The sequence below is a fragment of the Aquimarina sp. Aq107 genome (assembly GCF_943733665.1).
Lineage (GTDB): Bacteria > Bacteroidota > Bacteroidia > Flavobacteriales > Flavobacteriaceae > Aquimarina.
Map to the genome: position 1 here is coordinate 3,805,926 of NZ_OX030782.1, position 115,343 is coordinate 3,921,268.

Consider the following 115,343-nt stretch of genomic DNA (forward strand, 5'->3'; position numbering starts at 1 on the left):
AAAAGCGATACAACGATTTGGTTTTATTAGATCCATCGAAGCGAATCGTAGAAAAATCATCTTTAAACTAAGTCATCTTCTAATTTACGTGATTGCTATATCGATACTTGCAATTATTTGGGGAGTGGATCACAAACAATTTGCTGTTTTTATTTCATCTGTAATGGCTGTTTTAGGAGTAGGCTTTTTTGCGCAATGGTCACTACTATCTAGTTTGACTGCAAGTGTTATCTTATTTTTCAATCACCCTGTTAGAATAGGAGATCGCATCCGTATCCTTGATAAAGATTTTGATTGGACAGGTGAGATTATTGACATTACTGGTTTCTATGTATTCATGAAAACAGATGACGGAAGAAATATAACAATCCCTAATTCATTAGTAATGCAAAAAGGGATTGAAATACTTGAGAAAAAATAGTATCCGTTATTGTTTTATTGCTTCTTTAAATGCTTTTATACCTCCAACAATAGGAATTGAAATGGATGTTGCATCCAGATCAATAGTAAGTTCAGTCCCAGGTTTTGGTAATAATGTAAATTTACTATCACTAGAAAAAATCATCAATCCAATTTGCTGTCCTTTTTTAATTACCTGATCATCTGGTTGTAAATCAAAAGACATTTCATAGAATGAACCTGGCTTTAGAGGTTCGCTTTCTGTTAATGACTTATAATTTTGTGGATCAGCCCAACCACGAGTAATTATATTATTTGTGATTTTTTTTGCATTCTTTTCCCAAGGTAAAGAGACTAACCAAACCGAAAGATTAGCCGCAGGTTTACTACTGGCAACTTTTACAGTAACTTTGGCAATTCCTGATATGTGAATATCTTCTGTTAGTACTGGAGTCGAATATAACAAACGATGACTAGATTTTTTTAATATTGCTAACGAATCGCCCGAAAAATTATAATCATCTACTAATTTTTCTACACCTTGTTTAGTAGGTTTTGTAGTACTTAATAACCCAAAGTCTAATCCTCCTATATTAGGAAAAAAAGCAACATCTGATGCATCCGGATTAGGATATTCTTTGTAAGCAACTGGATGCTCACGAGAATCGTTTTCTCTAACAATCCAAGCACGAGCATCTTTTTCTACGCCATTTTCTATTCCATGTAAGTATCTTGTAAACCATCTATTCATCATAATAATTGGAGGAGGACCTCCATGACCATTTTGGTGATAATAAATCTGAGATGGAATACCCATTTCTTTAGCTTTCTTATATATTCTATAACTATGCTCTGGCATTACATTCCAATCATTAAATCCATGAGACATCAATAAAGCGGCTTTCATAGGTTTCATATCGTTTAGATAATCTCTACCCGCCCAGAAATCGTTATAATCGCCTGTAATTCTATCCATTCCATTTTTCATCTCAGTATCCCGTACTGTTTTATTATTATATGGACGTTTGGACTCATCTCCACTATGAATAAAATCATATAGCACATCTATATCTTCTCCTAAATATCCACCTGGAGAACGTACCAAACCATTAGATCTATAATAATGGTAATATGAGGTATTTGGTGCAATTGCAATAATAGCTTCTAAACCTTTGACTCCAGTAGTTGCAGCTGCTAACGGAATAGTTCCGTTGTAAGAAGTTCCAGTCATCCCAACTTTTCCCGTAGACCAATATGCTTTAACTTTCTCCGTACCTTCTTTTTCCGTGTATCCATCAATGCGACCACATAACCAATCAATCACTGCTTTTGGCGCTAACGATTCGTTATCACCACCTACGGTTGGAGCTCCTTGTGATAATCCAGTACCTGGAGAAGATGAATGAACTACAATATATCCCCTAGGAATCCATTTTTTTATATGTGAATTAGAAATAATTGGTCTTTTACCTCTACGTACCACTTCTGTATGTGTTCTCGGTTTTGGTTGTTCTCCTAATTCATGATGTACATCCCAAAACAATCCATCTATGTCGGCAGCAACACCAGCAAAATATGGACTAGAAACATAAATAACAGGCAGTTTCAATCCTTCTGTTTCTGTTTGATAAGGACGTGTTACGGATACGTGCATTCTATCTAATATTCCATCACCATCGGTATCAAATTCTGTAGGTACCCATAGATCATGACGAATCCATTTATCAGGTGTATTAAAAGCTTCTACTATTTGTGCCTCGCCATCCTTAAATACAGGAACCGCTTTTTCTTGAGCGTTTACTGGAATCGCTATTAGAAATAGAAAAAAGAAAAGAAAATGAGTATTGATTTTATGAGTCATTGGTATAACAATTTATTAAAACATCATCTAGTAGTTAGAAAACAGTAATATAGTAAAAAAGAAGTCTATCTGCGATGTCAAACAAATATAGAATACAAATATGATTTTTAAAAAGAAACTCAATCTATAAAACGTTTCATATATTCTCTTTATGGATAATTTTATAATCCAATATAAAATGACATCTCTATGAATAACACTTTACGATTAGTGTAGTTGTTTTTTCCATATTCTTCAAAAACCGGACACTAATGTTTTAAGATTATTTAAAAAATGAAAATTAACAATTTCATTACAAGTTTTCCATTCAATGTAACCCAGAAAGAATTAATCATATTGATCCCATTAAGCTCACTACTGCAAATACAAAACTAGCAAAGCTATCACTTAACAGTTTTTGTTATTTGGAAAAACCCAAAACTAGTGTTTTGGGTTTTTCCAAATAACAAAAACCTGCAATTTCATTGCAGGTTTTGTGCTTGATGTGACCCAGGAGGGATTCAAACCCCCAACCCTCAGAGCCGAAATCTGATGCGCTATTCAGTTGCGCCACTGGGCCTATTATTTTTTAAGACAACTTAGCTTTTACAATAGTAGAGATCGTTTTTCCATCAGCTTTACCCGTTAATTGTCCGGACGCCATCCCCATCACTTTCCCCATATCTTTCATACCTGATGCACCAGTTTTAGCAATTATATCTACAATTACTTTTTCTATTTCTTCCTCGCTCATTTGCTCAGGTAAAAACTGTTCGATTACTTGTGCTTGATCGATTTCTGGTTGTGCTAGATCATCTCTTCCTTGCTCGGTAAAAATAGTTGCACTATCCTTACGTTGTTTTACCAATTTCTGTAGCAGTTTTAACTCTTGATCTTCTGTTAATTCTTCTTTTGCCCCACTTTCGGTTTGCGCTAATAAAATAGCAGATTTAATAGCACGCAATGATGTTAAAGCATTAGTATCTTTAGCTTTCATCGCTTCTTTCATGGCTGTCATTACTTTGGCCTGTAAACTCATAACTAGTGGTTTTAATCTTTTGGATTGCGAAGATAAAAAATAAACCGATAATCCATTTTAGATTATCGGTTTATCTTAAAAACTATTTTAGCAATTCTTAGTCTACATTATCATGTAAAAAAGAATTATTTTTTCGTAATTGGATATCATCATTGCTATCTGTTCCTAAGGAAGTTCTAGACAACTCAGAAGAACCAGGCTTAGAATCTACATCAAGTCCTGCGCGCTTATAAGCAGGTTCTTTTTCGATATCATCAATATTAGAAGCATTATTTCTAAACTTATAATTAAACTCCTTCATTTTAGCTCTACGTTCTGCAGCTCTAGCTTTTAATGTTTCAGAAATCGGTTGATCTACTGGATCAGCACTTTCAGAAGGTTCTTGTTCTGGAGCCGGAGCAACAGTCTTCTTTTCAAAAACTACTTCTTTATCCTCCTCTATTACCTCAGCTGCAGGTTTAGCATCAGTAAGTCTTTTTTCTTCTTCCATGTACTCTTCAAGACTATACTTACGAACTCCTCCCGTTACTGTTTCGCTTACTGGAACTACTTCTATAGGTTCATTTACTTCAACTTCTAAAATATCATCGGTAAGATCAAAAACAATTGGTTTTTCTTCTTCTTCCTGTTTTACAACAGTAGGTGTAGGATCAACCGTTTCTATATTCTGCTCTTCATTTCCTCCTACAGGCATATCAAAAGCTAATGTAAATTGATCTTCTTCTTTTTCCTTTTCTTCCTTCGCTAATGCTATTTCATTTGCATCATTAACCTCTATTTGATTAATAATATCCTGAGCATTAATAATCACAAAATCACTATCTACAGAGAAAGGACTTACCTCTTCAGGATCTACAACATCTATATTCTTTAAAAATTCCGTTGTTGGTAATAACAAAGATTCACTAATATCCTCTTCCTCTTCTTCTATCAACTCATGCTTAATAATTACCGGCTCTTCCTTAACCACTTCCTTTTGAGGAACAGGAGTTATCTCAGGAGTACTTTTAGAAGTTGATTTAGGTGTTAAATCTTGAGTTGTTGCTCTTTGTTCTTCTTCTAATGTATGTATTATTCTTTTTGTTTCAGTATTAACAATTTCATCTTGTTGTTCTACATCAAAACCAGTAGCGATAACAGTTACAGAAATTGCATCTTCTAATGATTCATCTTCTCCAACCCCCATAATGATGTTAGCACCATGGCCAGCTTCTTGTTGAATATGATCATTAATTTCTCCTATTTCATCAATAGTAATTTCTTCTTTTCCAGAAACAATCAGCAATAATACATTTTTAGCTCCTGTAATTTTATTATCATTAAGTAATGGCGAATCCAATGCTTTTACAATAGCGTCGTGAGCACGTTTAGCTCCAGAGGCATTAGCGGACCCCATTATTGCTGTACCACTATTACTAAGTACTGTTTTTGCATCACGTAAATCTATATTCTGCGTATAGTGATGTGTTATTACTTCTGCAATTCCTCTAGATGCTGTAGCTAATACCTCATCTGCTTTAGAAAAACCTGCTTTAAAACCTAAATTACCATATACTTCTCGTAGTTTATTATTATTAATAACAACCAAAGAATCTACGTGCGCACGAAGTTTTTCTACACCTAACTGTGCTTGCTCATTACGCATTTTTCCTTCGAACTGAAAAGGAATAGTAACAATCCCTACCGTTAGAATATCTAACTCTCTTGCCATTTTAGCAATAATAGGTGCTGCTCCTGTTCCTGTTCCTCCACCCATACCAGCAGTGATAAAAATCATTTTGGTATTGGTGTCTAACATTCGTTTTATCTCTTCATAACTCTCTACAGCTGATTGCTCCCCCACTTCTGGATTTGCACCAGCTCCTAATCCTTCTGTAAGAGACACTCCCAACTGTATCTTATTCGGAATAGGACTATTTTCTAATGCTTGCGCATCTGTATTACAAATAACGAAATCAACTCCTTTGATCCCCTGCTGGAACATATGATTAATGGCATTACTACCACCTCCTCCAACTCCAATAACTTTAATTACATTTGATTGATTCTTGGGTAAATCAAAAGAAATGTTTTCGAACTCCTCGTTGTCACTCATAACTGCTAATTTTCTTGTTCTCTTACTTTTATTTTTTAATATCTTAATTTTTTATTCCAAAAAGGGAACTTACTTATCCAAATCTTAACACTAGGTTTTATTCTGCGTTATCAAGAAACTCCTTAAACTTTTCCGTCCATTTCTCTAGAATATTTTTCCTAGGTCTGCTATCAACTACTGGCTTTTCTTCCTCAATACCTTCTCCCTCAATAGTGACTGTTTCTTCTTTCTGTTCCTCTTCTACTACAGCTTCTTTTACCGCAGCTTTTTTCTGTTTACTAATATGTACAAGGCTATCCATAACCAAACCAACTGCTGTCGCATACATTGGACTTGTGGTTTCTGGATCACTATTACCTGCTAAATGCTCATTTGGATATCCAATTCTGGTATCCATACCTGTTATATATTCTACTAATTGTTTTAGATGTTTTAATTGTGATCCTCCACCCGTTAATACAATTCCTGCAATTAACTTTTTCTTTGGTGACTCATGACCATAATTTTTTATTTCTAAAAAAACCTGTTCTATAATCTCCACGACACGAGCATGAATGATTTTAGATAAATTTTTTAACGTAATCTCCTTTGGTTCTCTACCTCTTAATCCAGGAATAGAAACTATTTCGTTGTCTTTATTTTCTCCTGGCCAAGCAGATCCAAATTTAATTTTAAGCAGTTCTGCTTGTTTTTCTATAATGGAACAACCTTCTTTTATATCTTCGGTTATTACGTTTCCGCCAAACGGTATAACTGCTGTATGACGTATAATACCATCTTTAAAAATTGCAAGATCTGTAGTTCCACCTCCTATATCAATTAATGCTACACCTGCTTCTTTTTCTTCCTGACTTAACACAGCATTTGCAGAAGCTAGTGGTTCTAATGTAACATCCGATAATTCTAAACCAGAACTTTTGACACACCTTCCTATATTACGAATAGAAGTTACCTGACCAACTACCACGTGGAAATTAGCCTCTAAACGTCCACCATACATCCCAACAGGTTCTTTTATTTCTGCCTGACCATCGACTTTATATTCTTGTGGCAGTACATGTAATATTTCTTCTCCTGGGAGCATCACCAGCTTATGAACCTGATTACAAAGTGTATCAATATCTTCTTCATCGATAACCGCATCTGCGTTAGGACGTGTGATATAATCACTGTGTTGCAAACTTCTTATGTGCTGACCAGCTATTCCTACTGTTACTTCACTTATTTTTACTCCAGAAACACTTTCTGCTTCCTGAACCGCTTGTTGTATAGATTGTATTGTTTGTGTAATATTATTTACTACACCACGATGTACCCCGAGGCTTTTGGACTTACCAACACCCAAAACTTCCATTTTTCCGTACTCATTATAACGCCCTACCATAGCAACAATCTTAGTTGTTCCTATATCTAATCCTACCGCTATTTCATGTTCTTCTCTTGCCATATTGGTATCATTTTATTGTACACACAACTTGATTCCTAAATTGTAAACTAACTTTCTTATATTTTTCCAAGCTTTTATCTTTTAAAGCTTTTTGATAAAAGGCTTTAAAATTTCTAACCTTACTACCTAAATTTTCAATTTTTCCAAAAACTACGTCGAAATCATAAACCCGTAATCCTAATTCATATTGTCCGCTTACATTTCGATAAACACTTACTACGTGTTTTTTTAAAAACTCATCTTCTTGAATTTTTCGTAATAATGGAAAAACTTCTGAAACTTCTCGTTCTGAAACATTGCTTACTAGAGGAACATGAGCTGAATAATTATCCGATAATGGCATCGTATTTCCTGTAACATCAACATAAAAAGGAACAACCGCATTTACCCTAGCTATTGGAGTACGCTGTTTAATTCTCGCCTTAAGTTGCCCGTTTACTGTGAGATACACATCTGAATCTTCTATCATTTTGTGTGTATCCAGCCCCTTCTCTACAATATTCAAAACTAAAATTTCTTTACCTACATCCGTCACCCCTACCTGATTTTGTATTAACAATTTATTAACCGTCAATTCATTTATGTAAGGATTCTGTTCTTCAACGAATTCTATTTCTACTTCTTTTATCTTTCTTTTCTCGTTTCTACTACCTGTAAAAGCAAAAAGAAATATGATCAATCCAACAAGACCAAAAAACTTTGCATATGTCAAAATCTTCTTCATACCGCCAACAATGCTTCTTTTATAACACTTACTTCTTCTCCTATATCTCCTGCTCCAATAGTGGTAATCACTTGAGCACTACTTTTCAAAATTTCATCTATTAAATGATTCTTTTTTACTAATTTTTTATCGTCGAGATGTATCATGTCTAACAACCATTCTGAAGTAATTCCTTCTATAGGCAATTCTCTAGCAGGATATATATCTAACAATAATAATTGATCAAATTGCGCTAAACTTTCTGCAAACTCTAATCCAAAATCCTTTGTTCTAGTAAACAAATGGGGTTGAAAAATTGCCAAAACTTTTTTTTCCGGATGCATTTCTCTTATCGCTTGATGTAATGCATTAATCTCCGTAGGATGATGTGCATAATCGTCTACAAATACAAGATCATCGGATTTAATTTGATAGCTAAAACGTCTTTGAACTCCTTTAAAAGAAAATAAAGCCTTTGCTAAGGCAGCGGTCGGGGAGCCGTAAAGCATTGCCATAGCAAAGGCTGTGATAGCATTTAACAAGTTATGTTTACCTGGCAGGTTTAAATGCAAATCTTCAACAACTTGAGTTGGTGTTTTTAAGTCAAAAATATATGTCCCGTTATCAATCTTAATATTTTGAGCACAATAATCAGCTCCATCTTCTACCCCAAATGTACTGCCTGATAACGGCAATCCATTACAGACTAAAAGATGATCCTTTGCTCTAGAAGAAAACTCAATAAAAGATTCTTCTAATGCATTTGCTTCTTTATAAATATCAAGATGATCAGCATCCATAGAGGTAACAGCTACAACATCGGGATACAACTGTAAAAACGACCTGTCAAATTCATCTGCTTCTACCACTACCACATCATTTCCTTCCAGAACTAGGTTCGAATTATAGTTCTCACTTATGCCTCCTAAAAAAGCGGTAACTTTTGCTCCACTCTCTTTTAACAAATGTGCTAAAATAGCAGTAGTTGTTGTTTTCCCATGAGTCCCCGCCACTGCTAACGTATATGTTCCTTGTGTAATAACACCTAAAACTTCTGCTCTCTTTTTAATTACAAAACCATTACTCTTTAGATAATTTAATTCTGAATGAGTAATTGGAATTGCTGGAGTATACACAACCAATGTTTCCTTAGCGTCTAAAAAAGAGTCTGGAATTGCCTGTACATCATCTTCGAAATGAATAGAAATCCCTAGATCTTCTAAATCTGACGTTATTTGCGTGGAGGTTTTATCATACCCTGCCACATTTTTTCCTAAAAACTTAAAATATCGAGCAAGAGCACTCATACCGATACCACCGATACCGATAAAATATATATTCTTTATATCTTTTAGTTCTTTACTCATTGCTTAACCTAACCATTATCTTTTCTAATTAGCTGCTCTATTTCATCAACTATATCTTTTGTAGCATTTGGTAATGCCATTTTTTTTATTGCGTGTGTTAACTTAATTTGCATAGCCTCTGATGACAGTAATTGAGAAATAGTTTTCTGAAACTTTTCATCTAGCTCACTTTCTTTTAACATCTTAGCCCCATTTTCACTTACGATTGCATCAGCATTTTTAGTCTGATGATCCTCGGCTACATTTGGAGACGGAATAAACAAAGTCGGTTTTGCTACAATACATAATTCTGAAACAGAACTAGCTCCAGCCCTAGAAACAATTACATCAGCTGCCGCATATGCCAAGTCCATTGTATCTAGAAATTGGTGAACCTGAACATCTTTATTACCATCGTACTTTCTATATTCATCGTAGTACAACTTTCCGCATTGCCAAAGTACTTGAACTCCTTTTTCCTCAAAAAACATCAATTCTTTCTCTACTAATTGATTCACCCTCCTAGCTCCAAGACTTCCTCCAATCACCAAAATTGTTTTCTTTTCAGAATCTAAATTATATTTGACGATAGCATCTTCTCTTTTACTCTTAATTTCTAATAAATCTTGTCGAACAGGATTGCCTGTTTTTACAATTTTATCTTTAGGAAAAAAGCGATCCATATTATCGTAAGCAACACATATTTTATTAGCTCCTTTTGCTAACCATTTATTCGTAATACCTGGATAAGAATTTTGTTCCTGAAGTACTGTTGGGATTTTTGCAGAATTAGCTTTTTTTAATAAAGGCCCACTTGCGAATCCACCTGTGCCTATTACTACATCAGGAGCAAATTTTTTAATGATTTTTTTTGATTTCCAAAGACTACTCAGCAACTTAAAAGGAAACAACAAATTACTTAATGATAATTTACGTTGGATACCACTTATCCATAATCCCTCTATCTCATAACCCGCTTCTGGAACCTTTTGCATTTCCATACGATCCTTAGCTCCTACAAATAGTATAGCTGCTTCTGGATACCTAGCCTTTAATTCATTGGCTATAGAAATTGCAGGATAAATGTGTCCTCCTGTTCCTCCACCTGATAATATGATTCTTGGTTGTTGTTTCATATTGCTTCGCTCAACACCTCTAAAGGATTTTGTTCTTTCGTATCTAAATTATCTTTTATAGTATCATCAGTAACTTCTTCTTCTGACACACTTCTTCTACTACTTATACTTAACACCATACCTATTGCCATACAAGTCATCCAAATGGATGTCCCTCCGCTACTAACTAAAGGAAGTGTCTGACCTGTAACTGGAAACAGTTCTACAGCAACAGCCATATTAATCAATGCCTGAAATACGATAGGCAATCCTACACCTATCACTAATAGTTTCCCAAAAACATCTATACTTTTATGGGCGACAATAACCAATCTAAACAACAGCATTAAGTAAAGAAACATTAGAAAAACTCCTCCAACTAATCCCCACTCTTCTATAATAATAGCATAAATAAAATCCGAAGAAGATTGTGGTAAAAAATTTCTTTGTACACTTTTACCAGGACCTTGACCTATTACTCCACCTCTTGCAATAGCTATTTTTGCTCGTTCTATCTGATAATCTTCTGGCGTATCCTTATCATTAAAAAAGTTTTCTGCTCTACTTACCCAAGTATCAACTCTATTCGGAAAAGCATCTGGAAACGCTTTTGCGGTAAGAATAAAAAATGTTAGTGCTAACAAACCTGTTCCTAATACAACCACAATATGCCTTATTGGGTATCCTCCCAAAAAAACCAACATGATTACCATAGAAAAAATAATGGCAGCGGTAGAAAAATTTGCAGGTAAAATCAACATCAAAATGACAAAAACGGGCAACCAAAGCGGTATTAATGATTCTTTGAAAGTTATTTTTTTATCGCTTATTTTAGACAAATATCTCGCCACATAGGCCATCAAAACAACTGCAGCTAAGGTGGAAGTTTGAAAAGTAACACCAACAAATGGTAAACGAATCCATCTACTTGCATTAGCACCTCCGATAGTATTATTCTGAGCCATAGTAAACAATAACAAGACTACAACAACTGGCAACATAATAATCGAAAGTCCTCTAAAATAATGATACGGGATCTTATGAACCCAATACATAATTCCAAACCCTAAAAGCAAATGTGCAAAATGTTTTACCAAAAACACAAAGGTGTTTCCATCCCCATATAAGTATGCTAAATTGCTACTCGCACTATAAACAGGTAGAAACGAAAATAACGCTAACAGAGCAACGATTGCCCATATTACTTTATCTCCTTTTATATTTCTTAAAACTTTTGTCACTTTATATTTCTATTATTTTAATATTATAATTCCCTAACAGCTTCTTTAAACTGTCTACCACGCTCTTCATAGTTTTTAAAAAGATCAAAACTTGCGCAAGCAGGTGACAACAAAACATTTTCGTTTCGCTCCGCAATCTTATACGCCATATTCACAGCTTCTTTCATAGACTGTGTCTCTACGATATTATCTACGCAATTACCAAAAGCATTAATTATTTTAGAATTATCTACTCCAAGACAAATAATTGCTTTTACTTTTTCGTTAACCAAAGGATACAACTCTGTATAATCATTTCCTTTATCAACACCTCCAACTATCCAAACCGTCGCAGATTTCATGGCATCTAATGCATAAAAAGTGGCATTAACATTTGTAGCCTTCGAATCATTCACATATTGAACATTATTAATTTTCAATACATTTTCTAATCGATGCTCTACCCCATGAAAATTCTCAAGACATTCTCGTATAGTAGTCTTTCTTATTTTCAATAATTGTGATACTGTGGCAGCAGCCATAGCATTTTTCACGTTGTGATTTCCTTTTAATGCTAAATCTTTTGTTGGCATAGTAAATTCGTTGTTGTCTATTGTTATTGTTATTTTTTCTCCTTCCAAATACGCTCCATTTTCTACTTTCCTTTTTAAAGAAAATGGTAGCAACCTTGAACGAATAGGATGTTTTTCTATATACTTTTTGATTACCTCATCATCTCCATCATAAATAAAATAATCCTGCTCCGTTTGATTCATTGTAATCCTAAATTTTGATGCGATATAATTCTCAAATTTATAATCATATCTATCCAAATGATCAGGAGTTATATTAGTCAGTACAGCAATATGAGGCGTAAAATCTTTAATACCATCAAGTTGAAAACTACTTAGTTCTAACACATAATATGGAGCATCATGTTCTACAACTTGTTTAGCAAAGCTATCTCCAATATTTCCTGCCATATTTACATCTATACCTCCATTTTTAAGCACATGATGTGTAAGCATTGTGGTGGTAGTTTTTCCATTACTTCCAGTTATACCAACAATTTTTGCGGATGTAAACTCGGAAGCAAATTCAATCTCTGAAATTACCGGAACCCCATTTTGATGTAGTTTTTTTATCAACTCTACCTTATCCGGAATTCCAGGGCTTTTCATGACCACATTGGCAGTAAGAATTTTACTTTCTGTATGCTTTTGCTCTTCCCATTCAATTTCAAAACTTCTAAGAACATTTTTATAATGATCTGTAATTATTCCTTTATCAGAAACAAATACTGTAAACCCTTCTTTTTTACCAAGAATAGCCGTTCCAACCCCACTTTCTCCTGCTCCCAATACAACTAGCCTTCTCACCTTATCTAACTTTTAGAGTAATCACTGCTATAATTGCCAGAAAGATCCCAATAATCCAAAATCTAGCTACAATCTTACTTTCATGAATCCCTTTTTTCTGGTAATGATGATGTAATGGTGACATTAGAAATATTCTACGTCCCTCGCCATATTTTTTTCTTGTATACTTAAACCAACTCACTTGCATCATTACAGATACGACTTCTATAAAAAAGATTCCACATACAATAGGAATCAAAAACTCTTTTCTGATAGCAATCGCGATCACGGCTATTATTCCTCCTATTGTTAAACTACCTGTATCTCCCATAAAGACCTGAGCCGGATATGTATTATACCATAAGAAACCTACTAAAGCCCCGGCAAATGCGGCAATATAAATGGTCATTTCACCAGAATTTGGTATATACATTACATTTAAGTAATCCGAAAAAACGATATTACCAGATACCCAGGCAAACAATGCTAGTGTGAGTACAATAATTGCAGATGACCCCGCTGCCAACCCATCAATTCCGTCGGTTAGATTAGCACCATTAGACACTGCTGTCACAATAATGATTACGATTGGTATAAACACCAACCAAGCATACTTACCTAAATCAGGACTAATCCAAGTAATTAAACTTGAGTAATCAAACTCATTATTCTTAAAAAAAGGAATTGTAGTTTTTGTAGATTTAAATGCAGGATTAAAATCCGATTCTCCATCTACAGTGGTAATTTGCGCGATATCTGCTCCAGGTTTCTCTTCTTTAATAGTGATATCTTCATGAAAATACATTGTACAACCTACGATAAGACCTAGACCAACCTGACCAATAACTTTAAACCTACCAGCTAAACCCTCTTTATCTTTCTTTTTAATTTTTAAATAATCATCAGTAAACCCTATAACACCCATCCATAAGGTTGTGATAATCAACAAAATGATATAGATATTATCAAGCTTAGCAAAAAGTAATGCAGGAACAAGTGTGGCTAAAATTATTATTATTCCACCCATTGTTGGTGTACCTGCTTTTTCTGCTTGCCCTTCTAATCCAAGCTCTCTGATACTTTCTCCCATTTGTTTTTTTCTCAAAAAATCAATGATACGCTTACCATATATAGTAGAGATCAATAGCGATAAAATAATTGCCATGGCAGCCCTAAATGTGATAAACTGAAACAAAGATGCTCCAGGAAACTGGTACTCATTTTCTAAATATTGAAATAAATAATATAACATATGTATCTTCACCTTTTACCTTAATCTAAATCAGACTTAATGCAAAGGATTTATTTATTTTCCTATTTTTTTTAGTTCTTCTTTTACTATTTCGAAATCGTTAAAATCTATCCGTTCTCCATTTGTTTCTTGATAGGTTTCATGCCCTTTTCCTGCTATCAAAATAATATCATTCTCTTCTGCAAACTGACAAGCAGTTCTTATCGCTTGCTTTCTATCGGAAATAGATATTATTTTTTTATAATTCTGTGGCTCAACTCCTTTTTCTATATCTTCTATAATCTGCTCGGGATTCTCTGTTCTGGGATTATCACTGGTAAAAACAACCTTATTACTCAATGTTGTAGCGATATTACCCATTACCGGTCTCTTTCCTTTATCTCTATCCCCTCCACAACCTACTACAGTAATCAAAGTTTCGTTATTGGTGCGTATGTCATTAATAGTCTCCAAAACATTTTTAAGCGCATCCGGAGTATGAGCATAATCCACTATAGCAGTAATTTTTTTACTAGAAATCAAATATTGAAATCTACCACTAACACTCTCAAGATCACTTAACAATTGTAAAGTCTCTAGTGTTTCTAATCCTAACAATTCTGCTGTCCCAAAAATTGCAAGAAGATTATATGCATTAAAGCTTCCTATTAGTTTTGTCCAAACATCATTATCATTTATTTTTAACAACAATCCGCCTAGGCTATTTTCAAGAATCTGCCCTCTAAAATCTGCATATGACTTAAGAGCATAAGTATATTGTTTTGCTTTTGTGTTTTGAAGCATAAAGCTTCCATTTTTATCATCTTTATTAGTTAAAGCAAATGCCTTGCTACCTAACTCATCAAAAAACACTTTTTTTACATCTCTATACTCCTTAAAAGTATTGTGGTAATCCAGATGATCATGTGAAAGGTTTGTAAAAACTCCTCCTTCAAAAATCAATCCCGATGTACGCTTTTGATCAATTCCATGAGAACTTACTTCCATAAAACAATACTCAACTCCAGCATCATTCATTTCCTTCAAATACCTGTTTATAGCCAAAGAATCTGGCGTAGTATGTGTAGCTTTGTAAGCAGTATCATCTACTAAAATTTTTACAGTAGACAACAAACCAACTTTATAACCTGCTTTCTTAAAAAGCTGATACAATAGTGTTGCAATAGTTGTTTTCCCATTAGTTCCCGTTACCCCAACAAGTTTTAAGTTTTCTGAAGGAGATCCATAATAATTAGCAGCAATAATAGCAAGTGCTTTTTGAGCATCTTCTACCTGAACATACACCAAACCATCTACCAAAAATTCTGGCATAGTTTCGCACACGATAGCAATAGCACCTTGATTGATTGCTTTCTCTATATAATCATGACCATCTACAACAGTTCCTTTAATTGCTACAAAAACATCGTCATGCCCAATTTTTCTAGAATCAAATTCTACCTTATCAATGCTCGTTGCTGTATTTCCAACAACCGCATCCATAGAAACTTTATATAAAATATCTTTTAGCTCGATCACGATAATTCTATCCTAATTGTTTGATTTGTTTTTACTTTAGCACCTGGTTCAATTGACTGACTTTTCACTTTACCAGAGCCTTTTACCTCTACTTTCAATCCCATATTTTCTAAAAGAGAAATTACATCCATTGCAGGCATTCCTTTTAAATTTGGCATTATAGTTTTATACTTTCTTGCTTTCTTAAAGTACTCCTCATAACTTTCAGATATTTCTTCGCTTTCTACGATATCCGCAGAAACTTCATCAATTACAGGTATGTCATTGTACACTTTTAAAGCAATGGTTTTAAATACGGGCGCTGCTACTATATTTCCGTAATACCCTTTTTCTTTATTTGGTTTATGAATAACCACAATACAAGAATATCTAGGATCATCTGCTGGAAAATATCCAGCGAAAGAAGATATATATTCTCTTTCCTTATCTTTTCCATAATTACCCCAACAAGTCCCTGTTTTTCCAGCTATCTGAAAACTCTCAGTATGTATATTATCAGCGGTTCCTCTCACTACAACATTCTTCATCATTTCCTGAACAATCTTTGCAGTTTCTTTAGAACATATTGCTGAGTTAAGAACTTCCTTATCAAATCTTTCTTTGGTTTTATCCCAAGCTTTTACTTCTTTTATAAACCTAGGTTTCACCATCTCTCCGTCATTTGCAATAGCATTATAAAAAGCTAATGTTTGCAGAGGAGTTACAGCTACTCCATATCCATGAGCCATCCAAGGCAATGTAGTACCGTACCAATCTTTATCACCTGGATATGGAATCTTTGGTTTACCTTCTCCTTTAATAGATAGTCCCAATGTTTTATGCAACCCCATATTCATTAATCGGTTTACAAATTTCTTTGGATCATCTTTATAATTTTCATCTATAATCTTAGCAAAAGCTGTATTGGATGATAATTCAAATGCTTTTGCAGCTGATATTTTACCATACCCACCCCATTTAGAATCTTTTACAACTCTATCATAAAACTTAACACGACCATTCTCTGTATCTACTATATAACTAGAATCAATAACCTTATCCTCTAAGGCTGCTACCATTGCCATCAACTTAAAAGTAGAACCTGGTTCGTGTGATTCTCCAACCGCATAATTCAGCTTCTCATAGTATTTCCCAGATTTTGTTCGCCCTAGGTTAGAGATTGCTTTAATCTCTCCCGTTCTTGTTTCCATAACAACCACAGTTCCATGCTCTGCTTCGAATTTCTCTAATTGCGCTAATAAAGCATGGTGAGTAATATCCTGAACATTAACATCAATTGTTGAAATCACGTCATACCCATCTTGAGGCTCTACCTCATTAGCATCTCCAATAGGTTTCCATTGGTTTTTTGCTATTTTTTGCTTTTTACGCTTCCCTTCTTTCCCTCTTAAAAACGGACCATACGCACCCTCTAATCCAACTCTAGTATAATACCCTTGCTCATCTTGGCGCTCATAACCTACCGTTCGTTCTGCTATTTTTCCAATTGGATGTTCACGAATCGTGCGTTGTTCTACAATAAGTCCTCCTCTATTAGACCCATATTTAAAGAGAGGAAAACCTTTAACTCTTATGTATTGAGAATACCCTAAATTTCTTTTTATTAAAAAATACCTATTCTTATTATCTCTTGCTCTTCTTAGTTTATCATCATAATATTCTGATGATCTTCCGAACTCTTTCGCTAATGCTATAGATAACTCCTTAATATTCTCTCTAAAATCCTTATCCGTAACCGTTACAGCATCAAATCTAATATCATACTTAGGTACTGATGTAGCTAACAAATTACCTTTACTATCATATAAGTTACCGCGATTAGCAGGTATATCAAATGTTCTAAAAACACGCTCCTCTGCTTTTGCACGATACATATCCCCTTCTACAAATTGTGTTTTCACAAGCTTTACCAAAACCAAAATTGCGAAGATGAACATACACCCCGAAATGAAGTATAATCTATTTAATATGTTCTTATCTTTTACTGCCAAAACTTACTCTTTTACTATTATTTTTTGTGGTGGTTTCGTTGGTCTTTTAATTCCTTTTTTTGTCATTTTTTCGATTACAGAAGATTCCATTTTTAACTGCATCAATTCTGTTCGTCCATCTACAAATTGCGTTCTTAACTCCCTAACTTCATTATTAAGTTTTGCAATCTCATGAACTTTACTTTCTGCATTATGCGAACTAGCAATCATAATAATTGCCAAAAACGACAAAAAGAGTAGCATACGCCAATTCTTCATCGCATCATCAGCAATAAGAAATTTTCCTTTTAATATATCGTATACCGTTTGCTTCAAATCTTTTCTGCTATTCTTAGTTTAGCACTTCGCGCTCTATTATTTATTTTAATTTCTTCTTCGTTTGGAACAATCAAACCTCCTACTTTTTTAAAAGGGACTGACACATTACCATACAAATCCTTTTCTGGTTCTCCCTCGAACAATCCGCTTCTGATATACCTCTTTACTAATCTATCTTCTAAAGAATGATATGATATCAAACTTATTCTTCCCCCTTTATCTAATACTTCTTCCGTTTGTATAAGAAACTCCTTAAGAACCTCTATTTCTTGATTCACTTCTATTCTTATAGCCTGATATATCTGCGCTAAAATCTTGTGTTCTTTATGTCTAACCATAAAAGGTTTCAACACCTCTTTTAGCTCCGCGCTAGTCTTAATCGGTCTATCGTTCCTAGAATTAACAATTGCTCTAGCTAGTTTAGGAGCATTTCTTAACTCCCCATACTGCAAAAACATTTTTCTTAAGTCTGATTCATCATATTCATTAACCACATGATAAGCCGATAATTCACCATCTTGATTCATCCTCATATCCAAATCAGCTTCAAATCTGGTAGAGAATCCTCTTTCTGCAACATCAAACTGATGAGAGGAAACTCCAAAATCACCTAAGACTCCATCTACTTTTTTAACCCCGTAAAAACGTAGAAAACGTTTAATGAATCTGAAATTCTCGTTAATTAAAACAAACCTATCATCATCGATTGCATTTAGTAACGCATCTTTATCTTGATCAAAAGCATATAATTTACCATTTGCACCTAATCTCTTTAAAATCTCTCTAGAATGCCCTCCTCCTCCAAAGGTAACATCCACATATACACCATCTGGTTTTATCGCAAGACCGTCAACGGTTTCTTTCAGTAAAACCGGGTTATGATATTCCATCTGTTTCATCATCTAATCCCATTACTTCTTCCGCCAGATCTGCAAAATCAACAGCGGTATCATCTATCACTTTTTCATATTGAGCTTTATCCCATATCTCAATAATATTAACAGCAGATGACAAGACTAATTCTTTAGTAATCCCTGCAAAACTGACTAAATCCTTTGGTATCAAAAGGCGCCCGGTTGAATCTATTTCAACAACTTTAACTCCTGCCGTAAACCTCCGGATGAAATCATTATTTTTCTTTTTGAAGCGGTTTAACTTATTCATCTTTTGCATCAGAAGATTCCATTCTTCCATCGGATACAATTCTAAGCAAGGCTGAAAAACAGCTCTTTTCAACACAAATCCCTCCTGCAAAACAGGAGAAAGTTGTTTTTTAAAAGCTGCAGGTATCATCAGACGCCCCTTAGCATCTGCTTTACATTCGTATGTACCTATAAGATTTACCACTTTTTCTTTCTTACCTCTATAATTAGTCAAATATATTGAAAAATTTACCACTTTTTACCACAATCTACCACATTGTTAATAAGTTGTCATCAAAAACCAGTCAAAGAAGTATGGATCAACATTAATATTTTGTTAATCAACAGAATATTCTTTTAGCTATAAAATCTTGGTTTTGACGTATTCAGGATCAAAAAAAATGACCGATTAAAAAAATCTGAAAAAATCATATCGCACTATTGATAAAAAATCTTCAAACTAATTATGAAAATGCTATATTTGCTTTTAATTCTTGTAAGAACTATTAATGAAGCACGAATTAAAAAAAGACGGAAAATTTAGTTATCTGGAACTCGGAGAAGGCACGCCAATAGTTATTTTACATGGACTAATGGGTGGTCTCAGCAACTTTGATGGTGTAAGTAATTATTTTCCAGAAAATGGATACAAAGTATTGATACCAGAACTTCCTTTGTATGAAATGCCGTTGATAAAAACCAGTGTAGGTACTTTTGCTAAATACCTTAAAGATTTTATCGATCAACTTGGATATAATGAAGTAATTCTTCTAGGAAATTCTCTTGGAGGACATATCGGATTGTTATGCACCAAGATGTTTCCAGAAAAAGTTAAAGCTTTGGTAATTACTGGGAGCTCAGGTCTATATGAAAGTGCGATGGGAGAAAGTTATCCTAAGCGCGGTGACTATGAATACATTAAAGCTAAGGCAGAAAATGTTTTTTATGATCCTGCAATCGCTACCAAAGAAATTGTAGATGAAGTGTACGCAACAGTAAACGATAGAAACAAGTTAATTAGAACACTTGCTATTGCAAAAAGTGCTATTAGACACAATATGGCTAAAGATCTTCCTAATATGAAGACGCCAACCTGCATCATATGGGGTAAAAACGATAATGTCACTCCTCCAGAAGTTGCAGACGATTTCAATAGACTATTACCAGATTCTGACCTTTACTGGATTGACAAGTGTGGACATGCCGCTATGATGGAACACCCTGAGGAATTTAACACTCTATTACATTCTTGGCTTAAAGAACGTAATTTCTAAGGAACAAACTTATGAAGATTAGCAGTGCTGAATTTGTAATGAGTAACAGCGATGTGGCGAAATGTCCTAAAAACAACTTGCCAGAATATGCTTTTATAGGCAGATCAAACGTTGGTAAATCTTCTTTAATTAATATGCTAGCCAGTCGAAAAAGTCTGGCAAAAACTTCTGGTCGACCTGGAAAAACTCAATTAATAAATCATTTTCTAATTAATAAAAATTGGTTTTTAGTCGATTTACCAGGTTATGGTTATGCAAGAGTTTCTAAATCATCTAAAAAAGTATTTCAGAAGTTTATTACTGCATATTTCTCTAAAAGAACTCAGTTAGTATCTGCATTTGTATTAGTAGATTCTAGACATGAGCCACAAAAAATTGATTTAGAATTTATGCAGTGGCTTGGAGAGAATCAAATTCCTTTTTCTATAATTTTTACTAAAGCTGATAAACTCACAAAAACTAAGCTACCAAGCAATATTGAAGCGTACAAAAATGAAATGTTACAATATTGGGAAGAAATGCCTAATTATTTTATTACCTCTTCTTCATCTGGACTCGGCAAAGAAGAAGTACTAAATTACATAGAAGAAATCAATCAGCAAATCGCTAAATCTTAGATTAACTTAACACTAAGAATTTCTATCAGATCTTCTGCTGATTTAATAGATTTTAATTCTTTGGATTTAACCAGAATTTCTAATCCACTCTTTTTTTGTTCTAAGATTACTGGAAATGTAAGTTCTTGATAGTTAGATTTTTTATGCTCCTTCAAAAATTCATTTTTATACAAAAAAATCATTGTATTTGAAGATTTTTCTCTAAATGCTTTCCATGTTTTCTTTTCCGAAAAACTTCCATGAGTCAAATTACAAAGGTCACAAGAATACGTAGATGGGCTTATTATCTTATGAGCAAAATCCAAATACTTATTCCAACCACTGGAATCCGCATTATAAATGAATAAAATTGTCCTTTTCAAAATCAATCTCGCATCTATTTATAATAACAATAGACAATTTAAATTTACTAAACTTACAAAAAAATCATTTTTGCTTAAGCTCTAGTTTCTCTGCAAAGTAATCACAGAAATCTTTCATTGTAGCTGACATTTTTTCGTCTTGTGTCGCTCTATTAAAAGTTTCACTCATAGAAACTAATGTCTGATGAAAAAACACTTTCATTTCATCCACAGGCATATCTTTTGTCCACAAATCAATACGAAGACTTTCTTTACTCTTATTATCCCATACCGATAATAACATAGCTTTGGTTTCTTCATTTTCTATCCCTCCATCCTTTGCGGTCCAATTTAGTTTTTCCGGAACTTTATTCTCATCAAGTTCTATTTCAATTTTGATTTCGGATTTATGCGTGTTTACCATTATCTTGCAGGTTTATATTTAGAAGCGTTAAAAATTGTTTCGGCGTCTGTTAGTAATAATTGACGCAAAGATACATTGTTATTTTTCATATATGAACTAACAATCTTCCAACCTATATACTGACCAACCCTATCTGGTGCTTCTTGATCAATTTCCTCTAAATAGAACTTAGAAAAAGGTCCTGGATATAAAAATCGAGGTAGAAGATCTGCCTCTGTACTATATAATAATTGACGATCAATAAAGTACCTCCAAATTTCTTCTTCATTTGCTTCTATCCAAGCAAACTGATCATCTTTATAAGCCATTTTCTCGCTATCCTCAAAATCCGGCAAAAACAAGTCTTTCAGATACATTTCTTTCCCATAATATATCATATTTGCTAAAAAAGTTCTGTTTCTAGGAAATTCTACTAATTGTCGAGCATAGATTGTAGCTACATCAGGTAAAATCTGAGTCCTAATAAAACGATCTTTTAAATATCCCTGAATACCGCTATAAAAATAATGATCTGATCCTAAATAAGTATCAAGAGAAATAATCAATAAATTATCTGACAATATTACCTTACGTTGGTAATCTACATTAGAGGTAACAGTAATAACTCTAGGCACTGTAACTTCTGGAAAATAATATTTTATATGCTGTAATAATGATTTTAGTTCCTCTTTTTCATTTGTGAAGTTACTGAACTTCTTTTCTACCTCTCGATTAATCTCTAATTGTAACGTATCTTTAGTCTTTTGTATCCAAATACTATCATTATATTTTTCTGGAAACAAAAAAGGATATTTAGATTTTACATCTGTCAAATTCTCAGGTGTCACATCCGCAAAAACTCTATCAAAACGTTCAATCACAATTTCTACAGGTATTCTTGCTATCTCTTCTTCAATTTTATTTTTATCAGCACAAGACCATATTATGCAAAAAATCGCTATTATTTTTAAAAACTTACTATACTTCATTCAAATATTATAATATCTATATAAATAATTACTCTTACTCTTTAACGCTAGCTTTTTTTATTAATTTTATAACCACAAATGTACTATTATCAAATTAGGTTTTATATAATAGTAGTAGTTTAAAGATATATCGTCTTAATAAAGAATTAAAAAATATAAAATATGCAAACTGAAAAAGTAATTGACCACATTGTAAATTGGCTTAAAGATTATGCTACAAATGCAAATATCAATGGTTTTGTTGTAGGAATAAGTGGTGGAATTGACAGTGCAGTTACCTCTTCTTTATGTGCCAAAACTGGACTTAATGTATTATGTGTAGAAATGCCTATACACCAGGCTCAAAGTCAAGTGAATCGTGCACAGGAACACATTTCTCAATTAAAAAAACGTTTTAACAAAGTATCCGACACACGAGTTGATCTTACACCTGTCTTTGAAGAGTTTAAAAAATCCGTTCCAGAAGGTGATTCTGAAAGCCGCTCAAACCTTTCTTTAGCTAACACCAGAGCTAGATTAAGAATGACTACATTATACTATTTAGCAGGTCTAAATAGCTACTTAGTTGCAGGTACTGGAAATAAAGTTGAAGATTTTGGTGTAGGTTTTTATACTAAATATGGTGATGGTGGCGTTGATATAAGTCCAATAGCAGATTTATTAAAGAGCGAGGTTTATGAATTAGCAAAGGTATTGGAAGTACCGGAATCGATACAAACTGCTACTCCGACAGATGGTTTATTTGGAGATAGTAGAAGTGATGAAGATCAGATTGGAGCAAGTTATGATGAACTAGAATGGGCTATGAAAATGAAGGATTTAGGTAAGAAAAGTGATGATTTTTCTGACCGAGAACAAGAAGTTTTCAATATTTATTCTCGTCTAAATACGGTAAACCAACATAAAATGATACCGATTCCTGTCTGTGAAATACCCGTTAATCTGATTTAATTAACGCTTTATCGATAACTTCATAAAAACAAGTTTACGACTGGTAGTTCTTATTAATTTTGCATGGAAAACAAATATCAGAATTACCCCTAGAGATGTTAACCCTTTAAAACAAAAAATTAACATTTATCAATTGTAAACAAGAATGACAAACGTACTAATCGCAGATCATCATCCTATTACTAGAAAAGGGATCGTTTCTTTACTTAGGAACTCTGAAGATTTTGAAATCATCGGAAAAGTAAGTAATGGAAATGAAATGTATGATATTTTGAAATCTAATACTCCGGATATTTTAATCATGGAATTAGACTTGCCGCAGATCAATGGCATTATGGCATTGCGAACCATAAAAAAAGAATTCACAGGAATTAAAGTTATAATTTTTAGTTCTCACCCTGAAGAAATGTACGCACTAAGTGCTATTAAAGCAGGTGCTTCTGCATATTTATCAAAAACCGTTGCTACAAAAACGCTTAAAAAAGCTATCGAACGTGTAGCGCGTGGTGGTATTTATCTTAATGACAACCTAACTCAGCAGTTGGCGAATGGGAACACCAACGAAAATAACATGGTTGTTAAATACAAAAAGCTTTCTTCTCGAGAAATAGAAGTTTTAAATCTTTTATCCTCAGGAAAGCGTAATAAGGATATTGCCAGTACTTTATCTATAAATGAAAAAACGGTAAGTACTTATAAAACAAGATTATTAAAGAAGCTTAAAGTAGACAATCTAGCTGATTTAATTCATCAATCTAGATTACTGCATATCAATTAGATAACTCTATTGAGTTTTCGGTATAATAGTCTTCTTAGAGTATAGTAATTATTTATATCCTCTAAAATATTTCTATTATCTTCAAAATTTTGGGCTTTCACTTCTTGTGAAAGCTCATTTATTTTTTTGTTGATTAAGTATCTACGTAAATTCAGGATTGTATCGGATACATATTGAGAAACAGAATGTTCTTTTTTCTTAACATGTATTTCCATATCTGACCATCTATGAAGTGCATGGCGTTCTTCGTCCATCATAATCTCCGTAATTTCATAAGCTACTTCTGGAGGTATTTGATTTATAAAATGTTCAATCTTAAAATCTTCTTGCTGATTTAATTGATCTATTAATATTTTATACACTTCTTTAAAAGTGCTTTGAGTGAACTCAATTTCATCTTCTTGAAGATCCAAATATATTTTCTCAAAAACTTTGGTAGTGTACAATTCTGGCTCTAAAAACAACTCTCCTTCATCATTTTCTTTCATCACTAAATCCTCAAATTCCTCTTCATTAGTACCATATAATAGTAGGATTTCAATAATTTTTTTCTCTAAACCATTTTGCTCATTAATCTTAGGTTGTTGCTGAGTTTGTTGTTTTACAATTTCTAAAGGTTTCTCTGACTGCTTCTGCTGTTTTCGTTGATCTTTGATATCAACATTTCTGAGTTGAGCTAAAGTATCGAATAGCACATCTTCTGAGATATCCATAATACGAGAACACTCTTGTACATAAATTTCTCTTTTAATTACATCAGGGATTTTAGAAATACTAACAACCATATCTCTAACCAATTCAGCTTTCTTAATGGGATCCGTTTTAGATTCTTCCTGAAGTAATGAAGCTTTAAACCTAATAAAATCCTGAGCATTTTCCTGAAGATAAACAGTCAATTCCTCTAAAGTATTCTGTTTTGCAAAACTATCGGGATCTTCGCCATCTGGAAAGCTACAAACTTTTACATTCATCCCTTGTTCTAGGATCAAATCGATACCTCTTATTGATGCTCGCATACCAGCAGCATCCCCATCAAATAAAACTGTAATATTTTTAGTTAACCTATTTATTAATCTAATTTGATCCGAAGTCAGTGCTGTTCCAGATGAAGAAACAACGTTCTTCACTCCTACTTGATGAAACTGAATCACATCGGTATATCCTTCTACAAGAAAACAATTATCCTCTTTTGCTATAGATTGTTTTGCATGGTAGATACCATAAAGTACCTTACTTTTATGATAAATATCACTCTCGGGAGAATTTAAATATTTTGCAGCTTTCTTCTCATTGGTCAAGATTCGTCCTCCAAAACCTAATACTCGACCAGACATAGACTGAATAGGAAACATAACTCTTCCCTTAAATCGATCAAACTGTTTTTCTTCCTTAATTATAGTAAGGCCTGTTTTTTCTAAAAACTCAAGCTTGTATCCTTTTCTAATAGCTTCAGACGTGAAAGCATCCCAGATATCAGGAGAATACCCAAGTCCAAACTTTTGTATAGTTTCGGTCGTAAACCCTCTTTCTTTAAAATAAGATAATCCGATAGCCTTACCTTGTTCTGATTTATGTAAAATATTCTGAAAAAAAGTATTAGCAAATTCGCTAACGAGATACATACTTTCTCTCTCATTAGCTTGTTCTTTTTGCTCATCGGTTTGCTCCGTCTCCTCAATTTCTATATTATATTTTTTAGCTAGATATTTTATCGCTTCGGGATAGGTAAAATGCTCATGTTCCATAAGAAATGCAACCACATTACCACCTTTGCCACTTGAAAAATCTTTCCATATTTGTTTAACAGGCGATACCATAAAAGAAGGGGTTCGCTCTTCACTAAAAGGGCTCAACCCTTTAAAATTACTACCCGATTTTTTTAGCTGGACAAAATCTCCTATTACTTCTTCTAATCGTGCAGCTTCAAATACAGCATCTATGGTTGATTTATGAATCATTAAGTAAAAAACATAACATTATATAACCAACAAAAATAACATAATTAATAGATTCATTCCTTTCTAATAATATAAACAAAGAGGCTGCCTTAAAAAAGACAGCCTCCTTGTGGCTAAATTATATTTCTAAATGATTATTATTCAGCAACAACAAATTTCCTAGTTATCTCTAATTCTTCCTTATTAGAAACAAAACGAATGAAATATGTTCCTAAAGATAAGTTACTTATATCAATTTGCTTTTGAGTTCCTTGGTTCGAAATTTCTTTTACCAATTGACCATACATAGAGAATATCTTAACATTATCAATTGATCTATTCCCTGTAGCTACATTAAGAGTTCCAGTAGCAGGAATAGGATAAATTTTGAAAGCATCAGCATCTTCTGATCTTAGATCACTTAATGGATAAGTATCTATTCTAGCTCCTGATCCTTCTACACAGAAATCAGTAGCCTCAGAAGCTGCAAATTCTCCTCCACTTACAATAGTACCGGCATCACTAGATAGTGTATATGAACCGTTTCCGAAACCACAGCAAATTCCATCGCCAAATGAATCAGAAATTGTAAATGTATAGGTGCCATTTCCTAAGTCCGAAATAGTCTCAGTAACAGTAGATCCGTCAGGATTAGCTGTAGAATAACTCTCAGAAGCAACTACACTTCCTTCAGAATCTGTTAACGTCCAAGAAGTTTCTTGTGGATAGTTGTCAAAAGTAATACTTAAGGTAACATCTCCAGAAACACAGTCTCCACCACCTGTTCCGCCATCAGCAGTTACTTGCACATTATCTATTGCAGCATCAGCTCTCCACGTACCACCGGTCACTCTATTAAATCTTAATTGTACACCTGTACCTGCATAATCAGCTAAATCAATACTAGCGGTTTGCCAAGAATTACCTTGGTTTCCACTTCTTGTCCAAATACTAGCCCAAGTTACACCTTCATCATTACTCGCTTCTACACTAAGAGATCCAAAGTCATTTGCACCAAACATATGATATTGGAATGAGAAAGAAGCAGAAGTTGCTCCTGTAAGATCAAAACAAGGAGATGTTAAAATCGCTTGCTTATCAGGAAATCCTGTACCACTACCTGAAGCCTCTACATATATATAATTAGATCCATCTACAGCACTAGAAGGACCTGTTCTATTTGATGGAGTTCCATCGGCATCAACAGTCCAATCAAGATCATCACCTGAATCTTGTGTCCAATCTCCAAGACCAGCCTCAAAACTTTCTGAATAAGGAGGCAATACACCACCTAAACATCCAGAAGCAGCTGGTGTTGTTACACTTGTTGCATCACTTGCTACAGATTCATTTCCTGCAGCATCTTTTGCAATAACTGTAAATTCATAAGTAGTTTCTGCAGTTAACCCTGTAATTACAACAGTAGTATCAGAAACTGTAGCTACTACTACACCATCCTGTAATACATCATATTCTGCTACACCTACATTATCGGTTGAAGCATCCCAACTAAGCGTTGTTTGACCTGCAGTAGTATTCGAAGCAGTCAAATTCCCAGGAGCAGTTGGAGCTTCTGTATCTGGAGCTTCTGTAGTTACTGATAGTGCTGCACTAGCTGCGGATTCATTTCCTGCAGCATCTTTTGCTACAACAGTAAAATCATAAGACGTAGATGGTGTTAATCCAGTTATATCAGCAGAAGCTGTAGCCACTGTAGATACTAAAGTTCCATCTTGAAATACATCATATGCTGTAACTCCAATATTATCTGTAGAAGCATCCCAACTAATAGTTGTAGAAACATCCGTAGTACTAGAAGCTACTAAGTTCGTTGGAACCGTTGGAGCCTCTGTATCTGGAGTATCTGGCTCTAGTTTAAAAGCAACTACATGACTTCTTCTAACATTAGGAGCTGGTCCTTTCATATATTCACCAATATGCCAAAAGGTCATATCATCTGTAGGATCAATAGTCATTTGAGCATAATCCCCATAACGTCCATCACCTCTGTTATTTTGAGCATCACCATCAACAACACTTTGTTCCACAAGTGTCATTGTTCCCACTGGATCACTTGCTAATCGTCCAGTATATCGTATTGATGTAAATACAGTACTACTTACTACTGTATAAGCAAGACCGATATTACCTTGCGCATCTTGTGCTATACTACCACAGAAAGCACTCAAACCATCTGGTTGCACATAAGTACCTTCTTGGAAAATAGTCCATGGTTGTCCATCTCCAGTTTGTCTCAACTCATACCAACGAATACCTGCAAGACTATCTGTACCATCTAAATCAACTACAAAATTTAATACAATAGAATTATGCGTTCCAAAACGTCTATAATTCGTCATATACATCATAGTAGCCTGTAATGCATCTATATCAGGACCATTTCCTGGCTCGTCAAGATTTTGAAAAGAACCATTATCAAATACACTATCAAAAGGTGTAGTATCAATTTCTTGAGGCTGAGAAATAGTTGAATTGGCAATATTTGTCCAATCCACATCAGTTGTCCATACTTTAATGTGATCCTGAGACACTCCTGCCCATGCATCATCTTGTAAATATAAAATTGAATGTCCTACTCCAACTGGTGGTAAATTAGGACCTGTAGAATTTGATCCACCTGGGCTATAAAAACCACTTGTTGAAACGCCTGGTAATGGAAAGCCTACAAATTGAGCATTTGGATCTCCGGCTAACATTAAATCTCTTTCTAAAGCATATACTACTTGACTAGTATCAGCTGAATTTTGATCTTTGTTAGCTGTGATATAATATCCATCGCTCCAAATAGATAGTTTTTCATAATCTGGGAATGATCCTGTATTAAATCGATAAGTAAACCACCCATCATTCACTGGATCAGGTCCTTGCCCTATCGCTAGCAAAATACCATTTGGAGTATTACTGAATTCCATAATGATAAATCTATCTGCATAGTTATCATATACCACTATAGGATCTCCTAAAGTTTCACCAGGAAATAAAGTACCTAAAGATGCTTCTGGCACCAATACATTACCTGATCTATCTAAAATACCAAAACCTGAGTTAAATGCATATACATAATGATTTGGTCCAATAGCACCAGTAGGATCATTTAATACTGTACCAATATGCGCATCAAAAGAAGCAACTTCTGTACTAGTAGCAGTTCTGGTAGTGTTATTTTTTTGTCTGGCCATTAAAGGATCATTCTGACCAGCGGCCGGTATTCCTTTTCCTGGAACAAAAGTATTGGTTCCTAACCTTTTTGGTGGAGCGGTATGTTCCATTCCCTTGGCAGCAATGATATTATCCATTTTTGACAATGCGGGTACGCTTCTCACGTATTCAGCTTTACCTAACAAGCTGGCTTTTTGGGGGTTTTGTTGAGCTATAAGCCCAAGACTACAAAGCATAAAAAATGCTACATAATAGAATTGTGTTTTCATATCTAAAATTTGGTTAACAGTTACATAGTTATACACCAATTTTTAGCATAAGTAGTATTTCAAAAACTTGTACTTGGGCAAATACAAGCCTGACTGGACTATTAAAAAACCTTTATAATTTGACTATCAAAAGGGATTCTAAATATATACTATTTAGATTAAGAATAAAAAAAAATACATGTCATAAAATACTTACAATCAACAACTTACTTTAAAACCGTAACCTTTTTAAGGTATATATCTTCATTTTTATATTTAACAGTTAACGATTTATTGTTTATTATTTAACAAAAATAAAACTACTCTACTTTTCATAGTATTTTAATAGAGTATTCTCGACACCTTGTTAAACCACAATAAAATAGCTCATACATTTTTTTGAAAACAAAAAAGAGTTGTGATTACACACAACTCTTTTCCCCATAAAAAATGGTTAACACTTAAAAAATAAATTATAATGAAATTTGCTCCTCCTCCAATTCTAAAATAAAAAACGAATAGAGAACCCTACCGATTATGGTTATTATCAAAGGTCAAAACGCAACCCTAATGACACATTGTTCTGATCAACAGCAGCATTTTTGAAGATTGGAGATAAATCATACTTGGCATATATAGACATGTCACCAAAACCAATATAGGTACTTAATCCATATATTAAATCGCTAGTATTATAGTCTCTCTTAATTTTATCTTTAATTCTATCTCCATCTTCCTTATATTTTAATTTTTGTCTTGTACTAATATTCGCTCCTACATATCCTCCTAATCCAATTCTAAATTTTCCATGTGTTTCGAACCTTAATTTTTCTTCTGTTTCTACTTTTTTTGAAGCTCCAAATTCTAAATGTAAAGGCACTACGATATTATCCATCCTAAATTTAGATTTATCCAACTCTACTCTAAATTCTTCTAACTCCGTTTGATCACCATTTTGAACAAAGTATCTATTATCTGTTGGCTTCAACCCATTAGATTGATATGAAATCCCATATTTGACTCTCATAAAGTTTGAATTTTTAAACACTCTGGTCTTCCAAGCCAGCCCTATCTCAAAAAACCGACTACCAGCTATTTTGTAATCAGAATCGTCTAATGATTGCCCATCGACTATCGCATTATTTAATCCAAAAGCCACTACTAAATCAGAATATGTTCGTCTATCATATCTTACCTTGGCCTTCTTTCCATTTTTCACATTAATACCAAATAATATATCTCCATCATCCCTATCTTTTGATCCCAGACCAATAGACAATTTGGTTTTATCATTTAAATAATTAGTGTCATTTCGTTCTAATAATGCTATTTGATTATCAATAATCACTAATCTATTTTCGATATTTAGTGCATGTTTTTGGGCTGCAATTTCTTTTAATTCTTGAGCCTTTTCTGTAGTTAATTCTCCTTTTACCAATCGCTCATTAATAGCCTCTACTTCTTTCTTTAAACTCTCTTTTTCAGATACTACTATTTCTTCTTTTTGCTGTTTTAATATTTCTATTTCCTCTGAATTATCTACATCCTGCGCATTTAAAAAATGAACACTAAGGGACATGGTCGTTAACACGACATACATTACTATTGTTCTCATAAAAATTTGATTTCTACTTACTCCTCCCTCTCAAATTAGAGAGGGAATTAGTAAGAATTGATTGATGAATGTTTATTAATTATCTCTCTCAGCAACGGTTGTTTTTAATTTTTCAAAACCTGTTTTAAGCGCTTCAAAAACACGATTTTTAAAAGATTCATCAAGTTCTGATTCTACGTCTAGAAGCAAAGCCGATGCACTTACCGTATTTGATTTTAAAATTTGTTGTGTTGTGATTTCAAGTTGAGCTTTTCGTAGTAACGCCTCTATCTCTTGATCAGTAACTTTTTTATTGTTTTTTTCAAGTTCTTTTATCTGAGCTACCAAACTAGAAACCTTACTTTCTATAAGCTCTGTAGTTATATCCAGGGAATTGCTTTCTTCAATTAATTTGCTATTAATTGTATCTGTTCTCAAGGTTATAGCTTCATTTGTTTTTTCTTCAAAGATATTTTCGGGAATTACTATGTGATCACTCTTTGGAGTTTCTTTTTTAACATTCTCATATTTTTTCGTTCCCGTAGTTTCTTCTTTCTTTAGGTCAGTTACAACTATTTCAGTTACTTCCTTTTTAGTTTCTTTTTTATTCTCAATGATATTGGATACTTGTTCAGACTCTATACTTTCCTCTACTACATCCACATCTTTTAACATATCTTGGTTAAAATCCTCTTCTGTAACATCAACAAATTGAGGATTCGATGGTTTTATTTCGGTATTAGATCGAATAAAAAATGTCGTTACAATTAATAATCCTACAAAACTTGCCGCAATACCAACCCACCAATACTTTTTAATTTTTTTTTGACCTGGTTGGCTATCTAATTTTTCCTCTAATTTATCCCAAGACCCGTGAGACGGACGTATTGAACGCTGCTCCAACTTCTCTTTTATACTATCTTCAAATTTTAATGGCGCCATTACTAATCTTATTTTGTTGGTTTAACTTTTGCTGTAGCATTTTCCTTGCTTTAAAAAGTTGAGACTTTGATGTACCCTCACTAATTTCAAGCATTTTAGCAATCTCACTATGTTTGTACCCTTCTACAGCATACAATACAAACACCATTTTATATCCTTCTGGCAAACTATCTATCAAATCCTGAATTTGCTCTACTCCTAACTCTATATTTATATTATTCCAGGACTCTTCATTATGATAAGCAATATCTTCTGTGAAAACTACTTGCTTTTGTTTTCTTAAAAACGATATTGATTCATTTACCATTATCCTTCTTATCCACCCTTCAAAACTTCCTTCGAAATTAAACTGTTTTAAGTTTGTAAATACTTTTAAAAAGCCACTTAGCATTACTTCTTCTGCGTGATGAATATCTCTTACATAACGACGACATACTCCCAGCATTTTTGCTGAATGTTTTTCATATAACTGATGCTGAGCATCTCTATGCTTGTTTGCAGCTTTTTTTATCAGCTGTGTTTCGTTTTTATAAAACTGAATAACTTTCAAAGTAAAATCAATTATTTAAGACTCTCTATTTACATAGACGCAATTAAATTCAAAAAGGTTGTCTGGCCACAGAAAAAAATATTTTTTTTAATCAAGCTTTTCTATATCATCTATAACCCACTGTAATTCCTCGTCTTTATCATTTAAAGTTTTTTTGATAGAGATATCCGGCTTAATCCCATAACCATCAGGCTCTATTTGATAAGGTGCATTTATTTTCATTAATCCTACTCTCATATTAATTCTAGAATTGGGTAATTCTACTTTTGCATACATCCCTGCTACTGTTCCATTATAAGCTCCTCCGGTTTCTTCTCCAACAAATGTAGCTCGTTTAGTTGCTTTTAAATGAGTAGAAAGAATACTACTTGCAGAAAAACTTTCTCCATCAATCAACACATACACCTTACCTTTAAAAGAATTTGGCTTAGGTTTTCTTAATTTACTATGCTTAAATTTAAAATAAGCTTCGCCATCTTCTTGCTTTACTTTAAACATTTGATATATTCCTAATATAGGTGATAGCATTGTAGCCATGGTTTTTGTTCCCCAAGACTTTGTATGAAAATATGGATATAAAAAACTTAAACGTCCTGTCATTTTAGATTTTTCTATAAACACGTATTCTTTATCCGTTAAATAGGAATATAAATCATCAATCTCTGTAAGTCTACCACCAAGATTACCTCTTAAATCAAGTACTAAATTCTTGCATTTTGAAGAATCAATTTTAGCAAAACTCTCTTTATAAAAATCTTTATACCCGCCATTGGTAAAACTTTTAATATTCATATATCCAACTAGTGTATCGGATTCTAAAAATGAAAAATTTCGATTATAATCTTTTGTTTTTTTGTTATAACCATATTTAAAATTTTTCTTCCGCGTTTTCTTTCTAAGTTCTTTAGCTATTTTCTTATCGACTTTACTCCACTTTTTATCTTGAACACTAGTAGAATCTTTTTTGGTTGAAACTTTAGTTTTATCATAATCTGCATATATATATTTAGAATACAGACTATCCTTTAATTTTAAATGCAACAATATGCTATCGTTTGGTTTATGAGTATTTGAATAAAAAAAACCGAAACGACTGCCTACAAACTCCGGCATAAACGTCTTATTAAAACCATCACTAGCGTGCAATTTATTAAAAGAATCAAGCAAATCATTTACATTTTCATTCTCTACTTTAACAACTTCTGATCCTTCTATTATAGTTGTATCTCCTTTAAAAACTTTTCTTACAAATAGTTTTTTATCGGATGTTTGAAACGATACAGAATGAAAAGGTGACGACCTTTTACCTTTTTCTTTTATCTGCTCTTTAGTTTGTTTTATAGATGGAACATGTATTGATAAATGGCCTTGTTTTATACTGGTAAAAACTGGCGCAAATAAATTATAAAATTCTTTTGTAGTTAATGGCTTTGTTAACTCACTCTTTAATTTATTTATGCTTTCTTCCAACTCTTCCTTAGATACATACCAATAAACATCAGGGTGTAATTTTACCAGTTTTTTATATGCATAATCAACATCTTCTCGTAAATCAATAGGGTTGTGAGTTTTATTTATTTGTTGGTTGTATTTCTCTACAGATGCACAACCGGATAATAATAAGATTGAGAGATATAAAAATAGTTTTTTTTCCATAGATATTTTTATTTAAAAATCGAGCAACTTTATTCTAAATGATAGACGTCAAAAAGAATAAAAAGGTTGTCTTGGTACAAAAAAATAATTAACTATTAATATCAAAACCAATACCATAATTATGTTTTTTAGATAAAAAACACGGTAATTACTTGATTTTGGATGTTGGAATTCTGCTTAGATTATTTCTTACGGTCAATAACGTAATTAACCATTAATTGTAAAGAGGATTTATATTCGGATTCTGGATATTCTGAAAGTATAGTTAACGCCTCTTCTTTAAACTTATGCATTATAGTTGTAGCATATTCTAGTCCTCCACTTATTTTTACAAAATCAATAACTTCTTTTACCCGTTTTTTATTCTTATTATGATTTTTAACAGAGTTAATTAGCCATTTCTTTTTTTCTTTGGAGCAATGATTTAAAGTATAGATTAGGGGCAATGTCATTTTTTGTTCCTTAATATCTATTCCCGTAGGTTTACCTATTGCTGTATCCCCATAATCAAATAAATCATCTTTGATTTGAAATGCCATCCCAATTAGCTCTCCGAACTTCCTCATCTTTTCTACGGAATCAGAATCTGGTTCCACAGAACAAGCACCGACGCTACAACATGCCGCTATTAAAGTAGCTGTTTTCTGACGAATAATCTCATAATAGATTTCCTCTGTAATATCAAGATTTCTTGCTTTTTCAATTTGTAACAACTCCCCTTCTACAATCTCTCTAACTGCAACTGAAATAATTTTTAATAAATCAAAATCATCGTTATCAATACAAACTAACATGCCTTTTGATAGTAAATAATCACCAATAAGTACGGCTATCTTATTTTTCCAAAGCGCGTTTACAGAAAAAAAACCTCTTCTACGATTAGAATCATCAACTACATCATCATGAACAAGACTTGCTGTATGTATCAGTTCTATAACAGAAGCTCCTCGATAAGTCCGTTCTTTAACCTCTCCGCCAGATACCATCTTAGCAACGAGAAAAACAAACATAGGGCGCATCTGCTTTCCTTTTCTGTTTACTATATAATGAGTAATCCTATTAAGTAAAGCAACTTTGGAATACATTGATTGAGAAAACTTTTGCTCAAAAAGCTCCATCTCATCAATTATAGGTAATTTTATTTGCTCAACAACTTTCAATCTAAAGTAGATTATTTTGTTTTCTAACTAGTTGCGAAGATAGTACAATCCATAATTAGGGTCAAAACACTTGATAAATAATTTACAAGGAAGATATGTTCTAAGATTTATTTGCCAATTGTCCACAAGCTGCATCAATATCTTTACCTCTGCTTCTTCTAACATTTACCACAAAACCTCTAGACTCTAATGCATTAATATATTGCTCTATCGCAGAATCAGGAGCTTGTTGAAATTCTCCATCATCAATTGGATTATACTCTATCAAATTAACCTTACAAGGAACGTAAGAACAGAACTTTAATAACGCATTTATATCCTCTTTCCTATCATTTATACCTTTCCAAACAACGTATTCATATGTAATCCTACTTTTCGTTTTCTCATACCAGTACTCTAGTGATTCTCTTAAGTCTGTAAGTGGGAAATTCTCATTAAACGGCATAATAGCAGTCCTAACTTCATCTATAGCCGAGTGCAGAGAAACAGCTAACCTAAACCGTACTTCGTCATCGGCCATTTTTTTTATCATTTTTGGCACTCCTGATGTAGAAACGGTAATTCTTTTCGGAGACATTCCTAGTCCTTCTGGAGAAGTAATCTTATCAATTGCTTTAATAACATTATTATAATTCATCAACGGTTCACCCATACCCATAAAAACAATATTGGACAATGGGCGGTTGTGATATAATCTACTTTCATTATCTATAGCAACAACTTGATCATAAATCTCATCTGGATTGAGGTTTCTCATTCTTTTTAGACGTGCCGTAGCACAAAATCTACAATCTAAACTACAACCTACTTGAGAAGAAACGCAGGCAGTAGTTCTGGTGGGTGTAGGAATTAAAACAGATTCTACTACTAATCCATCATGAAGTCTAACGGCATTTTTAATCGTGCCATCAGTACTTCGCTGCATTTGATCAACACTGATATGATTAATAACAAAATTATCTTCGAGTATTTCTCTTGTAGTTTTTGAAATATTCGTCATATTATCAAAACTATGTGCTCCTTTACTCCACAACCATTCGTATACTTGATTTCCGCGAAAAGCTTTATCTCCGCTTTCTACAAAGAATTCGCGTAATTGCTCTTTAGTTAAAGCTCGTATATCTCTTTTTTTTGACTTCATTTATATGCAAAAGTATGTAAAAGATATAGGATCTCTGACAGAAGGTGTAAACTATTTAAGAAATATCGCTAGAGGGGATCTAGCATTAGAATTTTACAGTACGAAAATCTTCTCTGTTATCTTTTTTGGATGATTTAATACGCTTCCATTGCTGCACTCCACCGCTACCGCGATACTTAACATTAAGCACATCGTTGTCATCTTTATCAATCCAAATCTGACATTCAGATATTTTCCCAGTTCTTATATCGGTAAATCTACCATTAGCATACTTAAATTCACTTTTATTCTTCAAGTGTTTAAGTATAACTAGCCCTTCTACTGGCTGATTTTTATCATCACCTTCACATTCATAACAAACTGCATCTCTTTCGGATTGACGCAACATCTGTTGTATAGAACCAAAAACTTGATTTTTAATCATATACAACTGAACTATATTGATAGCTACTCCTGTTTTTTTGTCATATGCTTTCCATTGTCCCAATACCGGATTGGCATCATATGTTCCTAACAAATCTTCTTTAAGTTGCACATCAACGGGATTCTCTCCTAACCATATTTTAAAAAGAGCCTGTTTAAACTCTAAACTATTGGTAACAGCTCCAAGTCTTTCTTTGTTTTTATACAAAGTCAACTTTTGATCTTTTGTATATATAATTTTAAAAATCTCATATTTATTAATCGTTTTAGGAAGAAGTTTGATGAAATCCCTTATCTGATCTTCCATTAAATAACTATTCCCATCAGTAGCACGCTCTAATCCATTTCTAATAATTTCTTTTAAATCATCATTAGTGATATCAGAAACTGTCTTGATTGTAAGTGCCATAGTAGCATCTTTATCTGCTACCATAAGACCATCTTCTACTCCGTCTACTTCGAAATCCAAATATAAACCGATTGTATAGAGTTTCTCTCGCTCTCCTGCTCCATTAAGCATTAGCTCATTATTTTCAAATACATCTATATCATTATAGTGAAGATTACCTACCTTGGTTTGAGAAAATGAAAATAAGGTTACAAAAAATAAAACAATGTGTAATATTCTGTTCATAGGTTAATTTTAAAATTACTTAGGGTGCTCGCAAGAAACGATTAATTTTTCAAAAATATAGAACCAACAATTAGCTGTATTCATTTTTTCGACAAAAAACCAAATTAATCGACATCTTACCTTTTTTTAAACTACGGTTTTACCGTAATTTTTCAAAAAGCTCCGCAAAATACTTATTTTTTATGAAATAAACATTATAACTGATTAATTTTAAGATTTCTACAACAAATACCTAAATCTATACTTTACGTATTTCTTATAAAAAATGTAGGATTTACAATACATAAACAAACAAAAAGGCTCCACTTTTAAATAAAATAAAGTGGAGCCTTTTTATTATACATTTTATAAAATGTTAGATGATTAGCATTGCATCACCATAAGAGTAAAACTTATATTTTTCTTTTACTGCTTCTTCATAAGCTTCTTTAATAAAATCATGACCAGCAAAAGCTGACACCATCATTAACAATGTTGATTTTGGAGTGTGAAAGTTCGTAATCATACTATTTGCTATACTAAAATCGTAAGGAGGAAAAATAAACTTATTTGTCCATCCTCTAAACTCATTTAAAGTATTATCTGAAGAAACAGAACTTTCTAATGCTCTCATAACCGTAGTTCCCACTGCACAGATTCGTTGCTTATTAGCAATTCCATTATTGATAGTCTCTGTTGCACGAGCAGTAACATATGCCTCTTCACTATCCATTTTATGTTTAGATAAATCTTCTACCTCTACCGGATTAAATGTTCCTAAACCAACATGAAGTGTTATTTCTGCAAAGTCCACTCCTTTTATCTCCAAACGCTTCATCAAATGTTTAGAAAAATGCAATCCAGCAGTTGGAGCTGCTACCGCACCTTCATTTTTTGCATAAATCGTCTGATATCTTTCTTCATCTTCTGGTTCTGCATCTCTTTTTATATATTTTGGTAAAGGAGTTTCTCCTAAGTCCGTAAGCTTTTGTCTAAACTCATCATATGATCCATCATATAAAAAACGAAGTGTTCTTCCTCTAGAAGTAGTATTATCAATAACCTCTGCAACTAAACTTTCATCATCTCCAAAGTATAATTTGTTTCCTATTCTGATTTTACGAGCAGGGTCTACCAGCACATCCCAAAGACGTGTTTCTGAGTTTAATTCACGTAATAAAAACACCTCAATTCTAGCTCCAGTCTTTTCTTTGTTACCATACAATCTAGCAGGAAAAACTTTAGTATTATTTAAAACCATAACATCATTAGGCTCGAAATAATCTATAAGATCTTTAAACTGTTTATGCTCTATTGTTTGATCCTTTCTATTAAGAACCATTAGACGTGCCTCATCCCTATTTTCTGAAGGATATTCTGCTAATAGATCTTGTGGAAGGTCAAAATTGAAATGTGATAACTTCATTAGTGTCTGTTTTTTTTGGAGGTGCAAATATACAATCTCGACATAGGGGTTGTCAAGTAAATCACCATTTAAATTTTTATTTACAGTACTTTAAAATCTAATTTTTTCAAATCATTCCAAAAATCAGGGTACGATTTTGATACCACATCTGCATCATTAATAAGCAATGTTTCTCTTAGTGCTAAAGGAGCAAAAGCCATCGCCATACGATGATCGTGATACGTATCTATAGATATTTCTGACTTAATTGATTTGGAAGCTGCCAACCTTAAGGAATCATCAGTAATTGTAACATCACCTCCTAATTTTTCTATTTCTATCTTTAGCGCTTCTAATCTATCTGTTTCTTTAATTTTTAATGTATGCAAACCAGTAAGATAACACGATTTACCTAGCCCAAAACAAGTAACAGCAATAGTCTGTGCAATATCTGGAGAATTAGATAAATCTAATTGTAACTCATCTGACTCGTTAGCCGCAGAACTTTTGGTTAGTGTTATTTGATTGTTATGAAAAGTAGTTTCTACTCCTAATTTTTTGTATATCTGCGCTAACGCAGAATCCCCTTGGTAACTATTTTGCTTATAACTACCCAAAGTAACACTCCTATTGTCCGACAAAGCTACAATACTATAAAAATAAGAAGCAGAACTCCAATCTGATTCTACAACAACCAATTTTGGTGTAGCTATTTTTAAAGGATGTATATTAATAACATTATTTTCGAAAGTTCCTTGAATCCCAACATCCTTAAGCAAACTTAAAGTCATTTTTATGTAAGGAATCGAGGTTACTTTTCCCTCTAAAACGATCTCCAAACCTTCTGGCAATGAAGATGCAATCAACATTAAAGCAGAAATATACTGGCTACTTACATTCGCCGCTAAAGAAACTTTATTTGATTCTGGATTTTTACCAATAATCTTTATCGGTGGGTATCCTTCTTCTTTCTCATAAGTTATTTCACATCCTAATTGTCTAAGTGCGTCTACAAGAATTTTTATTGGTCGCTCTTGCATCCTTTTACTCCCAGTTAAAATAGTTTCTCTACCATTTTTTACTGCAAAATAAGCTGTAAGAAACCTCATTGCTGTGCCCGCATGATGAATATCAACTACCTCATCAGTACTTGCTAATGCCACCTGCATTAATTGTGAATCATCGCTATTTGATATATTCTCTATTTTAATTTCAGGATACAATGATTGTAAGATTAATAATCTATTTGTCTCACTTTTAGACCCAGTAATTTGTAGAACATTATCCTTAATATTCGAAATGTGATTTAATTTCAAATTCATTTTATCTATTGGATTTACGTTTTCTTAATTCAAAATAGTACCCTAGAATCATCCCATATGTTAATCCTCCTATAACACGAGAAGTGATATACCTTACCCAAAGACCATTATTTATTTTTTCATCTATAAAAGTATCGAATGCCAAGCCACCATATTGCATTAAATGCTCAATAACACTGAATAACACAACAAAAACGAGACCTAAAAGAAATACAGATTTCCAATATTTTTTTGAGGAAATAATTGATTTAAACATTATTTTAATTTATCATTATTGTGGTGACGATCATGATCTCTTTTTGTTTTAATATCCAGTTTTTTATCGAAAGCTTCTTGAAGATCGATACCCGTTTGGTTTGCTAAGCATAATACTACAAACATAACATCTGCTAGTTCTTCTCCTAAATCTTTATTTTTATCACTTTCTTTTTCACTTTGCTCACCATATCTGCGCGCTATTATCCTTGCCACTTCTCCTACTTCTTCGGTAAGTTGTGCCATATTAGTAAGCTCATTAAAATATCTTACTCCATGATTCTTAATCCAATCATCTACCGCTTTTTGCGCATTTTGAATATCCATTCTTTATATTCTTTTAAGAACTACTTGTTCGTTTTCTTTTTTTATCACCTGATTATAAAATTCCTTAATAGTTGGATAATAGTTCGCTGGGATTACTGGAGATGTAACTGTTTCATCCACTAAAACCTGAATAACCCCATTAGAAACATTCGATCTAAAGACAAATTTACCCATATTATCTGGTAATTTAAACGCTGACGTTTTTGGATACTCTACAACCTCATATCCTTCAGGTATTTTAATATTTACCATATATTTATTTGAAAAACCATACCCAAAATCTATAGGATATTTTCTATCATCAGATTTAAAAACATTTTCTTTATCCCTCAAAAATAATAAAGGTGAAAAGAATATCTCATCATCAATAGCTTCAATTTGATCTTCTATTACAAAATTAAATTTTTCATTTACACCTTTCCCATATTGGTTAACTCCTTTTACGGCGTATTCTTCTAACTCAGTAATTCCATATTTTTTTTCAAAACGCTCCGCTTTGCTTTCATCGTCTTTGGATGAGTTTTCAACTCTATAGCTATGAGCCACATAATCCTTATAATCAACGCTTAATTTGCCTTTTGCAATACCTTCTTGATCTATTTCGCATTGCATTCTATAGGATTTCACAGAAGGTTTTACTGGTCGAAAATTAACCATTTGGGAAGTACCATTTTTAGCAATCACTCTCCCCATTCCTTTTATAATTCTATCTGGCAAAACATTAGGAACTCCATATTTATCGGTAGCATCCAAATATATTAGACTACCATCTGCTAATTTCACTCTACTTATAACATAATTAAAACCATCAATTGTTGGGAACAATGGAATTACTTTATCACTTGTACTACAAATCACTGGATTGGCATCAACACCTGCATTAACAAGCATAGAAGTAAGCATTAAATTTATTTCGGCTACACTGCCGGTATTTTCTTTATACGCTTTTTTAGTTCCAACATTAGTAAAAACTCCTCTTCTTTTATTCCAAGACATCTTTTTCTTCAAATAATCATAAATCTTTACAGTTTTATCTAATTCACTGCCAACATCACTTACTAATTTATCTATATCATCTTTATAATAATTATTTCTTTTAAGCTCATCTCCAAAACTTGGGTTTTCATAGATAGTTTTTGCTACATCTTCCCAAGTGGTTGAACGGTAATCTGCTGGTTCATTAGGATATTTAACATAAGACAGCTCATAATTAATTGAGGATATATAGTTCTGTATATTTCCAGAATATGGTTCATATTTAAACGCAGGAATACTAGATGAATTAATTGTATTAATATTAATACGATAATCCACTTTACTATTGGAGTACTTAGTATTTCTGCCTTGCGTACTTACCCCACTTGATCTAGACTTTGATGTCAGATTAATAACATCTTGAGCACTTGACTCCTTAAGATTTATTGGTAAATACCCACTAGTAAGTTTCTTAAAATTAAAATACTCCGGCATCTTAATTTGAACTTCGAGCTTATTTATTGGTATTATGTTTTGCAAGTAAATTCTATCAATACTGTAAACGAAAGGAGAAGTGATTTTATATTTAAACTCTATTACAGACCCGTCTTGTAGTGATGGCATTGTAAATTTTATCTGATCTCTATTCTCTGTGTATTCATTTTTAAATATACCGTCTTTCTTTAATTTAGTTTCTATGATTTTATCTCCTACATAAGAATAAGTAACCCCTTTAAGACCACTCACTTTCTCTTTATTCCCTCCATATTTATACAAAAAAATCTCTTCCGTTGCATGATCGGAACCGTTTTTATTATAAAGCTTAATACGCTTAAACACTTCTGTTATTAATTGAAAACCATTTTGCTGATTAAAGTTATAATAAACCTTCTTATTTTCATATAACACTGCAGCATTTGCTGAACTATCTAGTGGATATGATTTTTCGATTAACTCTGCTTTTGATACCTTACCAAACTTATATTCTTGTGCAATCGTATTTACTGATACCATCAGCAATACAATTATAATTGCTTTATATAATTTTCCCATTGATATTGATTGATTAGTTGTTATTGTTGTTTTAGTACTATTTTTGTTTTATCAGCTTTCTGGATTTTAGACATAAACTGTCTATATTCTTCATATTTTTCTTTAGGGTATCTACCGTCGTTGATTTTTAATTTTCTAGTATACTTAAGAGTAGATTGATTCACTTGCTCTATACTACAAGAATATGTTCCAAAAATTGTTTCAAATACTTTTTCCTGAGGAAGTTTATTAACTATATAACCTACTGGCACCTTTATTATATATTCGTCTGTATCAACATATCCTCTAGAGATTACCAGAGCTGTTTTTCTGTCTTTATATTTAGGCTTCTTACTGTTAACTCTATTAAAAACATTAGGTATAATTAAAAGCCTACTGCCAGCTTTGGTAGCATAATTTGTAGCATTTACCTTCACTGTCTCATTATAGATAACATCATCCTTATTGTCACTAAGTTCCAAAGACATAACATTTAGATTATTGATGTAATCCCAATACTCTTTATAATATAGTTTTTGATCTTTAACAGACTTTAATTTTGTTAAATACCTCCAGTCATACTGTAACCCTTTAGATGTTGAAGTAACTTCACCTACCATGGAAGCATCTTCTTGCAAGTAAATTGTTGCTTTAGTATCTAAGGTGTTTTCTTCTAGTTTATATTTTTTAGTTCTTTTAATTTCCCCCCCATCTGGTGTAATAACGAGAACATCTCGATCATCAGTAAAATCTCCAATAAAATTAAATGGAGCAGTTTGACTTGTACATTCTAACCAAATATCTTCTTCGTTATCTACATCAGGTATATTTAAAATTACATGATTACCTTGCATTGAAGCAAAATCATTATCTATATCTCTTTTTTTAGAATCTCCATATACGACCGTATAATATGCTTTAATATCTTGAGATTCTAAAAGCGCTTTTGTATAATTTGTTAAAGCTTTACAATCTCCATACCCCAATCTATCTACATCTTCTGCTTTCATGGGCATCCATCCTCCAATTCCCAATTGCACACTTATGTATCTAGTCTTGTTTTGTACATACTCATAAATCAATTTTGCCTTTTCTTTTTTAGAAGTAGCGTCCGAAACTAAATCAGATATTTTTTTGATGACCTCTTCTGGCAATTCATCTCTTCCAGAGACTAAATTTTGATATTGCCATTTACCCATAGTTTTCCAATCATCTGCTGCACCTTCAACATTAACTAAAGAAAAACTTCCTAAAGTTATTTTACCTGTAGGCACAAGTTCTGAAAAAGAAGGACTTTGATATTCTTTTTTAAGGGCTGGAACCCCAGATAAACTATAAGATACTTCTTGATTCGCTTTTTTAATTTCTACGGAATATCCTTCAAAAGCCTTTTCTTTTGTTCTTAAAGGTATTTTTTTAGGGTTAATAACAGTATAAGATGTATTCTCGATACTTAAACCATAATCCGTAATAGGAAACCAAGGCTCTATAAATGCAGAATTTTTAGTTTCTACCTCACTTTCATAAACCAATGTATAGGGATACTCCACTGGAGTATGTTCAAAATAAATAAATCGATTATCCCCTATTAAAGAGAATCCATCGTACATGCTTCTATCACTAAAATCTTTTCTCTTAAATTTCTTGATTTCTTGACCTAAAGCATTAAAGACTGTGGCGCGTGCTCTTTTTATTTTTGTTTCGGGGTCATAAGGCTCATAAGAATCAGCTAGACGATCTCCATATTTATTTAACACAGTTACAATCCGCTTTGTTTTAACTACAACGGAATTTATCGAATTAATCTCTATTACCACATCTTCTGATCTTACTATAGCATTTGCATTATCCGTAAGTATTGAGTCTAAAAGTATGGCCTGTAAACTAAAATCTTCTTGGCCATTAATACCTGAAAAAGTACACAGGAAAAAGGCAACTAAAATTAGTTGTAATTTTTTAAGCATATCAAATTTTATTCTGGGGTGTGATTAATTATTCTTTGTTCTTAGTATCAATAATTATGGTTACTGGTCCGTCGTTAAGTAATGAAACCTTCATGTCTGCTCCAAAAACTCCAGTTCCTACTTTCTTTTTTAAGTTTTTTTCTAGCTCTTTTATAAATTCTTCATATAAAGGAATTGCTTTTTCTGGCTTTGCAGCTTTAATAAAACTCGGCCTATTTCCTTTTTTAGTGCTCGCATGTAATGTAAATTGACTAACTACTATTGCGTCTCCATCAACATCAAGAATACTATTATTCATCATATCATTCTCATCACTAAATATTCTTAGCCGACTTATTTTTCCTGATAACCATAATACATCATCTTTAGAATCTTCATCTTCAACTCCTAACAAGATGAGAAGACCCAAACCAATCTTCGAAATCTTGTCTCCTTTTACTTTAACTGATGCTTCAGAAACTCTTTGAATTACAGCTCTCATTATGTATGTGTCTTTTATAGAGGAAATGTTACCCTGAAAAATAAAATTTTATTCTTCATCGTAATTATTTTTTCGATAATGCTCTTCTTCCCCTTCGAGAATTTGCAAATAACTTTTATATCGAGACCAAGCGATCTCTTCGTTATCCAGTGCTTCTTTAACAGCACATTTTGGTTCATTAATATGTAAACAATTATTAAATTTACATTGTTGTTTTAGTTCAAAAAATTCAGGGAAATAGTCTCCAACTTCTTCTTTATCCATATCGACGATTCCAAAACCTTTGATACCCGGAGTGTCAATAATCTTAGCATCGAAACTAAGGTCATACATTTCTGCAAAAGTAGTAGTATGTTGTCCTTGTTGATGTTGATCACTAATCTCAGCTGTTTTAAGGGATAGATTAGGTTCTATTAAATTAACCAATGTAGATTTTCCTACACCGCTGTGTCCAGAAAACATACTTACTTGACCTTCCATTAACGTCTTAACTTTATCAATATTTTTCCCTGTTTTTGCAGATATCCCTATACACTCATATCCTATATTTCTATATAAAGCAGCTAGATACTTTATTTCTAGAAGTTCATCTTCATCATAAGTATCAACTTTATTAAACAACAAAATTGCCTTAATATCATATGCCTCTGCAGTAACCAAAAAACGATCTATAAAAGCTGTAAAAGTTGGTGGATTATTAAGAGTTACTAATAAAAAAACCACATCAATGTTTGCTGCAATGATGTGAGTTTGTTTAGAAAGATTTACTGATTTTCTAATAATATAATTTCGCCGTTCTCTTATATTTTCTATAACACCGGTTTCTCTATCATTATTAGTTTCTACCTTAAAATCCACCCTATCGCCTACAGAAACCGGATTCGTACTTTTTATACCTTTTATTCTAAACTTACCTTTTATACGACACTCATATACAGTGCCGTTATCAGTTTTAACGGTATACCAACTTCCGGTAGATTTATAAACGGTTCCTGTCATAAACGCAAAGATGCAAATAAATCTCTATACCCAATAGGTATTATACACATTTAAGATTTAGCTACTTTTTTTTGGTGATTTATAGACTCTTGATGGATTGCCTTATAGATTCTTAACATAAACTCTTCACTCAATCCTTTTTCTTCTCCTTCCAGAATCATTTTACCTAAAATTTCATTCCAACGCTTAGACTGCAATATCGCGACATTCTGTTTTGCTTTAGCTTTACCAATCTCATCAGAAATTTTCATTCTTCTGGATAAAACATCTAATAATTGATTATCAGCTACATCGATTTTTGCACGTAATTCATTTAAAGTTCTTTGGTATGCTTCATCGACTCCTACTTCTTTACGAATTCTTAAATCTTTCATATGTTGAACTAAAGTTTCTGGTGTAATCTGTTGCGCGGCATCACTCCAAGCATTATCCGGATCATAATGCGTTTCGACTATTAATCCATCAAAATTTAGATCTAAAGCTGTCTGCGAAAGGTCAAAAATCAAGTCTCTTCTTCCAGCAATATGAGATGGATCTAAAATAAGTGGTAAATCCGGAAAACGATTTTGCAAGTCAATTGGTATTTGCCATTCTGGAATATTACGATACTTCGTTTTTTCATATGTCGAAAATCCTCTATGTATTACCCCCAAGTTTTTAACATCGCACGTGTAAAAACGCTCTACAGCTCCTAACCAAAGTGATAGATCTGGATTAATTGGATTTTTGATCAATACGGGATTATCAATCCCTCTACAAGCTTCTGCAATATCTTGTACTATAAAAGGAGAAACTGTACTTCTAGCACCTATCCATAATACATCTACTCCGTGTTCAAGCGCTAATTCTACATGATGAGGATTTGCTACCTCAGTAGCTATCTTCATTCCTGTTTCTTCTTTAGCTCGCTGTAACCATTTCAATCCTAAAGCTCCAACCCCTTCAAAATTACCTGGTCTAGTTCTTGGTTTCCAAATTCCAGCACGCAACACTGTAGCGTCAGAATCTTTAAGTTGATGCGCTATCTTAACTACTTGTTCTTCTGTTTCTGCACTACAAGGTCCCCCAATCACCAATGGGTGATCCAAGTTGTATTCGTCTAACCAGTTTCTAAGTTCTTTTTTATTCTCCATTTTTATTTTTTATTCTCTATTAATAATCTGTTTTTAAGTGGTTATTTTATGAAATTCCTTTCAAAATTGTTCTTATATGATTAGTGTCTTCCATTTCTTTATAAATTTCTACAAAATTATCTTCTTCCATCAACTCTTTAAACTGTGTGAGATTTGCTATATACTCAGTTAAAGTTTCGACTACATTTTCTTTATTGTGTTTAAAAATGGGTGCCCACATTTCGGGAGAACTTTTAGCTAATCTTACCGTAGATGCAAACCCACTACCTGCCATATCAAAAATATCACGTTCATTCTTTTCTTTCTCAATTACGGTTTTTCCTAACATAAAAGAACTAATATGTGACAAATGAGATACATATGCAATATGTTTATCATGAGAAGCAGGGTCCATATATCGTATCCTCATTCCTAATCTTGTAAAAATCTCCATTCCACGCTCCTGTAATTTAAAAGCCGTCTTTTCTACTTCACAAATAATGTTAGTTTTACCTCTATACAAATTAGCAATTGCTGCCTGCGGTCCTGAAAACTCTGTTCCGGCGATCGGATGTGCCGCCAAATAATTTCTTCGTTTTGGGTGATCACTTACTGAATTACATAATTTCTTCTTAGTAGAACCTACATCAAACACCAAACAGTCATCGTGTATAGTATCTAGAATTTCTGGTAATAGTTTCACGGTTACATCTACCGGAATCGAAGTTATCACAACATCTGCGTTTTCTAATGCTGAAAAATTTGCTTTCTCATCAATTAACCCTAGAGAAATTGCTTTATCCAGATGCTCTTCATTCTTATCTATACCGTAAATTTTCGCTTCATTGAATGCCGCTTTGATATCAATTGCAAACGACCCTCCTATTAACCCAATACCTATTATGAATACTTTCATGCTTCTACTTGTAATCTTTTTATTGCTTCTTTTATATTCTCTTTAGTAACACATAAAGAAAAACGAATATAACCTTCTCCATTACTTCCAAAAATATCACCTGGAGTTATAAAAACACTATTTTCATATAATATTGTATCGATAAACTCAACAGCGTTAATTCCTTTTGGTAGTTTTGCCCAAACAAACATTCCTGTCGCTGTTTTATCATAGTTGCAACCAAGAATTGAAGCTAATTCCCATATTAATTTTCTACGCTCTTTATAAATAGTATTCATCTTAGAATACCAATCATCAGATATATTCAATGCGGCTATAGCTCCTTTCTGAATCCCTTGAAACATACCACTATCCATATTACTTTTTACTTTTAGAATAGCTTCTATTTTTTCCTGACTTCCATTAGCCATTCCTACTCTCCATCCGGCCATATTAAATGTCTTACTCAACGAATTTAACTCAAGTGCAACATTTTTAGCACCAGGAACAGACAAAATACTTATTGGGTTATCATTAAGAACAAAACTATAAGGGTTATCATTAACCAATAAAATATTATGATTTGTTGCAAAATTTACTAACTTTTTAAACAAATCAATACTACCGTTGGCTCCAGTAGGCATATGTGGATAATTAACCCACATAATTTTTACTTTACTTAAATCCTTTTTAGCTAAATCCTTTAAATCTGGTTCCCACTCATTCTCTGCTACCAAATCATAATATACCGGTTTGGCTCCAACTAAATTAGTTACTGATGTATATGTAGGATATCCAGGATTGGGTACTAAAACCTCATCTCCTTCATTAAGATATGCTAATGATATATGCATAATCCCCTCTTTAGATCCCATCAAGGGTAAAATTTCATTTTCTGGATCTAGAACTACCTTATATTTATTTTCGTAAAATTTTGAAATAGCTTCCCTTAATTCTGGGATCCCCTGATAACTTTGATACTTGTGAGCTCCATCCAAAACAACAGCATGTTGAATAGCTTCCACAACTTCTTTAGGTGGATCCAGATCAGGACTACCTATAGCCATATTTAGAATTGGCTTACCTGAAGCTGCTAGCGCCCTTACTTCTCGTAATTTTTTAGAGAAATAATATTCCTCAACCGTTTTTAATCTTTTTGCAGTTTGAATACTCATCCGTTTTGATTTTTATATTCTCCTAAAATTTTAAATTCTAATGCCATTATTTTTAATAAAGAAACAGCTTTTTGATAATCCTCATATGCACTAAACGTAACATCTACAAAAAAGGAATATTTCCAAGGCATATTAATTACCGGCAATGATTGAATCTTAGTAAGGTTCAAACCACAATCGCTCATAACATTAAGAACTGTTGCTAAACTTCCTCTTTTATGATCCGTTAAAAATTTTAAAGATGCTTTATTAATTTCTTTACTATCCACTCCAGAGTCCTCTCTAGTTGTTAGTATAAAAAAACCGTGTGCAATTTGATTTAATTGTCTGAATTTCTTTTGCTAAAATATTTAATTGATAAATGTTCGCAGCAGTTTCTCCAGCCACAGCAGCAACACCTTTTAATCCTTGTTCTTGAATTCTTTTTGCAACATCTGCGGTATCTGAATCTTCTACTAACTTAATATGTGGTTGGTCTCTAAAAAATTCTTTACACTGAAGCAAAGCCATCGGATGAGAATACACCTCTTTTATATCGGAAATTTCTTGTCCCTCTAAAGCCATTAAACAATGATGAATTGGCTGAAAATACTCTCCGCATATTGTCAGATTATGTTCATCAATATATGCATAATTAGGAATAATCGAACCTGCGATAGAATTCTCTATTGCCATCACAGCATCCGTACTTTTCTTTTTCTCTAAACTGTGAACCAGTTCTTGAAAAGACATACATTCATCTACATCTATTTGATCTCCAAAATACGCTTGGGCAACCCCATGATGATATGATCCTTTTATTCCTTGTATAGCAACTTTCTTTCTCAAACGTTTTAAATTTTGATTTCAAAAAAAAATCCCGATTTTTCATCGGGATTCTAATTTTATAAATTTTGCTTATTCATTTACATAGCGATCCCGATCTTGCTTTTAAAATAAAAGAAGAAAAAATAAAATCGGTTCCAAGTAAACAAATTGCTCATTGTTGTTTCTTTAATACGTTGCTAAATTAGCTAAAACTATTACCATACAAAATATTTTTTCATTTTTTTCATTGATTCAAACCTATTATCATCAAATATCAAATTTTTAATAAGAATCAATGAAATATTTTAAATAAACCAACCTGTACAATAAGAATCTTTTAAGTTTTCACACACTAACAAACGTTAGTAATTATATTACTCCCAGCTCTTTACCTACTTTAGTAAATGCTTTTACTGCTTTTTCTAAGTGTTGTCGATCATGTCCAGCAGATAATTGCACTCTAATACGAGCTTTACCTTTTGGCACCACTGGATAGAAAAATCCAATAACATAAATTCCCTCATCTAATAATTTTGCAGCAAACTCTTGTGCCAGGGTAGCTTCATAGAGCATTACCGGAACTATGGGGTGATCTCCAGATACTATATCAAATCCTGCAGCAGTCATTTCTGATCTAAAATATTTAGTATTCTCCTCCAATTTATCTCTAAGTACAGTTGAAGAACTCAATAAATCAAGTACTTTAATCGAAGCCCCTACAATTGATGGTGCTACTGTATTAGAGAACAAATAAGGCCTAGACCGTTGTCTTAGCATATCTACAATTTCTTTTCTTGCTGCTGTAAAACCACCAGAAGCTCCACCAAGTGCCTTACCATAAGTACCTGTTATAATATCAATCCTTCCCATTACATCTCGATACTCATGAGTTCCACGTCCTGTTTTACCTAAAAAACCTGTAGAGTGACACTCATCGATCATTACCATGGCTTCATATGTATCAGCCAAATCACAAATTTTATCCAATTGCGCGATAGTTCCATCCATAGAAAAAGAACCATCTGTTACAATCAATACCCTTCTGGATCCTTTTGCCGCTTGTAATTGTTTTTCTAGATCCACCATATTATTGTGTTCGTACCTAAAACGCTTTGCCTTACACAATCTGATCCCATCAATTATTGAAGCATGATTCAACGAGTCTGAAATAATAGCATCCTCCGCTGTAAGAATAGGTTCAAACACTCCTCCATTTGCATCAAATGCTGCTGCATATAGAATACAATCTTCCATTCCTAGGAATTCTGCAGTTTTTCGTTCTAATTCTTTATGGATATCCTGAGTACCACAAATAAACCTTACAGAAGATAATCCATATCCATGAGAATCTATAGCATCCTTACCCGCTTTTATAACATCTGGATGAGAAGAAAGTCCTAAATAATTATTTGCACAAAAATTTAAAACATGTTTTGTGTTTGTAGTATCTATTTCTGCTCCTTGTGGAGTAGTTATTACTCTTTCTGATTTATACAGGCCAGCTGATTTTATATCATCTAACTCTTTTTGTAAATCGTCTTTAATATTTGAAAACATTATGGTATTCTTTATTTTATAATTTACTAATTAAACTCAAATTACAAGTCTATCAAACAAAATTTCTAAAATATTAGAAGTTCTTTACTTTTTGAACCTGTCTTATATTTCTGTTGTAGTTTTTCGATCATAATTTCGGTAATATCTTTAAGATCATAGCGAGGTTGCCATCCCCAATCTTTTTTAGCAGAAACATCATCAATTGATTTTGGCCATCTAGAAGCTATTTCTTGTCGGAAATCAGGCTTGTAATTTGCTTTAAAATTAGGGTATAATTTACGAATCTCAGAGACTACATCTTCTGGAGAAAAACTAATTCCTGAAATATTATAAGATGTTCTTACTTTTATATTTTCTTTTGGAGCTTCCATTAATTCTATTGTAGCTCTAATGGCATCCTCCATAAAAATCATTGGAAGCATTGCATCTTCTTTTAAAAAGCAATTAAACTCTTCTCCTAGTACCGCTTTATGATATATATCTACTGCATAATCAGTTGTTCCTCCACCAGGTAACGATTGATAACCAATCACACCAGGATATCTTATAGACCTAACATCTAAACCATATCTAAGAAAATAATATTGTGCCCAGTTTTCTCCTGCAGCTTTGCTTATACCATATACTGTAGCAGGGTTAAGGTACGCATCATCAGGTGTGTTTTCTAAAGGTGCACCTTCTCCAAATACAGCAATTGAACTTGGGAAAAATACTTTATCAATATCATTCTTTCTTGACACCTCTAGCACATTAAACAAAGTCTTCATATTTATATCCCAGGTAACCAATGGTGTTTCTTCTCCTTTAGCCGATAAAATTGCCGCTAAATGATAAATTTGGGTAATTTTATATCTTTCTACAACTTCTTGAATCCTATTCCTATTTGTAGCATCAACAATTTCAAATATACCTTTAAAATCCTCATTTTGTCTAAGGTCTGAAGCTATTACATTCTCTATTGTATACTTTTTTTGAAGTTCTTTTGTCAATACGGACCCTAACTGTCCATTTGCCCCAATTACTAAAACTTTTGTATCCATATTCCTCTTAAAATTTTAACACACAACAAGCATTATTCACTTACTAAATTAGCAAATACAACTTTTATATCCGATATTTATCAATATTTAAGTAATTATTCCTTTATATTAAATGTTATTTAGTTTTAATTACTTTTAAAGAGATATAACTCTCTGTTTTAAAGTGATTTTTAATTAACATACTATGGACCATTTAGATCAAACTGATATAACAATTCTTAGAATTCTTCAAAAAGATTCTAAAAAAACAGCTAAAGAAATTGCTGCTATTCTTAATTTAACACCATCTCCTGTTTATGAAAGAGTTCGAAGGTTAGAAAAACAAGGGATTATAAAAAAGTACGTAGCTATTTTAGATAAAAAACTAATAGACAGATCCATAACTACTATTTGTCAAGTGTCTATGAGATATCACAATGAAGCATTTATTGAAAAATTCGAAGAACAAATTCAAAATTTAGAGGAAGTACAAGAATGTTATCATATGGCGGGGCAAGTAGATTTTATTCTAAAAATTCACACCAAAAGTTTAGAAGAATACCACGATTTTGTAAAGACCAAACTTTCTAAAATTGAAAACATTGGAGTTTTAAATAGCACATTTGTTTTAAAAGAAATCAAACATTCATCAGAGTTCTATATTTAACCTGAACGATTGGACAAATAATCTTTAAGCCAAAATGCTGTTTTTTTCATTTTTCTATTGAGTGTAATTTTATCCATACCGATTATTCCGAATTTTGGAATATACCCTTCGGCCCATTCAAAATTATCGACAAGCGTCCAAAGCAATATTCCTTTTAAGTTGATTCCTAGATCAGAAATCTTTTTCATACCCTCTATAATATGCATGTAGTATTCTATGCGTTTAGCGTCATCTTCTTTTGTTGATAATGCCATTCCACATTCTGTAAGCCACAATGGTTTTTCTGAATCATACATCGAAAATCTTTCCAGAAAATATTGGGCTCCCTCTGGATAAGTTTCCCATCCCATAACAGAAACAGGCACTTCCCTTTTACTTGGTTTAATAGGAATACTACCTAAATAAGGAATATACCAAGCACTTTTAACCACTTCTCGAGCGTATGTCTGAATTCCCCAAAAGTCAAAATCAACTTTCATCTCTTCCATATCACCTTGTTGTACAAATCGCTTAATTCTTTTTACAAGAGGAAGTTCCTTCTCAGGATACCCTAAACCTAAATAAGGTTCAATACATAAACGATTCATTAAGGCATCAATTCGGCTCGCAGCACTCAAATCTTTTTTTCTATTGGAATGTGATTCAATTTTTGTGCAACTAATAGCGGTGCCAACTTTTATATCTTTCTGACCTTTTAAAACTCTATAACCTTTAGCCTGAGCTAATAAAATATGATGAATACTAGCACTAAAACTTTTAATCCCTCGCTTGCCAGGAGCGTGTATTCCTAAAAAATATCCTGCTCCAATACACACAATAGCTTCGTTAATAAGTATCCAATTTTTTACTCGGTCGACAAAATAAAGCTTAAGTACTTTAATGTAGTTTTCATAATCAGTAATTATATCTCGATTTTTCCAACCACCTTTATCTTGTAATTTCTGCGGTAAATCCCAATGATATGTAGTAATCCATGGTTCTATACCAACTTCTATACAATAATCAATTACTTTATTATAAAATGCAATTCCCTTTTCATTGATTGCTCCTGATCCATTAGGCAAAACTCTTGACCAAGAAATTGAAAAACGAAATATTTTTAAACCGATTTCAACTGATAAATCTATATCTTCCTTATATCGCTCATAAAAATTTGTTGCAATTTGATTGTTTGATTTATCCTTAATACTTTTTGATTTGTTAGTAAATGTATCCCATATAGAAGGACCTCTACCATCCGTATTAAAAGCTCCTTCAGTTTGGGCAGCTGCGGTTGTAACTCCCCAAATAAGATGGTCAATATTACTCACTGATAAATAAAATTCAAGGAAAGAATAGTTACTAATGCTTAAACAGGCTCTTCTTAATATATGGGTATATAATAAAGAAAATTACCTTTTGAATATTATAAATCACTTTGGTAAAAAAACGAACTATATTATTATTTATCCTATTAAGTAACATATATACTGGTTTTGATATTTAAAGTTAATAAAACAGATTCAACATATGTTTACCTAAATATTATCTAAATGTTATAATCAGTTTTTTAATTTTTTATTGGTTATCGATACAATAAATATCGTTTTATGTACTTTTGAACATAACGGGTAGTTATAATATATATTTATGTCAATTTCAGTTTCAAATATTACGAAGATATATGATAATCAAAATGCTTTAAAAGAAGTTTCTTTTAAAGTAAATCAGGGAGAAATTGTTGGTTTTTTAGGGCCCAATGGTGCTGGAAAATCTACCATGATGAAAATCTTAACTACCTATTTAGACCCAACTGAAGGAGAAGCTTTAGTCAATGGTTTTGATATACATACGCAGCCCATAGAAGTACAAAAAAGTGTTGGATATCTTCCTGAACACAATCCTTTGTATTTGGAAATGTACGTTAGAGAATATTTATTATTCAATGCACAGGTGTATAAAATCACAAAATCTAGAATAGAAGAAGTAATTACATTAACTGGCCTACTACCAGAGTCAAATAAAAAAATTAGTCAATTATCTAAAGGATATCGACAACGTGTAGGGCTAGCGTGTGCTTTGCTACATGATCCAAAAGTTTTAATACTAGATGAACCAACAACAGGTCTTGATCCCAATCAGTTAGTAGAGATCAGAGAACTTATTAAGTCAGTCGGCAAGGAAAAAACAGTTTTTTTATCTACACACATTATGCAGGAGGTGGAAGCAATGTGCGACAGAGTGATTATAATTAATCAAGGTGAAGTTGTCGCTGATAAAAACTTAAATGAAATGACTGATCAAATGGATCAACTCATAGAAGTTGAATTTGATTATAGAGTAGAAGAAGCTTTTTTATTAAAATTTGAACATATAAAAGATGTACAAAACATCCATGGATTTGTATATCAACTTACATTTGACACTACTACAGATATGAGATCAGCAGTTTTTGATTTTGCTCACGATAATGAATTGAAAATTCTTCAACTTTCAAGAAAAAATAAAGATTTAGAAAGTCTATTTAGAGAATTAACTAAATAGTATTTTTTAATAATAGTATTAAAAAGCACTTTCAAAATCATTCAAAACCTCCTTCAATTTTGCAACTGATATAGGTTTTACTATATAATCACTTACTCCTTCGTAAGATGTAGCTTTAAGAACATCCTCTGGATCAACTGATGAAGAAACAACATAGATAAGTATTTCTTTCTCGCAAGGTATCTTAATGAACTCATCCAAAAATTGCCATCCATCCAATACTGGCATATTTAAATCCAACAAAATAATATCTGGTAGCTTTTCCTTTGCCGAAATAATCGCTCTTAAATTATTTAATGCCTCTTGGCCATTTTTAAAAACCAATATTCCTTCACAAAAGTCAATGAGTTGCATAACCTTTTTAATCCCAAAAACAAAAATAGGGTCGTCGTCTATAACACAAGCAATATCAATTCTTCTCATATTTCATATAAATTTTAAAAGTTGTTCCTTGATTAACCGTACTAATTACTTCTATCTTTCCTCCAATTGCTTCTACTTGATTTTTAGTAATAAACAATCCTATCCCTCTTGAGTTTTTAATATTAGGATGAAAGGTTTTATACATTCCAAACAGCTTAGATCGATGCTTAACCAAATCGATTCCCAATCCATTATCCGCTATAGATAAAACTACATACTTCCTGTTTTTAACTGCACTGAGGGTTATATGACTTTTTCGTTCCCTTGATCTATATTTAATACCATTTGTAATAAAGTTGAGTAATATACTATCTAAATAAGCCGGTATGGCTAATACATCAATGTCATCATCAACTAAATTATTAATTTCTACTTTGGACTCTAATGCTATTGCAGAAACACCTCTTACGACCTCATCAATAACATCTTTAAGCTGTATTGGCACCAAACTTTTATCAAGCGAAGTATTTATTAAAACTACCTCATTTAAATGGGCAATAGTATCAGAAAGATTACTTGAAGCAGTTTTAAAAAGTTTAATAATTTCATTGTCTTCTATTTCCGGGTTTTCCTGTAAAAATAGATCCAGTAACATTTCAAAATTTCCTGAATGAGATTTAAGATTATGAGAAACAATATGAGCAAAGTTTTTTAGTCTTCTGTTCTGCTCTTCTGCTACTTTTAACAAAGATTTTAATTCCTCTTCTTTTTTTATCCTAGTAATATCAGAAACATGAATTATCAAACCACCTATTTCAATATCATCTGAGTACCAAGGGCGTAACTCCCAAGACAACCACTTAGATTTGCCACTTTTAGTTTCTATTTTCTCTTCATAATTTTTAACAACATTTCCTTTTAAACAGTTGACAATATTCGTTTTCCTTGCTTCACTGATTTTAGAAAAAATCTCATAATATGATTTACCAATAATTTCAATATCTTCTATCTCATACACTTCTAACCATTTTTGAGAAGCTGCTAAATAATTCATTTTATCATCTAGCATTGCAATTGCACTAGGAGTTTGCTCTATAAAAAGTCTATTCCTCTCAAAATCCTTCTTCTTTTTAGTAATCTCTTGATGAGATCCAACCATCCATTCAGGATCCCCATTTTCATCCCAACTTACAACTTTCCCTCTATCTAAAACCCAAATCCATTCACCATTTTTGTGTCTCATTCTAAACTCACACTCGTAAAAAGGTGTTTTTTTTAGAAAATGATCTTTTAAAAGTTTATTTGATCTATCTTGATCTTCTTTAGTTGAATGTTCTAACCAAGTACTCAAAGAAATTGGTTCTAATTCTGAAAGTGAGTATCCAATCATTTCTGCCCAACGTTTATTAAGAATTGTTTCTCCTGTTTTAACATTCCATTTCCAAGTCCCTAGGCCGGTTCCATCAATTATATGTTCGAAAAAAGCTGATTGAAGTTTAAGTTCTTCTTCTTTTATTTTAATATCTGTAATATCAGTATGCGCTCCTAACATCTTAACAGGCTTCCCTTTCTTATCCCGTAACATCATACCTCTACACCGAACCCATATAGTATGTCCTAACTTGTGCCTAAATCTAACTATTTGATCATATGGGAAGGTAGGATCTTCTGCATGGCTTGCAAAATTGGCATATACATTTTTTAAATCTTCTTTAAATACAATATCCTGCCAAGAATCTACTTTATGAGGCATTTTCTTGGGATCATATCCAAATGTAGTCCAATAACTGGAGTTCATCCATACGTTTTCTGGATCTAATAAATCCCAAAACCATAACCCATCCAGCGCTCCGACTTGTAAAAAATCGAATATTGAACTTTCTTTTTTAACCAGATCGTATAATTCTTTTTGCAAATAGTGTTCCCCGCTATCCAAAATTGGATCTACATCTATCTTTTTTTCAAGTTTCATTGTCTTATTCATTTTATTATAACAGAAGGGGTATGTAAGTAGGAATTTACTTAAAATTAAGGAAAATTCCCTTAAAAAATATGTTAATAAACCTCAATAAAATTATGGGCTCAACTTTATAAATACATCTTTAGATTATCCGATATAAACTAAAACTTTAAAAAGTTAATCTAAATTAGTTGTGATAGAATTATTGATTTTAACTACATCATTTAAATTCTTGATTGTATGCGAAAGTTTAGATGATGTAATTTCGAACATCTTAATGATTTCAGATTCTTTTGCTTCAGGATTTTCCTGTAAAAACTTCTCTAAGAGTCTTTCGAAATTACCCGAATGTAATTGCAATTTATGAGATACGATATGAGCAAAATCTTTTAAACGTATGTTTTGATCTTCAGTTACTTTTAAAATTGACTTAAGCTCTCTCTCTGCTTTTTTTATATCACTAATATCGGTGGCAACACCTAAATAACCTATTATGTTTCCTTCTTCTTTTATTGCTGTAATTGTAAGCTGTACTGGAAATTGAGTCCCATCTTTTCTAACATACGTCCATTCTCTAGTATAATATTTTTCTTTATTTGCTAATTCAATAAAAACCTTAAACCCTTCTTTATATTCACCTAATTCTGTTGACAACTCAACTTCAGCCATCTTTATCTCATCTTTTAGATGAATAATAATTGGACTTTCTTTCAATAAAAGTTCATCTCTAGAATATCCCAATAAATTTTCTGCTCCTTTATTAAATATATTGATGATACCTGATGTATTTGTACCGATAATAGCAACTCTAGTACTCGACTCTAAGACTCCTTCTAATTTTGCAAGGGCCTTATGCAGTTTTCTCCTGGTTTTTATATTTTGAGTAGTATCAGTTATTTGGGAAATGAAATAAAGTGGTTTTTGGTTTTTATCCTTCACCAAAGAGACCGATAACAATGTATGGACTTCCTGACCATTTTTATGAATATATCTCTTTTCTAAATGATAATAAGGTATTTCATTTTTTAAAAGTTTATTCAATAATCCTAGATCTTTTTTCAGATCATCAGGATGGGTAATATCCTGAAAAGTCATCTTAGTAAGTTTTTCCTTAGAATATCCAATCATATTACAAACTGCATTATTCACTTCAATCCATCTTCCATCTAAACCGATTATAGCCATTCCTATTGCAGCATTTTCAAAATTACCTCTAAATGCTTCTTCACTTACTTTAAGTTTCTCTTCAGCCATTTTTCTTTCAGTAACATCATGCATTGCTATAACTGCACCTTTTATTTCTCCATCTGCTCCTATTAACTGCGAACCATTAGTCACTACTTTTCTTGTAGGACCAATTTTAGGAATTATAGTTAGTTCTTGATCTTTTACATCTTCTCCTTTTAAAGCTTTTAGTAGTGGTATTTCTTCTTCTTTTAATTGCGTTACACCATCTTTCTTGTAAAGACCATAATATTGGGATAATTCCGTAACTGGAATAGATCTTGCTGGTAAACCATGCCATTTTTTCGTTGCTTTATTAAATAATGTCAATTTACCGTTTCGATCACAGGATACTATCCCAACATTAACACTATCTAGAATAGCTTCTAAAAAAACCTTACGTTCTTCATTAATAGCTTCTGCTTTTTTTAGTTTAGAAATATCAGAAGTATGCATTAAAACTCCTGCAATTTTTCCTTCTCTATTATACCAAGGTCTGAGTTCCCAGGAAATCCATTGTATACAACCTTCATTCCCTTTAAGGCAATCTTCTTCTTTTCTAAGAACATTTCCAGTGAGACATTCTTTATAATATTCGTTCCATTTTTCTTCCATTTCTGGAAAAACTTCATACTGTGTTTTTCCAATTATATTTTGACCTACAATATTATAATCTTCAAACCATCTTCTAGATGCTGCCAAGTATCTCATATTTGTATCAAACATTGCCATCGCACTTGGAGCTTGACTTACAAACAATCTATTTTTCTCTAATGCTTTTTTATTATCCGTAATATCAACCTGGGATCCTACCAACCATTCTGGATTATCTTCTTTATCCCAGCTAATTATTTTACCTTTAACCAAAACCCATATCCATTCTCCATTTTTATGTTTTAGGCGAATTTCACATTCATAATATGGAATTCGTTTTTCATAATGTTCCTGCAATATTTTGGTTGTTTTAATATGATCTGAAGGATGCATAAAGCTAACCCAAGTATCTAGGGAAATAGGCTGTAATTCTGCAAGTGAATATCCAATAATATTAGCCCATTTTTCGTCAAACAAAACCTCTCCTGTCCTTAAATTCCATTCCCAAGAACCTTGATTTGGCCCTTCAAGAACATCCTCATATTTTTCAACTAATTCTTGTAATTTTCCTTCAGTTCTTTTCAATTTGGTAAGATCTGTATGGGTCCCTAACATTTGAATTGGTTTTCCATTATGATCTCTTATGAGCAAACCCTTAAATCGAAACCAAACAATGTGACCCAATTTATGCGTATAGCGTAGAACTTGTTCATAAGACTGAGAAAGATTTTGTGATTTTTTTTCGAGGTTTTCTAATACTTTTTTAAGATCATCACTATTAATAACATCCCGCCAAGAGGTTATTTTATTAGGCATGTGTTTTGGATCATATCCTAAAGTATTCCAAAAACTTTTGCTAACCCACTCATTACTAGGTTTTTCTATATCCCAAAACCAGAGACCATCCAATACTGAATCTTGAATAAAGTCAAAAATTTTATCTTCCTTCTTAAAAAGTTGATAGAGTTTTTCTTTTAAAAAATTTTCGTTTAGGGGAATAAAATCTCTAGACGTAGTTTCCTCGCTATAGGCCATACAATTTTGTTAAGATTAAAATGTTTGATCAGCGGGGTACTTAAATTTACGCAATATCATTAACTTTTCATTACAGAAAAACCTTTTATTTTAAAAGTTAAAACCACAACAAAAATACACGCAAAAATGAGTGTTTTACTTTTAATCATAAAATACAAATAACTCATTAACAATTATTTATGTTAAAAAAAATAATCAATTAATTACAATTGAAAAACAAACGAAGTATAAAAAAACCAACAAAAACACGTTTTTTTAAAAAGGGAAAAATCCCTAATATCGATTACGATTTAAATAAAATCAGGAAATTAATTAAAAATAAGTCGGCCAGTAAAAAATTCATCAACCTCTATTATTGGAGGTGTATTTACAGAAATCACATCACCTGTACTTCTTATTTCACCTTTTATGGATTGTTGAGGATTTACAATGATCTTATTTGTTCCTCTATGTTTTATGTTCACGTCTTGAGAAATAAGTTCACCTCCTTCAAATCGACCTGTTCCGGAAGCAAAAGTAACATTCAAAGTCTCGACATTACCTTTAATAAAAAAAGAAGCAATATTATTACCGACAACTGTTAAAACTTCGTTATCGATCTCCATGGTAAAAGTTCCTGTTATATTTCCACCCTCATTTTCAAAAAAATCTTCAGCAAACAAAACCAATGAAGGATACCTTAGTACCCCATCAGAAGAAATATCAAATTGCGTTTCACTACGAATTTCAGTAATATTTGGAGAAGTAACAAAAACTTTAGTTTGATTAAAATCTCTTACAAAGTTACAATCATTACTATTACTTAACACTAAACGATCTCCTTCAACCACCGCGGATACTTCATCCAACAAATTATCACCTGTCTCGATTACAACAGAAGCTACCTCTCCTTCTTTTAGGATCAACTCTACATTGGGGTTTACTAAGATTCTTGTAAAATCAGAAACCTCAACCTCTTGTCTTATTATATCTCCTGTTCTTTGAAAACAGTCCAACGCATTTTCAGAATCACAGGAAACCAAACACAAACCTAATATTATTATGATTACTCTTTTCACAATCTATATCCTATTGAAAATTCTACTGCTTCTGCTTTAGCCGCATGAGATCTGACAGTAATTGATCCAAATATATTTTTATTAAAATAATATCTCGCACCAAAACGATTATATACTTGTCCTTCGAAATCATATGGATAATACACATAATATCCTAACTGTGTCAAAATCGATATCCTATTAATTCGTAATTCATGTCCTAAAAAAACACCAACTCTTTTCGAATCTTCATCTCCTGTAGTTCCGTCTTCAAAATCGCCAGTTGACCTAAAATCTATAAACTTTTTTAAAGCTTCTGAAAAGAATAATTCTGCTCCTAACTGAACACTACTCTTTTTATTCAATCTCTTATCCGCAAATGCTGCAATTGTATAAAATGGATGCTGACCAGATCCCACAACATCACTTTCATTAATTCCACTACGGAACATAAAACCGTAAGAAATAGGTTCTGAACCTTTAACATCTCCTTTTTCTTTTTTAATATATTCTGGATACGTACTATCCAAGACATAATTAAATCCCGCATTAAAAACTAACGTATTTGTGCTTTTATTAGGTGCTTTAAAATTAGCATTAGAATAATGAATTACCCCAAACCCTAATTGTACTCCAAGTCCTCCTATTAAGTTTTCTTTTTTTAGGTTTAACATTGCGAAGGTAGAACTCATAAAATGAGACCCATAGGCTACATTTCTAAAATTATCATCCTCATCATATGGATTTGTATTATATGCTAATCCTTGTCCAAGCCTAAGCATTAAAACTCGTCTAAAAAAATAAAAATTATAATGAGCGTAGAGTCCGAAGTTTTCTCCTAAAAACTCATTATCCATATCTTGATAAATAAATGACACTCCATAATCGGGAGAATTATACAAACGCTGCCAGTCTTTATTTCCAAAAGTTTTTCGGTTTATTGAAAAAAGAACTCCAGAAGGATGCCCAGTAATTAAATGAGAAATATCCGGATTGTGTTTCAGGATTGTTCCATAAAAATTATTGACATCAAAACTATAATATGGTTTATCTTCTTGAGATTGTACCAAATACCCTAGAAGAAAAAGTACTAAACAAAGACGTTTTATCATTCCGACAAATGTAAGATAGCATCAGTAGGTTTCCAAAACCTTACTACTTTTTAAAATACATTTGCTGCAATTTTTTTTATATTATCAGATTTACCCATTGAATAATAATGTAAAACAGGTACTCCATATTCCATTAACTCCTTAGATTGTTGTATTGCAAATTCAACACCAACTTCTCTTACTTCTTTATTAGTTTTACAGCTCTCAACTTCCTTAACAAGTTCATCTGGCATATCTAACTTAAATACTTGGGGAAGTAATTGCAAATGTCTTTTTACAGCGACTGGTTTAATCCCTGGAATGATTGGAACATTAATCCCTGCTTCTCTTGCTCTTTCCACAAATTCAAAATATCTTTTATTATCAAAAAACATTTGGGTTACAACGTAGTCTGCACCTGCATCAACTTTATCCTTCAACCTTCTTATATCCGAATCCATAGAAGGAGCTTCTAAATGTTTTTCAGGATACCCCGCTACTCCAACACAAAAATCAGATTGGTTATCACTCTCTATAACCTCATGTAAAAACCTTCCATTATTCATGTTTACAATTTGTTCTACCAATTCATTTGCATAACAATGACCTCCTTTTGTAGGATTAAAATACTTTTCCTCCTTCATTGCATCTCCACGTAGCGCCATAACATTATCTATCCCTAAATAATGACAATCAACTAAAAGATATTCTGTTTCTTCTTTTGTGAAGCCCCCACATAATACATGGGGAATAGTGTCAACATTATACTTATGAGTTATTGAAGCACAAATCCCAACTGTTCCAGGACGCATACGTGTAAGCTTTTTATCTAGCAACCCATCTCTATCAATATAAATAAATTCTTCTCTGGAAGTAGTTACATCAATAAATGGAGGTTTAAACTCCATTAATGGATCAATATTGTTATATAACTCTTGAATACTTTTCCCTTTTTGTGGTGGTATTAGTTCAAAAGAAAATAATGTTTTTCCTTTTGCATTTTTTATATGATCTGTAACCTTCATCTAGTTTATAGTTCTTAGTTGGTAATCTTTTAATTTAGTCAATGATATTAGGACTTAACCATTTTTGCGCATATTCGAAATCAATATTTTTTCTATCGGCAAAATCCTTCACCTGATCTTCTTTTATTTTCCCTAATCCAAAATATCTAGCTTCTGGGTTTGCAAAATAATATCCCGAAACCGATGCAGCAGGCCACATAGCAAGTCCTTCTGTAAGTTCAACTCCAATTCTATCTTTGACTTGTAATACTTCCCAAATTGTTAATTTTTCTAAATGATCTGGGCAAGCTGGATATCCTGGTGCTGGTCTAATACCTTTATACGATTCTTTAATTAATTCTTCATTTGATAATTTTTCTTCTTTAGCGTATCCCCAATCTTCTTTTCGTATTTTCTGATGTAAACATTCTGCAAAAGCTTCGGCAAGACGATCTGCTAAAGCTTTAATCATTATTGAATTATAATCATCCAGATCTGCTTCAAAAGCTTCTGCAAGTTCTTTGGTTCCAAAACCAGTAGTAACACAAAAACACCCCATATAATCTTGTATCTCACTTTCTTTCGGAGCAACAAAATCAGCCAATGCAAAATTAGGTTTGCCTGCATGTTTCTTTAATTGCTGTCTTAATGTCCTGAACTTAAAGTTTTTGGATCCTGATTTAATTAAAACATCATCGTTATTCACAGTATTAGCTTCGAACAAACCATACACGGCTTTTGCTCCAAGCAATTTTTCATTAAATACTTTTTGTAATAATTCTTGTGCATCTTTATACAATGAAGCAGCTTGTTCACCGACGACTTCATCAGTTAAAATTGCTGGGTATTTACCGTGCAAATCCCAGGATCTGAAGAAAGGTGTCCAATCGATAAAAGGTTCTAGTTTTTTTAAATCAAAATCTTCAATAACCTGAACTCCTAATTTGTTTGGTTTTATAATACATGAAGAAGACCAGTCAATCTTATATTTATTTTTTCGTGCATCTTCAATAGACAAATATTCTTTTTGTTTTGTCCTTTTAAGAAACCCTTCTCTAAATTTTTCATAATCATCTTTGAGATCACCTACATATTTTTGATTACTTCTTTTATTGAGTAAATCCCCCACAACAGTAACTGCTCTGGACGCATCATTTACATGAACTACTGCATTTTTATATTGAGGATCAATCTTAACAGCAGTATGTGCTTTTGATGTAGTAGCTCCTCCTATTAGTAAAGGAACTTTAAAATTTCTACGTTCCATTTCTTTAGCTAAAAACACCATTTCGTCTAATGATGGAGTAATTAAACCGCTTAATCCAATGATATCTACTTGTTCATCAATAGCTGTTTGAATAATCTTTTCTGGGGGAACCATCACTCCCATATCCACAATTTCGTAATTATTACACCCAAGCACTACAGAGACTATATTTTTTCCAATATCATGAACATCGCCTTTTACTGTAGCCATAAGAACTTTGCCTGCTGATCCATTTCCTTGTGCTAACTGAGGATTTTTCTTTTTTTCTTCTTCAATATAGGGCAATAAATGAGCCACTGCCTTTTTCATGACTCTGGCGGATTTCACTACTTGCGGCAAGAACATTTTACCAGACCCAAATAAATCTCCAACGACGTTCATACCTGTCATCAGATTCCCTTCTATCACTTCTATAGGCTTATCAGCTGCTTGTCTTGCTTCTTCTACATCTTCAACGATATATTGATCAATCCCTTTAACGAGTGCTCTGGTAATTCTATTTTGTAGAGATTCTTCTCTCCAAGAGAGGTCAACAGTTTTTTCCTTACTAGTCCCTACAACAGTTTCTGCAAAGTCCAATAATCTTTCTGTAGCATCATCTCTTCGGTCTAAGATCACATCTTCTACATGTTCAAGGAGGTCCTTAGGAATATCATCATACACCTCTAACATTGCAGGGTTTACGATTCCCATATTCATACCAGCTTTTATGGCATGATATAAAAACACTGAATGCATTGCTTCCCGAACAGGGTTGTTTCCTCTAAAAGAAAAAGAAACATTACTAACACCTCCACTCACACTGCAATGTGGTAGGTTTTCTCGAACCCATCTTGTAGCTTCAATAAAATCAATAGCATTTTTCCGATGCTCTTCCATTCCGGTTGCAACAGGAAATATATTTAGATCAAATATGATATCCTCAGGAGGAAAATTCACCTGATTTACTAAAATATCATAAGATCTTTTTGAAATCTCAATTCGGCGTTCATAATTATCTGCTTGGCCAACCTCATCAAAAGCCATAATTATTACGGCAGCTCCATACCGTTTAATTTTTTTGGCATGAGTAATAAACTCTTCTTCACCTTCCTTAAGACTAATAGAATTTACTACACATTTTCCTTGTACCACCTGTAAACCAGCTTCGATAATATCCCATTTAGAACTATCAATCATGATAGGAACTCTTGCGATATCAGGTTCTGCCATAATTAAATTTAAAAACCTAACCATTGCTTCTTTTCCATCAATTAGACCATCATCCATATTGATATCTATCACCTGCGCGCCACCTTCTACCTGATGTCTTGCAATATCCAACGCTTCATCAAACTTTTCCTCTTTTACCAAACGTAAAAACTTACGTGATCCAGCAACATTTGTTCGTTCTCCTACATTAATAAAATTCGTTTCTGCTGAAACAATCATAGGTTCCAGTCCAGACAATTTCAGGTATTTTCTTTTTTGCTCCGTACTCATAATCTATGCTACAACTTCTACTGATCTTGGTTCATAATTTTTAGCTAAATCCGCAATCGCTTTTATATGTTCAGGTGTTGTTCCACAGCATCCTCCAATAATGTTCACTAAACTTTTATCCATATATTCCTTAATTTGAGATGCCATTTGTTCTGGAGTTTCATCGTATTCTCCAAAAGCATTTGGCAATCCCGCATTAGGGTGCGCAGAAACTCCAAAGTTTGCTTTCTGAGCTAACACTTCTAAATGGGGAGTTAATTGACTTGCCCCCAAAGCACAATTAAAGCCAACTGATAGCATTGGGATATGAGATACCGAAATTAAAAACGCTTCTGCAGTCTGTCCGGATAATGTACGACCACTTGCATCGGTTATCGTACCACTTATCATAATTGGTACTTCTATGTTCCTTTCATCTTTCACTTCTTCAATTGCGAAGAGTGCTGCTTTTGCGTTTAAAGTATCAAAAATGGTTTCAACTAAAAGAATATCAGAACCGCCATCAAGTAAAGCTTCTACTTGTTGTTTATAAGCCACTCTTAGTTCATCAAAAGTAACCGCTCTAAATCCAGGATCATTTACATCAGGAGACATACTAGCAGTTCTATTTGTCGGGCCAATCGAGCCTGCTACAAATCTGGGCTTATGAGGTTCTTTCTCTGTAAAATCATCTGCTACCTCTTTTGCTATTTTAGCAGATTGATAATTTAATTCATAGACCAACTCTTCCATCTCATAATCAGCCATAGCAATTGTAGTCCCAGAAAAAGTATTGGTTTCTATGATATCAGCTCCAGCTTCGAAATACAATCGATGTACTTCTTTTATAGCTTCGGGTTGCGTAATACTTAATAAATCATTATTACCTTGAACCGGAATCGGCCAATCTTTAAATCGTTCTCCTCTAAAATCTTCTTCTGTAAACTTATGACGTTGCAGCATAGTACCCATAGCACCATCAAGCACAAGAATTCTTTCCTCTAATATTTTTTTTATGTCTTTCATTTATCAATCTTAAGGCTAATACTCCTTAAGCCAATTTTTAAGTAACAATGAAAACACTAAGCCAAGCTTTGTGTAACATTATCAAATAATATTAAGTTTCCTTTATGAAAGGATTCTTTTAAAATATATCAAGAAAAATAAATGGAAATAGCAAAAGCTATGGTCATTGTTATCTATTTCGTTTAATATACGAATAGAACGTAGCACCTTCTTTAAGAGATAAAGGGTTGCTAAGGTATCATAGGGTCTATTCCCTCCACCTTTCTTGATAACATTTAAAATTATATGAACTAAACAGTTTTATAACTGTTGTGATTACAAATTAAAGGCATAGCCTTTTGTTTTGCAAGTTTATTCTACACTTTTAAGATTCAGGAGCTAATTCAACTTCTAAACCATCTAATTGCGGCGTAATTGGAATCTGACATCCAAGTCTACTATTATCTTCTACATAAAAGGCTTCTGCAAGCATTAAATCTTCATCTTGACTCATTTCTGGAAGCTCATGATCTGATAAAACATAACATTGACAAGATGCACACATGGCCATACCACCACAAGTCCCTTCTACCGGAAGTTCATAGGCTTTACATACTTCCATAAGGTTCATTGCCATATCAGTAGGAGCCTGTACTTCATGAATTTCTCCTTCTCTATCTTTTATCTTTATGGTAACGTCTGACATATTATCGTCTTAATCGTATATAAAATCCTCGCAAATATACCGAAAAATGATCAGTATTAATTGCGAGGATTATGATATAAAAATTTTATACTATTGCTTTTACTACTTCTTTTTTAGCTTCTTTTTTAGACCCATCAAATCCTTCGACTCCTCCAACGGTAGTATATTTCATTACATATTTCTTGTCTGGAAATATTCTTTGGTAAGCACTTTGACACATAATGGCAGCTTCATGAAATCCTGAAAGAATTAGTTTTAGCTTTCCTTTATACGTGTTAACATCTCCTATTGCATAAATACCAGGAATGTTTGTTTGGTAATCGTAGGAGTTATCTACTTTTATTGCATTTTTTTCAATTTCTAATCCCCAATCACCTATTGGTCCTAGTTTTGGTGAAAGTCCAAATAAAGGAATAAAATAATCTGTATCAACATTGATGTCTCCCTCTGTTTTATGTTTGATCCCAACAGCTGTAATATGATCATCTCCTTTTAGTTCTTTAACTTCTGCTTGAGTGATTAAGTTTACTTTTCCTAACTTGGTTAATTCAGCAACTCTTTCTACAGAATCTAAAGCTCCTCTAAACTCATTTCTTCTATGTACTAGTGTTACTTCACTAGCTACATCTGCTAAGAAAATAGTCCAATCCAATGCAGAATCTCCTCCTCCAGCAATCACAACTCTTTTATCTCTATATACTTCTGGATCTCTAATAATGTAAGCAACTCCTTTATCTTCAAAATCCGTAATATTTGGAATAGGTGGTTTTCGAGGTTCAAACGAACCTAATCCACCTGCAATTGCTACTACAGGAGCATTATGTTTTGTACCTTTATTGGTGGTTACCAAAAAGGTATCATCTTCCAACTTTTCAATAGTTTCTGCTCTTTCTCCCAATGTAAAACCTGGCTCAAAAGGCTTTATTTGTTCCATCAAATTATTCACTAAATCACCAGCTAAAATCTCAGGAAAACCTGGAATATCATATATTGGCTTTTTAGGGTATATTTCAGAACACTGTCCTCCTGGTTGAGGCAATGCATCTATAAGATGTGTTTTTAACTTCAGTAATCCAGCTTCAAAAACAGTAAATAAACCTGTTGGTCCAGCTCCAATGATTAGAATATCAGTCTTGATCATGTTCAACTTCTTTTTTTCCTATTAATCCTTTGGTAAATTCATTAAGTGTTTCCACTTTTTCTTCGAAATCACCTTTTATTGTTTTTCTATATTCGTTTAAATTCTTAACTAAATCATCTATATTTTCTGGAATTACTTCTTCGAAAAACTGACGTAGTCGTTTTGCTGTTGTTGGTGACTTTCCATTTGTAGAAATAGCCACTTTTACATTTCCTTTGGTTACAATACCTCCCATATAAAAATCACAATATGGAGGATTGTCCGCTACATTCACCAATTTACTTCTTTTCCTACAGTCTTTATAAACTTGCACATTAACTTCTGGAACATCTGTAGTAGCAATCACAATATGTTTCCCTTTAAGAAAACGTCTGTGATATTTCTTTTTAATCATTTCTACTCCAAACTTATTGGCTAAAGTAATTGTATCGCCTCTATACATTGGAGACACCATTGTTACTTTAGCATCTGGACTAGATTTTAGTAAGAACGTAAGTTTTTCTTCGGCTACATTTCCTCCTCCTACAATTAGGATCTCAAGGTTTTTAACTTTCAGAAAAACCGGATATAAATTATTTCTTTCTTCCATTTCTACACCTATCCTGAACTATCAAGATACGATTTCTTCTTTTACTTCTCTATAAATCGAAGCTAATTTTGCTCTTTGCTCTACTACTTCTCCAATTACAATAATCGCAGGTGATGATAGTTTTTTATCCGATACAACCTGTTCTATTGTCTTTATTGAACCAAATCCAAATTGCTCATTTTCAGTAGTTCCATTCTGAATAATAGCAACTGGAACATCCTCTTTATTTTCGGCTGCAAAGATACTAACTATTTCGCTTAACTTGCTCATCCCCATTAAAATTACCACAGTTGCATTTGATTTAGCTGCCAGGCAAACATCCTGCGATAATTTATGGGATTTAGTAGTTCCTGTAATTACCCAAAAGCTCTCGGAAGATCCTCTTTTTGTTAATGGAATTCCTTGATATGCCGGAACTGCTAAAGACGATGATATCCCTGGCACCATATTAGTGTCGATACCAAATTTTTGAACATAGTCAATTTCTTCAGCTCCTCTTCCAAAAATAAATGGATCTCCTCCTTTTAATCGTATTACGTGTCCATGGCTTTTGGCTCTGCTAACAATTAACTCATTAATCTGTTCCTGTTGATATGCATAACATCCTTTTCTTTTTCCTACAAATATCTTTTCAGCTTTAGGCGCATATTCTAATAAGGATTCATTGATAAGTGCATCATACAACACCACATCAGCAGACTCCAATGCTTTAATAGCTTTTAATGTAATCAAATCTGGATCTCCTGGTCCTGCCCCGACTACTGTGAGTTTTGGTGTTTTAGTACTCATTTTTTATTTACTTATTGTCTTTATTTTAAATATTTTACAACCCTGTAAAGATATTATACATTTTCTACTTCGAGTGCTCTAAATGCTTGCACTTTTTGCAAAAATTGCCCTGCTTTTTTAATATAATCCACTGCAAAATCCTTGCTCGGTGCATTTTTTTGAATCTGATATATCAAATCCGCGAACGTTCCATCAAGATTGATCTTCCCACTTACCACAAATTCTGTATCAAATTGACTTATAATACTCGCATGTGTATTTGTTTTCTTGTTCTCTGCAAGCAATAATGCTTTAGCGGAATTAACTAAAGAACTATATGCATGATATATAGCATCAGAATATACTTCATTCTCAAAAGATACTTTTGCATTTTCTATCTTTTCTTCACTTTCTAAAAATAATGTTGCTATTAAATCAATTACTACACCAGCACATTCTCCAATCCCTATTGCTTTTACATACTCTTGTTCAGTCCCCCAGTCTATAAAATCTTCTTGAGTTAAATTTTCCACATTGGACAAATCCGTAAGTAAGTTATAAAAATACTTTTCTCCTTTGTCTTCATAATATGCTACAAAGGTCTTACCATTTGCATTTTCTTCATAATCATCTAAAATTCTACGTAATGCTTCTGGGCCCCTTCTACTAGGAATTTTTACTACTTTATCTGCAAAACGACCTTTTCCATCACCCAAGTTTCCTCCTCCAAGCAATACTTGTAATGCTGGAGCTACTAATTTATCTTTTGTTCTTACTGACATTCCCTGAAAACCAATATTAGCCATATTATGTTGACCACAGGCGTTCATACATCCACTAATCTTAATTACCAGATCCTCTTTTTGTAAATATTGAGGGTATTCAGTTTTTATAACTCTTTCTAATTCTTCGGCAATACCAGTACTACTAGCAATACCTAGGTTACAGGTATCAGTTCCTGGACAAGCAGTAATATCAACCGCTTTATTATATCCTGCTTCTACAAATCCTAATTTTTCTAATTCTTGATAGAAAAATGGAAGCAATCCTTCTTTTACAAAAGGAATTAAAATATTCTGACGAAGAGATAATCTTATTTCTCCTGCAGCATATTTCTCTACTAAATCAGCTAATAACCTGGCTTTATCTGTGTAAAAATCACCCAATAAAACTTTAACCCCAATTGCTACATATCCTTCTTGTTTTTGTTGGATTACGTTAGTAGATTTCCATAAATCAAAAGCTTTTTGGTTCTTAACCTCTACCTCAGGAATTTTAACCGATACCGGAATTGATGCTACATAAGCTTCTGCATCAATGGAAACTGTTTTCTGCGCAATTGCTTGTTGTTCTGCTTCTACTAATTCTTTAAAAGCTTCTACACCAATATCCTTTACCAAGAACTTCATTCTTGCTTTTGCTCTACTCTTACGTTCTCCATGACGATCAAAAATCCTCAAAACTCCTTCCATTAAAGGAATAATCTTATCGGTCGGCAAGAAGCTATATAATTCATCTGCATGTCTCGGTTGCGAACCTAATCCTCCTGCAAGCATCACTTTAAACCCTCTTACCCCATTTTCTATTTTGGCAATAAAACCAAGATCATGCATATAAGATAATCCAGTATCTTCTTCTGTTCCTGAAAAAGACACCTTGAATTTACGTCCCATTTCCTGACATATTGGATTTCTTAAAAAGAAATGAAACAACGCATCTGCATATGGAGACACATCAAACGGTTCCTTTGGGTCAACTCCCGCAGTTTCTGAAGCAGTAACGTTACGAACCGTATTACCGCAAGCTTCTCTAAGTGTTACATCATCTCTTTCTAACTCTGCCCAAAGCTCAGGAGTTCTATTTAAATCCACATAATGGATCTGAATATCTTGTCTTGTTGTTATATGCAATCTACCTCTAGAATATTCATCTGAAACGTCACAAATTCTTCGTAATTGATTGCTCAACACCTTACCATAAGGTAATTTAATACGAATCATCTGCACACCTTCTTGTCTTTGTCCGTATACTCCACGAGCTAGACGTAGGCTACGAAACTTCTCTTCATCAATCTTCCCTTTATGGAATTGCTCTATTTTATTCGCTAATTCGATAATGTCCTTTTCGACAATTGGGTTTTCTATTTCTGTTCTAAAACTTTGCATTTTCTTTCGTATTACAACCTTTAAAAAAGGACATACTTATGACTTTTGTATAAAGGTTTTTTAATTCTAAAAATTCTTGTTTTTTCTTATCAGTAAAAGATTTTTATCTATTGAATAAAACCTACTCCTGAAGTATTATTGGTTTGAGAATCTATTAATATAAATGACCCTGAAGCTTTATTCTTACTATAAGAATCGATAGCCAAAGGTTTACTTAATTGTATTTGAACTTTTCCTATTTCATTTAGACTTAGTGAATTCTTAGCGGTATCTTCTCCAGAAAAATCAGTAGCAACTGTTCCACTAATATTCTTCACTTTTGCTAAAACTCTACTACTTCCACTTTGGATGAAATAATTTGTTCCAGGATTTAGGTCTTTATTATCCATCCAACAAATTGTTGCGGTTAATTGCTTTTCTACCTTAGGCTTCTCCGACGATTTTACAATCATATCACCACGACTTACATTTACATCATCTTCTAATGTAATCGTACAAGAACTACCTCTACCTGCTGTATCAAATTTTTGATCAAAAAAGAAAATCTCTTTCACTTTGGATGTTGTTAAAGAAGGTAAAATTGTTACCTCATCACCTACAGAAATATCTCCTCCATATAATTTACCAGCATATCCTCTAAAATCATGAAATTCATCTTTTTTAGGTCGAATTACTGTTTGTATTGGGAAACGAACTTCTGCTTTTTCATACACATCTTGCGCATCCAATTCTTCTAAATGTTCTAGTAATGTTTGACCATTATACCAAGGAGTATTCTTTGATTTATCTACAACATTATCACCTTGCAAAGCACTAACCGGAATAAAAGTGATGTTTTGTTCTTTGTAATCACTTTTAGCTATCAACTTTTCAAAATCTTCTTTGATCGCCTCATATTTATCCTGAGAAAAATCAACCAAATCCATTTTGTTTACCGCCACAATCACATCTTTTACTCTCAATAAATTATTAATAAAAAAGTGACGATATGTTTGTTCAATTACCCCTTTTCTAGCATCAACCAGAATAATCGATGCCTGAGAAGTCGAAGCTCCAGTAACCATATTTCTGGTATATTCTATATGACCAGGAGTATCAGCTATAATGTAACTTTTCGTTTTTGTAGAAAAATAAATATGCGCTACATCAATAGTAATACCTTGTTCCCTTTCTGCAACTAATCCATCAGTAGCTAACGAAAAATCTAAGTAATCAAAGCCATTAGCTTTGCTTCTAGTTTCGATTGCTTCTAGTTTATCTGTTGTTAATGACTTTGTATCGTATAAAATACGCCCAATCAAGGTACTCTTACCGTCATCTACACTTCCTGCTGTTGCTATTTTTAATACGTCCATCCCTTTTATTTTGGTTGGTGGTTGATATTTATTAATTGGCCATAACCAATTTAAAACTATCCTGATTATTTTATTCTAATTCAAAATATCTTTTAAGTTTTGGATTCCAGCATATATTTAGACAAGCTCAATATGACACACTGGAATGACAAAAAAATTAAAAGTACCCTTGTTGTTTTCTTTTTTCCATCGCTGCTTCAGATCTTTTATCATCAATACGAGCTCCTCTTTCGGAAATTGTTGATTCTCGAATCTCTAAAACCACCTTATCAATAGTAATTGCATCTGAAAGCACTGCCGCTGTACATGACATATCGCCTACAGTACGAAATCTAACTAATCGTTCCTCTACTAATTCATCATCTTCTCTATGCACGACATCATCTTCTGCCGACCAGATCATACCGTCTCTTATAAATGTTTTTCGTTTATGTGCAAAATATATAGAAGGGATTTCGATTCCTTCTTTTTGGATATAACTCCAAACATCAAGTTCTGTCCAATTACTAATCGGAAATACACGAACATTCTGACCTAAATCAATTTTACCATTAAGATGATCAAAAAGCTCTGGTCGTTGGTTTTTTTCATCCCACTGACCAAAATCATCTCTCACAGAAAATATACGTTCTTTTGCTCTCGCTTTTTCTTCATCCCTTCTTGCTCCGCCAATTGCTGCATCAAATTTAAATTCTTCCAACGCATCAAGAAGTGTAGTCGTTTGCAAACTATTACGACTAGCATACTTACCTTTCTCCTCTATTACTTTACCTTGATCAATAGAATCCTGAACATTACGAACTATTAATTCTACTCCAAGTTCTTTTACCAAACGATCTCTAAACTCAATGGTTTCAGGAAAGTTATGCCCTGTATCAATATGTAAAAGTGGAAAGGGAATCTTACCTGGATAAAATGCTTTTTGCGCTAATCTTACTAGGGTAATAGAATCTTTACCTCCTGAAAAAAGTAATACAGGCTTTTCAAATTGGGCCACGACTTCTCTAAAAATATAAATCGCCTCACTTTCTAAAGGATTCACTTTTAGCACTTTTGCATCCACAATTTGTTCTTTTATATGTTCAATTACTTCCATGTAATTTAATCTTTTTTTTATATATCTTGACCTAATTAGTATGAATCCCGCATTCTCTATTATCTAGAACTTTTGTTGGATCGAAATACTTAAATTCATTTGGTAAATTATGTTGTTCCAAATACACATCTAACTCTGCATCACTATAGTAATAAAAAGGGCTTACTTTTAAAACTCCATCATTACCCAAACTCAAAATATCTAATGAATCTCTTAATGCCGTTTGTCCTTTTCGAAGATTGGTAAACCATACATCCGGTTTAAAATCATTCATAGCTCGTTTAAAAGGTTCTAGCTTTACTTGTTGTGTGAAAATTTTATGTTTAGGATCATCAATATCAGGAATACCCATCACTACATCCCTATGCGCAGCTGTTTGTTTTGGAACGTACAATTGTACATTAAGTTTAAGTAAATTAATCACTTCTTCGGCATGCTTATATGTATTAGGTGTATTGTATCCAGAGTCACACCAGATAACAGGAATATCAGATAATGCTTTAGAACTCACATTAAGAATAGCAGCTTCATACGGTCTAAAATTAGTAGTTACCACTGGGGTTTTCGCATTTAAAACAGCCCACCGCGTAATCTCTAAAGGAGTTTTATCCTTTAAAGTGTTATTCAAGTTCTGTATTTCTTTTTCTGTAAATTTCATTTTCTAAATTCTTTTTCTATTACTTCCTATTTAACCAGAAGTAAACCAGCAATTATCTTCCCCATTTAATACGGTTCCAAATTCTTTCGTGAAAAAAGTAAAGGATCATTTTTGTTACAAAATCAATTGATGCGATAGATGTAGCCAATGCTATTTCGCCAGTTAACACATAAGAAACGATTAATGTGTCCAACGTGCCAACTACTCTCCAACTTATAGCCTTGGCGATACTTCGTAACGGTTTCTCCGAAGTCCTATCAGTCTCATACGATGTTTTCTTCGTAGCTACTTTATCTAATATCATTTGATCTACAATCATTTTTTACTCTAAAACCTATTACCCTATCGGAATAGTAGGTTATTAAACAAATGTATATATAAAAATCTATTTCTTAGTCTTAAAAACTTTAAAAAATTACTAGAAATGAAAGAATTATGATATTATTAATAAAAAGCCTAGTGAATTAGTAGATTATTATTTAGTCAAGTCATCTTATAAGGAATCCAGCACAATAATTTCGATTTTTTGGCTACTACTATTATTGAAAACATCCCAAACTTTAATTTCTAAAGTATGATACCCTTTAGATAATGTATGTAATGGATAAGAAATAAATCCTTTCTTATAATCATTGTCATAATTGGAAAAATAATCATTTAATATTTTCTTTTCTCTTGTATTTCCATCAATAATCATTGTCATTTGATGTCCAATTCCCATTCTAGAAACATTGATTCCGTCCTCATCAGCGATCTCTATTTTTAGTTCTGCATTAGCCTTAACAACATTAATTTCCTTTGTTTTTTTCCCTCCCATAAAAACTCTGATCTCTGGTCCATTGATATTTGGAGATTCTACCTTTGATAATCCACCCAACAATATATCTTCTTGCACCCCAACAGCATCTTCTAAAGTATTTTCGACTTTAGCATATAAGATTATTTTACACTTTCCTACAGATAGGTTTATATCTTTTGGAACCACAAAGTCGAAATCAAATAATCCCTTTTTAATTTCGAAACTTCCATGATATATTACAACGTCTTGATCTTTGTATTTTAACTGTATAAGATCTCCTTTTCCATTTTTAATTCTATTATTACCTAATGTCTTTTTACTAAGTTCTTTGTCAAATATCTTAACAGAAATCTCCCCATCATATTTTTTCATTACATCTTGGGACGCATCCAATAGTTCTCCAGATATTCTAATCTTGTCTAGGGCTCTAATTGTATCATTAAACTTTTTAATTGGTATTTCATTAATTTTAGTAATACGGGTGGTAGGTAAAGGCATTTGAAGAGACATTACTGGGTCTCCAATAAAAAACACGCTTCTTTTATCTTGATACCCTAATTCATTTTTTAACTTTAATACTGCTTTTGATGGTTTCAAACGAGAACCTCTTTCAGAAAAAAGAGAATTAATTATTTTATTATTTATTCTAACCCCTGCGCTCATAAAAATTTCTCTAGTAGTTGCAATCATTGCTATTGCACCTCCATTTGGGTTTTTAAAAATATACTCTCCAACAGAAACTTCGAAAGGATTATCAAACCGAGTAGCCAGACAGGTAACAGTAACAAACAACGGTAGCTTATCTTTATTTTTAAGTTTGATTGCTTCTTTTTTAGTAAAGAAAAACTCCGTACCAAAACCTTCCTCTTCTGCGTGTCCAAAATAATCTAAAACAGCAACACCTTCCTCGATTTTCTTTATTAGTGCCTTTGTCACATCAGGATATCGTTCACCGCTGGATGTTGATTTTTGAATAAATGCATCACTATACACTTTAGAGATATTTAAAAAAGGATATTTTTTAATCAGAGAGTTCCCCAAATTATCTAAGTTTCCTTGGATACCTTGCTCCCAAACTTTATCCACATCATCCGACAGTAAGAGTATGTTATTTTTCCAATCCCCAAAAGAATTTTTCTGATGATATCTTATAATTTTATTAACTACATCATTAGCAGCTATATCAGTATCAACCAATATTCGTCCAAGAGTAATATCTAGATTATCTTTCAATTTCATTTCTCCTTCTTCTGGATCCATCATTGCAAAAAAATCATCTGACACATACGATCTAATGTTTGAAAAACTATTATAACTCATAAAACTTGGAACATCATTCTTTTTATATATCTGATTCCTTTCTATATCCATCATTTTATGTTTATAATCGAATGTAGCATTTCCTAAGAAACATACATATGCCAGTTTTTTAGCATCAGATGAAGCATTTTCGTAGACATATCTTATAAAATTTCTAATCGCTCCTATATCTTGTTTACCACTACTAAATTCATTATAAATTTCATGCACCGATACTACTTTGACATTCATATTATTATATTTTCTATGAAAATTTGCCAATCGATTTGCTGCTAAAAGTTTATCTTTTGATGTAATTATTATATAATCTACGTCTCTAAAATTATTCTCTTTATCTAAGAAAACAGTTCCTTTCAAATCTTGATTTTCTACTTTGCAATTATTTAGCCTTAATGGATGATAAAAATCATTCTTAGGAACAGCAATAAACCTTCTTGTTTGATTAAGGTTTGTCCTAAAAGAAAACTTTTCTGAAAAAGGAATATTCCTAAAAACGGCTATTGAATCTGTATTAGTCACATCCCATATTTCGCTAATTTCTTTGGTATTCTTTAATTGTATCTCCCCTATTTTTTTAACGGAATTAAAAGTAGGAATTTCAAACTTCAATTGCTTATCAGATAAAACCAATGATCTTTCTGCCGAAATCTTTATGTAATCTAAATAACTCTTTCCTAATACCTGATTTTCTGTTTCATATTTAATGTTAATATGGATAGAATCTGAATTATTCGTTATCATCTTTTCTACCCAACCTTCTTTGGCAATACTCCCCTTTGATAGCTTCTGAAACTTAATCTCTTCTGTTTCTTTTTGGTTTATTTTGATACTGAATTTAGAAGGCTTATCGGATTGAGCAGCTGCAACAATAGTATAATAAACCGGCATAAAATCTACCTTGTTAGGAAAATAAAACGAAAACTGCTTTTCTTCATTATTTCTAATTTGATCCCCTAACCATCTGCGCCCCATCAACCCAAGATTATATTGATCTATTTCATAAAACTGACCTTCTCTAAATGTAGTAATAACTGTATCAACTTTTTTGTTTACAGATTCTGAATTGAATATTCTATTTCCTTTTTTTCCAGATGTGGTAATAAAATAATAAGATTTATTATCATATGCATTGATATGAGTTTTACTATCGGTATTGTACCCTTTGGTACTTTGACCATAAAAGAGGATGTAGTCATTTTTAGCCAAAAAACCATTTTCTCCCCCAACTACTTTTATAGAATTTTCCTTTAAATCAAACTCCTTATTTTCGCTGTTTTTAAGAGGAAGCATTTGCCCTCCATTACCGTAAATTTTTATTGTCGTAGGATCTATTGTAGTAACATCGATCCCTAAATCAGATAAAAACTCAGGAGTAATTTTATATATTCCCGATTTTTCAATATAAAACTTGTACCAACCCCCTTTTGCTAACACAGAATTAGACATGGGGATTTTTTTTACAACTTGCTTAGTTGTGCTCGTTCTTTTTTTAGGAATTTGTTGTACTTGATTTCCATAAAGCGAAGCACTCAATAAAACGACAAAACATAATAAAACACTTCTTTTCATAAAAATAAAATGATAAAATAAATATACATTTTATATCTCACGAATTGTTCCATTGTTATCTATAAAGAAATCATATTAGTAATGATTTGAAAGTTCTTTCTATTTAATTATAAATGAGATTACACTTGTAAGAAAAATTATATTTCTTCTAGTGCTTGTGTAATATCTCCAATAATATCATCAATATGTTCCAAACCTACAGAACATCTTACCATTCCGTCTGTAATACCAACAGCTAATTTATCTTCAACTGCTAATTTACTATGTGTTGTAGAAGCAGGATGCGTAACAATCGTTCTAGTATCACCCAGATTTGCAGAAAGTGAGCACATTTTAATACTATCAAAAAAAGTTTTCCCTCCTTGTACTCCATTCGTAACTTCAAAAGCAACAATATTTCCTCCTAATTTCATTTGTCGTTTTGCTACCTCATATTGCGGATGAGATTTAAGAAAAGGATATTTCACCCAATTTACCTTAGGATGTGATTCTAAAAACTCTGCCAGTCTCAAAGCATTCTCGCAATGTCTATCTACCCTAACAGCCAAAGTTTCTAAACTTTTGGATAACACCCATGCATTAAATGGTGATAATGCAGGCCCGGTATTGCGAGAAAACAAATAAATATCTCTTATCAATTCCTTTTTACCAACAGTTACTCCTCCTAATACGCGTCCTTGCCCATCAATTAATTTTGTAGCTGAATGGATCACAAGATCAGCTCCAAACTTTATCGGATTTTGCAAATATGGTGTTGCAAAACAATTATCAATAACCAATAACAATTCATGCTTTTTTGCAATCTTACCTAACAATTCCAGATCCAATACATCTACTCCTGGATTTGTTGGAGATTCTGCATAAATGATTTTTGTATTAGGCTGGATTAAACTTTCTATTGTATCAACTTCATTAACTGGAAAATAACTTGTTTCTATATTCCATTTAGGAAAATACTTCGTAAATAAAGAATGTGTTGATCCAAATACTGACCTAGCAGAAACGATGTGATCTCCTGCATTTAATAATGCAGCAAATGTAGAAAACACCGCAGCCATTCCTGTTGCAAATGCATAACCATCCTCTGCTCCTTCTAATTTGCAGATTTTATCAACAAACTCTGTGGTATTGGGATTACTAAAACGACTATATAAATTACGATCTTTCTCTTCTGCAAAGGCAGCTCTCATTTCTTCAGAATCTTCAAAAACAAATCCAGATGTTAAATACATCGGTGTAGAGTGTTCTAAAAACTGAGTTTTCTCAGTTTGAGTCCTTACCGCTTGCGTTTCAAAATTTTGGCTTTTTAAGCTCATACTTCTTCATTATTAACTACAACCTTATAAGTTACAGTAGCTGTAGGCTCCAATGTTTTAGACACGGAACAATATTTTTCGAATGATAATTGTGCTGCTCTTTTAGCTTTTTCTGGGGCTATTTCTCCTTCTAAATAAACCGTAACGGAAATCTCTTTAAATGGTTTTGCTCCATCAACTTCCACTCTTGAGCCATCAACTTCTGCTCTATAATCTGTAATTTCTTGACGCTGCTTCTTAAGTATTGAAATCACATCAATAGCGCTACAACCGGCTACCCCCATCAATACATATTCCATAGGACTTGGTGCCAAATCATGACCTCCAACTTCTGCTTTGCTATCAATATAGGTGATATGACCTCTTTCATTTTTTAGTTCAAAATGATAATCATCATCTATTCTTTTCAATTCTATTTTCATATGTTCAAATATTTTTAATCACTTATAAATACATTAAAAATTGAGATCACGCTCAGTAACTACGTTCTCTTTTTTTAAAAATTCAAATATCTTTCATAAACTAGAAATAACTTTAATTCGTAGTTATTATAATTTATCTTTTTTCAGTTAACCTCAATATATCTCCAAAAACTCCTCTGGCAGTAACCGCAGCTCCCGCTCCCGCTCCTTGTATCACTATAGGTTGATCTCCATATGACTCTGTATAAATCTCGAATATAGAGTCGGAACCTTTTACTTGTCCTAACGCACTGCTTTCGGGAACAGATACTAATTTAACATCCAAAATTCCTTTTTCTTCAAATAAATCACCGTGCAAGTCCCCAATATATCGCAAAACATGATCGGGTTTCTGTTCTTCTTTTATTTTTTGATATACCGGGTCTAACTCTTTCAACCTTCCCAAAAACGAATCAGCTTCTCCTTCTCTTAAACCATCAGGAATTAAATTATGAATATTGACATCTACAAATTCATTACTCAAGTCAAGTTCTCTAGCCAAAATCAATAATTTTCTTCCTACATCATTACCACATAAATCCTCTCGAGGATCAGGTTCTGTAAATCCTTTATCAATAGCCTCTTGCAGCACTTTACTAAACAGTCTTTGTTCTTTAGAAAAAGTATTAAATAAATAACTTAATGAACCGGAGAATACTCCTTTGATTCTAGTAATGTTTTCTCCAGATAAATGTAACAACTTAATAGTATCTATTAAGGGCAATCCAGCACCAACATTAGTTTCGTACAGATATTGTTTTTGAAATTCTTCTAACTTTCTTCTAAGTTCTTTATAAAAATCAAAACTTAGCGTATTTGCCACTTTATTAGAAGACACCAAATCAAATCCATTCTCAATCAAAATACTGTAATTTTCAGTAAATTCTTTACTAGCAGTATTATCTACAGCGATCAGATTTTCTAAATGATGCTCATCAGCAAATTTTATAACATCTTCAATACCATAAGAGTTTCCTACTTTCAGATCAGTTTTCCAATTAGTATCAACTCCATTTTTATTAAAAAGTACTTTTTTAGAATTTGCAACCGCAAAAATATTAAGATCAATCTTTTTTCTCTTTTCAATATCATCTGCAGATTTTAAAATTTGATCTATCAAAGTTCCACCAACAAGTCCATGTCCAAACACAGCAATATTTATTTTCTTTGCTACTCCAAAAATCTCCCCATGAATAACATTTAGAGCTTTATGAAGTTGACTTTTATATACAACTAAACTTACATTCTTACCTGTAACTGTATTGTTGAAAAGTAATGGGGTTACCTGGTTTTTAATTAAGGAATTATAAGGTTTATGAAATGTACTTAAATCTTGTCCTATAATAGAAATTACAGAAACTTCATTTATTATCGTAATTCTATTTACATCTTGCTTATGAAAATCCACTTCGAACTCTTGTTCCAAAACTTTTTTAGCTTCTATTGCTTTTTCTGAAGTTACAACAAGACCTATTCCTCTCTCGGACGAACCTTGTGAAATAATGCTTACACTGATATCTTTATAAGCTAACGCCTTAAATATTCTAGCATCCACTCCTACTTTTCCTAAAAGTCCTCTCCCTTCTAAATTGATTAAAGAAACATTCTCTAAAACAGAAAGAGATTTTATTCCTTTATTACTATTCTCTGCAGTAATTAATGTTCCATCATTATGACCGTCAAATGTATTTAGAATACGAAGAGGAATATTTTTTTCAATTAATGGTATTATAGTTTTAGCATGGAGAATATTAGCTCCAAAATACGCCAACTCATTTGCCTCAGTAAAAGATAATTTTTCAATCTTTTTTGCATCACTTACTAAATCTGGATTCGCTGTGTAAATTCCACTTACATGGGTGAAATTCTGTAACTCTTCTGCATCTAAGTAATTGGCTAACAGCGCAGCAGTATAATTACTTCCATTTCTTCCTAAAGTTGTTGTTTCATTATTAGTATTAGAAGCAATAAAACCAGTTACAATATTAACCGTTGAACCATTATATTTTTTAAAATGTTTAATAACATTTGCTTTAGATAGCTTATCTAACGGTTGCGCTTCTCCAAACTTACCATCGGTTTTTATTAACTCTCTGCTATCTGTGAAATTGGCTTTTATTCCTTTTTCTTTAAGTATGTGAGTAAGTAACTTAGCAGAGATTACTTCTCCTTGAGATAATACTTGATCTTTAATTCTTTTGCTGTAATCACCTAACAAAGAAACTCCTTCAAAAAGTTTATCCAATGTTTCAAACTCCTCATCAACTTTAAAACTACCGTAATCATTTATTTGATATTGTTTAAAAGCCTGTAGTTGTTCTTGATAACTTTCATTTTTAACAGCCTTATTCAATATTTCTTCTAATTGATCAGTAGATTTCCCTCTAGCAGAAAGCACAACAGTAATTAACTCACCATTATTAACCTTATCTTCTATTATATCAACCACTTTATGGATACCTTCACCATTAGCAAGTGATTTCCCTCCAAACTTTAAAATCTTCATTTTGTCTTATTTTAAAATACATCTGACAACAACCTACTCAGTTGGTCAAATTCTATAAGAAACGCATCATGTCCATGAACCGAATCAATTGTATGATGCCAAACATTTTGTTTTACTTCCTTTAACTCCTGAAAAGTAATCTCATCTTCTTTTGCCGTAAAAAAGCCATCAGAATTAACACTCACGATATGAATATTGGATTTGATATTAGCCGCCAAATCCTTAAAACATCCTCTCCCTTCCGTTATATCAATATTGGCAAGTATATAGTTCAGCTCTTTATATGCGGAAAGAGTAAATCTTTCATTTAACTTTTTTCCATGATGAAACAACCAACTTTCCACATTATAAATTCCCTTTTCATCATTAAAAGTCCTATTAAACTTTTCTTTAAATGACTCTGGTGATCTATAAATAAGCATTGCATGTAATCTTGCATCATGAACAGGATTCTTAGAGTTTAGTAAAATCTGCTCTTGTATTAAACAATTAGCTTTTAACCAATCCGTAGATTTCCAGTCTGTAGCAACTGGAATTAAATGATCAATCAATTCTGGTGCTAACGCTGCAAGTTCCCAAGCAACACCTCCTCCAACAGATCCTCCGATAGCAGCATATAGTTTTCGAACATTAAGTTTTTTTAAAGCTTTTTCAAAAATCGCTGCGATATCCCTAGCTCTAAAAAGTCTATAATCGGTGATTAAATTTTTTTCTTCACCATCATATCCATTACCTGGAATATTAAATGAAAGCACTGTATACTTATCTGTATCAATACATTTACCTTGTCCAATCAATCCATTCCACCAACCATTCGGTCCACAAACATCAGAATTACCTGTTAACGCATGATTAACCAAAACTACTGGGCCCTCTAATAAAGGTTTACCAAACACTTCATAAAACAATGGAACTCGCTCTATTTTTTGCCCTTTGGTAGTTATAAAATCTAATATTTCAATTTTTTGGAGCATATTACTATTTATAAAGAGTGTTACTAACCCTTCTTCTAATCTGAAAACAAAGGGTTAGTATCTCAATGCTTGTCAATCTTAATTACTTTACTTTTTCAGCTACTTTAGAAAATGCGCTTTTTAGATCTGTTTTTAAATCTTCTATATTTTCTAAACCAACAGAAAGTCGTATTAAATCCTGTGTTACTCCCGTTGATTCTTGTTGTTCCTCGTTTAATTGTTGATGTGTAGTACTTGCAGGATGAATAATTAAAGATTTTGAATCTCCTATATTTGCTAATAAAGAAAATATCTCGGTTTCATTTGCAACTGTTTTTGCTGAATCGAAACCACCCTTTATTCCAAAAGTAACAATACCACTCTGCCCCTTTGGAAGGTATTCTTTTGCAAGTTGATGATACGTATCACTTTCTAATCCTGGATATTTTACCCAAGTAACCTCATCTTGCTCTTTTAACCATTTTGCTAATGACAAGGCATTTTCACTATGTTTTTTAATTCTAATCTCCAAAGTTTCTAACCCTTGTAAAATCTGAAATGCATTAAAAGGACTTAGTGCGGCTCCGTAATCTCTTAATCCTTCTATTCTTACCTTAGCAATAAAAGCAGCAGCACCTAATGCATCGTGATATACTAATCCATGATATCCTGGAGAAGGTTCAGTAAACTCAGGAAATTTGCCACTTGACCAATCAAAAGTTCCTGCGTCTATAACAACCCCTCCTAAAGAAGTTCCATTTCCACTTATGTATTTTGTTAATGAATGAATAACAATATTAGCACCATACTCTATTGGGTTTAATAAAGCTGGAGTAGCCACTGTGTTATCGACAATAAGTGGAACTTTATATGCTTTTGCTTCTTTGGAAATTGCTTTAAGATCTAATACATCTAATTTTGGATTACCTAATGATTCTACAAAGAAAACCCTTGTATTTTCTTGTACAGCATTCTTAAAATTCTCAGAATCCGAAGGATCAACAAACGTAGTTGTTATTCCAAACCTAGGTAATGTAACGTTTAAAAGATTATAAGTTCCTCCGTATAAACTACTAGAAGCTACAATATGATCTCCTGATTTTAGTAATGTTAGCAACGTAGTATTAATAGCTGCTGTTCCAGATGCCGTAACTACAGCAGCAATACCGCCTTCTATTGTAGCCAATCGTTGTTCTAAAATATCGTTTGTCGGATTATTTAATCGAGTATAAATAAAACCTGGTTCGGATAGATTAAAAAGATTAGCCGCATGATCCGCATCATTAAAAACGTAAGAAGTAGTCTGATAAATAGGAACCGCTCTTGTTCCTCCATTGTTTTTCACATCATGTCCCGCGTGTAAAGCTTCTGTTGCAAATTTTTGTGCACTCATAATTTTCTATTTTAAATTTTAAATAATTGATAAAATTCAAATACATCAAACACTCTTAAAGTGTATGGTATAGAAAATTAAAAAGAAAGGAAACGACAATTACAAGTACTGTAATTTGTATCGAGTTATCTTTTTCGTCTATGACGAATAGAATTTAGCACCTTCTTTATAACTAAAGGGTTGCTAAGGTTTCATAGGGTCTATTCCCTCCACCTTTCTTAATAACTTACTAATATGTATAAGAAACTTCAAGGCAAAGCTAGTAATTATTTTTAAACTAAAAACAATTTCCATAAAAATTGTTTTGATCGAAAAAATCAACCTCAAAAGGTTTTTTTTATTGGAAGAAAATTAATGATACGTTAAATCCTTTCCAATATTATCATTTTTTTTACCTTTGCCGCATTATTAAAAAGGGATAGATTTGACTGATTGCAACCCTAAAGAGCTGAAATCATAGTATTCATATCAAAACTGATAGAATCAATTCAGAAAATAAATGCTAAAGCAGTTCGGTACAATACTATAATTATCGAAAGCTTCTTTATTGCAATCTTGTCATAATTTATTATAGTTTATTCTATAAAAACAACAAAAAATGGCGTATTTATTTACTTCAGAAAGTGTATCTGAAGGACATCCGGATAAAGTGGCAGATCAAATTAGTGATGCTTTACTAGATAACTTTTTAGCCTTTGATAAAGATTCGAAGGTAGCTTGTGAGACTTTAGTAACTACTGGTCAAGTTGTTCTTGCTGGAGAGGTTAAATCAAAAACATATTTAGATGTACAGCAAATTGCAAGAGAAGTAATTAATGAAATTGGGTATACCAAAGGAGCCTACCAATTCAGTGGGGATTCTTGTGGTGTAATTTCTCTTATACACGAGCAATCACAGGATATCAATCAAGGTGTTGATAGAGAAACTAAAGAAGAGCAAGGAGCAGGTGACCAAGGAATGATGTTTGGGTATGCAACCAAGGAAACTGAAAACTACATGCCATTAGCATTAGATATTTCTCATAAAATCCTTATTGAACTTGCTAAACTAAGAAGAGAAGGTACGGAAATTCCATATTTGCGTCCTGATTCTAAAAGTCAAGTTACTATAGAGTATAGTGATGACAATGTACCACAACGTATTGTTGCAATTGTTGTATCTACTCAACATGATGATTTTGATATAGACGATGATGTTATGCTTGCAAAAATAAAAAATGATATCGTTTCTATTTTGATTCCTAGAGTTGTCTCTCAATTACCAAAATATATTCAGGATTTATTTAATGATCAAATAACATATCATATAAATCCTACCGGCAAATTTGTAATCGGAGGACCGCATGGAGACACTGGTCTTACTGGACGTAAGATTATTGTTGACACTTATGGAGGTAAAGGTGCTCATGGTGGAGGTGCTTTTTCTGGAAAAGATCCTAGTAAAGTTGACCGTTCTGCAGCTTATGCATCTAGGCATATAGCTAAAAATTTAGTTGCTGCTGGTGTTGCAAATGAAGCATTAGTTCAAGTTTCTTATGCCATTGGAGTAGTAGAACCTACTTCTATTTTCGTAGATACTTATGGCACAAGCACGTTAGGTATTACTGATGGAGAAATCGCAGAAAAAGTAGCTGAAATATTTGACATGAGACCAGCTGCAATAGAAGAACGTTTAAAACTACGTAACCCGATATATAAAGAAACTGCAGCATATGGACATATGGGAAAAGAACCAAAACTAGTTACCAAAGTTTTTGAAAGCCCGTATTCTGGAAAAGTAGAAAAAGAAGTAGAATTATTTACTTGGGAAAAACTAGATTATGTTGATCAAGTAAAAAAAGCTTTTAAAATATAATTTATTTAATGTAACTTTATAATCTCCAATACTTTATATATCTAACTTTTAAAAATTAGTCATTTTTCTAATGTAGTCGGATACTATAACATGACCTACGAATACTAAATAATTGAATTGCCTGTTATTAATAAAAGATATATTTAAGGCGCAATGATCAAATTATCAAAAAGTACTAAAATGAGATTAAAAATTGGAATTACTTTCATTATGTTTTGTGTTTTTAGCTTATCCTTTGGACAAGACTATAAAACCAATACAAAATCTATAAAAGAGGTTGATGTAAAAATTGAAGAAGGATCTTATAATCAAGATAATTCAGTTTCTGCGGATAGACTTATTATTAAAACTTCTGAACAAGGAGCATCAGAACAACAAGGTTTTACTTCTTCCGCAAGTTACAGTGATGAAGAATGGGCTGATATAAAAAAACAAATATTAGATACTAAAAAAAGAATCAATAATGGAGGAGAGATTTTTGCTTCTAAGGTAGTTGATACTATTTTTGTTACTATACCGACTTTAAGTAGCAAAGAATCACAATTATCTGGCTGGTAAATTAAATACCACATTATTATAAATTAAAAAAAGATCGCCTTTTCAGGCGATCTTTTTTTTTATAATTCGCTATAAATCAGAACCTTTTTTAGGGTAAGGGAATATACACTATTAAAAAAAGGGGTGTTTTCCCTCTGGAAACAACTTTATATATAATGTAAATTAGCATCTGAAAATCAACCAATTATATAAAAAAGAAAAGTTATGAGATTTAAAATGGTAATGATAGTGGTTTTAATCTGGTTTGGTCAAAATACATTTGGGCAAGTTAGCACAGAAAATAATAACATAGTAGAAGACACCCCTAATGATACTAATGTAACTACTAATAAAAATAGTGACTTAGTATATAATGATAAGGAATGGAAGAAAATAAAAAGACAAATTCGAAGAAATAAGAAAAGGATTACAAATAGTAAAAACGGAATTCATAGTTACAAAAAAGTAGATACTATATACTTAGAAATAAAAGTCTCTAAAAACAATTCTCAAATTACTAATTGGTAACATCAACTTATTGCATACAAGGGTCACTTGTTAAAAGGGTATTTACCTATTTATTTTGAATAAAAATAGGGGTATTTACCTGAGAAAAACATTACGGTTTTAATGTAATTTAGATTCGGATTTAATTTGTAGTTTCATACCATATTTAATTATACAATGAGTCTTGGTGTTCATAGTATACTAAGGTCATAAATATATAATAGGTCCATATCTATATTTGAATTTAATAAACCAAAAAGTATCAATAACTTAAAACCATACCCGTCATGCCAAAATCAAATTATTGTCTAATTGACCCTGATGGAGGTGCCTTAAAGGTTAAGGTAACCGCTAATAATGGGATTAGATCTGGTTCCATATTTATTCTTTGGGAATTGCAGAATGGAAAGTGGGAAAAGAAAGAAAAATTTAATGTAATTACTGGAGATGATGGAGTAGATGAATTTATTCTTCTAGAAAAGCCAAGTGATATTGAAAATGATTCTCTTGCTTGGTCTATAAATGCTTGTTCTATGATCAATAATGTAGAACGAGGAGAATTTAGTATTACAGTAATTCAAGACGAGAAAAAACGCTGGGCAAAAGACTCTTCACGTCTTGTACCTAAATGTTCTGATGGAAAACAATTAAAATTTGGTAGTCATGTTATCTTTAAGCATCTTATTAATGATAATTTCTCAACATCTGACTTATGGAAAGATACAGAATAAGTTGCTCAATTTGTATATTCTTGTTAATGCTGATCACAGGGTATTCACAAGATTCTGAACAGCCCGGTGATAATCAGGAAGCATATTCTTTTAAACTAGACTATAACGTTCCAGAAAGCCCTGCTTTTGCTGTATTGGATGCTAATCCAACTACTATTATGCGTGCTAGTACTCCTCAAGAAATCATTACACAATTGGCCAGTAATTTTCTTAGTGGAAATGAAGTTAGTCCAGGATTAGCTTTTGATTTCAACCCATATTTCACATTTGGAGGGAGGTTAAAAAACGTAAAAGAATATCGAAATAATTATGGAAAGAGATTTCTAGCAAATCTTCAACTCTCATTTGCAACCATAAATTCAATGGACTTTCCGGATGACCTATTATTTTCTGGAGGGATAAGAGCAACTCTTTTTGATAGCAAAGATCTCATATTTGATCAACAACTAGGACAAGATATTGACAATGCTCTTCTTCCAAACGACTCTGATGAACCAGGACCTATGAACTCTGACGACCAAGGAACTGTAGTAGACAATCCAGCATTAAAACAAGCATACATCAATGCTAAAACACGCTATATGGAAAAAGCTGGAGGTTCACTTGCTCTTGGTTATGCGATTGCCGGAAGAGCTAGAGACAATTCTTTTAAAACAGATAGCATTGTTACCTATAGACATCAAGCTTGGTTGGTGGGACAATATGATTTAGGTAAAAGTGGGATGAGTATTAACGGAATGATCATGTATCGATATGATCAAACACCACAGACCACGGATAATGATGGTTTGATTAGCGGGATTGCATTAAGAAAATATGGACAGAAATTAATTCTATCTGCCGAGATTTACCATGATAGTATGAAAGAAAGTATTGATTTCGGTGGATATGCAGAAGCTTATCTTATACCAAGTATTACACTATTCGTATCACTCAAAAAAGAAACAAATGCTATCACTGGTGATGAGGATGTTATATTAAAACCGGGAATTAAATGGAACTTTAGTCAAGCTAAAAAATAAAAGTTTTTAATCATGAAACCAACTGTTACAATCATTTACAATGTTATTCTAGCAATAACTTCAGTATTATTGTTATACAGTTATTTTTATGTTCTGGTATATGATAAGGACTTTTTCACTGAAGAACATACACATAATAGATTAAGTGAAAATGCCAAAACAGTTGAAGATTCTTCTTCGGTTAACATACAACCGATGCCCGCTAGTCCCATAAAAATAGATACGATTATAAGAGATACCTCTAAAACTACCCTATCTAAAACAAAAGTAAACTTATCAGTTTCAACAGATCTTGAGAAAAAAGATTCATCATTAAAGGAAAAAGAAAAAGAAGTTGAACCCGTAAATTTCTTAGATATGTTGGTCGTTATGTTTTTAGCAGGCATGTTAGGAGGAGTACTAGCAAATCTGCGTGGAATTTTTGAGTTTTATCGTGAAGAAAAAATGTTCCCGGATCACTTATTTATTCCCTATTTAATAAGACCATTAACCGCAGCAATATCTGGATTATTAATATTTTTCATATCACACTTAATTATTTCTTCGACTGCAAATCCTACCTATGACAATGAGTATATATCTTTTAGAGGAATGGTTTCTTTTATGAGTCTTGCTATTATTTCGGGTTTTGCATCACAAGAATTTACAGAGCGATTAAAAGCTGCAGCAGGAACATTATTTGGTATTTCTCCTGCTCAGACTTTGGAAAAACCAAAGAGTATTACCGAAGAACCCGATCCAAGTAATCCAAATCCCGCTGCTGATTCGGATAGTGACAATACTAATCCAAATTCAGAAAAACCTACTCAAAACACAACATCTCCATCTAATCCCCAAGCATCCCCATCGATCCCTCAAGCTCAGCAAAAAATGGGAAAATCGAGATATATAAATCGAGATTAAGAACACCTATTTTACACGTTGAAGATTGCAACTCCACTTTATGATAAATAAAACGGAGATAGATTTTATAAAAACAACATAAAATAATAAATCATGGGAAAAACACTTCGTGTCTGTCTGGCAATGGGAGGAGGAGTCTCTTTAGGTTCTTTTTCTGGTTCGGCATTAACCGAGGCATTAAAATTATTAGTGCTTTATGGTAAAGACAAAAACAAAAATGATTATGATAAGGTAATCGTTGATGGAATGAGTGGAGCTAGCGCCGGTGCAATTGCTTTGACTATAATGCTTAAATGCCTTATTGATTACCAAGCAATGATGCCACTATTTAGTGAACAACTTACCCAGAAAGAATTACTTGATGAAATTATAAGAGACTACTTTAACGGAGATATTTCGAAAGCGGAAGAATACAAAGATAAGTTTGAAACATTAAAAGCATTACAACTTGCTCAAAAGATCCAATATAAATTATGGGTAGACGAAGTGAACTCCTTAAAACTATACGGTTCCAAAGCTCAGGATGACTATGAGCCAAAACCTAATGAATCTTTTTCTTTACTAGACAGAAAACTTCTAGAAGATCTTACCAAAAAATATTTGATGGCCTCTGATGGAGTAGATATTTCGAGAAGACAGCTTTTAGATCCAAAACGAGTCATTTTTGCTTGTTCCTTAACCAATTTATTACCAATTGAGATAGATTTTTTTAAAAACGGTAATTCCAACAAGGATCGATTACAGCAAAACTTTTTGAAATCTGTAGGGTCAGAAAATCATTCAGAATTACGTGTTATAGATTTTGTGTTTGATGAAAACGAAGTGCAAAAAGCGCAAAAAGAAACAGATTCTAGATGGTTAAAATTTTGTAATACTCCCGATCCAAATATCCCAACACATTTTAAGATGACTGATCAATCTGCCTGGGCGACAATTTCGGCTTCTGCACTTGGCTGCGGAGCATTTCCTATTGCTTTTGAACCCGTAGTCTTAAAAAGGTTTAAACAAGAGTTTGGTGATAATGATAATAACACAAACTGGCCATCTTCTTTCATCAAAATACAAAACGAAATCGACACTCATACATCGAAGGATAATACCATCTTTAAACAAAATAGTTTTTTTGCAGAAGAAGGAGAAAATACACTAGACTATAACAGCTTCAATTTCCCATATATTGATGGAGGAACTTTCAATAATGAACCGATTCGTGAAGCATTTAAAATAGGAACTTTTCAAGATTTTGGACGAATTACCGAAAACGAAGAAAGACTCATTCTATTTGTAGATCCAATTGTTAGAAAAGAACAATATCATTCATTTAAAGTATCGGCCTTCTCTCCTATTAAAATGTCCAACCATGAAGTAACTTTCAAAAAAGAATTAGGTAAACTTCTGGGGAACACTTCTAGTATTTTAGGTGTTTTAACAAACCAAGGAAGCATCAAAGAAGAACATAAAATCATTGACATAAAAGAAAATTTCGAACTGCGAAACACTATCTTCAATTATCTAGACGCTAATAGTGATATGAGTAGTAATCTAAATATTGAAATTATTGCTACTGCTTTCAATAAGATTGCTAAAAATCTCAAAAACGGAATCATATCTTTAGGTACCAGAGATCCTATGATGTATTTTTTAGCAGAAATTAAAAAGAACTGCGATAACAAAAATGGTGATCTAAATACTTGTATTAAAATACATCAAGAAGATTTACTAACTCTTAAAGATCTTATTGATGAAAAAATCCGAAAATCAGAACCTCTTAAGATTGATAAAGTATATGAAAAACTACAACTAACTAAGAAAGAGGATAAAAATATTTTTGCACAGACAGTATTTAAAGTAATCGCAGATTTTGCATTAAATACGGATGGGAAAAATGAAAATGCATATCGCGCAGCAATACTACCAATTAATAAAAATCTAAACACCATAGAATTACCAGGAAGTGAAATTGAGGCTTTTGGTGGATTCGCATCTCTAAAAGCTAGAAAATATGCTTTTGAATTCGCCCGTTTAAGCACTTTATTATCTCTAAAAGAAACTACTGGTGGGTTTAGACCAGAATGCCCTTTCATCGCTAATGAAGGCTTTTCTACTCTAGAAAATCAACTTACCAATAAAATTAAAAGCATCGATTTCTTTAATAATAAAAATCAATATGCTGATGAACTAGAAAAGAATCTTTTTAATCCATCAATTGCGCGTATAAAAGGAGTTTTATTAAGTAATAAATACTTAAAGTTTATATTATTAAAAGTCCCTTTTGTGGCAACATCACTATTAGGAACTATCGCTATGCCATTCGTATCTATTGGATTATTAGCATCCTCTATTTTTAAGAAATCTCCTTGGCGTGGTTCAAATATTTTGAAAGATATCATCAGTAAAAGTGTAGATTCGATCAATTATATGCCATTAGAAGCCGTAACGATTTCAATTTTAAGTGATACACGGCTCAACAAAAAACTATTAATAAGGTGCTCTGATAATTCTATAAAAAAACGAAATTCCATAGAACATATAGTAGAAACATCGGACAATAAAATTAGATATCAGTATTATTTTCAGGTTTCACTTTTAGAATATATAAAACAAGAGAATTCCATTCACGCAGATACCATATCGCAAAATGCAGATTCTTTAAAAATAAATTCTCAATTTATACAACGACTTGGGTTATCACTTTCTAATAAAGTAAAAATGCCTAATGATATTGATGGAAACCTGAATCCAGAAAATAAACGCATCTCCCTAGAGAATAATTACACAGATATTATCACTGAAATGCGAATTGATAAATTTAATCTACCACTTTTAAACAATTCAATAAACAATGCTTCAACTGCTTTGCATTATTCATTAAAGAATATCAATTACCATGTAAATCCATTGTTAGAGATTGATTTACAAAAACTAACAGAAGGATGGTATTTTAAAGAACAAACAGAGTCGTTGGATAAAAAATTACTTCGTTAATTTATTATATAACATATCGGTGTAGTTTTTGATATAATATCAATAAAACATCATATTATGAAAACTGATACATATACAAAATCTATCCTAACAATTATTGCAATTGCATTAAGCATTATTGCAATAAAAGATATTGATATTATACCAAAAACTTATGCTAATGATAGTTCTTTATTACCTAATTATGGATTGATTCCTATTAACGAAGATGGAACGATTACAGTTAAACTAGCAACTAATGAAGAACTTGATGTAAATATTAAAAGTATTAGCACCTACGACAAACTCAAGATTGACATTAATGAAATCAGTACCAGCAATGAATTAAACATTAACATTGATGAAATCGGCGGAAGCTATGTTTCTAGTGGTGGTCCTATCAAAGTAAAAATCCAGAATTAGTAATAGATACATCTAAATTTCATTCTCAAAATATTAAAAAAACTTGATCTTACTATAATCCTGCTGCAGCCGAAGTAATTTTATCCAATGCTCCACTTATCTTATTTAGTACCTCTTCGATATCATCTATACCATGACGTTGTTGTATGTATTTAGGATCATTATATGAAATCTTCACTATCTCAGCATCATCCTGAAAAACCAAAATTTTCTGCGGAAGATCTAATCCCGTAGTTTGAGCACTTTGCATCAATGGAGTTCCTAATTTAGGATTTCCAAACATTATAATTCTAGTTGGATTTAACTCTAGTCCAACAGATGCCGCATTTGCCTGATGATCTAATTGTGCTATGATTTTTAGATTCGGATTATCTTCAATAATTGTTACCAATTTATTATAGGTATCATCAAAACTGTTAGTACTTTGTTTTGTTATAATTCCTTGTTTCGGTGTAATTTCCATTTGTTTTTCTAATTCAGGTTGCGCACTATTAGACGTATCCTTTTCAACTTGATTACAAGAAAACAAAAGTGTATAAAAAACAAAGCAAAAAACTATTCTTTTCATCGTGAGTTTGGTTTAATATAGTGGTTGGTCATCATTTTTACTGTAATCACAATCATTGACATTAACATACCAGATCATTTTTACGTTATCAGAAAACTCATCACTTTGATTTACATCTTTGTTATCAAGGTATACTTGTGTCATTTCTCCTGTTGTTCCTAAAATAGAATACCAAGAATGTGTTTTTATTAAGTTTAAATGAGGTAGTTCTCTAGAGGGTGCTTGGCCCATAATTTCTGATAATTGAGCAAAAACATGACCTTTACTAATGGTCATAAATTGAGCTTGTGCAGTATGCTCTACGGTGATAACTTGTTTTAGTCCATCTTTTTTGTACTCATTATAGATCCCCCAACCTACTCTAATGTTACAACCTTGACGAACTGCTTTTTTTAAATCACTTATATCTCCAGATAAAGGATTTCCTTCGCTATCATTTCTGTAGATTTCTTGCCATCCTTTGATCTCATTGGTAGCATTTTTTTGTTGTTTTCCAATATTACAAGAACTCCATAAAACTACTATGAAGAGCATCGTTATATTTCTAACCATCCAATTACTTTTTACTCTAAAGATAGTCGAAAAGCAAAACAAATTCTAATTTAGCATATGTATATTTGTTCCCAGAAGGGATTTTTCAACCTTTATTATGTTCTTAATTATGACTGTATTATTCAAAATTTTGATATAGTAAAAATAGTAACAGAGAAGCATACTATTTAATATTTACAAAACTTGGTTTTCAACCTTTAACAATTTTCTAAGTAGATTCTAAACCCTTTAACCCATAATAATCTATAGCCTGTTTTTTTAATGGATTTTTATCCCAATCTTCCCAAGTGTTTTTATATCGGTCACACCCTTGTATATATGTAAGATCACCCATAGCTTCAAGTAATTTTTTTAAACAGAAGTCGTAATTGATAAAAAACGAGAAGCTTTTCAGTCTATAGTTAACAATATTTTGCTTTCTACTGAAAGATTTAAATACTTTTGATCTCATCTAAAGAATAAACAATGAAATACTTGAGGCTTTTAATATTTAATCTTTTTGTTTTAATCCCAATATTTAGTTTTGGACAATCAAGTGATTCATTGTCCAAACTTCCTTACGAAGTTCTTATTAAAACCTACAAAAATTTAATTAAGACTGACTTGATAAAAGCTAAACCCTACGTACAAGCTCTTCTCAAAAAAGCTAAAGCCAACCAAAAGATAACCCCCATTACGAGTGGATATCGTGAAATGGCTTTTTACTATTATAAAACCAAGGATTTTGAAAAATACATTACTTATTTAGACAGTGCAATAGTATTTGGCAAACAGTCAAATTACAAATATTACCCTACCTCTTTTTATGTAAACAAAGGCACTTTTTATAGTGGTAAAGGCATGTTTGATCTGACATTAGATAATTACTTAAAGGGATTGGAATGGGCTGAAAAAAGAAATGATCTTGATTACAAAGCAATAATACAGCATAACATCGCTCTACTAAAAAGAAAAACCGGCAACTATGAAGAATCCATAACGCTATTTAAAGAAGCACTGGCTTACGAAGCTGTAAGAATTTCAAAAGATCAAAACGACTCTTTAAGTTATTTGGTAACACTTTCCGATTTAATAATTACTTTCAGAAAAAATAAAGAAATAGATTCTGCATTAACTTTTAACAAAAAAGGAATAAAAATGGCGGAAGGTAAAGATATTCAGAATCTTTTTCTATTGCATAAAGGAGTAATTCAATATTATACAAAGGATTATGATTCTTCTATTATTAATATAAATAACGTTTTGAACACTTATGAAAAATCGGATAAAAATTGGTTTTTTGAGAATTACAATTTAATTGATGCATACCTCCATTTAGGAAAATCTTATGAAGCAACTTCGAATAAAGAAAAATATATAGCGTATTATAAAAAAGTAGACTCTATTGCAGAACTCGACAACTATTTGATACCTGAATCAAGGAATGCATATACTTCTTTAGTAAATCATTACAAAAATACGGGAAATAAGAAGCAACAACTTCACTATATCAATAAGCTAATTCATCTGGATAGTATTTCAGACAAAAGCTTTGGCGACTTAAAGAATAAAATCACTAAGGAGTATGATACCCCACTATTACTTGAAGAAAAAGAAAAAATTATTACTGATTTAGAGAAAGAAAAAAAGAAAACATCTTTTTATAATACTATTATAACTTTTTTATTCTTCATAAGTTTACTTGGTGTTGGTTATTACTATTATCGTCAAAAAATATTTAAAAAAAGATTTTCGCAATTACTCGACAACACAAAAGAACAAGATGATGATAAAGAATCTAATAATCAATCGGGTTCTTCCGCTATTAACAAAGAAACCCTAGCCGACTTATTAGATAAATTAGACCAATTTGAAAAAGAAAAAGGATATTTAAAAAACAATTTAAATTCAAAAGATTTAGCCAAAAGCTTCAATTCAAATTCGTCATATCTTTCGAAAGTCATAAACACAGTTAAAGAAAAAAATTTCACTAATTATATAAATGATCTTCGTGTAGATTTTGCAATAAATAAGTTAAAAGAAGATTCAATTTTTCGAAAATACACAATTAAGGCAATTGCTAAAGAAATAGGTTTCAATAATTCTGAAGCGTTTTCTAAAGCTTTCTATAAAAAAACAGGTATATATCCTTCCTATTTTATTAAAGAATTAAACACTATGCAAACCATTCGAAAAAATAGATGAAAAGAGTAAAAACTGTCCACCACCACCTCCGCCAAGTGGACCTTTTTGCCCTCCACCTCCACCTCCACCTCCACCACAGGATGACAATTAAAATTAATTAATACTTCCCACTAGAAATAGTGGGATTTTTACAATATTTACTGACTTTAAAATTAAAATCTTATGCTTTCAAAGGCTATTAAATTTATCTTTTTATTACTGATCATAAGTTGTAAATCTGTGCATATCGAATCTAGTACAAATTCTTTTGTTATTATTAATAGTAAAAAGTCAATAACAAAACAGGAACTCATACATTGGCAACATAAGGATATTATTAATGATACAATACCAGGTATTAGTTTGGATAAAGCGTACAATGATATGCTTAAGTACAAAAAGGGTGATACTGTGATTGTAGCTGTCATAGATACTGGAATAGATATCAATCATAGCGAGATAAAAGATTTTATTTGGGTTAACAAAAATGAAATTCCTAATAATGGTTTAGATGATGATAAAAATGGTTATGTGGATGACGTTAATGGTTGGAACTTTTTAACCAATAGAAAGAATGAAAATATTATTTATGAGAATTGGGAACTTGTCAGAATTTTAAAAAAGTATCAAGGATATTTTAAAGATAAAGACACTATAAATCTGGATTTAAAAGATCAACAATATTTTGCGGAATATAAAAGAGCAAAACGAAGTTATAAATTAGCTTTAGCTACGTTAGAAGAAGACATAAGATATGTAGCAAAATTTGCTAGTGATCAAGAAAAAGCAAACGAAGTTTTGAAAAAATATTTTCCTGATGAAAATTATACCATAGATGATATTTATAAGATTGATTCTAAGGGCGATGAAGTTTTAAAACAACATTTGATGAACAGAATTACATCCTTATATTATAACATGGATGATAAATGGATAGCTGATTATCAAGAAGACAACAAAATTGTAAAAAACTACAAACTTAATCTGAATTATCAAGGAAGAGGAAATGATGTTGATGCCAATTATAGCCGTTTTTATGGAAACAATGATATAAGAGGTGATTTGAAAGTAGAGTCACACGGTACAAACGTGGCGAGCATTATAGCTTCAAACAGGAAGAATAACTCTAAATTAAAGGGAATCACAAATATGGTAAAAATAATGCCTATTCGCGTTGTTCCTAAGGGAGATGAATATGATAATGATGTTGCAAATGGAATTAGGTATGCGGTAGATAATGGTGCTAGGGTTATTAATATGAGCTTTGGTAAAGAGTTTTCTATGAATAAAAAAATAGTAACTCAAGCTATTCAATATGCTACGAAGAAAAATGTTTTATTAATTACCGCTAGTGGCAATGATAATATTAATGTCGATAAGAATTACTATTTTCCAAACGATATAAAAAATAACAAAGAAATTTCTGATTGTTATATTAATGTGGGGGCTAATACTTATCACATGGATGATAAAATTTTGGCTTCATTTTCTAATTACGGTAAAAGTAATGTCGATGTTTTTGCTCCAGGTGATGATATATATGTGGCTAGTCCAAATAACGAATATGAAACCAATGGAGGAACATCTTTTGCTGCTCCAATTGTTTCTGGTTTAGCTGCACTAATTTGGTCATATTACCCTAATTTAAAGGCTAGTGAATTGAAAAAGATTATTCTGAATTCTGGTAATCTCTATCAAGTCAATGTTATGTTAGATGATCAAAAAAATGCAATCCCTTTTTCTTCCCTATCTAAATCAGGTAAGATTGTAAATGCTTACAATGCAATGTTATTAGCAGAAAAGATGGCTAAAAACAAGGATTAATTTTGCTTATTCGAATTCAATTACTAAAAATCCAACCTCCTAAAGGTAACATTATTCCATCTTAGTACACTTATTAATGTACTATTATTAAAAACATCAATTTGCAAAATGAATAAAATAATAAAACTACTGATTGTATTGGCTGTCTTTCATCAATATGATGTATCATCACAAACCAAAAAAGTATCTAGAGATTGGACTTCTTTTACACAAACAATAGAAGTAAAAACAGACAAAAAAACAAAATTTAAATTACAAGGGCTGATTAAAGTAGATAGAACAGACACTACAGGAGTAGCTGCATTATGGGCAAGAGTAGATAACACAAATGGAGAGAGTGGTTTTTTTGACAATATGATGGATCGGCCTGCTACCAAAAATGAATGGAATACATACACTATTGAAGGTGAAATTGACAAGAATGCTAAAACCATTAACTTCGGAGGATTATGCTTAAATAATGGTAAATTTTATTTTGATGACATACAGTTATCCATACAAAACAAGAAAGGGGATTATGAACCAATATCACTTACCAATGCGTCCTTTGAAGATCCTGTAAAAAACGAACTTATTCCTGGATGGAATCAGGGTGTTGGCAGAGAAAAAGTAGTTCTCATCAAAGAATTCACAGCGCAATCTATAAAAAATGATGACAATACATCAAAAAGTTTATTGATCGAAGGGAAAAATATCGTAAACAGTTATGTCATTAAAACAGATGAAGAATTTTCTCCACAGATAGGAGTTATGATATCAATGCTCAATAACCTAAGTACCCGTGTAGAAAGACGAGTGCAGGATTTAGACATCCGACAAACCGATCATCTAATGGATGAAAAAGCCAATCGCATCGGTGCCTTAATTATGCATCTTGCTGCAGCAGAGGTTTATTACCAAGTTTATACTTTTGAGAAAAGAGGTTTTAACGAAGAAGAGAAAGAAAAATGGATGACGGCTTTAGACCTAGGAGAAAAAGCAAGGGATCTTTATAAAGGGAAACCAATAGATTATTATCTAAATATTTATAAAGAAGTGCGTACTAAAACTATAGAAGAGTTTAAAAAACGTAATGATTCTTGGTTAAATGATATGAGGCCTGGGTCTATTATGAATAATCACTACGCTTGGTTTCATGTAATGGAACATCAGTCCAGTCACTTAGGGCAAATGCTAATGATGATAAAAAGAATTCCTGAAGAAAAAGAGCAGAAAAAAATAGAAGTAAAGAAAAATATCGATCAGTAATTTAAAATCTCTTATGAGTCAATTGCAAAACATCACTCAATTTATCAAAACCAATATTTTATATTTAATAAGAGTAGCCTGTAGATATTATATCGCCTATAATATGTTCTCATATGCTTTTGGTAAGATACTTAAAACTCAGTTTAATATGGGGCTTAGTTATCTCACTGATACGGGACTTGATAATTTTAATGGTTTTATGTTTACTTGGCTTTATTATGGATACTCTAGAAGTTATGGGTTGGTCATAGCCACTACGCAGATCATCGCAGGATTGCTATTATTGTTTAGAAAAACAGAACGATTAGGGATCGTATTATTTCTAAGTTTTATGGTAAATATCTTATTTGTAGATATTTTTTATGAAATTGATGGCGCATTATGGCATGCGGCAAAACTTACGGCTCTAGGTTTCTTTTTACTATTTTCAGATTGGAAAGGATTTAAAACCTATTTCCTAAAAGCTTTTGAAACGGTTCAACTAATACCACAAATAGTACCGCAGAAGTTAAAAAAAATATACTGGCTTAAGTTTTTAATTATTCCAATTATGATTTGGTATGCGTATGATTACATAAATAATCTTAAACAAAATTATATGACCGAAAATGAACTTCATGGTATTTGGAGGATCGTTTCTGGAAATCACGATCCATCGCATCGATTGTATAAGATAACATTTGATTATCACAATCAAATCAAAATTAAAGATTTCTCCAAAAACCTATATTTTGGAAATATTGAGTTAGATACTGTGACCAAAACAATCCAACTAAAAGGGAAGCATTATTCTGAGGAAGCTTATCATTTTCTAAGTGATAGTTTAGCAAAATTACCAGTTGCTCAACAAGAAGATAAGAACCTTAGTAAAGAAATAAAAAATTATTACCATACTATTAATGAATCATTACCTTTTGACAATGTGGAATACACATATCGTATAAAACAAGATACTTTAATTCTAAGTTCATCAACTCATAAAGAACTAAAGTTTATAAATTGTACTGAGGATTATATCAATTGAGTTTTTTGGAATTATTTTCTAAATTTAAAGCAAAACACTATGCAAACCATTCAAAAAAACAGCAAGTTACTATTTTTCGTATTCTTCTTTATTTGCATTTCGCTTATAAATAACACTTCTTATTTTGATCAACAGACTAAATTATATTTAGCCATAGGTTGCGCTGTAGCTGCTATCTCATTCGTGATCTTTTATTGGTCTAAAAAGGAGAATAGAGCATCTTATAAGAACAATACATTTAAAAATAAAATAGGCATTCTTATTGGAGCTGTCGCTGTGACTTTAGCGATATATGTTTATCAGATGATATAACGTAAAACTGCTACTAGTTACTTGTTCCTTTTAAATATTGCTCAATTTTGCTTATTTCTTTAGTTTGTTGTGGAGCATTATAGTTCAACCAAAACTCTGCATTGTATTCGCTTGAGTGATTTTCTATACTACTATCAGAATTCATATTTCGAGTAAATGGGTATTTCTCTACATTATCTACAATGATTTTGTTTACGAACAATTCTTTTTTTGGTTCTTTTACAAATAGTAATTTACTAGGAGTTTTAGTATCATAAATATTCCAGGTATCTTCTTCCCTTTGATATTTTAGATACATTTTGTCCTTATATTCCTGATACTCAAAAATTACATTATAATACACTTGTTCTCCTCCATGTGTCAATCTTCTTTTCCATGATTTTCCTTTATGAGCAGTTCGCGTAAGCTCCATTCTTACAAAGGCAAAAGATTCTGTATCTATGTATAGTGTTGCTTTCTGAAAAGGTGCATCTGTTCCTTTTATTTTATATACATACTTCTGATTATAAGGTAAGATATCCTCTAACTCATATTTCCATCCATTTTTTCCTTTAATGGGTCCATAATCAAATCTTATAAAATCATCTTCTATTAAGTCGATAATTGAATTTTTTCTTTCCCACTGTTTGTTCCAAGGATTTTTTTCTGCAATGTAGCTATTCCTTATGGCTACAAGCTCTACTTTAGCTTCGACTTCTTTATTTGTAGGTTGATTGTAAAACTTAGCTGCACATTCTAAATACTCTACATATGTACTATCTTCTTTTTGCAAATCACGAACAAAACCTTCTAGAATATAAGACTGATCAGGGTAGTTATTAGGAATCTCCTGATATGCCTTTTTTACTATCTGTTTTGCCGATAATTTCTTCTTTTTGGTCGTTGTAATCACCACTTCACTCAGCGCATTTACTTCTGCACTTAGCAATATTTGCTGATCAAGATTAAAATCATCAATATTTTTCTCTACAGAATCATACCCTAGACTCGATATTATGATTACACCATTTTCTTTATTAGAGATATGAAAAACAAACTTCCCTTCTTCATTAGATATTGTGCCAATTGCCTGCCCTTTTAGGTAAATAGAAGCAAATGGTATTGGTTGGTTGTTTTCTTTATCTAAAACTTTCCCTGTAATGGTTTTGTTGCCGTTTTGTGCTATAGAAATAACCGTACACAAAAAGATACTGATGGAAATAATGAATTTAATAATTGTATGCATAGTAAGATGACGAGCCAAAACTAATTTCGTTACTTTTTTTTGAATACTAAAATCTTTTTTGCTTGAACATGTAACTTGCCACACTTGATATAACTATACACCTCATCAATCAATTTTAGCACCAATCTCCTATTATCAAACGAGATACACCTATAAAACCTGAACTACTTATGTCAATATTGTATCGCTACTAAAACCAAAATTACAGATTATATTTCACACTTAAAATCCAATATCTTGGTTGCACTACATAGCTAGATGTACTATTAAATAATTCATTAAAACTATCTCTATTGATACTTTCAGTATCTAATAAATTGGTAACGGAAAATTTATACTCCCATTTACTATCTGGTTTCTGATAAAACACCTCTGCATCCCAAAAACTATATTCATTTAAGGTAGTTTCGGTATCTCGATAATTATAGTAACTATAAGAAGATTTTAAAAGGAAGCCTTTGGCAAAAGTCCAATCTAATCTGGCAAAAGGGCGACTGGTATAGAAAGTACTTTCTGCACCATTATTATCATAATCATTCACTGTAATACTATAACCAAGATCAAAATTAGGTCCTTTCTTAAAATTTGTAGACCATTCTGTCTGATACGTTTGTGTAAGACTAATACTCTCACTAGGCAATGTGTTAACTATATTATTAAAACTAGACCAACTTACATTAGCACTTAGGTTTCCTTTGATCTTACCAAAAGTCCTCGTAAAATTACCACTACCGGATAAAACCTGATCGGCAAGATTAGAATTTATCGGTGTATTTACCCTATTGATACCAGATACAACACTCGTATTCTTAATAGGATTACGTCTATTGGTATAACTTAATCTAGCGAAGATATTGGTGTAATTAAACATATTGAAACTAAAATAGTTTAAAGAGTAGTTATCGTACAATGCATTCTCTAAACTTCTATTTCCCTGAGATAATGAGTTATAATTATTAAAAACATATCCTTCTGCCAGATTATTTATATCTGTATAGTTGGCGGTAATTGAATAATTAAATCGTAGACTCTCACTTTTTTTAAACTGTACTAAAGCAAAAAAATCTGGTAATACCTGCCACTCATTCTGATTGATCGTTGTACCCAATTGCTCATCTTTTAAATCATAATTATGAATACTAACTCCTGGATTAAAGGTAAAGATTCCAGTAATAAACTTATAATGTACTCCAGCATATAAATCATTAAAATTATAAGTAACATCATTAGTAAATTCTTCTGACTCAAAATTATTTTGATTTCCATCATCTAAAATTTGAAAAATATCAGAGTCAAAATTCTGCGTGCTTAGAGTAGATCCTATTGTAAAATTCAGATTACTCTTTTTATTCAGCACATAGTAATAATCTAATTTTGCATCTAATTTACTGGTAGTTACATTTTTTTGTTGATTAACATTATATCGTTCTGAAGCTTCTAAAGGATCAAATGTATCTGAATTCGGATCATTAGGATCGTTGATTTCTGTAAAAACCCCTCTAAAGGGTATTTCGGACCGAATGGCATTGTAAAATGGATCTTCTTCTTGGAATAAATGTTGTGCTTCAAAAGAGAAAATATTTTTTGAATTTAGTGTATAATATGCATTTAAATTTTGTTGTACAGAAAAAGGGTCATTTTCTAATCGTTCGTTAATATCTTCAGAAATATCATCTCTTACAGAAAGAAAAGTATCATCCTCTTCTTGTTGAGAAAGTTTCCCAAAAACGTCATAATCTAATCGAAAATTGCTACTCGGTCTATAACTTGCACTTAGTTTTAACAATCCTAAAGTGCTACGTTGCTCTGTATTATCAAAAGTTTCCTCTATTGTGTTGTCAGTAGGATCAGCAGTATCATCAATATACGTTCTTCTTGTATTGGTGATCAAATCTGTTTTAGTATTGCTTACAATTCCATATCCACTAATATCTAATGTTTTACTAGCAGACATACTAAAATTGGCAGCTCCAAACTTGGTGTTAATTTCATTCGCTCGATCATTCTGTAGCACAGCAAATGCCAAATCATCACTTGTTATATTAAAAGAAGTCCCTCCTCTACCTAAATTTCTAAAACCTCCTGTAAAATTAAAGTAGTCCCTTCTAGAAAATGGTACTTCTCCTATATCATTAAAATCGGTTAAAATATTAATACTATATTTTGGATTATAATAAAACAATTTAGGTTTTACCAAATATCGTTCTGTCTCTCCTACTCCTGCTCCTACGGTTATATCTCCGAACCAAAAATTCTTTTTACCTTCTTTCAGTTTTATGTTAATAGCTACCTGATCCTGGTTATTACGAAGGCCGCGCATTTGGCCAACATCTTCATAATTTCTCAATACTTCTACCTTATCTAATGCATCTGCCGGAATATTTTTTGTCGCCAATTTAGAATCTCCATCAAAAAAATCTTTTCCTTCTACCATTACTTTAGAAACTGTTTTCCCTTCGACTTCTATTTCTCCGTCATCATTTACTTCTATTCCCGGTAGTTTATCTAAAACATCACCTAATTTTTTCTCATTACCGTTCGTAAACGAATCCGTATTATATACCAATGTATCTCCTTTTACCACTACTGGTATTTCATAAACGATTTCTACCTCATCAAGGCTATTTTGTTCTGATGTCATCTGGAAATCTACTTTTACATCTTCAGTCTTTACAATACTAGTTTTATCTTTTGCAGAAAGCCCTATAAAACTTACCTTAAGTAAATAGGTTTCATTAGCAGGAACTGATAAACCATATTTTCCTTTACTATTCGTAATTCCATAAGCGGTCATGGAATTATCACTTTTTTTATAGGCTATTACATTCGCCATTTCTAATGGATTACCAACTGAATCTTTAACAAATCCCGTAATCTGAACTTTCTGTGCAGACATAGTGATTCCTACCAACAATATGGCATATAGTATTTTTTGCTTCATTTCTTTGATTAATTTTTTTTAAAGAATTTTAATTTCTGCGTCCTCCGCCTAAGCCTCCTCTTCCTCTTCGTTGCGTACTGAATTGTTCGATCATTTCTTCCACTTTCTTCTTTGTAATTTCATCAAACTCAGCTTGTGAAACATCTTTCCCTTTTGTTGGTGGTTTGATTTCTTCTTTTTCTTCGGCGTTTAGCACAATTTTATTACACAATAGTGTTGTTCTTCCCTCTTGTACTTCTAATATTAAACCTGGTAATCCCCAATAAGATCCTGGTCCTTGATTTACCGGAATTTCTGGTGTATACCAAGCAGTAACTTCAATTTCTTCTAGTGGTTCTGGCATATCCGGAGCATTATCTGCATTTGCCTGATCATCAGATCCGTTTTCTCTTTGATCTCTTTGTTCCCTAGCCTTTCTTCTCATAGCTCTAAAGTCCATCACTTCACTCACTTTTTTAGTAGTGGTTGCCTTAAAACAGGTATAATTTCCAATTTTTTTAGTCTCATTAACTAAAGTCCAATTATATTTTGCTAGTGAATCTTTGATCAAGAAGTTTTTTCCATAAAATTCTCGTTGATCATAATATTGACCATCTTTTATACTTTTATAATAATTATTAGATGTAAAACCAGAAAGCATAGCTCCCCATCTTCCACCACCTCCACCAGATGCATCTAATTGTGCTTCTTCCTTATAGGTCGCGGCACTTTTATTAAAAGTAAGCACAAAGGTTTTTTCCATGACAGATTTCATTCTATCGGCAATAGCTTTTTTCTGGTCTTCCGACATTTGTCGTCTACCAAAATCCATATCCATTCCTGTTTTACTGAAATAATAGGCTTTTCCCTGAAAATCCTGTGCGATTGTTAAAGAGGTTACAAGAATAGTAACCCATGTACATATAGTCTTCATATTAGGCAGTTTTAAAATATTTAGACTCTATGATTAGCACTAGGTTTAATCAATAAAAGTTAATTATATCCTAAAAAAACAACAGTTTTCTATTAGATTAATCGTTTCAATAAAATAACTACTCGATGTACTTTCCCAGATTTATTTTTTACTTCTATTTCTACCTTTTTTTGATCATGCTTTAAATGCTTCTTCCAGAAGTTTAGTTCCTTTCCACCATATCCATCTATTTTAAGTAATTCATCTCCTTCTCTAATACCTTTTTCATACGCTTCACTAGATTGCACCACATGACTTACTAATATTTTGCCTTCTACCTTTTCTATACCTATTCCGCTAGTAGGAAATTCAAATGGAGTATTAAACTTTTCATTAGGTTTGAAATAAAATAATTTCTTTTCATAATCTAGTACCATGTCAAATCTATTAATAATTTGTGCTCCTAAGATTCCGGTATAATTGGGAGAGCCTGATACTCCTTCTTTGCCTTCTGAAATATCAATTGGTAAATCAGTAAATTCGAAATCGCTGAATCTTAATTTTTCTATAGTTCCTTTCGTATAAGTTGTAGATTTATTCAGCCCTCTTGCCTTGCCTTTAATTGTTTTTCCTGATCTATTTCTAAGATCATTTTTTACAGCATATGGTGTATTAAACAATACACTCATATTTGCACCACTATCAAATAGAAAATTTCCAGTTAGCGTATTACCATCATTTAAAGTAAAGGTTAAATCAATTTGAGGAATAGGTGTTCCATCAAATTTCATTGGAATCTTAGTGTATAAATCCAATCCTGAAATCAAATCACCTTCATTATATAATGTGATCATCTTTTTCTTAAAATCAAAGCTTGTTCGATACTTCCTTAAAACATCATACCCTATGATACCTTGAATTTTTCTACCAGATCGTTGAGAAAGTTTTTGTAAATCTACAAGAACTAAATTCGAGTTATCAAATACGACTGTTCCTATCTTGACAGTTTGATTTGTAGCGATATTATAAGTTTGTGATCCATTTGCACCTTGTGCATTTTGCGAATAATTAGATTTTATATTCAATCTTTGGGCCACCGTACTCTCCAAAACCCCGATCGATGCTCCAGTATCGAACACAAAATCTAAATATTCTTCTTGCTCATTTACTCGTACCTTTATAAAAACGAGGCCGTCTTCTTCAAAAGGTATAGTGGTTACTTGTGCTTTTATGTTAAAAAACACAAGTATGAATAATACTAATAAAATCCTGTTCATTTTTTGATTGTTTTGATCGATGATTATGATTATCCTCCTATTCTAATTTCTATACTATTACCATCATCTCGGCGCGGCATTCTATCTTGCATTTCTTTCATTTTTTTACGCATGATTTCTTCAAATCTAGTTTCAGTTACTTCTTTACCCTTTGTTGGCTCCTCAATTTCTATTTTTTTACTTGGATTTAAAACAATTTTATTACATAAAACTCGCAAGTCTCCATCATTAACCTCCATAATGAGTCCTGGTAAACCCCAATAATTTGCTGGACCATTGTTTACGGGTATTTCTGGCGTATACCATACTACTACTTCAATCTCTTCCGTTTCTGGTTCGGATTTTTCTTCTTCTCCATTAACTCGTATATCCCTAATAATTTCCTGAGTTCTGGTCATGGTCGCTTTATAACAATTATAGTTTCCTATTTTTTTAGTTTCATTAGATAGTTTCCAATTGTAATGGGTTAAAGTATCTTTTACTAAAAACATTTTGCCTAACATATCTCGTTGTGCAACAAACTTCTCTTCCTTTGTATTTTTGAAAAGAATATCTGAGGCTCCAGATCCTGCGATCATTATTTGCATTCCTGAAGCGGGTTGTGGAGCTCCTAAACTTTCTTCTTCCTTATAGACCGATGTTTCTTTATTGAATCGTAGTGTATATTCTTTTTGGAATTGCTTACGCATCATTTCGTGAATTTGCTTCTGCATTTCAGAATTCACCTGTGTACTATCCAATTGTATTTCTAACTTTCTATCCGTACTATAAGTTGCTATCCCTTGAAAATCCTGTGCCGAAATTTTCCCTATAACACACAATGTTATTACTATTATTAATCTTATCATTTTTTATTATTTTAAAAGGGTTTCTAGTTTACGTTTTAGTTCTGTAGCTTCTCCCATTTTCATTCCACCATTTTTATCTCTTATGTAGGGTATACCACCTTCTATATTTTTTACAACACCATTTTTGTCCAGTATAATATTATTAGGAAAAGATTTCATTTCTAACGCATCTGTATATTCTTTTGCATCTATAATATGTCTGAAATCAAACCTATATTTCTTTAGAAATTTTTCTACTTTTTCCTTGGATTCATAGGTCACTGCTACAAAATTTACACGTTCTCCAAAATGTTCTTTTAACTTATTTAATTCTGGCATTTCGTCAATACATGGAGGACAATTAGTAAACCAAAAATTAAGTAATGTTGGTTTTCCTTCTAAATCACTAATATTAATCCGATCCCCTTGTAATGTTTTTAAAGAAGATGCTAACATTTTCTTTCCTTTAAATGATTTGAGTTTTGTTTTCGAATTTACAGCACCATTCAAATCCACATGAAAACCAAAATCATGGATTATCGAATCCTTTCTAAAATCTGTGTCTTTTATCTCAATCTCAACTACAGCTTTTTTATTAATTTTTTTGATTTTATCCTTCATTTTATTCTCTGCTTCCTTTAACTCTTTCTCATCTAATAAGATTCCGTCATGATTTCGATAATATGTAGATTGCGCATGACTAAGAAAAAAAGTAAGAAGAAGAAATAGAGTAGATACTACTAAAGTCCGTGTTTTCATGTTAGTTTTAGTTTTATATGATTTGTACTCTACAAATATGAAAACCAAATGCTAACCAAACCGTTAACCAATGTTAACGAGTGTTAACCAGTTCTTTTTATATCGATTAAGAATCCTATTTTTGAACTATGCAAAAAAAAAGTTACAGAAGTATATTGTATTTTATTGCCTTTGTAATTCTAGTTACATTAAGTATTCAAGTATACTGGAATTTCAAGAATTACGAAGCTAGCAAACAACAATTGATTAATGAAGTACAAATAAGTTTAGATAATGCCGTTGATCAATATTATACCGAATTAGCAGAAAAAAACACTATTGGTTTTTCTTCAGACTCATCAAACATTGGCAATTTTTTAAAGAAAAGTAATTTTTCAAACCTTTTAAAGAAAATAGATTCAGGAAAGGTTGACTTTAAGAGTTATACATTCTCTGAAGGCTTAGATCATAGTGATATAAAAATATATAGAGGTCTTTCTGTAGATAGTATAGATCGAATGGACCATCATCCAAGCTTCTGTATAGATTCATCTAAAACGATCGAATTCCCCGATTTAATAAAGGATATAGAAAATGGTGATTCTAGAAAAAAAGCTTTTGAGCAACTTACATCAAAAATTATAATTTCGATTAATGAAGACTCTCTAAAACTAGAAGTTTTAGATACCATTATAAACAACCAATTAAAGAGGAAACAGTTAACAATTAGTTACGGAATTACATTTCAAGATCAAACAGGAACATCTTTTTTATTTAATAAAAATGTTATTAATAAATCTGATCTAAAAACTAAAACCAAATCTTATTATTTACCTAGAGGAAGTTCTTTAGAACTATCTTTTATGAACACTACACGTGCAATCTTAAAGAAAAATCTATTCGGTATTGCCCTATCTTTTTTATTGGTTAGTGCTGTAATTGGGTGCCTTTTATATCTCTTAAGAATCATTAATCATCAAAAACAACTTGCAGAATTAAAAAATGATTTGATTAGTAATATTACCCATGAGTTTAAAACTCCAATCGCTACTATTAGTGCAGCATTAGAAGGTATCCAAAATTTTAATCGTGAAAATGATCCTGAAAAAACAAAAAAATATATTGACATGTCCTCTAATCAACTTGGAAAATTAAATACCATGGTAGAAAAAATCCTAGAAACTGCTACACTAGATAGTGATGAACTAGAATTAAATTTAGAAGAATTAAACCTTGTCGATCTCGTACAAACTATAACTACTAAATACCAAACAAATAGTACCGAAAAGAAGATATATTTTCATCATTCTCAAGAAAAAATTTGGAAGAAAGTGGATGCATTTCATTTTGAAAATGCTATTAATAATATCATTGATAATGCCATCAAATATGGAGGTAATACAATTCAGGTTTATTTAAATAATACCAATCCAAATATTGTTCTCGAAATTAAGGATGACGGGACATCCTTAACTAAATCGCAAAAGGATAAAATATTCGAGAAATTTTATAGAGTCCCGAAAGGAAACACACACGATGTTAAAGGTTTTGGTATAGGATTATTTTATACTAAAACTATTATTGAAAAGCATCAAGGAACAATAGAATTACTTCTAGATCAAGATCAAACTAATTTTAAAATCACACTACCCAATGGATGAAATTATCGAGATAGTATTAGCAGAAGATGAACCGTCTTTGGGGCAGATTATCAAAGAAAGTTTAGAAACAAGAAACTTTAAAGTTCATCTTGCGCAAAATGGTGAAACCGCTTATTCGTTATATAAATCTATCAATCCTAAATTACTAGTACTAGATGTAATGATGCCAAAAAAGGATGGTTTTACATTAGCGAAAGAAATCCGATTAGAAGATGATACCATCCCTATAATATTTCTTACCGCAAAATCACAAACACAAGATGTAGTAGAAGGATTTACTATTGGAGGCAATGACTATCTAAAAAAACCTTTTAGCATGGAAGAGCTTATTGTTAGAATTAACAACTTACTACATAGAACTAAAACACAACAAAGTTCTGAATCATTGGAGATAGGAAAATATACTTTTGACTTTCCTAAACAACTTCTTACCTCGGTCGATGAATCATATCAACTTACGCATAGAGAAGCTCATTTATTATTTCACCTCATTAAAAACAAAAATCAAGTATTAGATCGTTCTATGATTTTAAAAAAGCTTTGGGGCGATGATGATTTTTTTAATGGTCGAAGTATGGATGTATTTATTACTAAACTAAGAAAAAAACTAAAACAGGATGCCTCTATACAGATTATCAATGTCAGAGGTTTTGGATATAAATTAGTTTGTTAGAAACGGCCTTATTTTTGTACTTTGCTGTTTCATGAAACATATTATTCTGTTTTTAATCTTACTTGGATTTATTCATAAGGGGTATACCCAGAGAAATGTAATAGCTCAAGATACTATATCACTAAAAGCTGATCAATTTTTAGGTATAGATTCTTTTGGTGCTATTTACTACGCTAAAAACAATATTTTTTATAAAAAATGGAATCATCAAGAATGGCAATTTGGCGATTTTATACTGGGTCAACTTACACAGGTATCAGTCTTAAATCCTTTAAAAATTTTATTATTCTACGAATCCTCTAACACTATCGTATTAGTTGATAAATATTTATCCGAAATAAATCGAGTAAACTTCAATACAATTTCCGAATTCAAAAGTGTTTCTCTCGTTTCTCCTGCAAATGATAATAGTAGTTGGATTTTTGATAATAATACTCAACAATTAGAGGTATTTAACATCAATTCTGAAAAAACATTAGTTGCTACACAACCCATTAACACACTTCCTTCCCTATTACGGAGTAACTTTAATTACTGTTGGATATTGACTTCAGAAAATCTTTCTCAATTCAACATATATGGTAGTTTATTAAGTCGAAATAATAATGAAGAATATATTGACTTTAGAATTATAAAAAATGATTTGATAATTCTAAAAGATGATGGTTTATATTATCGTTACACAAAGACTGGAGAAATTGAAAAAATAAATCTTCCGGAAATTCATATAAAACAGTTTTATGTTACTAATGAAATCCTTTATATTTACGACCAAAGTAAGATTTACAGTTTTGACCTAACACTCCAAAAAAAATAATCACTTATGCACGTAGCTATTGCTGGAAATATTGGTGCTGGAAAAACAACACTAACCAAATTATTAGCCAAACATTATCGATGGGAACCTCAATTCGAAGATGTACTAGAAAATCCTTATCTAGAGGATTTCTATAATAAAATGGAGCGCTGGTCTTTTAATTTACAGATCTATTTTCTTAATAGCCGTTTTAGACAGATTCTAGAAATACGAGAAAGCGGTAAAGATATTATCCAAGATAGAACCATTTATGAGGATGCATATATTTTTGCTCCTAACCTACATGCAATGGGACTTATGACTAATCGTGATTTTGAAAATTACAAATCACTTTTTGATTTAATGGAGAGCGTTGTTGAGGGGCCTGATTTACTGATTTATTTACGAAGCAGTATTCCTAATCTGGTTGCACAAATTCATAAACGTGGTCGTGAATATGAAAACACAATTAGTATTGATTATCTAAGTCGATTAAATGAACGATATGAGGCCTGGGCTCACGGATACGACAAAGGCAATTTACTTATTGTAGATGTTGATCATCTGAACTTTGTGGATAATCCAGAAGATCTTGGTAGCATAATTAACCGTATTGATGCAGAATTAAACGGATTATTTTAAAATAATAATAAAGGCCTTTCTTAATGAAAGGCCTTCTTTTTAAACTTACAACCGTAAGTTTTCTACTTTTACGTCTTCTTAAGATGTTTGTTGTTCACCCTCAGTTT

99 protein-coding genes, 1 tRNA gene, 1 pseudogene and 2 riboswitches (2 of these 103 cut by a window edge) are annotated in these 115,343 nt (G+C 32.2%); of the genes and pseudogenes, 24 read left to right on the forward strand and 77 right to left on the reverse strand.

Features of this window, described 5'->3' with window-relative positions:
- Positions 1-421, forward strand: the 3' portion of a protein-coding gene (locus tag NMK29_RS16515) for a mechanosensitive ion channel domain-containing protein (protein WP_108801982.1). Its footprint begins 77 nt before the window's first position; the window shows 421 of its 498 coding nt (coding positions 78-498); the start codon falls outside the window, past its left edge; it ends in the stop codon at positions 419-421.
- 6 nt (positions 422-427) lie between these two features.
- Here the strand turns inward: NMK29_RS16515 and NMK29_RS16520 are convergent, their stop codons facing one another.
- The 16 genes from NMK29_RS16520 to mraZ all read right to left on the reverse strand — a co-directional run bounded on the left by NMK29_RS16520 (position 428) and on the right by mraZ (position 18,988).
- Complete coding sequence (locus NMK29_RS16520; protein WP_108801983.1) at positions 428-2,260, reverse strand: Xaa-Pro dipeptidyl-peptidase; 1,833 nt, start codon at positions 2,258-2,260, stop codon at positions 428-430.
- A gap of 485 nt (positions 2,261-2,745) precedes the next feature.
- Positions 2,746-2,819: transfer RNA gene (locus NMK29_RS16525), tRNA-Arg, on the reverse strand.
- A gap of 9 nt (positions 2,820-2,828) precedes the next feature.
- Complete coding sequence (locus NMK29_RS16530) at positions 2,829-3,278, reverse strand: GatB/YqeY domain-containing protein (protein WP_108801984.1); 450 nt, start codon at positions 3,276-3,278, stop codon at positions 2,829-2,831.
- Positions 3,279-3,375: 97 nt separating this feature from the next.
- Positions 3,376-5,373, reverse strand: coding sequence for a cell division protein FtsZ (gene ftsZ / locus NMK29_RS16535; RefSeq protein WP_108801985.1), 1,998 nt, complete (start codon positions 5,371-5,373; stop codon positions 3,376-3,378).
- A 97-nt stretch (positions 5,374-5,470) separates the two neighbouring features.
- Entirely contained in the window at positions 5,471-6,820 is a 1,350-nt protein-coding gene (ftsA, locus tag NMK29_RS16540; protein ID WP_108801986.1) for a cell division protein FtsA, read from the reverse strand.
- 7 nt (positions 6,821-6,827) lie between these two features.
- A complete protein-coding gene (locus NMK29_RS16545) occupies positions 6,828-7,544 on the reverse strand; it encodes a cell division protein FtsQ/DivIB (protein ID WP_108801987.1) in 717 nt (238 codons plus the stop codon).
- Positions 7,541-8,890, reverse strand: a complete 1,350-nt coding sequence (gene murC / locus NMK29_RS16550) for a UDP-N-acetylmuramate--L-alanine ligase (protein ID WP_108801988.1) — start codon at positions 8,888-8,890, stop codon at positions 7,541-7,543. The genes NMK29_RS16545 and murC overlap by 4 nt, the downstream gene beginning before the upstream one ends.
- An 8-nt stretch (positions 8,891-8,898) precedes the next feature.
- Positions 8,899-10,005 carry an undecaprenyldiphospho-muramoylpentapeptide beta-N-acetylglucosaminyltransferase gene (gene murG / locus NMK29_RS16555; RefSeq protein ID WP_108801989.1) on the reverse strand — a complete coding sequence of 369 codons (1,107 nt, stop codon included), beginning with the start codon at positions 10,003-10,005 and terminating at the stop codon, positions 8,899-8,901.
- A complete protein-coding gene (locus NMK29_RS16560) occupies positions 10,002-11,225 on the reverse strand; it encodes an FtsW/RodA/SpoVE family cell cycle protein (protein ID WP_108801990.1) in 1,224 nt (407 codons plus the stop codon). Before NMK29_RS16560 ends, murG begins: the two co-directional genes overlap by 4 nt.
- 23 nt (positions 11,226-11,248) lie before the next feature.
- Positions 11,249-12,583 carry a UDP-N-acetylmuramoyl-L-alanine--D-glutamate ligase gene (murD, locus tag NMK29_RS16565; RefSeq protein ID WP_108801991.1) on the reverse strand — a complete coding sequence of 445 codons (1,335 nt, stop codon included), beginning with the start codon at positions 12,581-12,583 and terminating at the stop codon, positions 11,249-11,251.
- A gap of 1 nt (position 12,584) precedes the next feature.
- Positions 12,585-13,814, reverse strand: coding sequence for a phospho-N-acetylmuramoyl-pentapeptide-transferase (gene mraY / locus NMK29_RS16570; protein ID WP_108801992.1), 1,230 nt, complete (start codon positions 13,812-13,814; stop codon positions 12,585-12,587).
- Between the two features lie 54 nt (positions 13,815-13,868).
- A complete protein-coding gene (locus NMK29_RS16575; RefSeq protein ID WP_108801993.1) occupies positions 13,869-15,332 on the reverse strand; it encodes a UDP-N-acetylmuramoyl-L-alanyl-D-glutamate--2,6-diaminopimelate ligase in 1,464 nt (487 codons plus the stop codon).
- Positions 15,329-17,269: a penicillin-binding protein gene (locus NMK29_RS16580; protein ID WP_108801994.1), complete on the reverse strand. Its 1,941-nt coding sequence runs from the start codon at positions 17,267-17,269 to the stop codon at positions 15,329-15,331. Before NMK29_RS16580 ends, NMK29_RS16575 begins: the two co-directional genes overlap by 4 nt.
- A gap of 57 nt (positions 17,270-17,326) precedes the next feature.
- Positions 17,327-17,638: an FtsL-like putative cell division protein gene (locus NMK29_RS16585; RefSeq protein WP_108801995.1), complete on the reverse strand. Its 312-nt coding sequence runs from the start codon at positions 17,636-17,638 to the stop codon at positions 17,327-17,329.
- Positions 17,635-18,531: a 16S rRNA (cytosine(1402)-N(4))-methyltransferase RsmH gene (gene rsmH, locus NMK29_RS16590; RefSeq protein ID WP_108802317.1), complete on the reverse strand. Its 897-nt coding sequence runs from the start codon at positions 18,529-18,531 to the stop codon at positions 17,635-17,637. The genes NMK29_RS16585 and rsmH overlap by 4 nt, the downstream gene beginning before the upstream one ends.
- Positions 18,518-18,988: a division/cell wall cluster transcriptional repressor MraZ gene (gene mraZ / locus NMK29_RS16595; protein ID WP_108802318.1), complete on the reverse strand. Its 471-nt coding sequence runs from the start codon at positions 18,986-18,988 to the stop codon at positions 18,518-18,520. The genes rsmH and mraZ overlap by 14 nt, the downstream gene beginning before the upstream one ends.
- 304 nt (positions 18,989-19,292) lie before the next feature.
- On the opposite strand from mraZ, the gene NMK29_RS16600 reads away from it, so the two are divergent.
- Together NMK29_RS16600 and yihA are read left to right on the forward strand one after the other, a co-directional pair.
- Positions 19,293-20,057 (forward strand): alpha/beta fold hydrolase, encoded by a 765-nt coding sequence (locus NMK29_RS16600; RefSeq protein WP_108801996.1) that lies wholly within the window; start codon positions 19,293-19,295, stop codon positions 20,055-20,057.
- 11 nt (positions 20,058-20,068) lie between these two features.
- Positions 20,069-20,674: a ribosome biogenesis GTP-binding protein YihA/YsxC gene (yihA, locus tag NMK29_RS16605; protein ID WP_108801997.1), complete on the forward strand. Its 606-nt coding sequence runs from the start codon at positions 20,069-20,071 to the stop codon at positions 20,672-20,674.
- On the opposite strand, the gene NMK29_RS16610 is transcribed toward yihA, so the two are convergent.
- The 3 genes from NMK29_RS16610 to gldB form a co-directional block, all read right to left on the reverse strand.
- The gene (locus tag NMK29_RS16610; RefSeq protein WP_159092090.1) at positions 20,671-21,036 is read right to left on the reverse strand and encodes a GTPase; all 366 of its coding nucleotides are present in this window, start codon (positions 21,034-21,036) and stop codon (positions 20,671-20,673) included. The two genes, yihA and NMK29_RS16610, sit on opposite strands and share 4 nt — an antisense overlap.
- 64 nt (positions 21,037-21,100) lie before the next feature.
- Positions 21,101-21,439 (reverse strand): gliding motility protein GldC, encoded by a 339-nt coding sequence (gene gldC / locus NMK29_RS16615; RefSeq protein ID WP_108801999.1) that lies wholly within the window; start codon positions 21,437-21,439, stop codon positions 21,101-21,103.
- A complete protein-coding gene (gldB, locus tag NMK29_RS16620; RefSeq protein ID WP_108802000.1) occupies positions 21,439-22,407 on the reverse strand; it encodes a gliding motility lipoprotein GldB in 969 nt (322 codons plus the stop codon). The genes gldC and gldB overlap by 1 nt, the downstream gene beginning before the upstream one ends.
- Positions 22,408-22,569: 162 nt before the next feature.
- Between gldB and nadE the strand changes: the two genes are divergently transcribed.
- Together nadE and NMK29_RS16630 are read left to right on the forward strand one after the other, a co-directional pair.
- Positions 22,570-23,358, forward strand: coding sequence for an NAD(+) synthase (gene nadE, locus NMK29_RS16625; RefSeq protein WP_108802001.1), 789 nt, complete (start codon positions 22,570-22,572; stop codon positions 23,356-23,358).
- Positions 23,359-23,503: 145 nt separating this feature from the next.
- Positions 23,504-24,136 carry a response regulator transcription factor gene (locus tag NMK29_RS16630; RefSeq protein WP_091407582.1) on the forward strand — a complete coding sequence of 211 codons (633 nt, stop codon included), beginning with the start codon at positions 23,504-23,506 and terminating at the stop codon, positions 24,134-24,136.
- Here the strand turns inward: NMK29_RS16630 and dnaG are convergent.
- From dnaG to NMK29_RS16745, 23 genes and pseudogenes are all read right to left on the reverse strand, one after another.
- Positions 24,133-26,094 (reverse strand): DNA primase, encoded by a 1,962-nt coding sequence (gene dnaG / locus NMK29_RS16635; protein ID WP_108802002.1) that lies wholly within the window; start codon positions 26,092-26,094, stop codon positions 24,133-24,135. The genes NMK29_RS16630 and dnaG overlap by 4 nt on opposite strands.
- Before the next feature lie 137 nt (positions 26,095-26,231).
- The gene (locus tag NMK29_RS16640; protein ID WP_159092091.1) at positions 26,232-29,522 is read right to left on the reverse strand and encodes a fibronectin type III domain-containing protein; all 3,291 of its coding nucleotides are present in this window, start codon (positions 29,520-29,522) and stop codon (positions 26,232-26,234) included.
- Between the two features lie 526 nt (positions 29,523-30,048).
- Entirely contained in the window at positions 30,049-31,116 is a 1,068-nt protein-coding gene (locus NMK29_RS16645; RefSeq protein WP_108802004.1) for a DUF5320 domain-containing protein, read from the reverse strand.
- Between the two features lie 75 nt (positions 31,117-31,191).
- Complete coding sequence (locus tag NMK29_RS16650) at positions 31,192-32,037, reverse strand: hypothetical protein (RefSeq protein WP_108802005.1); 846 nt, start codon at positions 32,035-32,037, stop codon at positions 31,192-31,194.
- Positions 32,018-32,587, reverse strand: a complete 570-nt coding sequence (locus tag NMK29_RS16655; RefSeq protein WP_108802006.1) for an RNA polymerase sigma factor — start codon at positions 32,585-32,587, stop codon at positions 32,018-32,020. The genes NMK29_RS16650 and NMK29_RS16655 overlap by 20 nt, the downstream gene beginning before the upstream one ends.
- An 87-nt stretch (positions 32,588-32,674) precedes the next feature.
- Positions 32,675-34,243 carry a S41 family peptidase gene (locus NMK29_RS16660; protein ID WP_108802007.1) on the reverse strand — a complete coding sequence of 523 codons (1,569 nt, stop codon included), beginning with the start codon at positions 34,241-34,243 and terminating at the stop codon, positions 32,675-32,677.
- 182 nt (positions 34,244-34,425) lie between these two features.
- Complete coding sequence (locus NMK29_RS16665; RefSeq protein ID WP_108802008.1) at positions 34,426-35,403, reverse strand: polyprenyl synthetase family protein; 978 nt, start codon at positions 35,401-35,403, stop codon at positions 34,426-34,428.
- Between the two features lie 100 nt (positions 35,404-35,503).
- A complete protein-coding gene (gene rlmN / locus NMK29_RS16670; RefSeq protein WP_108802009.1) occupies positions 35,504-36,544 on the reverse strand; it encodes a 23S rRNA (adenine(2503)-C(2))-methyltransferase RlmN in 1,041 nt (346 codons plus the stop codon).
- A gap of 85 nt (positions 36,545-36,629) precedes the next feature.
- On the reverse strand, positions 36,630-37,601 hold the full coding sequence (locus NMK29_RS16675) for a chalcone isomerase family protein (protein WP_108802010.1): 972 nt from the start codon (positions 37,599-37,601) through the stop codon (positions 36,630-36,632).
- A gap of 355 nt (positions 37,602-37,956) precedes the next feature.
- Positions 37,957-39,006: a tRNA preQ1(34) S-adenosylmethionine ribosyltransferase-isomerase QueA gene (gene queA, locus NMK29_RS16680; protein WP_027393098.1), complete on the reverse strand. Its 1,050-nt coding sequence runs from the start codon at positions 39,004-39,006 to the stop codon at positions 37,957-37,959.
- A gap of 80 nt (positions 39,007-39,086) precedes the next feature.
- Positions 39,087-40,307 (reverse strand): 3-phosphoshikimate 1-carboxyvinyltransferase, encoded by a 1,221-nt coding sequence (locus NMK29_RS16685; RefSeq protein ID WP_108802011.1) that lies wholly within the window; start codon positions 40,305-40,307, stop codon positions 39,087-39,089.
- Between the two features lies 1 nt (position 40,308).
- Positions 40,309-40,563 (reverse strand): hypothetical protein, encoded by a 255-nt coding sequence (locus NMK29_RS16690; protein WP_108802012.1) that lies wholly within the window; start codon positions 40,561-40,563, stop codon positions 40,309-40,311.
- Positions 40,563-40,889 (reverse strand): nucleotide pyrophosphohydrolase, encoded by a 327-nt coding sequence (locus NMK29_RS16695; RefSeq protein WP_108802013.1) that lies wholly within the window; start codon positions 40,887-40,889, stop codon positions 40,563-40,565. The genes NMK29_RS16690 and NMK29_RS16695 overlap by 1 nt, the downstream gene beginning before the upstream one ends.
- A 3-nt stretch (positions 40,890-40,892) precedes the next feature.
- The gene (locus NMK29_RS16700; RefSeq protein WP_108802014.1) at positions 40,893-42,917 is read right to left on the reverse strand and encodes a DUF3857 domain-containing protein; all 2,025 of its coding nucleotides are present in this window, start codon (positions 42,915-42,917) and stop codon (positions 40,893-40,895) included.
- A 20-nt stretch (positions 42,918-42,937) separates the two neighbouring features.
- Positions 42,938-44,860, reverse strand: coding sequence for a DUF3857 domain-containing protein (locus NMK29_RS16705; RefSeq protein ID WP_108802015.1), 1,923 nt, complete (start codon positions 44,858-44,860; stop codon positions 42,938-42,940).
- 28 nt (positions 44,861-44,888) lie between these two features.
- Entirely contained in the window at positions 44,889-45,341 is a 453-nt protein-coding gene (gene dtd, locus NMK29_RS16710; protein WP_108802016.1) for a D-aminoacyl-tRNA deacylase, read from the reverse strand.
- Positions 45,342-45,389: 48 nt separating this feature from the next.
- On the reverse strand, positions 45,390-46,340 hold the full coding sequence (gene rsgA / locus NMK29_RS16715) for a ribosome small subunit-dependent GTPase A (RefSeq protein ID WP_108802017.1): 951 nt from the start codon (positions 46,338-46,340) through the stop codon (positions 45,390-45,392).
- 50 nt (positions 46,341-46,390) lie between these two features.
- Complete coding sequence (locus tag NMK29_RS16720) at positions 46,391-47,473, reverse strand: bifunctional 3-deoxy-7-phosphoheptulonate synthase/chorismate mutase type II (protein WP_027393092.1); 1,083 nt, start codon at positions 47,471-47,473, stop codon at positions 46,391-46,393.
- A gap of 46 nt (positions 47,474-47,519) precedes the next feature.
- On the reverse strand, positions 47,520-48,368 hold the full coding sequence (locus NMK29_RS16725; protein ID WP_108802018.1) for a prephenate dehydrogenase: 849 nt from the start codon (positions 48,366-48,368) through the stop codon (positions 47,520-47,522).
- The gene (locus NMK29_RS16730) at positions 48,365-49,522 is read right to left on the reverse strand and encodes a pyridoxal phosphate-dependent aminotransferase (protein WP_108802019.1); all 1,158 of its coding nucleotides are present in this window, start codon (positions 49,520-49,522) and stop codon (positions 48,365-48,367) included. Before NMK29_RS16730 ends, NMK29_RS16725 begins: the two co-directional genes overlap by 4 nt.
- Positions 49,519-50,350 (reverse strand): annotated as a pseudogene (locus NMK29_RS16735) (prephenate dehydratase). Before NMK29_RS16735 ends, NMK29_RS16730 begins: the two are co-directional and overlap by 4 nt.
- A gap of 348 nt (positions 50,351-50,698) precedes the next feature.
- On the reverse strand, positions 50,699-51,886 hold the full coding sequence (gene kbl / locus NMK29_RS16740; RefSeq protein WP_108802021.1) for a glycine C-acetyltransferase: 1,188 nt from the start codon (positions 51,884-51,886) through the stop codon (positions 50,699-50,701).
- 65 nt (positions 51,887-51,951) lie between these two features.
- Complete coding sequence (locus NMK29_RS16745) at positions 51,952-52,926, reverse strand: NAD-dependent epimerase/dehydratase family protein (RefSeq protein WP_108802022.1); 975 nt, start codon at positions 52,924-52,926, stop codon at positions 51,952-51,954.
- Between the two features lie 184 nt (positions 52,927-53,110).
- On the opposite strand from NMK29_RS16745, the gene NMK29_RS16750 reads away from it, so the two are divergent.
- A complete protein-coding gene (locus NMK29_RS16750; RefSeq protein ID WP_027393087.1) occupies positions 53,111-53,572 on the forward strand; it encodes an Lrp/AsnC family transcriptional regulator in 462 nt (153 codons plus the stop codon).
- Here the strand turns inward: NMK29_RS16750 and NMK29_RS16755 are convergent.
- Positions 53,569-54,882, reverse strand: coding sequence for a glycoside hydrolase family 1 protein (locus NMK29_RS16755; RefSeq protein ID WP_159092092.1), 1,314 nt, complete (start codon positions 54,880-54,882; stop codon positions 53,569-53,571). The genes NMK29_RS16750 and NMK29_RS16755 overlap by 4 nt on opposite strands.
- A gap of 319 nt (positions 54,883-55,201) precedes the next feature.
- On the opposite strand from NMK29_RS16755, the gene gldA reads away from it, so the two are divergent.
- Positions 55,202-56,095, forward strand: coding sequence for a gliding motility-associated ABC transporter ATP-binding subunit GldA (gene gldA / locus NMK29_RS16760; protein WP_108802024.1), 894 nt, complete (start codon positions 55,202-55,204; stop codon positions 56,093-56,095).
- An 18-nt stretch (positions 56,096-56,113) separates the two neighbouring features.
- Here the strand turns inward: gldA and NMK29_RS16765 are convergent, their stop codons facing one another.
- The 23 genes from NMK29_RS16765 to NMK29_RS16875 all read right to left on the reverse strand — a co-directional run bounded on the left by NMK29_RS16765 (position 56,114) and on the right by NMK29_RS16875 (position 86,931).
- Positions 56,114-56,518 carry a response regulator gene (locus NMK29_RS16765; protein ID WP_027393084.1) on the reverse strand — a complete coding sequence of 135 codons (405 nt, stop codon included), beginning with the start codon at positions 56,516-56,518 and terminating at the stop codon, positions 56,114-56,116.
- Complete coding sequence (locus NMK29_RS16770) at positions 56,505-58,430, reverse strand: PAS domain-containing protein (RefSeq protein WP_159092093.1); 1,926 nt, start codon at positions 58,428-58,430, stop codon at positions 56,505-56,507. Before NMK29_RS16770 ends, NMK29_RS16765 begins: the two co-directional genes overlap by 14 nt.
- A gap of 165 nt (positions 58,431-58,595) precedes the next feature.
- Complete coding sequence (locus NMK29_RS16775) at positions 58,596-61,271, reverse strand: PAS domain-containing protein (protein WP_108802026.1); 2,676 nt, start codon at positions 61,269-61,271, stop codon at positions 58,596-58,598.
- Positions 61,272-61,579: 308 nt separating this feature from the next.
- On the reverse strand, positions 61,580-62,329 hold the full coding sequence (locus NMK29_RS16780) for a head GIN domain-containing protein (protein ID WP_108802027.1): 750 nt from the start codon (positions 62,327-62,329) through the stop codon (positions 61,580-61,582).
- Positions 62,326-63,420, reverse strand: a complete 1,095-nt coding sequence (locus tag NMK29_RS16785) for an acyloxyacyl hydrolase (RefSeq protein WP_108802028.1) — start codon at positions 63,418-63,420, stop codon at positions 62,326-62,328. The genes NMK29_RS16780 and NMK29_RS16785 overlap by 4 nt, the downstream gene beginning before the upstream one ends.
- A gap of 50 nt (positions 63,421-63,470) precedes the next feature.
- Complete coding sequence (gene metF / locus NMK29_RS16790) at positions 63,471-64,424, reverse strand: methylenetetrahydrofolate reductase [NAD(P)H] (protein WP_108802029.1); 954 nt, start codon at positions 64,422-64,424, stop codon at positions 63,471-63,473.
- Between the two features lie 34 nt (positions 64,425-64,458).
- Complete coding sequence (gene metH / locus NMK29_RS16795) at positions 64,459-67,152, reverse strand: methionine synthase (protein ID WP_108802030.1); 2,694 nt, start codon at positions 67,150-67,152, stop codon at positions 64,459-64,461.
- Positions 67,153-67,155: 3 nt separating this feature from the next.
- Complete coding sequence (locus NMK29_RS16800) at positions 67,156-68,157, reverse strand: homocysteine S-methyltransferase family protein (protein ID WP_108802031.1); 1,002 nt, start codon at positions 68,155-68,157, stop codon at positions 67,156-67,158.
- Between the two features lie 166 nt (positions 68,158-68,323).
- Positions 68,324-68,432, reverse strand: a riboswitch (SAM riboswitch).
- Between the two features lie 89 nt (positions 68,433-68,521).
- On the reverse strand, positions 68,522-68,842 hold the full coding sequence (locus tag NMK29_RS16805; RefSeq protein ID WP_108802032.1) for a 2Fe-2S iron-sulfur cluster-binding protein: 321 nt from the start codon (positions 68,840-68,842) through the stop codon (positions 68,522-68,524).
- An 85-nt stretch (positions 68,843-68,927) separates the two neighbouring features.
- A complete protein-coding gene (locus tag NMK29_RS16810; protein ID WP_027393077.1) occupies positions 68,928-69,983 on the reverse strand; it encodes an NAD(P)/FAD-dependent oxidoreductase in 1,056 nt (351 codons plus the stop codon).
- Positions 69,970-70,572, reverse strand: coding sequence for a bifunctional precorrin-2 dehydrogenase/sirohydrochlorin ferrochelatase (locus NMK29_RS16815; RefSeq protein ID WP_108802033.1), 603 nt, complete (start codon positions 70,570-70,572; stop codon positions 69,970-69,972). Before NMK29_RS16815 ends, NMK29_RS16810 begins: the two co-directional genes overlap by 14 nt.
- A 21-nt stretch (positions 70,573-70,593) precedes the next feature.
- Positions 70,594-71,361: a uroporphyrinogen-III C-methyltransferase gene (gene cobA / locus NMK29_RS16820; protein WP_108802034.1), complete on the reverse strand. Its 768-nt coding sequence runs from the start codon at positions 71,359-71,361 to the stop codon at positions 70,594-70,596.
- Between the two features lie 53 nt (positions 71,362-71,414).
- Positions 71,415-73,505: a HEPN domain-containing protein gene (locus NMK29_RS16825; protein WP_108802035.1), complete on the reverse strand. Its 2,091-nt coding sequence runs from the start codon at positions 73,503-73,505 to the stop codon at positions 71,415-71,417.
- Positions 73,506-73,612: 107 nt separating this feature from the next.
- Positions 73,613-74,860: a sulfate adenylyltransferase subunit 1 gene (locus NMK29_RS16830; protein WP_108802036.1), complete on the reverse strand. Its 1,248-nt coding sequence runs from the start codon at positions 74,858-74,860 to the stop codon at positions 73,613-73,615.
- Positions 74,861-75,017: 157 nt separating this feature from the next.
- Positions 75,018-75,956 (reverse strand): sulfate adenylyltransferase subunit CysD, encoded by a 939-nt coding sequence (cysD, locus tag NMK29_RS16835; protein ID WP_108802037.1) that lies wholly within the window; start codon positions 75,954-75,956, stop codon positions 75,018-75,020.
- Positions 75,957-75,987: 31 nt separating this feature from the next.
- Positions 75,988-76,614: a phosphoadenosine phosphosulfate reductase family protein gene (locus NMK29_RS16840; RefSeq protein WP_108802038.1), complete on the reverse strand. Its 627-nt coding sequence runs from the start codon at positions 76,612-76,614 to the stop codon at positions 75,988-75,990.
- A gap of 52 nt (positions 76,615-76,666) precedes the next feature.
- On the reverse strand, positions 76,667-76,933 hold the full coding sequence (locus NMK29_RS16845) for a DUF2061 domain-containing protein (RefSeq protein ID WP_027393070.1): 267 nt from the start codon (positions 76,931-76,933) through the stop codon (positions 76,667-76,669).
- Positions 76,934-77,107: 174 nt separating this feature from the next.
- Positions 77,108-80,302: a type IX secretion system sortase PorU gene (porU, locus tag NMK29_RS16850; protein ID WP_108802039.1), complete on the reverse strand. Its 3,195-nt coding sequence runs from the start codon at positions 80,300-80,302 to the stop codon at positions 77,108-77,110.
- Between the two features lie 137 nt (positions 80,303-80,439).
- Positions 80,440-81,618 (reverse strand): PLP-dependent aspartate aminotransferase family protein, encoded by a 1,179-nt coding sequence (locus NMK29_RS16855; protein ID WP_108802040.1) that lies wholly within the window; start codon positions 81,616-81,618, stop codon positions 80,440-80,442.
- The gene (locus NMK29_RS16860) at positions 81,615-82,040 is read right to left on the reverse strand and encodes an OsmC family protein (RefSeq protein ID WP_108802041.1); all 426 of its coding nucleotides are present in this window, start codon (positions 82,038-82,040) and stop codon (positions 81,615-81,617) included. Before NMK29_RS16860 ends, NMK29_RS16855 begins: the two co-directional genes overlap by 4 nt.
- Positions 82,041-82,173: 133 nt before the next feature.
- Positions 82,174-84,585 carry a bifunctional aspartate kinase/homoserine dehydrogenase I gene (gene thrA / locus NMK29_RS16865; RefSeq protein ID WP_108802042.1) on the reverse strand — a complete coding sequence of 804 codons (2,412 nt, stop codon included), beginning with the start codon at positions 84,583-84,585 and terminating at the stop codon, positions 82,174-82,176.
- An 11-nt stretch (positions 84,586-84,596) separates the two neighbouring features.
- Entirely contained in the window at positions 84,597-85,559 is a 963-nt protein-coding gene (locus tag NMK29_RS16870; RefSeq protein ID WP_108802043.1) for an alpha/beta fold hydrolase, read from the reverse strand.
- An 82-nt stretch (positions 85,560-85,641) separates the two neighbouring features.
- The gene (locus NMK29_RS16875; protein WP_108802044.1) at positions 85,642-86,931 is read right to left on the reverse strand and encodes an O-acetylhomoserine aminocarboxypropyltransferase/cysteine synthase family protein; all 1,290 of its coding nucleotides are present in this window, start codon (positions 86,929-86,931) and stop codon (positions 85,642-85,644) included.
- Between the two features lie 122 nt (positions 86,932-87,053).
- Positions 87,054-87,159, reverse strand: a riboswitch (SAM riboswitch).
- Positions 87,160-87,529: 370 nt separating this feature from the next.
- Between NMK29_RS16875 and metK the strand changes: the two genes are divergently transcribed.
- From metK to NMK29_RS16915, 8 genes are all read left to right on the forward strand, one after another.
- Positions 87,530-88,786, forward strand: coding sequence for a methionine adenosyltransferase (gene metK, locus NMK29_RS16880; RefSeq protein ID WP_108802045.1), 1,257 nt, complete (start codon positions 87,530-87,532; stop codon positions 88,784-88,786).
- Between the two features lie 180 nt (positions 88,787-88,966).
- Positions 88,967-89,344: a hypothetical protein gene (locus NMK29_RS16885; RefSeq protein WP_108802046.1), complete on the forward strand. Its 378-nt coding sequence runs from the start codon at positions 88,967-88,969 to the stop codon at positions 89,342-89,344.
- Between the two features lie 204 nt (positions 89,345-89,548).
- Positions 89,549-89,851 (forward strand): hypothetical protein, encoded by a 303-nt coding sequence (locus NMK29_RS16890; protein ID WP_159092094.1) that lies wholly within the window; start codon positions 89,549-89,551, stop codon positions 89,849-89,851.
- A gap of 266 nt (positions 89,852-90,117) precedes the next feature.
- A complete protein-coding gene (locus tag NMK29_RS16895; RefSeq protein WP_108802048.1) occupies positions 90,118-90,561 on the forward strand; it encodes a hypothetical protein in 444 nt (147 codons plus the stop codon).
- Positions 90,543-91,583, forward strand: a complete 1,041-nt coding sequence (locus tag NMK29_RS16900) for a hypothetical protein (protein WP_159092095.1) — start codon at positions 90,543-90,545, stop codon at positions 91,581-91,583. The genes NMK29_RS16895 and NMK29_RS16900 overlap by 19 nt, the downstream gene beginning before the upstream one ends.
- A 12-nt stretch (positions 91,584-91,595) precedes the next feature.
- Positions 91,596-92,486 carry a hypothetical protein gene (locus tag NMK29_RS16905; protein ID WP_108802050.1) on the forward strand — a complete coding sequence of 297 codons (891 nt, stop codon included), beginning with the start codon at positions 91,596-91,598 and terminating at the stop codon, positions 92,484-92,486.
- A 93-nt stretch (positions 92,487-92,579) separates the two neighbouring features.
- Positions 92,580-95,471 carry a patatin-like phospholipase family protein gene (locus NMK29_RS16910; protein WP_108802051.1) on the forward strand — a complete coding sequence of 964 codons (2,892 nt, stop codon included), beginning with the start codon at positions 92,580-92,582 and terminating at the stop codon, positions 95,469-95,471.
- A gap of 57 nt (positions 95,472-95,528) precedes the next feature.
- The gene (locus NMK29_RS16915) at positions 95,529-95,873 is read left to right on the forward strand and encodes a hypothetical protein (protein ID WP_108802052.1); all 345 of its coding nucleotides are present in this window, start codon (positions 95,529-95,531) and stop codon (positions 95,871-95,873) included.
- Positions 95,874-95,925: 52 nt separating this feature from the next.
- Here the strand turns inward: NMK29_RS16915 and NMK29_RS16920 are convergent, their stop codons facing one another.
- The 3 genes from NMK29_RS16920 to NMK29_RS23810 form a co-directional block, all read right to left on the reverse strand.
- A complete protein-coding gene (locus NMK29_RS16920) occupies positions 95,926-96,441 on the reverse strand; it encodes a DUF302 domain-containing protein (RefSeq protein WP_199915023.1) in 516 nt (171 codons plus the stop codon).
- Positions 96,442-96,453: 12 nt separating this feature from the next.
- On the reverse strand, positions 96,454-96,993 hold the full coding sequence (locus NMK29_RS16925) for a hypothetical protein (protein WP_108802053.1): 540 nt from the start codon (positions 96,991-96,993) through the stop codon (positions 96,454-96,456).
- A gap of 208 nt (positions 96,994-97,201) precedes the next feature.
- A complete protein-coding gene (locus tag NMK29_RS23810) occupies positions 97,202-97,327 on the reverse strand; it encodes a hypothetical protein (RefSeq protein WP_255411743.1) in 126 nt (41 codons plus the stop codon).
- 131 nt (positions 97,328-97,458) lie between these two features.
- Between NMK29_RS23810 and NMK29_RS16930 the strand changes: the two genes are divergently transcribed.
- Complete coding sequence (locus tag NMK29_RS16930) at positions 97,459-99,177, forward strand: AraC family transcriptional regulator (RefSeq protein WP_108802055.1); 1,719 nt, start codon at positions 97,459-97,461, stop codon at positions 99,175-99,177.
- Here NMK29_RS16930 and NMK29_RS23815 read toward each other — a convergent pair.
- A complete protein-coding gene (locus tag NMK29_RS23815; protein ID WP_255411744.1) occupies positions 99,142-99,264 on the reverse strand; it encodes a hypothetical protein in 123 nt (40 codons plus the stop codon). The two genes, NMK29_RS16930 and NMK29_RS23815, sit on opposite strands and share 36 nt — an antisense overlap.
- A 75-nt stretch (positions 99,265-99,339) precedes the next feature.
- Between NMK29_RS23815 and NMK29_RS16935 the strand changes: the two genes are divergently transcribed.
- The 4 genes from NMK29_RS16935 (at position 99,340) to NMK29_RS16950 (ending at position 103,564) form a co-directional block, all read left to right on the forward strand.
- Complete coding sequence (locus NMK29_RS16935) at positions 99,340-100,980, forward strand: S8 family serine peptidase (RefSeq protein WP_108802056.1); 1,641 nt, start codon at positions 99,340-99,342, stop codon at positions 100,978-100,980.
- A 108-nt stretch (positions 100,981-101,088) separates the two neighbouring features.
- Positions 101,089-102,228 carry a DUF664 domain-containing protein gene (locus tag NMK29_RS16940; protein WP_108802057.1) on the forward strand — a complete coding sequence of 380 codons (1,140 nt, stop codon included), beginning with the start codon at positions 101,089-101,091 and terminating at the stop codon, positions 102,226-102,228.
- 13 nt (positions 102,229-102,241) lie between these two features.
- Entirely contained in the window at positions 102,242-103,252 is a 1,011-nt protein-coding gene (locus NMK29_RS16945; protein ID WP_159092096.1) for a hypothetical protein, read from the forward strand.
- Between the two features lie 39 nt (positions 103,253-103,291).
- The gene (locus NMK29_RS16950) at positions 103,292-103,564 is read left to right on the forward strand and encodes a hypothetical protein (protein ID WP_108802059.1); all 273 of its coding nucleotides are present in this window, start codon (positions 103,292-103,294) and stop codon (positions 103,562-103,564) included.
- Positions 103,565-103,577: 13 nt separating this feature from the next.
- Here the strand turns inward: NMK29_RS16950 and NMK29_RS16955 are convergent, their stop codons facing one another.
- The 6 genes from NMK29_RS16955 to NMK29_RS16980 all read right to left on the reverse strand — a co-directional run bounded on the left by NMK29_RS16955 (position 103,578) and on the right by NMK29_RS16980 (position 111,485).
- Positions 103,578-104,789 (reverse strand): carboxypeptidase-like regulatory domain-containing protein, encoded by a 1,212-nt coding sequence (locus NMK29_RS16955; protein WP_108802060.1) that lies wholly within the window; start codon positions 104,787-104,789, stop codon positions 103,578-103,580.
- A 202-nt stretch (positions 104,790-104,991) separates the two neighbouring features.
- The gene (locus NMK29_RS16960) at positions 104,992-107,730 is read right to left on the reverse strand and encodes an outer membrane beta-barrel protein (RefSeq protein WP_108802061.1); all 2,739 of its coding nucleotides are present in this window, start codon (positions 107,728-107,730) and stop codon (positions 104,992-104,994) included.
- 28 nt (positions 107,731-107,758) lie between these two features.
- On the reverse strand, positions 107,759-108,643 hold the full coding sequence (locus NMK29_RS16965; protein ID WP_108802062.1) for a GLPGLI family protein: 885 nt from the start codon (positions 108,641-108,643) through the stop codon (positions 107,759-107,761).
- A gap of 92 nt (positions 108,644-108,735) precedes the next feature.
- Positions 108,736-109,899: an aspartyl protease family protein gene (locus NMK29_RS16970; RefSeq protein WP_108802063.1), complete on the reverse strand. Its 1,164-nt coding sequence runs from the start codon at positions 109,897-109,899 to the stop codon at positions 108,736-108,738.
- A 29-nt stretch (positions 109,900-109,928) separates the two neighbouring features.
- Entirely contained in the window at positions 109,929-110,747 is an 819-nt protein-coding gene (locus NMK29_RS16975; protein ID WP_108802064.1) for a GLPGLI family protein, read from the reverse strand.
- Between the two features lie 6 nt (positions 110,748-110,753).
- Complete coding sequence (locus NMK29_RS16980) at positions 110,754-111,485, reverse strand: TlpA disulfide reductase family protein (protein ID WP_108802065.1); 732 nt, start codon at positions 111,483-111,485, stop codon at positions 110,754-110,756.
- A gap of 128 nt (positions 111,486-111,613) precedes the next feature.
- Between NMK29_RS16980 and NMK29_RS16985 the strand changes: the two genes are divergently transcribed.
- Genes NMK29_RS16985 through NMK29_RS17000 form a run of 4 tightly spaced genes read left to right on the forward strand, consistent with a single transcriptional unit; the run spans position 111,614 to position 115,236 of the window.
- Complete coding sequence (locus NMK29_RS16985; protein ID WP_108802066.1) at positions 111,614-113,125, forward strand: sensor histidine kinase KdpD; 1,512 nt, start codon at positions 111,614-111,616, stop codon at positions 113,123-113,125.
- The gene (locus tag NMK29_RS16990; protein ID WP_108802067.1) at positions 113,118-113,798 is read left to right on the forward strand and encodes a response regulator transcription factor; all 681 of its coding nucleotides are present in this window, start codon (positions 113,118-113,120) and stop codon (positions 113,796-113,798) included. The genes NMK29_RS16985 and NMK29_RS16990 overlap by 8 nt, the downstream gene beginning before the upstream one ends.
- 31 nt (positions 113,799-113,829) lie before the next feature.
- On the forward strand, positions 113,830-114,615 hold the full coding sequence (locus NMK29_RS16995) for a hypothetical protein (RefSeq protein WP_108802068.1): 786 nt from the start codon (positions 113,830-113,832) through the stop codon (positions 114,613-114,615).
- A gap of 6 nt (positions 114,616-114,621) precedes the next feature.
- Entirely contained in the window at positions 114,622-115,236 is a 615-nt protein-coding gene (locus tag NMK29_RS17000; RefSeq protein ID WP_027393042.1) for a deoxynucleoside kinase, read from the forward strand.
- Positions 115,237-115,314: 78 nt separating this feature from the next.
- On the opposite strand, the gene NMK29_RS17005 is transcribed toward NMK29_RS17000, so the two are convergent.
- Positions 115,315-115,343, reverse strand: the 3' portion of a protein-coding gene (locus tag NMK29_RS17005; RefSeq protein ID WP_108802069.1) for a hypothetical protein. It continues 259 nt past the right edge of the window; only the last 29 of its 288 coding nucleotides appear in the window; its start codon lies off the right edge, out of view; it ends in the stop codon at positions 115,315-115,317.

Bases quoted from the DNA above. Each gene is read 5' to 3' on its own strand.
- dnaG (WP_108802002.1), bottom strand. From the start codon at position 26,094: ATGATTCATAAATCAACCATAGATGCTGTATTTGAAGCTGCACGATTA.
- ftsA (WP_108801986.1), bottom strand. From the start codon at position 6,820: ATGGCAAGAGAAGAACATGAAATAGCGGTAGGATTAGATATAGGAACA.
- dtd (WP_108802016.1), bottom strand. From the start codon at position 45,341: ATGAGAGCTGTAATTCAAAGAGTTTCTGAAGCATCAGTTAAAGTAAAA.
- NMK29_RS16900 (WP_159092095.1), top strand. From the start codon at position 90,543: ATGGAAAGATACAGAATAAGTTGCTCAATTTGTATATTCTTGTTAATG.
- NMK29_RS16580 (WP_108801994.1), bottom strand. From the start codon at position 17,269: ATGTTCATCTTCGCAATTTTGGTTTTGGTAAAGCTTGTGAAAACACAA.
- NMK29_RS16750 (WP_027393087.1), top strand. From the start codon at position 53,111: ATGGACCATTTAGATCAAACTGATATAACAATTCTTAGAATTCTTCAA.
- NMK29_RS23810 (WP_255411743.1), bottom strand. From the start codon at position 97,327: ATGGGTGATCTTACATATATACAAGGGTGTGACCGATATAAAAACACT.
- NMK29_RS16600 (WP_108801996.1), top strand. From the start codon at position 19,293: ATGAAGCACGAATTAAAAAAAGACGGAAAATTTAGTTATCTGGAACTC.
- NMK29_RS17000 (WP_027393042.1), top strand. From the start codon at position 114,622: ATGCACGTAGCTATTGCTGGAAATATTGGTGCTGGAAAAACAACACTA.
- NMK29_RS16920 (WP_199915023.1), bottom strand. From the start codon at position 96,441: ATGAAAAGAATAGTTTTTTGCTTTGTTTTTTATACACTTTTGTTTTCT.
- NMK29_RS16815 (WP_108802033.1), bottom strand. From the start codon at position 70,572: ATGGAAGAAAGAAATAATTTATATCCGGTTTTTCTGAAAGTTAAAAAC.
- NMK29_RS16875 (WP_108802044.1), bottom strand. From the start codon at position 86,931: ATGAGTGCACAAAAATTTGCAACAGAAGCTTTACACGCGGGACATGAT.
- rsmH (WP_108802317.1), bottom strand. From the start codon at position 18,531: ATGGAATATCATAACCCGGTTTTACTGAAAGAAACCGTTGACGGTCTT.
- NMK29_RS16895 (WP_108802048.1), top strand. From the start codon at position 90,118: ATGCCAAAATCAAATTATTGTCTAATTGACCCTGATGGAGGTGCCTTA.
- porU (WP_108802039.1), bottom strand. From the start codon at position 80,302: ATGAAAAGAAGTGTTTTATTATGTTTTGTCGTTTTATTGAGTGCTTCG.
- NMK29_RS16805 (WP_108802032.1), bottom strand. From the start codon at position 68,842: ATGTCAGACGTTACCATAAAGATAAAAGATAGAGAAGGAGAAATTCAT.
- NMK29_RS16650 (WP_108802005.1), bottom strand. From the start codon at position 32,037: ATGGCGCCATTAAAATTTGAAGATAGTATAAAAGAGAAGTTGGAGCAG.
- NMK29_RS16630 (WP_091407582.1), top strand. From the start codon at position 23,504: ATGACAAACGTACTAATCGCAGATCATCATCCTATTACTAGAAAAGGG.
- NMK29_RS16930 (WP_108802055.1), top strand. From the start codon at position 97,459: ATGAAATACTTGAGGCTTTTAATATTTAATCTTTTTGTTTTAATCCCA.
- NMK29_RS16730 (WP_108802019.1), bottom strand. From the start codon at position 49,522: ATGAGTATTCAAACTGCAAAAAGATTAAAAACGGTTGAGGAATATTAT.
- nadE (WP_108802001.1), top strand. From the start codon at position 22,570: ATGCAAACTGAAAAAGTAATTGACCACATTGTAAATTGGCTTAAAGAT.
- NMK29_RS16545 (WP_108801987.1), bottom strand. From the start codon at position 7,544: ATGAAGAAGATTTTGACATATGCAAAGTTTTTTGGTCTTGTTGGATTG.
- kbl (WP_108802021.1), bottom strand. From the start codon at position 51,886: ATGTTTTCAAATATTAAAGACGATTTACAAAAAGAGTTAGATGATATA.
- NMK29_RS16925 (WP_108802053.1), bottom strand. From the start codon at position 96,993: ATGGTTAGAAATATAACGATGCTCTTCATAGTAGTTTTATGGAGTTCT.
- NMK29_RS16890 (WP_159092094.1), top strand. From the start codon at position 89,549: ATGAGATTTAAAATGGTAATGATAGTGGTTTTAATCTGGTTTGGTCAA.
- NMK29_RS16935 (WP_108802056.1), top strand. From the start codon at position 99,340: ATGCTTTCAAAGGCTATTAAATTTATCTTTTTATTACTGATCATAAGT.
- NMK29_RS16745 (WP_108802022.1), bottom strand. From the start codon at position 52,926: ATGGATACAAAAGTTTTAGTAATTGGGGCAAATGGACAGTTAGGGTCC.
- NMK29_RS16720 (WP_027393092.1), bottom strand. From the start codon at position 47,473: ATGGAGAATAAAAAAGAACTTAGAAACTGGTTAGACGAATACAACTTG.
- NMK29_RS16700 (WP_108802014.1), bottom strand. From the start codon at position 42,917: ATGGGAAAATTATATAAAGCAATTATAATTGTATTGCTGATGGTATCA.
- metK (WP_108802045.1), top strand. From the start codon at position 87,530: ATGGCGTATTTATTTACTTCAGAAAGTGTATCTGAAGGACATCCGGAT.
- NMK29_RS16640 (WP_159092091.1), bottom strand. From the start codon at position 29,522: ATGAAAACACAATTCTATTATGTAGCATTTTTTATGCTTTGTAGTCTT.
- NMK29_RS16725 (WP_108802018.1), bottom strand. From the start codon at position 48,368: ATGAAAGTATTCATAATAGGTATTGGGTTAATAGGAGGGTCGTTTGCA.
- NMK29_RS16955 (WP_108802060.1), bottom strand. From the start codon at position 104,789: ATGCATACAATTATTAAATTCATTATTTCCATCAGTATCTTTTTGTGT.
- NMK29_RS16645 (WP_108802004.1), bottom strand. From the start codon at position 31,116: ATGAGAACAATAGTAATGTATGTCGTGTTAACGACCATGTCCCTTAGT.
- NMK29_RS16870 (WP_108802043.1), bottom strand. From the start codon at position 85,559: ATGCTCCAAAAAATTGAAATATTAGATTTTATAACTACCAAAGGGCAA.
- NMK29_RS16975 (WP_108802064.1), bottom strand. From the start codon at position 110,747: ATGATAAGATTAATAATAGTAATAACATTGTGTGTTATAGGGAAAATT.
- NMK29_RS16910 (WP_108802051.1), top strand. From the start codon at position 92,580: ATGGGAAAAACACTTCGTGTCTGTCTGGCAATGGGAGGAGGAGTCTCT.
- murC (WP_108801988.1), bottom strand. From the start codon at position 8,890: ATGAGTAAAGAACTAAAAGATATAAAGAATATATATTTTATCGGTATC.
- ftsZ (WP_108801985.1), bottom strand. From the start codon at position 5,373: ATGAGTGACAACGAGGAGTTCGAAAACATTTCTTTTGATTTACCCAAG.
- NMK29_RS16990 (WP_108802067.1), top strand. From the start codon at position 113,118: ATGGATGAAATTATCGAGATAGTATTAGCAGAAGATGAACCGTCTTTG.
- gldC (WP_108801999.1), bottom strand. From the start codon at position 21,439: ATGGTAAACACGCATAAATCCGAAATCAAAATTGAAATAGAACTTGAT.
- metF (WP_108802029.1), bottom strand. From the start codon at position 64,424: ATGAAGGTTACAGATCATATAAAAAATGCAAAAGGAAAAACATTATTT.
- NMK29_RS16980 (WP_108802065.1), bottom strand. From the start codon at position 111,485: ATGAAAACACGGACTTTAGTAGTATCTACTCTATTTCTTCTTCTTACT.
- metH (WP_108802030.1), bottom strand. From the start codon at position 67,152: ATGAGTACGGAGCAAAAAAGAAAATACCTGAAATTGTCTGGACTGGAA.
- NMK29_RS16765 (WP_027393084.1), bottom strand. From the start codon at position 56,518: ATGAGAAGAATTGATATTGCTTGTGTTATAGACGACGACCCTATTTTT.
- NMK29_RS16905 (WP_108802050.1), top strand. From the start codon at position 91,596: ATGAAACCAACTGTTACAATCATTTACAATGTTATTCTAGCAATAACT.
- NMK29_RS16970 (WP_108802063.1), bottom strand. From the start codon at position 109,899: ATGAACAGGATTTTATTAGTATTATTCATACTTGTGTTTTTTAACATA.
- NMK29_RS16825 (WP_108802035.1), bottom strand. From the start codon at position 73,505: ATGCAAAGTTTTAGAACAGAAATAGAAAACCCAATTGTCGAAAAGGAC.
- NMK29_RS16810 (WP_027393077.1), bottom strand. From the start codon at position 69,983: ATGATCAAGACTGATATTCTAATCATTGGAGCTGGACCAACAGGTTTA.
- NMK29_RS16960 (WP_108802061.1), bottom strand. From the start codon at position 107,730: ATGAAGCAAAAAATACTATATGCCATATTGTTGGTAGGAATCACTATG.
- rlmN (WP_108802009.1), bottom strand. From the start codon at position 36,544: ATGAAGTCAAAAAAAAGAGATATACGAGCTTTAACTAAAGAGCAATTA.
- NMK29_RS16855 (WP_108802040.1), bottom strand. From the start codon at position 81,618: ATGAGCTTAAAAAGCCAAAATTTTGAAACGCAAGCGGTAAGGACTCAA.
- NMK29_RS16945 (WP_159092096.1), top strand. From the start codon at position 102,242: ATGAGTCAATTGCAAAACATCACTCAATTTATCAAAACCAATATTTTA.
- thrA (WP_108802042.1), bottom strand. From the start codon at position 84,585: ATGAAGATTTTAAAGTTTGGAGGGAAATCACTTGCTAATGGTGAAGGT.
- NMK29_RS16845 (WP_027393070.1), bottom strand. From the start codon at position 76,933: ATGATTGTAGATCAAATGATATTAGATAAAGTAGCTACGAAGAAAACA.
- NMK29_RS16705 (WP_108802015.1), bottom strand. From the start codon at position 44,860: ATGCTTAAAAAATTACAACTAATTTTAGTTGCCTTTTTCCTGTGTACT.
- NMK29_RS16660 (WP_108802007.1), bottom strand. From the start codon at position 34,243: ATGGAAAAAAAACTATTTTTATATCTCTCAATCTTATTATTATCCGGT.
- NMK29_RS16695 (WP_108802013.1), bottom strand. From the start codon at position 40,889: ATGGATATTCAAAATGCGCAAAAAGCGGTAGATGATTGGATTAAGAAT.
- NMK29_RS16995 (WP_108802068.1), top strand. From the start codon at position 113,830: ATGAAACATATTATTCTGTTTTTAATCTTACTTGGATTTATTCATAAG.
- cysD (WP_108802037.1), bottom strand. From the start codon at position 75,956: ATGGAAGTAATTGAACATATAAAAGAACAAATTGTGGATGCAAAAGTG.
- NMK29_RS16830 (WP_108802036.1), bottom strand. From the start codon at position 74,860: ATGGACGTATTAAAAATAGCAACAGCAGGAAGTGTAGATGACGGTAAG.
- NMK29_RS16940 (WP_108802057.1), top strand. From the start codon at position 101,089: ATGAATAAAATAATAAAACTACTGATTGTATTGGCTGTCTTTCATCAA.
- NMK29_RS16840 (WP_108802038.1), bottom strand. From the start codon at position 76,614: ATGAAATTTACAGAAAAAGAAATACAGAACTTGAATAACACTTTAAAG.
- NMK29_RS16965 (WP_108802062.1), bottom strand. From the start codon at position 108,643: ATGAAGACTATATGTACATGGGTTACTATTCTTGTAACCTCTTTAACA.
- NMK29_RS16950 (WP_108802059.1), top strand. From the start codon at position 103,292: ATGCAAACCATTCAAAAAAACAGCAAGTTACTATTTTTCGTATTCTTC.
- NMK29_RS16520 (WP_108801983.1), bottom strand. From the start codon at position 2,260: ATGACTCATAAAATCAATACTCATTTTCTTTTCTTTTTTCTATTTCTA.
- gldA (WP_108802024.1), top strand. From the start codon at position 55,202: ATGTCAATTTCAGTTTCAAATATTACGAAGATATATGATAATCAAAAT.
- murG (WP_108801989.1), bottom strand. From the start codon at position 10,005: ATGAAACAACAACCAAGAATCATATTATCAGGTGGAGGAACAGGAGGA.
- NMK29_RS16915 (WP_108802052.1), top strand. From the start codon at position 95,529: ATGAAAACTGATACATATACAAAATCTATCCTAACAATTATTGCAATT.
- NMK29_RS16685 (WP_108802011.1), bottom strand. From the start codon at position 40,307: ATGAATTTGAAATTAAATCACATTTCGAATATTAAGGATAATGTTCTA.
- NMK29_RS16985 (WP_108802066.1), top strand. From the start codon at position 111,614: ATGCAAAAAAAAAGTTACAGAAGTATATTGTATTTTATTGCCTTTGTA.
- NMK29_RS16785 (WP_108802028.1), bottom strand. From the start codon at position 63,420: ATGATAAAACGTCTTTGTTTAGTACTTTTTCTTCTAGGGTATTTGGTA.
- NMK29_RS16800 (WP_108802031.1), bottom strand. From the start codon at position 68,157: ATGAAAGACATAAAAAAAATATTAGAGGAAAGAATTCTTGTGCTTGAT.
- NMK29_RS16885 (WP_108802046.1), top strand. From the start codon at position 88,967: ATGAGATTAAAAATTGGAATTACTTTCATTATGTTTTGTGTTTTTAGC.
- mraY (WP_108801992.1), bottom strand. From the start codon at position 13,814: ATGTTATATTATTTATTTCAATATTTAGAAAATGAGTACCAGTTTCCT.
- yihA (WP_108801997.1), top strand. From the start codon at position 20,069: ATGAAGATTAGCAGTGCTGAATTTGTAATGAGTAACAGCGATGTGGCG.
- queA (WP_027393098.1), bottom strand. From the start codon at position 39,006: ATGAAGTTATCACATTTCAATTTTGACCTTCCACAAGATCTATTAGCA.
- NMK29_RS16675 (WP_108802010.1), bottom strand. From the start codon at position 37,601: ATGAACAGAATATTACACATTGTTTTATTTTTTGTAACCTTATTTTCA.
- cobA (WP_108802034.1), bottom strand. From the start codon at position 71,361: ATGAGTACTAAAACACCAAAACTCACAGTAGTCGGGGCAGGACCAGGA.
- NMK29_RS16690 (WP_108802012.1), bottom strand. From the start codon at position 40,563: ATGTTTAAATCAATTATTTCCTCAAAAAAATATTGGAAATCTGTATTT.
- NMK29_RS16860 (WP_108802041.1), bottom strand. From the start codon at position 82,040: ATGAAAATAGAATTGAAAAGAATAGATGATGATTATCATTTTGAACTA.
- NMK29_RS16530 (WP_108801984.1), bottom strand. From the start codon at position 3,278: ATGAGTTTACAGGCCAAAGTAATGACAGCCATGAAAGAAGCGATGAAA.
- rsgA (WP_108802017.1), bottom strand. From the start codon at position 46,340: ATGACAGGAACCGTTTATAAATCTACCGGAAGTTGGTATACCGTTAAA.
- NMK29_RS16770 (WP_159092093.1), bottom strand. From the start codon at position 58,430: ATGAAACTTGAAAAAAAGATAGATGTAGATCCAATTTTGGATAGCGGG.
- gldB (WP_108802000.1), bottom strand. From the start codon at position 22,407: ATGAAGTATAGTAAGTTTTTAAAAATAATAGCGATTTTTTGCATAATA.
- NMK29_RS16775 (WP_108802026.1), bottom strand. From the start codon at position 61,271: ATGGCCTATAGCGAGGAAACTACGTCTAGAGATTTTATTCCCCTAAAC.